Raw genomic sequence first — 110,391 nt, 5'->3', positions numbered from 1 at the left:
TAAGCACAAGGGAGAAATAACTGCAGTCGCCCTTATAAGGGCAGTAGCTGACGTGCTCGTTTTTCTGCAACAGCGCCCGATTCACATCCTCACGCGGAAAGTAAAACACCGGCGGATAGGTGGCTTCCTGCAGGATGAGCACGTTGCGGCTGTCGGCCAGGGTCTGACCGGCTGCACGCACGACAACCCGCGCCGGATAGCGGGTCAAGGTGATTGGGTGGTCCGGGCCGGGGATTTTCACCGGTTTGCCGGATGCGGAAACGAGATCGGACATGGCGGCCTCCAGAGTGTGCGCCCCGCCCCCCGCGAGGCGTCTTTCCAGTATAGACCCACGATTTTACCGGCGGCCGCACATTCGGCGAGCAATCGCTTTTCACCGCCGCAAAATTAAGAATTTTTACCTGTTCGATTTTCTTACGGAGGAATACATTCATCCCAACTTCTACCGGCGGGTTAATCGGATTATTTTTAATCCATTAATCAGTCAATTTACCAGGAACTCATTATGAATATTAAACGTGCCGCAGGTGTGTTGGTGGTGGTGATGGCAACGCTTTCCGTTACCGCATGTGGGCATATGTCCAATCGCGATCGCAACACGGCGATCGGCGCGGGCGTGGGCGCCGTCGGCGGCGCGGTGCTGACCGACGGCAGCACGCTGGGCACCCTTGGCGGCGCAGCGCTTGGCGGCATTATCGGCCACCAGACCAGCCGTTAATCATCCCGTCAAAAATAATCTCTGCAGGCCGATGTTTTTTTAATCCATAAGCGTCGGCCTGCGCTTTTATTTAACCGCTGAACTTTCTCAGGACGCGAAAATAATAAATAACGTTAAGCGCAGCTTTATTATTCATTAACCTGCATCGGAAGTATTTATTGCGCCGGCAGCCTGAAACGCGCCATCGCTTTTTCCAACCGTTCCGACTCGCCCTGCAACAGCTGCGAGGCCTCGGTCACCGCGTTCACCACCGTGCCGGTTTGGCGCGCCACCTGATTCAGCGCCGAGATGCGCGCCGTCACGTCCTGAATGCTCTCCCCCTGATTGAGCGATGCCAGGGAAATGTCCCCCATCAGCGCACTGCATTTGTTCACCAGATCGATAATCTGGCGCAGGTTGCCCGTCAGTAGATCCACCGCCTGCGAACCTTGATCGATTTGCTGCAGCGAACGGTTGATCAACTGCTGAATATCGCGCGTCGAATGGCTGCTTTTTTGCGCCAGCAGCCCCACCTCTTTGGCCACGATGGCAAAGCCGCGGCCATGAACGCCGGCGTGCGCCGCCTCGATTGCCGCATTCAGCGCCAGAATATTGGTCTGGAACGCCACGCTGTCGATCAGCGCGACGATGCCGCGCATTTCGGCCGATTGGTTGACGATCCCTTGCATCGAAACATTGACGGTTTCCATCATCTGCTCACCGGCGCCGGCGCACTGCCGGGCCTGTTCGGTTCGTTGGCTGGCCTGCTGCGCGTATTGACCGTTCTCTTCCACCCGCGCCGCCAGCTGCTGCACGTGCTCGGTCGCCAACTGCAATTCACCGTTCTGCTTCGCCGACTGCGCCGTCAACTGTCGATTGCCGTCCGCCAGCCGCCCGACGCCGTTCAGGATCCCGCTCGCCGCATCGCGCACCTCGCTGACCAGGCGCTGCAGGCCGCCCTGCATGTGGCCAATGCTGGTCTGCAGCTGGTGCATCTCGCGGTTGAATGCCCGCTCAGGCGGCAGCGGCCGCGAAAGATCGCCGGCGGCCAGCACGTTGAGGTGCGCGATTGCCCGCCGCAGCGGTGCGATCACCCAGCGAGAGACGCCGACCCACACCCCCACGGCGATCAGCGCCAGCGCGGCCAGCGCGCCGAGCGCAAAGGTCCTGGCTTGCTCCAGCGCCGCCAATTGCCGCACGTTGACATCATCGCCACGCCGTTCGTTCAGCGCCTGATAAGCGAGGTACTTCTCGTTAAAATCCGCCTGAAACGCCTGGATCGGCACGGCGAAAAACGCATCGATGCTGCTGCCCTGCAACCCTTGCGCCTGCTCTTTCAGGCCGTCATAGAACAGACGGTAGCTGTCTTTCAGGGCGCCCGCCGCCTCGGGCGCCTCCGCGCTCAGGCGCTCGAACTGGGCGAAGGCCTGCTCTGAGGCCTGCAGCGCCGCCAACGACTCATCCAGCAGGCTGTGCCAACTGCCGTCGGAGCCGGTGGCTTTGTCCTGCAGGTAGTAAATGCCCGCACGGTTCAGACTGTCGCTGGCCGTCAGCAGCGACAGTCTGGCGCGATCCATCGTCGCCTGCTGGCGATGCAAGCCATCGCCCGCCACCAGGTTAGCCTTGGCGTCGCGCAGAATATTAGAAATAAATACGGTGGAAAACAGTTGCAGCAGAGAAAATAGCGCGATAACGCAAATTACGCCGCTTAATAAGCCCATGCTCTTGCCGAAGCCAAACGCGCGCGGCAGCGCCGCCGCAGATTTTACCCTGCGGCCCAGTGTCAGTTTTATGTTCATGATTTTTAGTCAGTAATACCAGGATGCCGCGAGTCTAACGGGCATTGATGACACTAATATTTCAGCCTGCTGTGTGCCGCCCCCGCCGACCAAGACAATCGAATAATCGGTATTGCCCGTCAACTCTCATTTTTATTTCTTGACTTGTTTAATACCGGATTTATAGTTTTCCCATTAAAAAAGAAACAAAGTTTCATATATTAACCGGCGCTAAATTTAATATATGAAACGCTCGATAAAATCGTCTCAAATATAAAACTGATGAGCGTAATCACCCTGTCCACAGGTGAAACTCGCTCGCCTTAATAAACAGTCTACTTTCTTCAGGGGCCTGGCATGCGCAAAATTTCGCTTTGTTTTCTCCTTGTTTCACCAGTGAGTTATGCAACCGTCGCCGCAATACCCAACGACGTTGCCGCCACCGCGGCACCGGTAAAAAAAAGCCGCCCGGCATTTCCGCATATTCATTGGCAAAGCGAGGATAATAAAAAGAATATTGATATCGGTGGCGCACTGCGCGCCAATTATCGCTATGAAGACTGGCACAGCAGCAATTATCGGAATCCTCCGCATTTACGCTTTGACGCCTTTCGCATCGATGCTGCCGGCCAGGTAAACGACGCGTTTTTCGATAGCGGATTCTGGTTTCAGGATCGGCGCAAATACGCCATCGACCGCGCCTATGTCGGCTACCACCTGTCTGAGCATTCCGCCGTGCAACTCGGCGCGCCGTTCAAACCGTTCGGCCTGATGCCCTACCCGCAGTTCGGCTGGTCGTACGGCATTCCGTTTTACCTCGGCTTTGGCGTCAACACCGGGCTGGGCGCCAAATACCAATACCAGCATGACGATTGGGCCTTCGACGCCGCCTACTACCCGCGCATGATGCCGACCGGCGTGCGTTACGCCCCCGACGTCGCCAGCTACGACGATCTGAAAAACACCAACTACGCGTCACAGCACCTGCAGCGCAACGAAAAACGCGATCAGGTAAACCTGCGGCTGACGAGCGCTTTCCATCAGGGCGGCTGGAACAATGAGCTCGGCGGTTCGCTGGCGGCCTCGCGGCTCTACAACCAGGCGACCGGCGATAACGGCAGCTTCTGGGCGGCAGGCTTACATACGCTGGTGAATTACGATCCCTGGCATCTGTCCGGCCAGGTGATCCGCTACGGTTACGACGCCAAAGGCCCGGCCGGGGCCAACAATTCGGTGATCCTGATGGGGGGCAACGGCCTGACGCCGGCCTATCTGATCCCGTCGCAGGCCACCACCGCCGCCATTAACCTGGCGCGCGACGTCGACGTGCCCTGGGGGCCGGTGAAAAAGCTGCGGTTCTACAACGATTACAGCGTGCTCTGGAAGGACAGGCACGGCGGCTCCGACTCTAAAATGAACACGCTGGGGGTACAAGTGTTCGCCATGCCGGTGATGCTGTGGGTGGATCTGACCTGGGCGCAGAACGCCAACCCGTGGGGCGGCGTAGAAAATGCCACCGGTTGGACCGGCGCCCAGTCCCCCGGCAGCAATAAATGGTATTTTCGCACCAACGTGAACATCGGTTACTACTTCTAAGCGCGGCGGGATCTACACTGAAGTATCGCCGCCAACCGGAGAAACCACGATGCTGAGCGCACAAACGCTGCATGTTACCATCAACCGCCCTTGTGACGAGGTGTATGCCTTTCTCAGCCAGCCGGAAAACTTCCCCTTGTGGGCCAAAGGGTTAGCGAACAGCTTGCGGCGAGAAGATGAAGACTGAGTGGCGGACACCCCGCAGGGGCGGATCCACATTCGCTTCAGCGCGCCAAATGCCTTCGGCGTGCTGGATCATTGGGTGACGCTGCCGGACGGCGGCGTGGTCTACGTGCCGCTGCGCGCGCTCGCCAACCGGCGCGGCACCGAGGTGATCTTCACCCTGTTCCGCCAGCCGGACATGGACGATGCGCTGTTCGCCCGCGACGCCGGGCTGGTGAACGCCGATCTGCAGGCGCTGAAGCATTACCTTGAGCCCAGCTAACCGCTTGTTGGAACATTTATTTCAATGAAAGACAGCAATGCGTTCGGGAAAATAAATGTTGTTTTTAGATGTTGATATAAATATTCAATATAAATATTAATCAATGAATCAGGGCGCATCCATAATGAAATCTGCCGTAGACGTTATACCAACAAATTAATACTCTCATTAGCGCTCGTCGTGTAACGGCAAGCATGTAACTCTATTTTCATTAATTAAGGAAGAATGATGAAGTTATCAAATCTGATGCTGCTCACAGCGATTTTAGCCACCACCGTTAGCCTCCCTCTCACCGTTAATGCTACCGAACGCCCGGCAGGCAACTGCTCAAGAATTTACTCACCGGTACCTTATATCACCAAAGAAGGTAAAACTATTCAGGCACCCAATGCTTGCGTAGCGAAATGGTGGGCAACCCAAGGGAAATAACGCGTAAGTCAGACTCGTTGCATTAAATATTGGGTCAGAGATTCTCTGGCCCAATATTTCCCGCTTAAATCATTACCCCTTGACCGACGACACCACGTTAAGCGGCTGGGCATCCGGCAGAATATTCATGTGCTCCAGCACCTGGGCCATGATCTTGCCGAACACCGGCCCGGCCACCGAACCGCCGAAGTGCTTGCCGGCTTTCGGGTTGTTGACCATCACCACCAGCGCCACCTGCGGATCGCTGGCCGGCGCCACGCCGGCGGTGTAGTTGATGTAGCCGCCGTCGTATTTGCCGCTCGGGCCCATTTTCTCGGCGGTACCGGTTTTGATCGCCAGCCGGTAACCCGGCACCGCGGCGCTCACCCCGCTACCGCCCGGCAAGGCGTCGCTCTCCATCATATGCACCACGGATCGTACCGTATCCGCCGGCAGAATACGCTGCCCCATCACCGGCGGCGTCACCTTGGTGATCGACAGCGGCCGATAAATGCCGAAGGAACCGATAGCGGCGTACTCGCGCGCCATCTGCAGCGGCGTCACGCGCAGCCCATAGCCGAAGGAGAAGGTAGCGCGTTCGATATCGGCCCAGCGTTCACGATGCTGCGGCAGATAGCCGCTGCTCTCGTTGCCGATGCCAAGCTCGGTCGGCCGCCCCAGGCCAAAGCTGCGATAGACCGCAGGCAGCACCGTGGCCGGCAGCGCCAGCGCAATGTGCGATACCGCGATGTCGCTCGATTTTTGCAGCACGCCGGTGATGGTCAACTTCGACCAGTGGCCGACGTCTTTGATCAGGTGACCGTTCACCCGATACGGCGTGGTGTCCAGCACCGTATCCGGCCGGATCAGCTTATGCTCCAGCCCCACCATCACCACCACCGGTTTCACCGTCGAGCCCGGTTCGAAGCTGTCGCTGCTGCACACGTTGCGAATGTCTTTCGCCGGGGTGCTGCCATAGTTGTTCGGGTTGAACGACGGATAGCTGGCCATGCCGAGGATCTCGCCGGTGTCGATCTTGACCAGCACCGCACAGCCGGAGTCGGCCTGGTTGGCCACCACGCCGTCGCGGATCTGCGCATAGAGCACATACTGAATAAATTTGTCGATGCTGAGCGTCACGTTCGGCGGCGGCACCGGATCCACGCTTTTTAGCACGCCGATCACCGCGCCGCTGCCGTCCTTCTGATAGACCCGCAGGCCGTTTTTGCCCTGCAACAGCGGGTTGAAGCCCAGCTCGATGCCCTCCAGCCCCTGATTGTCCTGGCCGACGATGCCGATCAGCCCGGCGGCGTCCTGGCCCATCGGATAAAAGCGGCTGAAATCCTGCTCGGTGCTGACGCCGGTCAGGTGCAGTTTGCTGATGTAGGCGGCGTTGTCGTCCTCCACTTTGCGCGCCAGATAGACGAAACGCTTATGCGCGTTGCTCTGGATCAGATGCTGCACGTCCGCCAGCGGGATCTTCAGCACGTTGGCCATGCTCTGCCAGCGTTCGTTGCCGGTGTCGGTCTGGGTATCGAGAATGTGTTTCGGATCCAGCACGATGTCTTTGGACGATACGCTGACCGCCAGCGCCTCATCGTTGCGATCGGTGATCATGGCGCGGTTGGTCGGCACCACCTGGGTGCGGATAGAGCGCTGGTCAGCCTGATCCGCCAGCTGCTGGTGCTCCAGCAGCTGCAGATAGCCGACCCTGAACGCCAACAGAAAAAAACAGACCAGCATGCCGGCGCAAATCCAGCCGAAACGAACTGTGGAATAGGTTTTACCGCTTTTTTTGGTCGATGGCGCCACTGTTGTGTTAACCCTGCGTTTTTATTCGGTTTATGGTGTTATTTCAGTCTACCTTGCCGGAAATGGTCAGGAGATTGCAGTTTGTAAGAAAGTAAAAACAAACCGCATCACCGCTGCACATCCGCACTGTCGTTTAACTGCGGTTTACTTTGCGCCGGATCGCCGGGCTGCGGCGCGTTGGCCGGGTCAAAAATGTGGTCGAGGATCGCGCGGGCGGTCGGCCCCGCCACCACGCCGTCGCCGCCGCCGTTTTCCAGGATCAGCGCCATCGCCACCCGGGGGTTTTTGTAAGGCGCGAACAGCGTATAGAAGATGTGATCGCGCAGCCGCACCGGGATCATTTTGGCGTTGTAAGTCTGGTTTTGCTTCAGGCTGAACACCTGCGAGGTGCCGGATTTGGCGGCGATCTGGTATGGCGCGGTGTGGAACAGCTTGTAACCGGTGCCATTCGGCAAGTTGGCCATGCCGTACATGCCGTTACGCACGATGCCCCAGTAAGGCGAGTGGGGATCGCCGATCTGCGCCGCTTGCGCCGGCGGCTGGTAGCGCGTCACCCGGTTGCCCTGCTGCAACGAATACAGCAGGTGCGGCGTTTTCACCTGGCCGTTGTTGATCAGCGTGGTCAGCGCTTTTACCATCTGGATCGGCGTCGCCACCCAATACCCCTGGCCGATGCCCACCGAAACCGTATCCCCCTGATACCAGCCCTTTTTGTGCACCTTCAGCTTCCAGTCGCGGCTCGGCAGCACGCCGCGGTACTCTTCGTTCAGATCGATGCCGGTGGACTGGCCGTAGCCGAACTGGCTCAGCCAGTGGTGGATACGGTCGATACCCATCTCATACGCCACCTGATAAAAGAAGGTGTCGGCGGATTCCTCGATCGCTTTGGTGACGTTGAGCATGCCGTGGCCGGTTTTCAGCCAGTCGCGGTAGCGGCGTTCGGTGCCGGGCAGCGTCCAGGTCGGCGCGCCGAAAAAGGTGGTGGTGGGTGTGATCACCCCGGCGAACAGCGCCGAAACGGCCATGTAGGGCTTCACCGTCGACGCCGGCGGGTACAAGCCCTGAGTGACGCGATTGATCAGCGGCAAATCCGGGTTGGTCAGCAAGGTCTTATAGGCCTGATAGCCGATGCCTTTGACGAAAGGATTGGGATCGTAGCTGGGGCTGGAGACCATCGCCAGGATGCCGCCGTCCCGTGGATCTTCCACCACCACCGCGGCGCGCTGCCCCTTCAGCACCGATTCGATGTACTGCTGCAGCGGTAAATCCAGCGTCAGGTAGATGTTCTTGCCGGCCTTCGGCGGCTGCTCCTTCAGCAGGCGGATCACCCGCCCGTGGTTATCCACCTCCACCTCCTGATAGCCGGTGGTGCCGTGCAGTTCGGACTCGTAATAGGCCTCGATGCCCTGTTTGCCAATGTTGCGGTCGGCGGCATAGTTCTCGCTCAGCCCGGCCTTGTCCAGGCGTTTGAGATCGTTGTCGTTGATCTTCGACACATAGCCCAGCACGTGCGCCAGCTGGGCGCCGTAAGGATATTCACGCTGTTGATAGGTATCGATCGTCACCCCGTCGAAACGGTATTGATTGACGGCAAAGCGCGCCACCTCGGTGTCGCTCAGCCCGGCTTTGAGCGTCACCGGTTTGTAGCGGCTGTTGTGGTGCATGTCGTCGTGAAACGCGCTGATGTCCTCCGGCGTCAAGTCGACGATCGGCGTCAGCGCCTGCAGCAGCGCCGCCATGTCGCTGATTTTGCTGGGCGTGACCTCGATACGATACAGTGTCACGTTTCGCACCAGCGGAATGCCGTTGCGATCGAAGATCAGCCCGCGGCTGGGGGCGATCGGCAGCATCTTGATGTCGTTCTGGTTGGAACGCGTCTGGTAAAAGCCGTGCTGGCGGATTTGCAGCCGGTAGAGATTGACGATCAGCACGCCGAAACAGACCACCACCAGCGCCAGCGCTACGCCGGCCCGGCGGATAAACAGCCTCTCTTCCGCAGAGTGGTCGCGAATTTTTTCTTTTAACAGGGCCATGCCGTGCCGATACCTTTTGCGTCACATTTCCCCGCAAAATCAGGGAACTGAAAAGCCGGCAAGCATAGCGTTATCGGGCGCACCGCCCCATGAAAAGGTTGCTAATGAAATGGCATAACTGTTTCAGCATATTGGAATGTTACCGTCGGCGTTTTTTTCACCGCGCTTCCCATTGAGCCGCCGTTCGCCCCAATGCTACAATGTGATCTTAATCACACTATTCCCGATATTCCCCCGCATTTCCCTGTCGGCGCCCTGCCGGATGCGGCTTTTTGTTACATAGGATCGAGTTCGATGAGTACCATTGCCACCGGTTTAGTCATGATGCGCTGGGAGTTGCTGAGCGCCGTGATGATGTTCTTCGCCAGCCAGTTAAACGTCGTTTGCCGTAAGACCAGCCGTAACGGCATGGCGTTCATGTTCAGCAGCCTGGGCCTGTTTACCGCCTGCTGGTTCGTGATGGGCCTGATGGGCATCCACCTTACCCTGGAAGCCTTCACCCAATTCTGGTCTTCGGCCTGGGATCGCTACGTGGACGTGGTCAGCACCATGCCGGTCGATTGGCCGATGCCGTAATCTCGCCGCAGGGGCGGCGCACCGGCCGCCCAGCGATTATTCCGTTTCCGTTGGCGGCGCCGCCGCCAGCCGCGCCATCAAGGCCCCCGCCTCAATCAACAGCGCCTGCTCCCGCTCCGTTAAACAGCTCTCCATCGCCGCCAGCAGCCACGCCTCGCGTCGGCTGCGGCTTTGCTGCAGCAGGCCCAGCCCGGCGGGCGTCAGGCGCACTCGCACCCGGCGTTTGTCTTCGGCGTCCGGCGTGCGCACCAGCAAGTCATCGGCCTCCAGCTCACGCAACGCGGCCGCCAGGTTAGAGGAACGCATGCGCTCCGATTCCGCCAGCAGCGACGGCGTCGCCTCGCCGCCGTGGCGATCGATAGCCCCCAACAGCATCAGTTGGGCCCAGGATTTTTCGTCGCTGCGCGATTCGCGCCGTAAACGGCGCACCAGCGACATTAACTGCGTGCGCAGCAGCGTCACGTCTTCAGGATGATCTTTCTTCATTGGCATCAATCTAGCGTTCAGTTTATCCCTGCTTTCACACCGCCGGATCGCGCGGTGCCCTTCCTGGCTACCGCGCCGCTCTGGCTTAACCCAGTTACCTATGATAATATAGCTATTAATATATAGCAAAAAAGACACTGCATCGGCAGGGTTACGTTTGCTCACGCATTTGCCCCTCGCCGATTAGTTTGCAGTGTTATTATTATTTTGCTTAATAAATCCCTCCTTATTCAACGTGGTACGGTAAGCCGATGGAAGCGTGGAAAGTCAATCTGATCTCGGTCTGGCTCGGGTGTTTCTTCACCGGGCTGGCGATGAGCCAAATCCTCCCTTTTCTGCCGCTGTACGTCGAACAGCTCGGCGTCAGCGATCACCAATCCCTCAGCCTGTGGTCCGGGCTGGTGTTCAGCGGCACCTTTTTGGTCTCGGCGGTAGTCTCACCGCTGTGGGGCAGCCTGGCCGACCGCAAAGGCCGCAAGCTGATGCTGCTGCGCGCCTCGCTGGGCATGGCGATCGTCATCGCGCTGCAGGGGCTGGCCACCAACGTCTGGCAGCTGTTCGCGCTGCGCGCCCTGATGGGGCTGACGTCCGGCTATATTCCCAACGCCATGGCGCTGGTCGCCTCGCAGGCGCCGCGCGATAAAAGCGGCTGGGCGCTGGGCACGCTCTCTACCGGGCAGATCTCCGGCGTGATCACCGGGCCGCTCTTGGGCGGGCTGATGGCCGATCATCTGGGTCTGCGGGTGGTGTTTTTCGTCACCGCCGGGCTGATGTTCGTCAGCTTCCTGGTGACGCTGTTCCTGATTAAAGAGCGGCGCATCACGGTGAAAAAAGCGGATCAGCTGAGCGGCAAGGCGGTATTCCGTTCGCTGCCCTATCCGACGCTGATCGTCACCCTGTTCATTTGTACCCTGATGATCCAGCTGGCCAACTCGTCCATCAGCCCGATCCTGACGCTGTTCATCCGCGAGCTGTCCGGCGACGTCAGCAATATTGCCTTTGTCAGCGGCATGATCGCCGCCGTGCCCGGCATTGCGGCGCTGATCTCGGCGCCGCGCCTCGGGCGCCTCGGCGATCGCATCGGCACCGCGCGCATCCTGATCGCCGCGCTGCTGTTCACCACCGGGCTGTTCGCCGTGATGGCCTGGGTCAATACGCCGCTGCAGCTGGGCATTCTGCGCTTCCTGCTCGGCTTCGCCGACGGCGCGCTGATGCCGGCGGTGCAGGCGCTGCTGCTGAGGTATTCCTCCGATCAGGTAACCGGGCGCATCTTCGGCTATAACCAATCCTTTATGTACCTGGGCAACGTGGTTGGCCCGCTGCTGGGTTCGGGCATTTCGGCGATGATGGGGTTCCGCTGGGTGTTCGCGGTGACGGCGGTGTTGGTGCTTTGCAATGCGCTGCAGCTGCGCCATCAGTTCAAAAAAGTGGAGAGTCAACGCGCGGGATAACGGGAAATGCGGGGAAACGCCTCAAGCAGTGGCGGGACAATGACGCCCATCAACCGTGCCACCACTGCCAAAGGCGGCCGTAGCCTACTCGACGCGGCGGTCATTTAATATTTATGTAAGTAAATAAAGTGTTGCGGGCGTGTTGAGGGCCGCCGCAGCGGCCCTTGCGGATCAGAACATGGTATTGTCGTTGGCCGATTTTTCCGGCACATCCTGATTGACGTCCCAATGCTCGGTGATTTTCCCCTGATCGTTCACCCGATAAATATCCACGCTGGCGGTGCCGCGATCCTGCGGGTTATTTTGGTATTTGACGTGAACATAGACCAGATCGCCGTTGACCGCACTGCGGTATATTTTGGCGCTGTACTGCGGATTGTCCTTAAAGGTCTGGCTGAAAAAATCCAGGAACGGCTTGATGCCGTCGCCGACGAACGGGTTATGCTGCTTGTAGTTTTCCACAATCAGCCTCTGCGCCACGCCGATGTCGTGGCGGTTGAAGAAGCCCGCGTACAGATCTTCCACCACCTTCAGCTTCTGCTGGGCATGATGATAACCGCCTTTGCCGGCCGATTTGTAAGACGCCGCCTGATCCGTTGACAGCGCCGGGTAACTCGCCAGCAAGCCGCCGACGATCGCACAGGTGATCAATGCCTTTTTCATAACTGCTCCTTATTTTCCTGAGTGACCTACGATTTTCAGCTGCCCTTTCAGATGGGTGAAGCTGCCGTCCTTGGCGGCGATGTTGGTGTACACCTCGCCGCGCTCAAAGTCCTCGATATGCGTCACGTTGTCGCCGGACTGAGGCTCGTGCCAATAGACCATATAGACCTTCGGCCGAATCTCCACCGCAGTGTATTGCACGGTATCGGTGATGCCCTGCGACGCCTCGCCGATGCCGGTGAAGGTCATGGTCTTGTCATCGGTAAAATCCAGCTTGAAGGCGAAATCGCCGAAGGTCACCTGCACCACTTTACCGACCGCAATGAACTGCCCGTGTTTTTCCGTCATCGTTGCCGCCTTACTGTTAGTCAGGGAGGGTTGCGCCGCCGTAGCGGCGGGCAATGCCAGGGGGAAAGTCAGGGCTATCGCCAGCGCGATGCCCGTTCGCTTCACTGTTTTCATCGTTCCTTCTCCTTTCCGTGGTTGAAAACGAGAATCATTATTATTTCTTAACGATTGGCAGAAATATAAGAATAATCTCTATTCCTATCAGGCACCTGGCGGCAAAAAAAGACGGGGGAAAATCGCCGTAAAATGACATGGTAATAGCGCGTTCTGGCCATTGGTTTTTACGCAATGAACGGAATTTCTGCTTACAGGAAGGGAAACCACTCGGGGATTTGATGGGTCTATAGCGCAGACCGCTTTAAGCTAATGCGTATTTGTTCTTAAGCCGCCCACCGCCGGCAGGCGGCGGCGAACGGCGTGGCGTTTACCGCAGCCAGGGCGTATAAGTGACGCCGACCAGCAAGCCTTCCGGGCTAAGCAAACGGGTAACGCTCTGCCCCCACGGCTCTTGGCGATTGGCGACCAACAGCCGATAACCGCGATCGACCAGCCCCTGGGTGGCGGCCGCCATGTCGGCCACGTCAAACTCGATCCATGCCTGCGGCACCGCGAGATCCGCCGGCCAGCGATCGCCGCCAAAACAGGACTGCGCCGCCTGCGCCAGCGGCCACAGGGCAAAATGCTTCACCCCGTCCAGCGCGCCTTGCTCCGACAGCAGATAGGTTTCGTTGCCCGGCATCGGCTTGAGCGGCAACCCCAGTGCCTCGACATAAAACGCCTTGCTCTCGTCGCTCTCACGCGTGATGGGCCCGAATCCGGCGACAAACAACACGCCCAGCCCGGCAAACTGTTGATCCATGCTGCACTCCCTTTCGGTTAGCGCCCCAGCCGCACCTGCAGCGGAGCAAATCCATAGGCCGCCTTGAAGCGGTTGCTGAAATGGCTGGCGGAACTGAAGCCGCACGCCAGCGCGATCTCGGTGATCGGCTGTTGGCTATGCCGCAACAGCTGTTCCGCCCGCTGCAGCCGGGCGCGCATCACGAACTGGTGCGGCGCCAGGCCGGTGGCGTGCTTGAACATGCGGGCGAAATGGTATTCGCTCAACCCGGCCTGCGCCGCCAGATCCGCCAACAGCAAAGGCCGATCGAGGTGGCTTGCGATATATTCCCGCACCCGCCTGGCTACCGCAGGCGCCAGGCCGCCGCGCACCGGCGGCAGCTTCCACTGCAGCTGGCTGTAACGTTGGATCAGGTGTGACATCAGCAGGTTCGACGCGCTGCTGAGCGCCAGCAGATTGGCGCTGTCCTGCCAATCGCAGTTGAGCAAAAACTGGCGATACAGCAGCGTGATCTGCGGATCTTCGCCGAAGCTGCGCGGCTCTACGTTGATCGCCGCCGGGCTGCGATCCCAGGTCTGCTCCGCCAGCTGCCGCAGATGCCCGTCGGTGCAATACAGGTGCACGAACGACAGATCGCTGCGCACGTCCCAAGTGGAGGCGTATTGGCGCGGCATGATGCAGAACCGATCCGGCCCGCCGCCGTTGCGCCAGCCGCCCGGCACCTGCTGATAGCACTCATAGCCGTCGGCGACGTACAGGCTCAGAGTATGGTGGTCGGCGCTTTCCTGCGTGACGCGATCGTTGCAGTTGGACCAGGCGGCCAGCTCCACGCCGGTGCCCAGCAGCACGCTGCCGTGCAGCCGCGCCTTGTGCTCACGCAGTGTTTCAAACGCCTGATAGTTGGACATCGCCGGCCCCGTTGTTCGACATGCCGACAGTGTAAAGAGTGGCGCCGCCGCATACCAGCCGCCGCCCCGCGCTTTTGGCAAAAAAAGCGCAAGAATATGCAACTGAGCGCAAAGCGCTGCAAGCGCCGCCGCGCGCCAAAGCGGATACTGCGCCATCGGTTTTTTCGGAGTAACAAATAGAATGAATGCGCTGTTGTACCTCGCCGTGGTGCTGATTTGGGGCACCACCTGGATTGCGATCACCCTGCAACAGGAAGGGCCGGTGGCCATTCCCGTCTCGATCGCTTACCGCTTCGCCATTTCCGCCGCGGTGATGTTCGCCGTGCTGCTGCTAACGCGCCGCCTGCGCCGCCTCGCTCCGCGCGATCATCTGTTCTGCGTGCTGCAGGGCTGCTGCGTGTTCGGCTTCAACTTCTTCTGCTTCTACCACGCGGCGGCCTACATCAGCAGCGGGCTGGAATCGGTGATTTTCTCGATGGCGGTACTGTTCAACGCCCTCAACAGCCTGCTGTTTTTCCGCCAGCGCCCCAGCCCCAACCTGCTGCCGGCAGCGCTGCTGGGGTTGACCGGCATCGTGGCGCTGTTTTGGCAAGATCTGGCCGCCACCCGCATGGCGCCGGAGCTGCTCAAAGGCATCGGCCTGAGCGCGCTCGGCACCTACGGCTTCTCGCTGGGCAACATGATCAGCACGCGCCATCAGCGTCGCGGGCTGGATATCTTTTCCACCAACACCTACGCCATGACCTACGGCGCGCTGTTGATGGCGCTGATCGCCTTGGCGCAGGGCGCCTCGTTCCAGATGGAATACAGCAGCCGCTATATCGGCTCCCTGCTGTACCTGGCAATTTTCGGATCGGTGATCGCCTTCGCCGCTTACTTCAGCCTGCTCGGCCGCATCGGCGCCGGCGCGGCGGCCTACAGCACCCTGCTGTTCCCGCTGGTGGCGCTGACCATCTCAACGATCTACGAAGGCTATCAGTGGCACTTCAACGCCGTGCTGGGCCTGTGCCTGATCCTGCTGGGCAACCTGGTGATGTTCGCCAAGCCGGGGCTGAAATGGCGACGGACGGGTATCTCAAAACAAAACTCAACCCTTTGAAGCCATTGGCGAATATCGTTATCATCAGGTTTTGTTGATAACGGATGATGGCAAATGCTCAGAAGTGATGATGTGACACCCCGCGCCTACAAACAGGTGGACGTGTTTACCCGTACGCCGCTGCAGGGCAACCCCGTGGCGGTGGTACTGGAGGCCGAGGGGCTGAGCAGCGCGCAGATGCTGGCATTGGCCCGTTGGACCAACCTTTCGGAAACCACCTTTGTACTTAAACCGACGCACCCGGCGGCGGATTATAAGGTGCGCATTTTCACCACCGAAAAAGAGCTGCCCTTCGCCGGCCACCCAACGCTGGGCACCGCCCACGCCCTGCTGGAAGCCGGATTGACGCCCAAACGGCCTGGAACGGTGATGCAGGAATGCGGCGTCGGCCTGGTGGCGGTCAATATCCAGCCGGAAGGCATATTGGCGTTCACCGCACCCGAAGTTGAGTTTCGCCCAATGGCGGCTGAGGAAACAGAACGGCTGATGGCCGCTTTACGGCCCGCGGTGATTGAAGGAGGCCCCCTGCCGGTGATTGCCGAGATGGGCATTCGCTGGCTGATGGTGCGCCTGCCGGACGCACCATCCTGCCTGGCGGTGACGCCGGATCAGGCCACGATTAAACAGCTGCAAACGGCTTGCGATGCGGATGGCGTGGTGATCTATGGCGCCTGCACCACGGCCGAACCGGCCGATTACGAAATGCGCGCGTTTATGGTGGAATGCGGTGTTTTGATTGAAGATCCGGTAACCGGCAGCGCCAACGCCTGCCTGGCGCGCTTATTGAAGGCCAACCGCTTTCCCGACGGCGGCCAGACCGCACAGGGCTACCTGGTGCGCCAGGGCACCCAACTGAATCGAGATGGCCGCGTGAGCGTGCGCTTTATTGACGGCGAACCCTGGATCGGCGGGCACTGTCGCACCCTGATTAATGGCACATTGGGTATTTAGTTTTGGGGGTAAGAAGATAGTGAGCATCTTTTGGGAACGTCAATTAGCAACGCTCAAAGCCTATGTTTAGCTGTTCTTCATTACATAGGTCAACAAACTGCTGAGAGACAATTATTCTTTCACAATAGATGCTATCCCTAGCAATAAAGAACTCCCTGTCACACTTGTAAGCAGGCACATCAATGAGCTTGCTTCCATCCTCAAGTTCTCTGAACGTCGAGGCTTCCTCATCAATAATTGAAAAATAATTATTCACTTTACACAGAAACATCGTTTCAGTTACGTTTTCTACCGCGCACTCATAGAATGACATTTCAGAAGAAACCTTACGTTCAAATACAGCCTTAGCTCTTTTTGAAAAAATTTGAATTCCGAGACTGGCAGGAAAATAGTCATGCAAATTAAAAATATCGCTACTCAAAACGCTTGGCATTTTCCCTTTTGGCAGTGAGTAGGATAGGAAATTACCATCACCTTCATTCCAAATAAAAAAGCTGGACAATCTTGATTTCGGATCGGGAAAACAAATCAAGTTATCGCCAAATGTAAAGCTACTGAAAGTATAGAAGTTCATGTCACTCTCATTCAACCTAATTTAACGATGTTGCATTTTATTTTCTTTCTTGCTAAGCGCTCTTTGATTAGGGAAAAAATAGCATCCCAATCACCACCTCCCAATCCTGCACCAATCATAGGCAATTGTATACTAAGCCTTTCTTTTAATGCACAATCAGAAACCAGACTTAGACATTCTTTAAGTGCTTCATATGAAACATACTGAGCATTATCATCTTTACTTTTCTTTAGTCCATCCTGAGCCAACACATTTGCAATATATACCCGCTCATTTTCGTTCACACAGATGAACTGTACATTCCCAAGAAAAAAATCCTTTTTTTCAGAGAACCACTTTAAATATTCTTCCTTTACTGCTGGATAGCGTTTTGATAGAGGAACAACAAAGCCTTTTCCCCACTTACCCTTGTTATTCATAATATGAATGATCATTTTAGATTTTGACAAAGGAATAGATGCATCACCATAGCTAAAACTGACATAATCATTCAAAACATCAGAGGTGATTGTCTTATTCCATTCGCTTTCAAATTCAAGACTAGTTATCAACTTTGACTCAGAAAGGTCAAGCTCACTTTTCTTACCATCATAAAGTAAAAAACCTATATCTTCGTGCCAATCTTCCAAAGATGAGGATGAATAATACAAATCATTTATTATAGTTATTTGTCTTGTTGCAACATCGCCATTAAACTCGGTATAGATCCTCCCTTCGCCAGAAATGAGTTCACATGTGCCTTTATAATAATTCTTATCGGACTCCACAGTTCTTTCCTCCTCCTACGACAGATGGAATAAGTTATTTATAACAGTCAATCACCATGTTACTTACAATAACCCTCTAATTTTCAATGCCACTATCAAAAAACTCAAAGCTTCAATTAACTACTAGCATTCAATAATCTCGAAATCCTTTTAACTATGAAATAAGAAAACCGAAAAAATTATTTGATTCTAAAGACAATAGCCGCTCATCGTCACCTGCCTTATATTTTAAGAAAACCCCTGAGAACGGATCGTCACTATAATTTACTCCAACTATGCTAACCTCCTGCTCAGTTTTAAATGACTGGGAATAAATTGACATCATGGAAAACTTATCATCCTCATCCACCTCAAACCATGGAACGATGTTTTCAACTAAACGTGAATTAACAATCCCATCATTACCGATGTAAACCTCAAAAATAGCCTCACCTGATATAAAGTAAATCCTGTCATACATCGGGTGAAAAACCGGCGGCGTATCCGAAGCTATGTAGCCAGTGACAACTGTATCACTCACCCCAAATTTAATTACATGCCCACTAAACTTACTCATATACTCCATAAGCTAACGCCAGAATGAAAAATCAGATATGAAAATTTCGTTTATTATCACCCCAGCAGGAATATAGTTTATCGCATCGGCGATCTCATCATATGGAGGTGGGAGGATAAACGAAACACCAAAGTCATCATTAATAATGATTGAACCATTGTATATTTTCTGTGATGTCGTCAGCTTGATTATATCTATTATTTTCATTCCTGGGAATATGATTCCATTGTAGCTTCCTTGATAATGAGCATTACATCCAAGTGACAAAATGACACCGTTTTTATCAGTTACGACGGTCAAGGTATTGTCGACTGTATATGACTTTCGCTCACTCCCGTCAGGTAGGAAGTAGCTTTTAATCTTAACGCTAAATCTGGAGTGCATTTCATTAATATATAATGAAATATTTCCATTTATAGCGACATTTCCCATGGAAACACCCGACACAATCCTAGCCTTAAAATCAATCATATTAGACACCGTAATATTAAATTATTTATCAATGTGTACGGATGGATATTTCAAAATTATCAAACCTGCTCTTTTAGATACTTTTCATTCTAGACATTCTGAATCGACTGAGAATTGCAGACTCTAACAACATCACTTGTTTTAATCATTAAAAACTAGAGTGTTTCTCTCAAGATTGTGATCTTTTATATAGCTATTCTCCCATTCAAAATAATCATCCGGTGCTGTACGAGGAAAACCCTTCTCAAAATATCTATCACCATGTGACATTACCATACCCCAATAATATTCATCCTCATGGCCTAACATACAGGCCTCCATAAAACTCTTGGGTGGTGTTGTAAACATAGGTGTATTGTTAATTATGTAACTTGCTTCCTCTTCACTTTTTCTTCCATAAAAAACAATCACTCCATAAATAATATGGACCCAAGAATAAAAATTCATAATGACACTTTCATTTTTATTAGATTCATTCAAAAATACCAGCTTATCAATTAATCTATTATTTTCAAACATATTAATCATTACCCACCTAGATTATACACCGTGTCACTTACTTCCAATAACGCACTAATCCGATCAATGTAACACCAGAAAATATCCGCCGAACAGTCGCCGTTGTCACATCACTCCTGCGACAACCGACGGTGCTGCCACAGGAGGCTTATAAACTCTTCGAACTATGTGGTTAGTAAGAGAGAGTATTACCCTCCTATTAAGACACTTATCTTGGTTTAAATGGATGAAGACATTGTTTAAAGACTTCCCTCATAGTCTCGTCACTCATTTTACTTAAAGAATCATGTTGATATTTATTAATTTTTTTCATTACTGCAATCTCATTATCCGGGTTTTGTATGTCATAAAACTTTCGCTCAAACTCTCCAAGATAATCAATATCAATCAACTTATCAAAGAAACTATTGATTGCATAACTGCCAGCATACTCTAATGACTCAACATCATCACAAGAAAACTTAACATACATTATAAGTTTCTTCAGTGCACTAATTTCAGCCTGAGTAATAATCATTTTCTTTTTATTTTCATCCACCACAACTCCCCCTTGCCTTAATCTGATTAAAGGTTAACTTACTTCTCGTTTCATAATTCATTTTAGATACTATGGAATAAGGATTTCCCCCAGAGTAAAGGACGTCTTTTAATTTCAGCCTTCCATTATGAATGTATTCAAGGGCGGATGACTGTTTTATGTTACTCATTTGCACAGGATCTGCTTTAAAGATAATGGCATAATCACCTCTTCCTACATGCTTAGGATCATTAATAAGAATGTCCCGCATGACATCGTTAGGTGACATAAGTATATCTGTTATATAAACCTTCCCCTTGGCGTTAGCCTCGAGAACTCCTGTTTTCATTATACTCTCAAAACCGCTTTTATCCGTATAATGTATAAAGACACTATCACCACTCAACCCCAGCGGATCCACCCATATCAGCGGGTTCGGCGCATACTGATAAAGGTTTAACCCGCCGCGCAACCCTATCGGATCCTGCGTGGTGAAACGCCCCACCTCGGGTTCGTAGTAGCGGAACAGGTTGTAGTGCAGGCCGCTTTCGTCGTCCTGATATTGCCCGGCGTAGCGCAGCGGCTGCTGGTATTGCGCACCCTGCCGCTTCGCCGCGCCGGCCACCGTCTGGCCCTGCAGCTTGCCGAAGGTGTCGTATTGCCCGGACCAGCACAGGTTGCCCGCCGCGTCGGTCACCTCCAGCGGCGCGCTGTTCAGATCGGTGTGATACCAGTAAATATCTGCCGAGCGGCTGTCGCCCGCCTGCTCCAGCGCCGCCAGCGGGCTCCACGGACTGGCCGGATCATAGCTCCAGCTGCGGCGGCTGCCGTCGTCGCGCTGCTCCTGCAGCAACCGGTAGCCCTGCCACAGGAAACGGGTCGTCTGTTCGGTTTTGCCCTTGTAGCGCACCGCCTTGCGGCTGCGGCGGCCCAGCGCGTCGTAATGGTACTGCGCCTCGAACTCGCCCTGCGGGCCGCGGCCGTGCGCCTGCACCAGTCGGTTGTCGGCGTCGTAGCGGTAGTGCTGTTCGTACAGGCCGTTGCGCCGGCTGATCAGGTTGCCCCAGGCGTCGTAACGGTAAAACAGTTTTTGCCAGTGCGTCAGCCGGTTATCGGCGATCGGCGCCAGCGGCAGGTGCGCGTCGATGTCGCTCTGCGGGCTGCGTTCGCCCAGCAGGTTATCCGCCAGATCGTACACCAGCCGCGCGCCCGGTTTGCCCTGATTGGGCTCGCGGTGTTGCAGCAGGCGGCCTTCGGCGTCGTAACCGTAGTGCACTTCGCCGCGCAGCGCGTCGCTCACTCCGGCCAGCTCGCCGCGGCCGGTATAGCGATAAGCGCGCCACAGCACGCCGTCTTCCGGCCGGGTCAGTTTGTCGTGGCCGAAGGCGCTGCTTTGCCAGCTGCGGCGCCCCATGGCGTCGTAACGCCGCTGCTGCTGCAGCGCGCCCTGGCTGCGGCCGGTTTCCCGGTGCAGGCGATCGCGGGTGAATTCGCTCACCACCTGCTGGTTGAATTTGATGGCGCTGGCGTGGCCGGAGCCGTAATACAGCCACTGCAGGCGATCGCCCTGCGGCAGCGTCAGCGCCTGCAGGTTGGCCAGCGCATCCCACTGGTATTGCAGCTCGCCATTCACGCCCTGCTCACCGAGCAGCCGCCCGGCGGCGTCATAGCGCATCTGCACGCTGTCCGGCTCGATGCCCAGCGCCGCGCCGCTCGCCGTCGGCAGGCGGTTCAACTCGCGCAGCCGCCCCATGGCGTCGAAACGGTAATGCCATTCCGCGCTGGCGTTGCCGCGCCAGACCAGCTGCCCGGCCTCGTCGAAGCGGAAGCGCTGTTCGCGCTGCGTCAGCTCGCCTGCGCTGCCCGGCAGGCCGACCTCGCGGTGCTCCTCCAGCAGCCCGGCCGCGCCGTAGCGATAATAGTGGCGAGTGTCGTCCGGGCGCTCCTCGGCCAGCACGCGGCCCACCGCATCGTAGCTGAAGCGGTAGTCGCCGCCGTTGCCGTTCTCCAGCCGCGTCAGCCAGCCCTGCGGGCTATAGTGATAGCGCCGGGTGCGGTTAATGCGGTCGGTGATGCTGACCGGCAGCCCCAGGGCGTTGTACTGCCAGCGGGTCAGGCTGCCCAGCGCGTCCTGATGTTCTGCCAGCTGGCCGTGCGCATTCCAGTTAAAGCGCTCTTCGCCGCCGTCCGGGTGGATCAGGGTGTGCAGGCGGCCGCCGTTATCCCACCGGTAATGGGTCTGATGGCCTTCGGCATCGGTCTGTGCCGTCAGTTGCCCCAGCGCATCGTAGGTATAAGCCGTCACGCTGCCGGAACAGTCGGTGTAGCGCGTCAGCTGGCCGCGGGCGTCCCACTCCAGCTTCACTTCCCCGCCCAGCGCGTCGATCACGCCGGCCGGCAGGCTCTCTTCGTCATCCGGGTAGCGGTACAGCGTGGCATTTCCCAGGGCATCGACATAGCGCGTCGGGCGCCCCAGCGAGTCCCAATGCTGCGCCTCGCTGCTGCCGTCCGGGTACGCGACGGCGAACAGCCGGCCGCTGTTGCGCGAATATTGATAGCGCGTCACGCGGCCGAGCGGATCGGTCTCCGACAGCAGGCGGCCGTAAGGATCCCATTCGCTCTGGCGCTGCGCGCCGCCGGGCAGCAGCACGCTGCACAGCTCGCCGCGTTGGTAGATAAAACCGTAGCGGCGCTGGTCGAAATCGGTGTACTGCGCCACGTTGTCGTCGTCATCCAGCCGCCACTCCGCCCGCTTGCCGTCGCCGCGCACCGCGCTGCGGCGCCCGCCGGCGAAGTCATAGCCGAACTCAAGGGATTCCCCGGCGCTGTTGCGGTAGGCCGTCACGCGCGGCACGCCGTCGATCTCTTGCCATTGGTATTCGTTCAGCAACCCGGCGGCGTCCTGGTGGCTGATCATCAGGCCGTCGCGCCAGCCAAAACGGCGCGTTACCTCACCGGCGCGGTTGCTCACCGTCGTCAGTTGGCCCTGCTCATCGTAGCCGTAGCGCGCCAGCGTCCGTTCGCCTTCGGCGGTTTGCAGCGCCACTTCGCGCAGGCGGCCCTGCGCATAGCGGCACATCAGGCGCTGCCCGGCGCTGTCCACCAGTTCGCTCAGCAACCCCTCGTCGTCGTAAAACAGCGAGGTGGCGTTGCCGATGGCGTCGGTGATCATGCTGAGCCGGCTCGGCTGGTCGCCCGCCAGCGGCGGGTAGTGGAAAATCTGTTCGCCGACGTCAAACAGCTGCCAGCTGCCGTCGTCGTTGTGCATCAGCCAGCATTTTTCGGCTTCGCAGTAGGTTTTGTGGCCGCGCGGCACCTGCGGGAAAGCGACGAAGTCGCCGGAAGGGGCGCGCCACACCAGGCCGTCCTGATACGGCTGCAGGCTGCTCTCCCAGAACAGGTTCCAGCCGCGGCCCAGTACGCCGTCGCCGGGGTTGCCGCTGCGCCAATAGCGCTGCCAGGCGACCGGCAGGCGCGAAGGCAGCACGAAATCGAGATCGTCTTCGCCGTCGAGGAATTTCTGGCCGCTGACGATATCCACCGGCCGGGCGATAATGCCGACGGCCGCGGTGGCGGTCATCAGGGTGCCGGCGCGGCAGGCGATGCGCGCCAGCTTGTTGATGCCGGGCAGCTTGCCCAACAGTTTGCCGAGCGCCCCCAGCTTGCCGGCGGCGCCGCCCACGCCACCCACCAGGCCGGCGAACAGCAGCGTCAGATCAGAGACCTTGTACAACCAATCCGGCACTTCGGGCTTGATCGGCAAGGTAGTGACGGTGCCGCCCCCAATAAACACGTTGGGCGAGCCTTCCATCACCTGCGCGTCGCAGTTGGTTTTGTCCCCCACGCGCGAGGCGGGCTGGCCGTTGATGCTGACCTTGTCAGAGCCCTGCGCCATCTGCATGCTCGGGCCGTCGTCGCTGCAGGCCACCTGGCTGTTGGTGGCAAGCGCGGCGGGTTTGCCGTTGATGAAGACGTTGGGGGAGCCGGTGACGATATTGCCTTTGGGGGTCAGGCTACCGGCACCGGCGTCGGCAATGCCGTCGCGCGCCGCGGTGGCCGCCTCCCCGGTGAGATACCCCACCGCCAGGCTGGCGCCGATGAGCAACACGCCAACGCCAATACAGGAAGCCGCCAGGCCGGCGACGAACAGCGCACCCGCCGCCACCGCGCCTGCGGCGGCGATCAGGCCGCCGACAAGGGTGCCGGCAATCATGCCGGCCAGGGCATGGGAATGCCCGATGGTATCGCCGACGCGGGCCGCTTCGGTCATCGTAAGGTCCTTTTACGTGAAGGGTTCATCGTTATGCCGCCCGGTAGCTGCTCAGCACCTGCTGCAGCAGGGCGTCGTCTTGCGGCGTCAGCTTGCGCGCCATCGCCAGGGTGAACACCAGCACCCGGCCCTCCGCCAGCGCGAACACCGCCTGGTTTTGCCAGATGCGCTTGCCGTCGCGCAGGTAGCTGGCGTGCACCCATTCACCGGCGGTTAATCCATCGCCCAGCGTCGCCGGCTCGCGGCTTTTGAACGCCCAGCCTTTCAGCCCCTGCGCCAGCGCATCGAGCTGGCGGGTGACGTAGCCTTCGAGGTTTTCCGCCGGCTGCAGCGCATCGCGGGAAATATTGATTGAGGGGGAAACATCATCGCCGGCCAACAGCACGTTGACGGTGCGATCGGCATAGCCTTCCGGCAAAGCGACGCTGCCTTCGCTGAAAGCGCAGCGGGATAAAGCGGACATGCGAGGATCCTTTTGCATAAATAATGCTTAAGCATCGCATAACTTAGCCTTGAAATAAAACCATCAGGCACCGCCAATGTTGCGCGGCGTGACCGCGTTCACTGTGTGCAAGGCCGTGGCCGGAACCTTGCCCGGAATCGGGCCGTAACATTACAGAATTATCTGAAACCATCGGCGCGCCGACGCCCTGATTATGGCTATACTCGGCTATCGTCCGTTTTTCAGGAGATTAGGATGCTGAGATTCACCCGTAGCGCGCTGCTGTGCGCCACGCTGGCCGCGTTCCCCGCCGCCGCCGAAACGCCGAAGTTCGGCCCGGAGCTGCAGGGTTTTCACTACCCTTATCCGTTGCAGCAGTTCAGCTTCACCTCGCAGGGGCAGCCGTTAAAAATGGGCTATATGGACGTGCCGCCGGAAGGCGCCGCCAACGGCCGCACCGCGCTGTTGCTGCACGGTAAAAACTTCTGCGCCGCCACCTGGCAGGACACCATCAAGGCGCTGAGCAAGGCCGGCTACCGCGTGATCGCGCCGGATCAAATCGGCTTTTGCTCCTCCACAAAACCGGCGCATTACCAGTACAGCTTCCAACAGCTGGCGCAAAATACCCACGGCCTGCTGCAGAACCTGAAAATCAGCCGGGCCATCGTCATCGGCCACTCCACCGGCGGCATGCTGGCCACGCGCTACAGCCTGATGTATCCGCAGGCAGTCGAGCAATTGGTCATGGTCAACCCGATCGGCCTCGAGGACTGGAAGGCCAAAGGCGTGCCGTGGCGCAGCGTCGATCAATGGTTCGAGCGCGAGCTGAACACCACCGCCGAGGGCATCCGCAACTATGAGCAGCGCACCTACTACGGTGGCAACTGGAAGCCGGAGTACGATCGCTGGGTGGATATGCTGGCCGGGCTGAACAACGGGCCGGGCCATCGCCTGGTGGCGTGGAACTCGGCGCTGATCTACGACATGATCTTCACCCAGCCGGTGTATTACGAGTTCAAGGATCTGCAAACGCCCACCACCTTGATGATCGGCACCGCCGACACCACCGCCATCGGCAGCGATATCGCCCCGCCGGCGGTCAAGGCCAGGATCGGCCACTACGCGGAGCTGGGCAAACAGGCGGCGAAGCTGATCCCGCACGCCACGCTGATCGAGTTCGCCGGGCTGGGCCATGCGCCGCAAATGGAAGAACCGGAGCGTTTCCATCAGGCACTGCTCAAGGCGCTGCAGCCCTGAGCGGCCGGTTGGCGTAGCCGCCGCGCGGCGGTTAAACTTTCAGCTGGCACTCAACGGCAGGAGACAGCCATGCGACAGATTATTGCCAGCGCCTTCGTCAGCCTCGACGGCGTGATGCAGGCGCCGGGCGGGCAGGACGAAGATCGCAGCGGCGGCTTTCAATTCGGCGGCTGGACAGCCCCCTACTGGGATGACGCCATTGCGGAAACGATGGGCGATCTTTTCTCCGCGCCGTTCGATCTGCTGCTGGGGCGGCGCACCTACGACATTTTCGCCGGCTACTGGCCGCAGATCACCGACGAGGCCGATCCGTTTTCCGCCGATATCGCCCGCGTGTTCAATCAGGCCACCAAGTACGTCGCCACCCACCACGGCGAGACGCTGGCGTGGCAGAACAGCCAGTGGCTGGGGCGGGACATCATCGCCCGGCTGCGCGAGCTGAAGCGCACCCAGGGGCCGGTGCTGCTGGTGCAGGGCAGCAGCACGCTGATGCAGCAGCTGCTGGCCAACGATCTGGTGGACGAACTGCGCCTGCTCACCTACCCGGTGCTGCTCGGCGGCGGCAAGCGGCTGTTCGATGACAACGCGGCGCCGGCGGCCTTTACGCTGGCCCAATCGGTGGTCTCGCCCGGCGGCGTGATCGTGGCCCACTACCGCCGCGCCGGCGCGGTGGCGACCGGCTCCTTCGTGGCGGAAAGCGCGGCGGCGGCCCAGGCGTAAAAAAAGGGCCGTTCGGCCCTTTTCTCTTTTCCTTCCTCACCCTCAGGCAAACAGAATATCGCTCTGCTCCACCTGCCCGACCACATGGATCTTGAAGTCGGCGGCGTAGCTGTTGCTGTGGGTGTTCATCAGCAGATCGGTGGTGCCGTTGAAGGCGTCGAAGTTGAGCTGGATCTCGCCTTTCTGGCCGCTGAAGGCGCTGCCGCTGTCGATAAAGCGCAGCTCGCTCAGGCTGTTGTTGAAGCGCAGGCCGGAGAGATCGATCTTGTCGATGCCGTGCTCGAAGTCTTCAATCACGTCGAACGCCGCCACCGTGGACTCTTTGGCATTGAGATAGACGAAATAGTCGGTGAAGTTGTTGGCGTCTTTGCCGCCCCACAGATGATCCGCCCCCATCCCGCCGTACAGGATGTCCGAACCGGCGTTGCCCGCCAGCAGGTTGTCCTGATCGTTGCCGATGATCACATCGCGCCCGCTGCCGCCGATGGCGTTCTCGATGATCGCCCCGCGCGCGATGGCGACGTTCTGCGTGCCGCCGCCGACGCTGGAGAACGCGCCGTCGTTCAGGTTGATCATCTGCTGCTGGCTGTAGCCGGAGAAGTCCAGCGTGTCGTTGCCGCCGGCGTCCCACACCGCGAAGTTGACCGGTTTGCCGTTGTCCGCCGTGGCGGTCAGGAAATCGCGCCCGGTGTTGGAGTTGAAGCCGTACACCGTGTCGCCGGTGCGGGTGCTCATGTTAGCGCCGTACAATTTTTGGATCGCGGCGATGTCATCCACCATCGGGCCATAGCCGTACACCCCTTTGGTGTCGGCGCCGGTATAACCGGCGTTGAAATAGCTCATGATCGAGTATTGCAACGAATCCTGATAGTAAGCGGCATCGTTCTGGTAGCTCGGGTTGCCCAACGAGGCGTCATAAGATCCCGGGTGCGCCAGCCCCAGGGCATGCCCCAGCTCGTGGGTGAAGGTCTGGCTGCTGAAGTCGCCGCTAACCGGCGCCTGATGGGTGGCGAAGTTTTTGTTGAACCACACCGTGCCGGCAAAGGCGTTATCGCTGCCCGGCTTGGAGCTCGGCGGGTAATAGGCGTACGCGTTGATGGCATTCGGGCCGCTGCCGGCGGCGGTGCTGCCGTCGGCGCGCTGGGTGAAGTACGCGAAGGTGATGTCCGCGCGGTGGTTGATATCGGTGGACGCCGCCTCGGTAAAGGTCACATTCGCCACGTCGGCCCAGGCCTGCATCGATTTCAGCGCCTGTGCCTGCGCCGCCTGAGTCAGCGGTTGCAGCCCCTTGTCACCGTCACCGGTTTGGCCGATGCGGTTCAGCGCGCTCTGCGTCAGGAAGGAATAGGTCAGCGCCACCGGCTGGTGATAGACCTGATCGCCGTTGTGCGTCAGGCCCGGCCGCGTCAGCTGATCGGCGGCGCGATCGAAGCTGAAGTTATCGCGGATTTTACCCAAGTTGTTAATGGCGGCTCCGCCGCGCTGGTTGCTGTACAGGTTGGCGTTGTCCAGCGTAAACAGCGCGCCGTACCCTAACCCATCATAGAGGCTGCCGGGCTGGTGATAGTAAAACTGATAGTTATGATCGTTGGGGGATGTGGCGGACAGGCTGGTGAACTCATCGTCATCTTGCAAAATATCGTTGTGGCGACTGCTCATTGCATTCTCCTTTTACACAGTAGGAATCCACTCGCTTTGTAAGACTATTCATCAGTCGTTCTAATCTAAGCCAAGGCTTAGGATTGACCAGTATAGTAATTAACCCCGACGGCGCGACCCGACGCCGCCGTGCATCATCGCGCCGGGCGTTAAGACGGAAATAATCATAACGATTTGTATTAGCGAAGTATTAATGAGAAAGATAAGCGTATCGGCGGGCTAATGACTCGTCTTTATGGGCATGTTATCGCCGGTTAGATCAGAATTATCGAGGATTAAAAAAGCTAATCCTTACCTCATCATCCCGCAGGGAACGTGCTAAGGTGTGAACGGACAGCCGAAAGGAGTGACCCGATGCCAACCCATTTCCTTATGCGCGCCTTGCGCCGCGCCAGCCTGACAGGAGTCGTTATGAGCGTATTGTGCAGCAGTGCCCTGGGCAGTTCACTGCCGTTGCTGGAACCCGCCGCGCTGAAGGGAGACTGGCAGCTCGCCGCCATCGGCGACGGTAAAACCGTCTGCGAGGTGCAGCTGAGCGACGAAGCGGTGGCCAACACCAACGCCTTCCGCTTCAGCGCCTCCGCCCAGTGCCTGCAACCGCTGGCGCTGCAAACGTTGCCGGTCGCCTGGCGGCCGACGCCGGACGGCATGACGCTGACCGACGCCGAAGGCAGCATGGTGGCGTTTCTGGCCCTGACCGCGCCAAAGCGCTATGAGCTGATCGATCGCGGCGGCCCTTCGCGCTTTGTGCTGATCCCGCGCTAATCCCTCAGGCCAACAGCAACCCGAGCAGCGCGCCGCCCGCCAGCACCCACAGCGGATGGAGGCGCTTGCTCATGCTCAATCCCGTCGCCAGCGCCACGATCGCCGCCAGCCGCCAGCTGGGTGCGGAAGCCTCGGCGATCAAGATACCGCTGGCCGCCACCAGCCCCACGGTCAACGGCACCAATCCGGCCTGCACGATGCGGCGCCACGGGCGATCCTTAAAGCGCCGCCAGGCGCCCATCACCAGCAGCGTGACGATCGAAGACGGCCCGAACTTGGCGACCGAAGAAACCAGCAGCCCCGCCCAGCCGGCGACGTGCCAGCCGACCAGCGGCACGATCATCATGTTCGGCCCCGGCGCGGCCTGCGCCATGGCGAACAGCGCGCTGAACTCCTGGGCGCTCATCCATTGATGCACCTCCACCACCTGCCGCTGCATCTCCGGCAGAATGGTCATCCCGCCACCAAACGCCAGCAGAGAGAGCTCGGTGAAGATCAGCGCCAACGCAATCAGAACCCCGCTCATGACGGCCACCGCCACATCAGCAGAATGCTCAGCGGCGCCAGCACCAGCATGGTCGGCAGCAGCGGCAGGCGCAGCCAGGCGATGGCGATCAAGGCCAGCGCGACGATCGCCAGCGCCGGCCATTTACCGCGCAGCGGCAGCAGCATCTTGATCCCGGTCGAGAGCAGCAGCCCGGCCGCGGCGGCGGCCAGCCCGGCGAACACATGCTGCACATGCGGATCGTTTTGGAAGCGGGCGTAGACCACGCCCAACCCCACCACGATCGCCGTCGGCGCACTGATGAGGCCCAGCAAGGCGCACAGCGCGCCGCGCAGCCCGCGAAATTCCATGCCCACCGCCACCGACAGGTTGATCACGTTGCCGCCGGGCAGAAACTGGCACAGCCCGAGCAGCTCGGTGAACTGTTCGCCGCTCAACCAGCGCCGGCGCTCCACCAACATACTGCGCGCCAGCGGCAGCACGCCGCCGAAGCCGATCAGCCCCAGCCACAGAAAGCCCACAAACAGCTCCGCGTTGCCCGGCGCTGCCGCCGGGTGCGGTTTTAACGTATTGATATCTGACATGACATTGCCATTCCACATCGCTTGTTTTGATGTCTGGTATCATGCGCGCCGCCGTGCCATGATGTCTAATGCATTCCGGAACAACTAAAGATACCTTTGAGGTATGGCTATGATCGAACTGCGTCGCCTGCGGGCATTCGTCACCGTGGTGGAAGAAGGCAACATCACCCGCGCTGCCGAGCGGCTGTTTATCCAGCAGCCGCCGCTGACCCGCCTGCTGCAGGGGCTGGAAGATGAACTGGGCGTCACCTTGTTGCAGCGCCTGCCGCGCGGCGTGCGCGTCACCGAAGCCGGCGGCGTGCTGTTCGAAGAGGCCCGCGCCCTGCTGGCGCGCGCCGAACGCCTGCGCGAAGCGGTGCAGCGCGCCGCTCGCGGCGAGCAGGGGCACATCGCCATCGGCTTCACCAGTTCCGCCGCGCTGCATCCGTTCGTGCCCAACCTGCTGCGCCGCTACCGCGACATCCTGCCGGGCATCACCACCCAGTTGGAAGAAGCCGGCAGCGGCGAACTGATGGAGGCGTTGCTGGAACAGCGCCTCGACGCCGCCTTCGTGCGCTCGCCGGCCAGCGGCATTCCCGGCCTGAGCGTGGAGCCGGTGCTCAGCGAACCGATGATCGTCGCCCTGCCGCTGGGCCACCGGCTGGCGCAAGAAACGCAGCAGCCGCTGCCGCTGGCCGAACTGGCCCACGAGGCGTTTATTCTCTATCGTCGCCCGGCCGGCCAGGGGCTGTACGACGCCATCCTGGCCGCCTGCCACCGCGCCGGCTTCAGCCCGCGCATCGTGCAGGAAGCTCCGCGCCTGCCGGCCACCCTCAGCCTGGTCGGCGCAGGCCTGGGGCTGTCAGTGGTGCCCGGCTCGATGCGGCGGCTGGGCGGCGACGGCATCGTCTACCGCACCCTCGCCGAAGAAGCGCAGCTCAGCGCCCCACTTTACCTGGCGCTGCGCCGCAGCCCGGCTTCGCCGATCGTCGAACGGTTTCGTCAGCTGGTGCTGGAGACCGTGGGGGAGTCATAAAAAGCCCGAACGGCCAATAAAAAATGCCGTTCGTTTATTATTTATTTAAACCGGTCGGCGACTAAAATTAATTCCAATTAATGACTATTCAACTTCCGAGTAATTAATCAAACCCGTTCTCACTTAGTAACAAACGCAAACAAATAAGCGCCTACCCAATAAATTCCAGCCGCTAGGATTTAAGGGTCACAGCCTGTTCCCGCCGATGACAAAAAATCATTTCAATGGCGCTCGCGCCTTCCCTGTCGCCTGCCTCTGCAGGCGCACGGTTTTATATTGGAGAAAATGCTATGCTATCGCGTCGTGATATATTGAAAGTGTCCGCCGTCAGCGCGGCCGCCGCCGGCATGATCGGCGGCATCGCTAAAAATGCCGCTGCCGACGACCACCGCAATATCGTGCCTCCCAGCAGCTACCAGCCGCCTGCTAATGCGCAGCATCTCTATAAGTACAAATTCACCGACAGCAAGAAACGCAGCCTGCCCAGCGGCTGGGCGCGCGAGGCCACCGTCGAGCAGTTTCCAATCTCCGAAGGCGTGGCGGGCGTCGACATGACGCTGGAGCCGGGCGGCGTGCGCGAGCTGCACTGGCACGCCATCGCCGCCGAATGGGCGTTTATGCTGGAAGGCCATGCGCGCATCACCATTCTCGATCCCGAGGGCAAATGCGAAGTGGCGGATTTCGGGCCCGGCGACGTGTGGTATTTCCCAAAAGGCTACGGCCATTCCATTCAGGCGCTGGCGGACGGCGCACATTTTATTCTGGCGTTCGATAACGGCCATTTCTCCGAATTCGGCACCTTCAGCATCACCGACTGGGTGGCGCATATGCCGAAAGAGGTATTGGAAAAAAGCGTCGACATGCCGGCGGCGGTATTTTCCAAGGCCAAACAGGGTGAGGCCTATATTGTTGGCGGCGCCGTTCCGCCCGCCCTGCCATTGCCGAAAAACGACGGCGGATTAAATAACGCCCCGCTGACCCACCGCTATGAATTAATGAAGCAAAAGCCGTTCTTTGAAAATGACGCCGGCAGCGTGCATTTGGTGTCATCGAAAGAGTTTCCCATTTCCACCACCATGACCGGCATCATCGAGATCGTGAAACCCGGCGCGATCCGGGAATTGCACTGGCACCCCAATGCCAACGAATGGCAATACTATATTGCCGGTAAGGGCCGCATGACGGTGTTCAGCTCACATGGCCACGCGCAGACGGAAGAGTATGCCCCTTCGGACGTCGGTTACGTGCCGCAGGGCTTCGGCCATTACATCGAGAACATCGGCGATGAGGATTTGAAAGTGCTGATCGTGATGGACAACGGCATCTATCAGGATATTTCGTTGTCCGACTGGCTAGCGAAAACCCCGGCCTACCTGCTGGCGGATAACTTCAACAATCAGGCTGAGGACTGGCAGGATCGGCCGAAAGACAAACGGGTCATGTCACGGCGCAGCCGCTGACGCCATGGCGAGGGAGAGACTCCCTCGCCGTCCGGCCTGCGCTTACAGCGTGGCGTTAAAGAACGGCACCAGCTTCTCCAGCGCCTGGGCTACCGGCTCCGGTTTGTCGTAGAGATCGTAATGCGACCAGCCTTCCACCACCATCAGCTCTTTGTGCTGCGATTTGGCGCGGCGCACGATCTCATAGCCGTCGCGCAACGCGCCGAACAGGCCGGGTTTGCTGCCGACGATCACCAACAGCGGCTGGGTCAGCAGCACTTCCGCCAGGTGGAACGCATCCCAACCCACGGCCACCGCGTTATGGGAATACAGCGTCTTGTTTACGCCGTTCGGCTTCTCGCCGCGCGCCGTCCGGTAGTATTCCGTCGCCTCGCGCAGATCGATATCGGCACCGTCTTGTTGCGCCGCCTCAACGCTCGGGTACAGGCCTACGTCCACGCGCAACGCCGCGCCGCGCGCCTCTGCGGTGCGCTGCCGGGCAATATCCTCCAGGAAAGCCACAGGATCGCCGTTGGCCAACACGCCCTCGCGCATCACCCGGCCATAGTTGGCGCCGGTGATGGTCGCCACCGCTTTGATGCGTCGCTCCGTCATCGTGGCGTTGATGGCGTAACCGCCGCCACCGCAGATACCGAGCACGCCGATACGCTGGTCGTCAACATAGTCCAGCGTCACCAGATAATCGGTCACGACGCGAAAATCTTCCACGCGCTGAGCGGGATCTTCGATAAAGCGCGGTTCGCCACCGCTCTCGCCCTGGAAGCTGGCGTCGAATGCGATGACCACAAAGCCGGCTTTCGCCAGCGCCGCGCCATAGACATTGCCCGAGGTCTGCTCTTTGCAGCTGCCGATCGGGTGGGCGCTGATGATCGCCGGGTACTTTTTCCGCTCGTCGAAATCCGGCGGGAAATGAATATCCGCCGCGATGTCCCAATACTGAAGCTTGATTTTGACCGTTTTCATCATGAGTTCCTCACAGGGTTGCTGGCTCGGGAAACGCGCTCGGCATCGCTTCCGCTGGGATAACGCTCACTTTAGACGTCGTATTGTTCTTTGAGAAGCACAGGGAATGGACTACAGTGTTAAGCTGTGATTTACAATGCGGAGCGTCTCGATGGATCCTTCCCTGCTTCCCTCACTGGCGTGGTTCGCGCATATCGCGCAGCACCGCAGCTTCACCAAAGCGGCGGCCCAAATGGGCGTTTCCCGCGCCGCGCTGTCGCAAAATCTAAAGGCGCTGGAAAAACAGCTGAACGTCAAGCTGCTCTACCGCACTACCCGCGATATGTCGCTCACGGAGGAAGGGCAACGCCTGCTCGAGGCTCTGGCGCCCGCCCTCAACGCGATCGAACACGCCGTCGGCACGCTGGAAGAGAGCCGTCACGAGCCGGCGGGGCTGCTGCGGATAAACGCCTCGCGCACGGCCGCCAAGCACTTTATCGAACCGCATATTGGCGAATTTCTGGCGCGCTATCCCAGATTGAAGCTTGAACTGGTGATGGACGACGGCATGGCCAGCATCATTTCCGAAGGCTACGACGCCGGCGTGCGGCTGGGTGAAAGCCTCGCCGAGCATATGGTGGCGATCCCCATCACCCCGCAGGTGGAACTGGTGGCGGTGGCCACGCCGCAATACCTCAGCCGCTACGGCACGCCCGCCACGCCGGCGGATCTGGTCAACCACAACTGCATCGCTTTTCGCCACGCAACCAGCGGGGCCATTTATCAATGGGAGTTTTCCACCCTTGAGCGGCACGCGCGCCATACCTTTTCCGTCGAGCCGCAAGGCAGCATGATCACCAACGACGACGACGGCATGATCCGCGCCGCGTTGCAGCATGTCGGCATTATTCAGCACTTTGATTTCGCCGTGAAGGCGCTGGTGGAACGCGGTGAACTGGTGCGGATCCTGCAGCCTTGGTCACAGCCGTTTCCCGGCTTCTACCTGTATATCCCCTCCCGTGAGCACATGTCTTCCAAGGTCAGGGCGCTGCTGGACTTTCTGGTCGAGAAGCGCGCAGGCTAAGCCGGCCCGCGCGCCGTTTCGTTTTACTGTTTATGCGGCTCCGCTGGCAGCGACAACAGCTTCGCGAGCAGCAACTCCGACATATTAAGCTCGGTGCTTAATACCACATGGCAGTTGGCATCGGGCTGCGGCGGATAGTTCATATATCGTCCCCGCATATCGCACAGGGTTTGCCCGCGGCCTGGCCCGTCGGAATCATCGATCGTCACCTTCACGTTAGGCGCAAGGCAGGCGCCGATGCCCTGCACCGCCAACACCGCAGCCACCGGATCGTGCAGCGCGCAGGCTTTGCGGCCGTAGGTATTGATATAAAACTGGATATACCGCTCCAGCATTTGCCCTATCGCCTGCGCAAACCGGCTCTCGGCCGACAGCAGTTTGAGCCGATCCGCCTCTTCAAAGGTATGCGACATGGTGACATCAAGCGGCACCATCACGATATTCTTCATCGCCTTAAACACCATGGCCGCCGCCTCCGGATCGCAGGCAATATTCGCCTCCGCAACGGGCGTTCGGTTGCCGGGCGCCAGAGCCGCACCGCCCATGATCGTCAGCGTGCCGATAAGCTCTCCTAGCGCGGGCTCAAGCTGCAAGGCTTTGGCGATGTTGGTCAGCGGGCCGGTCGCCAAGATGTCCAGTTCCCCCGGGTGCGCTCTGGCCAGCTTAACCAATAGGTCGGGGGCCGGCAGCGGCGCCAGCTTGGCGTGTGAGGCTTCCAGCGCGATGTCGCCGATGCCGTTGTCACCGTGTATATGCTGCACATCGCAAAGATACGCCTGGCGCAGGTAGTCCCGTTCCCCCACGGCGACGGGGATCGCGGGAAAACCGGCCAGGCGGGCAAGCTCCAGCGTATTTCTGGCTCCGGCATCGGCGGCGACGTTGCCGCAAACCGTGCCGATCGCCAGAATATCCACCTTGTCGCTTTCTGCGAGCAAATAGCCCAGCGCCATCGCATCATCGATGCCGGTATCGCAGTCAAAATATAATTTTATTTTCTTCTCGCTCACCGCTTGTCTCCATTTTCTGTATTAAGAGAGGCAACCCAAAGATCCATTTTCTTCCGATACTCCGTTTTTGCCTCGTCGCCGGCGAAACTGGCGGCAAAAGCATTCAGGGCCACATCGACGATATCCTGGGTGGAAAATGCAAATTCGCTCTGACAGATCAGATATTCATCCACCAACGTGGTGTGCAATAAGACCGGGTCGTCGGTATTGATGGTCGCGATGACCCCGGCATCCCGCAGCCGGCGCAGCGGATGTTCCGCGTAGCCGGGATAGACGCCCAGTTTGATGTTCGAGGTCAGGCATACGCCGATGGGGATACGCCGTTCGGCCAACAGCGCCACGACGGCCGGGTCGTCTATCGCCCGAACGCCGTGATCGATGCGGTCGGCCCCCAGCAGCAAGATGGCGTCGCGCACGCCCTCTGCACCGCTGGACTCCCCGGCATGCACGGTTCGCTTCAACCCGGCCTTGCCCGCCTGGGCGAAAGCCTGCGCAAAACGCGCACCGCTGCCTTTGGTGACGGCCTCATTGCCATCGACGGACAGCGCGACCACTCTGGGGTGCCGCAGCGCGGTTAAAAAATCCACCAGCTCACTCGCCTCGGCGGCGGTTTGCCGGCGGAGCAAACTGACGCACAGCCCAACGGACGCCAATCCATCTTCTTCGGCCGCGCGCAAACCGGCGTCAATCGCGTCGATCATGTCACCAAGCCTGCCGCGCCACGCTTTCCAATGGGTCGGGTTGAAAATCAGATCGGCGTACAGCCCGCCATCCCGCGACAGCCGTTGTGCATAGGAGTAGCTTAACTGCACCAGGCGTTCGCGGCTGCTCACCAGGCTGCAGGACCAATCGAGGAAATCGAGAAAGTCGGCAAGCCCGTTAAAATTCAGCAGCTCGGCCTGCTTTCTGGGCATCGGTATCCCCGAGGATAACGCCCAGGCCGAGAGCTGTTCCGGCTCAAAGCAGCCCTCCAGATGCACGTGCACTTCCGCCTTCGGCAGGGAAACCATCTGCGCTCGAGAGAGCGTGGTTTGGTTTACATTCCATTCCATAAAATGGCTCCCAAGGGTTATTTATGCAGGCCAACGAGCACTTTTTCGCGCGACGGCATGGGTGCGAAAGACTCGTTGAAGAGGGAGTGAATGCGGTAAAAAACGCGGTGAAACGAGGAATGATCTAGGGTAAGCATCGCAATATGTTAATCCTGTAATGAGTCAGACGGCAGGCCATCCAAAAATTCATCAACAGGTCAGTAACCTATGCGTGCGGCAACCGGTGAAGGCGGACACGCCTCTCATCACCGAAGCCGGCACGGCATCACCCCATCCTCACTGCAACGCCCGATTTCTATGGGCGCCGGCAATCATCGATGGGGCCGTTCTCTTACCTGAACCTATGTAAAACATGGCGTGTTAAAGCAGAGTCGCCGGGCAGCCGCTGTTATGCGCGGCCATCGCCAGCCATCAGCGCCAAAACACGCCGCCAAGCTTATGAAAGCCAGGGGGGCTTGTAAAGCCCTTCCCCAACGCCGGGAACGTCAGGCCTTTCTCAGCAACAGCGCCCACAGCGCCAGCACGGCAAAGGCGATGTATATCGCCATAAAAAGGACAATGGCGGCGAACAAAGCGCTCACTACCCCTATTTTATCCGCCAGCCAACCTGCGGCCGGCGGCATGATATTGAACAAATAGACGATAAAGTAAAACTTCGACACCGCATTCCACCCTGGCGCCGCTAGCGAGAGCTTATTGACCAGGATGGCACCGCCCACAAAAACCGCGCCGTACGAGAAGCCGGACAGCGCCAGACTCACCGCCGCGCTGGCCACAGAACCGCTTTCGAGCGCCATGGTCATCATCACCATGGAGAAAACCTGCGCAATCAGCCCTAGCACCAAAGAAAACTCAGGCTTCAGAAAACGCGGGATCGTGAACTGCACCACGCCGGCCACCAGTAAATAACCGGTGGCGATATAGCCAAAGCCCGCGGGTGACTGGAGCCCGAAGACCTGGATCGCGGCCGTCGGCCCCAACGACAGGATCAGCGCGGCGTATGACCAGGAGATAAACACGCACAGCGCAAGCAGATAGAACAGCGGTTGGCTAAAACCGGCGCCCTTTTCTGCCGTTTTCGTGTCCGCAACGCCGAGGGTAGGCAATCCTTTCTTCGGCCAAAGCAGGACGATGGCGATCGCGGAGAGGAAAACCAACGCGGCGATGGTCACCGCCGGCGAAGTGAGCGGGTAAAACGCCAGCTGGGCGTAAACGCTGCTGATCACCGGGCCCAGCGCCAGGCCGGTCACCAAAGCCAGGCTGCCCAACAGCGCGGCACGTTTGGCGCTGTCGCCGCGGCTGACGTTGATCAACAAGATGTTGATGATGGCCGTGGCCGTACCGGCCCCTAAACCGGAAATAAACCTGAACAGGCACAGCGCCTGCAAAGAACGAGCAAAGGAAAAGCACAGCGTAGGCACCACCACCACCATCAGCGACACCACCACCAGCAGCCGGGCATTTTTATCGGTGATGGTGAGCCTGCGTGATAAAAACAAAGCCAGCAATACGCCAAACCCGTAGGAAGAGAAAATGAAGGTCAGGTCTATATTGCTCAGATCAAGGGTTTCTTGATAGAGGGGATATAACGGCGTGGGGGAGCCGCTGTTCAACAAGATAAAAAATAAAGCGATCGTCAACGCCGCCAATAGGCTCACCTGGCTGCGGTTTGTCTGTTCAGAAGTCATTATGCCACCATCATGGAAAATACCGATCGTAGCACCCGACCGGATCGCGAACTTTCGCGTTCGCACTTTTTTTCTTATCGTTCGGACAGGACGGCGAGATAGCCTGTACACCGGCTGGCGCCTCACCCATAATGCGTTCACCTCGCCGCACTGCCGGGATCATGCATAACCCTGGCGCAATAGCGACTATGCTCAACAGTAAACGCATCAGACAAGCAGGTAATAATGGATCCGCTATCCGATATTGTTTCCAGGCTAAAAATCAGCAGCCAGAAAATTGTGACGTTTGACATGAGCGCTAATACCAAAGCGCTGTTTCCCGACTATTCCGGGATGAAAATTTATATCGCCAAGCGCGGATCCTTTTTCATTAAACTGGCGGGCGACGCCAACAGTTACCCGATTGAACAAGGCGATGTGCTGATCTTATCCAGCGGGCGCGAATTCAGCATTTTTGATCACCCTAACGCGCCGGCCATCGATATAACAAAAATTCACGTGATGAAAGACCGCTCATCCTGCTTCAGCAACGGCGGGTGCGATTTCTCCTTTGTGGGTTGCCGCTTCGTATTTCAGATCAACGATACCTTCCGCTTTATCACCAGCCTGCCCGAACCCATCGTGATCAAAACGCAGCGGGAGGAGAACGCCGGCATCAAGGATTTCCTGAGCCGCCTCTCGTCGGAGATAGAAAATCCCGGCCCGGGCAGTGAACTCATCACCGAGCATCTGCTGCAGATCATTTTGACGCAGGCGCTGCGCATGCTGCTCTCTTCCGGCGCGCTCGGCCGCGGCGAGGGCTGGTTTTACGCGATGGCGGACAAACATATTGGCCTCGCGCTGACCCGCATACACGACCAGCCGGGCAGAAAATGGCGCCTGGACGAGCTCGCCGGCGTGGCCGGCATGTCGCGCACCGCCTTCACCACCCGCTTCAGAAAGCTGGCCGGCTACAGCGTCAACGAATACATTCGCATCTGGCGTTTTAGCCTGGCCATCGAGCGAATGGTCGCCAATAAAGAAAAAATATCCCAGATCGCCTTTGACCTGGGATATGAATCGGAAAGCGCCTTCAGTACCGCGTTCAAGAAAAGCATGGGCGCGTCGCCAAGGAGTTATATCGGCAGCCATATTTCCTGAAGCAGCCAACGGCGGCACGTCCCTGTGCCGGTCTTATCCTTATTCTGCAAACCAGGCCGCGGGCAGATCCGTCTGCAGCGTGATGGTTTTTATTTGCGTGTAGGCATTGAGCGTTTCTTTGCAGAACTCGCGGCCGATCCCGCTGTTCTTGTAACCGCCGAACGCGGTGCCATCGGTAATGTTCGAGTAGCGGTTGATCCATACGGACCCGGCTTCCAGCCGGTCTGCGGTCGCCAGGGCGTTTTTCAGGCTGCGGGTGTAGATCCCCGACGCCAGCCCATATTCGCTGTCGTTAGCCTGGGCGATCATCTCGTCGTAGTCTGACCATTTGATCAGCGTCAGCACCGGCCCGAAAATTTCTTCCTGGCAAATGCGCATGCCATTTTCCGCAGCAAAGATCGTCGGCTCAATGAAGTAGCCATGCTCGCAGCCGGCGACGGCGCGGCGTTTGCCGCCGGTCAGCAGGGTGGCACCCTCCTCGAGGCCGGTCCGAATATAAGCCAGCACCCGCTCGCCCTGCTTCTCAGAAACCAGGCAGCTGACCCGGGATTGCTCGGCCAGCGGTGAACCGACGCGCACCCGTTCGAAAGCCGTCACCAGTTTGGCGCTGAAACGGTCGTAAATGTCCGCGTGAACGAACAGCCGGGTGCCCGCCAGGCAGGACTGGCCGTTATTGTGGATGGCGGCAAAGGTCACGTTGTCCACCACCGCGTCCAGGTCTTCGATGTCCGGGAACACAATATTGGGGCTCTTCCCGCCCAGCTCCAGCGTGACGGGCACCAGCCGCTCCGCGGCGGCCTTGGCCACCCGCTTGCCCACCTCCGTGCTGCCGGTGAACGAAAGCTTGCGCACCTTGCGGTTGCCGGTCAGCGCCGCCCCCGCCACGCTCCCGAGCCCGGTAATGATGTTGACGACGCCGGCAGGGAAAATGTTGGCGATCATCTTGCCCAGCTCCAGCGTGGAGAGCGAGGCGTTTTCATCGGCCTTCAGTACCACCGTGTTGCCGGTCACCAGCGCCGGTGCCAGCTTGAACGCCGCCATGATCGCCGGCGCATTCCAGGGGATAATCTGCCCGCAGACGCCGAGCGGCTCGCGTTTCGCCAGGCTGTAGCCGTCCGCGATGCTTCTGCCGCTGTCTTCGTGCCCCATGACAACTGCGGCGAAATAGCGATAGTGTCTGACCGCCGTTTGATAATCGCGGCGCACTTCGCTGATACAGCGGCCCACATCCCGCGCGTCGATTTGCGCCATTCTTTCCAGATCGCTTTCCAGCACATCCGCCAGCTGCGCCACCAGGCGAGCGCGGGCCTGCTGCCCTAATGCCTTCCAGGCGGGGAAAGCCGCTTCCGCCGCCAACACGGCGCGCTCGACGTCCCGTTCGTTGCAGTAGTGCAAATCCGCCAGGCGCTCCCCGGTCGAGGGGGAAATCACGGGATGAATGTCCGTGCCATCCAGCTCGAATACGCCGTTAATCAGTGGCCCGTAGGCTTTATCTAATGTCATTTCTGTTCCATTCTTCGCTAAATTAATGCAAACCGCCGCCGACGATCAGGCTCTCGCCGGTCACCCAACCCGCCTCGTCCGAGGCGAGATAGGCCACGGCCGGGGCGATATCCTCCGGTGTGCCGATGCGCCCCAGCGGGGTGATGGATTCAATGTGCGTTTTGAAATCGGTATCGAAAAAGCCGCTGTCATGCACGCCTTCCGTGATGACCAAGCCAGGATTGACCGCATTGACCCGGATCTTGCGCCCGCCAAGCTCGTTGGCCAGCGTCTTGGTGATCGAATCGACCGCGGCTTTGGAAGCGGTATAAACCAGCGAATTGGCCGGCGTAAACGAGGTCACGCTGGAGCTGATATTGACGATGCTGCCGCCCGATTCAGGCATGGCGGCGACCGCCGCCTTGCAGCAATAAATCAGCCCTTTAACATTTAAATTGAAGTGCCTTTCATATTCCGCGTCGCTGAAGGCTTCCAGGCTATTGGTGGCATAAACCCCGGCGTTATTGACCAGCACGTCCAGGCGACCATACTGCTCGACAATGTTTTGCATCAGGTCGTTGACTTCGGCCTCAATGCCGACATTGGCCTGCAGCGGAAAAGCGACGCCGCCCTGCTCATTGATCTCTTTAACCAACCGGTTGGCATCTTCACGCCCGCGGGAATAGTTAATGAAAACCACGGCGCCTTCCGCCGCCAGGCGTTTAGCAATAGCGGCGCCAATGCCCTTTGAACTGCCCGTCACCAGGGCAACTTTATTTTCAAAGCGTTTCATTCGTCATTCTCCTCAGTGTCTGTGAAACTCGGGAGAAGATTACGGTAAATGCTCGCCGAGCAGCATAGCGGGACGAACATAAAACCTTATCGAACGAACAACTTTGCCCAAAAGAGAAGTGGCATTTTTAGAGTAAACGCGCGGCCAAAATGGTGCAGGCTAATAACAGAATGACGCCACCGAAGCATTTATTGATATAAATCCCGATGACCGGACGCCGTTTTATCCTCAGCGCAATCTTTCCCGCCAGAAATACCAGGGGAACTTCAATCAGAAACATGATGACGATGAGTTCAATGCCTAATATCAGCATCTGCATTCCCGGCCTGCCCGCGTCCACCCGAATAAACTGCGGAATAAACGCCAGCATGAAAATAATGGCCTTGGGGTTAAGCAGGTTGGTCAGCAATCCTTGCGAATAGAGCCTTTTGCGGCTTTTGCGCTCGCCGTGGCTTTCCAGGCCAATCGCATTTGCCTGGGTAAAAATGCCCAACCCGACCCACATGATGTACAGCGCGCCGCCGATGACAAAAAGCTGATACAGCAGCGGCGAAGAGGCGATCAGTGCCGTGACGCCGGCAATCGCAAAACAGACGTGGCATATCACTCCGGTGACCGCCCCCAATACGGTAATCAGCCCCGCTTTCGTTCCCTGGCTGACGGCATTGGACAGTGCGCAAAGCATATCGGCGCCGGGAATAAGCGTTAAGACGGCGGCCGAAAGGGCAAATAAACCCAGCGTGGATAATTCGATGACCATGATTTTCTCGCGTCGTAAATAGGCGCATTGTCGGCCCCCGTAAGTCGGCGAGATAGAACGATATTGCTCACAGGCAGCGATCGCGATAGCCGCGCGGCGTCACGCCGTAACTCGACTTGAACGCCCTGCCCAGGTGCGACTGATCGGCGAACCCGCAGGCGACGGCGATTTCCGCGATGTCGCCACCCCGGGATAGCAAAGCCTTCGCCTGCTGCAGCCTAAGCTGCCGCTGATAGCGGCTCGGCGACAAGCCGAATGTTGCCGAGAACTGGCGGCAAAGGTGAAACCTGGACAGACCGGCGGCCTGCGCCAGCCTCTCCAGACGCACTTCCCGCGCCGGGTTATCGTGCAGATACTCTTTCGCCCTGCGCAAGCCCGGTGCGATGCCGGCGTCTGCCAATGGCGCGCGCCGCGGGGAACACACCGCCAGCAGATCCGCCACACAGTGGCTCCAGGCCACCTCCCGGTCGAAACGGCTGGATTGCGCCGCGGTCAATACCGTCGCGGCCTCACACAGCCGGTTGGCGAAAGGCGCATGGTCGATATGCTTCCCCTTCACTGCCGCTGGCAGAGGCATCTCCATGTTTTCCGCCGTGTCCAGCAGCATCTCGTGGCTGGGGTAAAACATGAAATAATGGCATCCCTCTTCTCCCAACACCGTCCCGGCATGCATCTGCCCCGGCGCGATGAGGCTGACTTGCCCACGGCTGACGATACCGTCGGCATCGCCTTTGGCGCTGTTGTTATTGGCGCCGCGCAGGACAACGCCAATCGACCAGGTATCATGCCAATGCACGTCAAACCGATGGTCTGAAAAGTCCGCGACGAGCAGTTCAAGCCCGCCCAATGCGTCAAAACGATGCATAAATGCCGAATTGCCCATCCTCTTTTACCCGATTGCCGGTTATCCACAGCGGCCAAAATAACACACAACGTACGGCGTGAAAGCCCTGCGCTCTGCGCGGAAGCGGCTTTCTGAACGTCGGAAAAAAGGGGCCGCCTGGCCCCTTCACATTGTTCGTCTGCCTTCTTGCCTTGCTCTCATGCCGATTAATGTGGATTCATCGCGCCATAGTTCAACGGCTGCCAGTCGTAACCTTTCCCCTGTTTATTGATGTAACCAAGACCCGGGAAAGACAAATGCGCCCCTGCGACCAGCGCCCTTTGCTGCGCGAGGTCATCGAACAGCCGCTTGCGCTGCGCAACGGCGGCGGGGACGTCGATGTCATAGGCGATGGCGACATTCGGATCGGGAAACTGCACCGAGCCGACGTGGATCATATCCCCCAGAATCACCATCTTTTGCCCTTTGCTTTCGACGGCGAACACGCTGTGCCCTGGCGTGTGCCCACGCGTGTCGATAGCCGAAATGCCCGGGGTGAGCGCCTGATTGCCTTCAAACGTTTTGAGTTTCCCCGCCGTGACGTAAGGCTGCAATGAGGCGATGGCGGCATCGAAGAAACGTTTATCTTTCTCTTCCGCCTGCCGTTTTTTCTCTTCGCTCAGCCAAAAAGCGACTTCGTCTTTTTCCACCCAGACGGTGGCGTTCGGGAAGGCGAGACGCTTGTCCGCCATCAACCCGCCCACATGGTCGGGATGCAGGTGCGTTAAATAAATCTCATCCACCTGCTCCGCCTGATAGCCGGAAGCGTTTAGGTTTTTCATCATTTTGCCCAGCGCTTCGCCATGCAGCGCGCCGGTGCCTGCATCGACCAGAACCAGCTTGCTTCCGGTATTGATCAGGTAGGCGTTCACCGAGGTCGGTAACGGCAGCGACAGGTTGTTGGCCGCCATCGCCTTTTCAAGCTGCTGCGGCCGGGTGTTGATCAAGATTTTATCGGCGGGCATCGGGCTGATGCCGTCAGACAGGGCCGTCACTTCCACATCGCCCAGCATGATCCGGTAAAACCCGGGATTGTCTATTGTAGAAAAAGGCGCCGCGGCCATTGCAGCGGCAGAAAAAGCGGCGAAAAAGGCGCCAATAAGCAGATTGCGACGCATAGAAAACCTCATAACGATAAGAAAATACGGCTAAAAGCCCTGGGAATGCCCCCTGGCGATTTAAAACTCCTGCACGGTCGGCCTGATGACAATCTCACTCACGTCCACGTCCGAAGGCTGCTCGATCGCATAGGCGATGGCGCGCGCGATGGCATCGGCGGAAATTGCCTGGCTCTGGTAGAGTTCGCCGACGGCCTGCAAACTTTCCGCGTGCGAACTGCCCTGTTTCAGTTCGGTGTCGATCAGGCCGGGGGCGATCGTCGTGGTTCTGATCTTTCCGCCAACTTCGTGACGCAAACCTTCGGCGATCGCGCTGACCGCGAATTTGGTGCCGCTATAGACCGTGCCGCCGGGGCTGAACACCTTCTTGCCGGCAATGGAGGAAATGGTGATGTAATGACCGAATTGCTGCTTTTCGAATAGCGGCAAGGTTGCCGCGATGCCGTACAGCACGCCTTTCACATTGATATCGATCATCCGTTCCCATTCATCGACCTTCACGGCACTCAGCGGTGCGATCGCCATCAGCCCCGCGTTGTTGATCAGGACATCAATCTTGCCAAACTGCCTGACGGTCTGGGCGATCATCGCTTCGACCTCCTGACGCTTCGTCACATCCACCTGCAGCGCCAACGCGGTGCCGCCGTCGCCAACGATTTGCCGAACCAGCGCATCAAGACGATCTTTCCTGCGCGCCGCCACCACCACCGTCGCCCCTTGCGCGGCCAGATGTAATGCGGTCGCCTCGCCCAGCCCGCTGCTGGCGCCGGTAATCACCACCACTTTGCCTGAAATACGGTTCATCTCTCGTTCCTCTTGTTAGGGTCAGTGCGAATACTTTATCCGCCGTTTCCGCTCGGTAAATGGAAGTGTTATGCTTTGAGAATTCCATTTTTTGGAACAAAGAGGTCAACGTGCAAAACAGACAAGAAGCCTTGCGCATTTTCTGCGCCGCCGCCGAGGAGATGAACTTTAAACACACGGCGACCAGGCTCGGCATTTCCCCGCAAAAAGTCACCCGAGCCATCAAAGAGCTCGAATCGGTGCTCGGTGAGCAGCTGTTCCACCGCAATACCCGCAGCGTGAGAATCACGGATTTCGGCCTCGGCTTTCTTGAGCAGGCCAAAACGGCGATGGATCAGGTGAACAGGCTGTTTCAGCCGCAGGGGAAAGCGGCGGAAGATCTCGGCGGCGTGGTGCGCCTTACGGCGCCGCATACCTATGGCAGCGAGGTCGTCATGCCGATACTGGCGGAATTCGCGCGCCAGTATCCTGCGATTACGATCGAGTTCCACCTGTCGAATATCCACAGCGATCTGGTCGAAGAAAGAATTGATATCGGCATTCGCATCGGCTTTCTGCACGACCAAACCTGTATCGTTCGCCAGCCCAGAACCATGCCTTTCCATCTGGTTGCCTCGCCGACGCTGCTCGATCGCCTGCCGCCGCCGGAGCAGGTAGACCAACTCGCCCATCTGCCGATTGTCGCGCTGGTGAACCGCAAGACCGGGCGCTACTGGCCCTGGGAATTTAGCCAAAAACGTTATCTCTACCCGAAGTCCGCCGCCTTCGTCACCGACACGCCCGATATAGAGCGTAAAGCGGTGCTCGCCGGTTTAGGCTTTGGCCAACTGGCCGGGTATTTGGTTGAAAAACACCTCGCTGCGGGTGAGCTGGTAGCCGTTCTGCCGGGCGACGCCCCGCCGCCCTGGCCGGTCAACCTCTATCATACGCATCAGCACGCCTGCCCGGCGCGCGTGCGCGTGGTCTTTGACTATCTTTTCAATCAATTAAGCCAGGGCTAACCCCGCCTTGCCCACCCAATATTGCGCACTGCCGCCGGTGGTCATCTGCTCAGCTTTAGCGACACGTGGCAGAGTGCCAAGAGTTAAGCCTGTAGAACCAGCCTGGCGCTCGAGTTTTGATAAGCTGGCCTCTGCCTTTCCTGACTGTTTTTCCATCTCCTCAAGAACAACAGATACCCTACGGCTCCCGGTGATCATTTTTGCAGTGTCGATATCGACCTGATAGACGAGGCTGCCGCCGTCTTGTTCTGACATTTAGTGTTCTCCGGGCATAAAAAAACCCCGCCGAAGCGAGGTTATAAATAATTTTTTCGAGAGAGATTATTTCTCTAGGTGGTCAGCTAAGCCATTCTTGATATTTTTCAAGATGTCTAACTTTTCGTTTTCTCTTTTTTCCAAAAACTCAGCAATCACCCCAGTCATAGCAACTAAGGTGCCGATAATAGCCGTTGCACTACCTGCAATTGTGTAAATCTCTCGGTTTGCCATCAGCCCACTGTTGTAAACCTTATCAACGTAGCCAACAGTAACTTCCATGCCGATAGCGTAACCAACAGTAATTGCACCAACTAAAATCAGCAGCCCACCAATCAACTTAAGCATTTCGTCCTTTTTCCATAGACAAGTAACAAGTCGTTACATGGTAACAGAGAGCATGAAGTAGGCAACGAAAAGCGGTTTTCGCCCGCGATTTGTCGGGCTTTTCCCTGGAATCAAGTGTGGTCAGCGTGACAACATGGCTTCTGACTAAATAGCTATGAGGTCACTATGCAAAAGAAAATGTTGATACTGGCTCTGGCGGCAGTCGTGCTCGCGATAGCTTTTAACCCTGAGTTCATAGCGAATTTTGGGAGTGATATACCATTAAAAAAACACTAATGCCAGAAAGCAAAAATCCCACTCAAATGGGCTTTTCTCTGTTAGTAATTTCTCTCAGCACGCTTCATCAGTCTGTCTTGTGGCGATTGCGTTTTGGTAGACAGAGGAGCAACAAACTCCTTCCACTCTTTGCTGTCTTTCTGGGCAGACGATTGTTTGCTATTCAATTGATAATCATCGTTCTGGCCTGCACATCCTGATAGAACTATCACACCCAGGGCAACCAATAGTGACTTTTGCATTTCTACATCCTTATAGTAACAATCAACCAGGCAAATGATAACGAATCTCACTTGCTGGGTAAAGCACCCCCTAGAAAGCAAAAAAACCACCTCATCGGTGGGTTTGTTTACTGTTATCCTTCAGCATCAAAGACGGCCTGCAGCCCATAGTTAATGCTATCACGCAGATGGTTGGTATCGGCCGTAACGATGAAGAGTAATGCTGCTACAAGACAGGCCAGGTAGTTTTGATTGGTTAACAACGTTACGATTTTTATCACGGTCCCCCCTCTGATTTTTGATTGAGCGTCACACTGCCGCCGGCATGCCGGCAATAAAAAAAGCGGCAATATCCGCGATATCGCCGCCTTTAATCTGCACGCCGCCGTGGCGGCCGCGATGCGCTACTGCTTGCGCTGCTCCGCCACCTGTTTGGCGGTGACGTTGCCCTGCTTATCGCCGAAGTGGCCGACCACGAAGTTGGCGACCGCCGCCACTTCCTCGTCGGAATAGGCGCTGCCGAACGCCGGCATCATTTCATGCCGATCGCCGATGCTGATGCTCGTCCCCTTCAGAATGGCCTGCACCACGCTGCGCCCCTGCGGATCGTTCACCGCCGTGCTGCCCACCAGCGACGCATACTCGCTCTGGCGGCCCGGCCCGTTCCACTGGTGGCAGCCGCTGCAGTCGTTGGCAAATACCCGGCGCCCGAGCGAACTGTCTTGCCCGCCCGGCAGGATCGGCGTGGAGGCCCCCGCGCCCTTCGGCTGCAGGTTCACCGCCGCCGCGCCGTCGCCGGCGATCGGTTCGATATCGCGCAGGTATTTCACCAACGCCAGATTGTCTTCCGGCGTCAGGAACTGCAGGCTGTTTTCCACCGCTTCCGCCATCGGGCCGGCGGCGCTGCTGCGCCCCGGGGCATGGCCGGTGGCCAGATATTGCGACAGCTGCTGGTCGCTCCAGCCGCCGATGCCGGTCTGCTTATCCGGCGTGATGTTGGCGGCGAACCAGCCCTGCACCACTTCACCGCTCAGGTGCTTGCTCTGGTTGAGGCCGAACCCCAGATTGCGCGGCGTATGGCACTCGCCGCAGTGGCCGAGCGCCGTCGCCAGATAGGCGCCGCGGTTCCACTGCTCGTCCTTGTTGAGATCCGGCGCAAAGCGCTGCTCATGGAAGAACGCCAGGTTCCAGAATTTCATGCCCCAACGCTGGTTGAACGGGAACGACAAATCGTTTTGCGGGTTGGCCTGCTTCACCGGCGGCAGGCTGAACAGATAATCCTTGATCGCCAGCACGTCGTCGCGGCTCAGTTCGGTGTACGAGGTGTACGGCATCGCCGGATACAGGTTGCCCTGCGGGCCGATGCCCTCACGCACCGCGCGCACGAACTGATCGTCGCTCCAGTTGCCGATGCCGGTCTCCTTGTCGGCGGTGATGTTGGTGCCGTAAATGGTGCCGAACGGCAGTTTGAAGGCGAAGCCGCCCGCATACGGCGTGCCGCCCGGCGCGGTGTGGCACGCCACGCAGTCGGCGGCGCGCGCCAGGTACTCGCCGCGCGCCAGTTTATCGGTGATGCCGGCCGGCGCCCCGGCGATCGGCGCCGCAGGCTCCGCGCCGGTGGGCCGCAGCAGCGTGTACAGCGCGTATCCTCCCGCCAACACCACCACGGTGATAATCAGCCATAACAGCCCTTTCAAGGCATTGCTCATCGCATCTCTCCCTAACCCAACGCCTTGGCGGCCTGGTGGATGGCGGCGCGAATGCGCACATAGGTGGCGCAGCGGCAGACGTTGCCGCCCATCGCCGCGTCGATGTCCGCATCGCTCGGATCCTTGCTTTGCGCCAGCAGCGCGGTGGCGCTCATGATCTGGCCGGACTGGCAGTAGCCGCACTGCACCACATCCAGATCAAGCCAGGCTTCCTGCACCGCCTTGCCTTCCGGCGTGGCGCCCACGGCTTCGATGGTGGTGATTTTTTTGCCGACGGCGGCGGAGACCGGCGTCATGCACGATCGTACCGGCACACCGTCCAGATGCACGGTACAGGCGCCGCACATGGCGATGCCGCAGCCGAACTTGGTGCCGGTCAGGCCGGCTTCGTCACGCAAAAACCACAACAGCGGCATATGCGGATCGCCCTCGAAGGTCAGCGGCTGCTCGTTTACGGTTAATTGAATCATCAGGTTCTCTCCTTGTCAGACGCCGGGTTCGCGGTAGGATTATGCAGCGGCAGGCTCAGCGAGGTGCGCGGCCGCCCGAGCAGCGCCAGCGCGTTGCCGACCGCCGGGGCGATGGTCGGCACCCCCAGCTCGCCCACGCCGGTCGGTTTCTCGCTCGAGGGCACGATGATCACCTCGATCTCCGGCATCTCATCGATGCGCAGCGGGCGGAAGTTATTGAAGTTGGACTGTTCGACCACGCCATCTTTCAGCGTGATATTGCCGTACAGCGCCATGCTCAGGCCGTAGCCGATGCCGCCCTCGATCTGCGCGCGGATCACGTCGGGGTTCACCGCCACGCCGCAGTCCACCGCGCACCACACCTTGTGCACTTTCGGGATGCCGCCTTCGCCGATCGAGACCTCGGCCACCTGCGCCACATAGGTATCGAACGCCTTGGCGACGCCCACGCCGCGCGCGCGCGCGTCCACCACTTTCGCGCCCTGCCAGTCAGCGGCTTTCGCTACCGCGCGCAGCACGCCCGCCGCACGCGGCGCATCGCCCATCAGCGCCAGCCGCCCTTCGACCGGATCCTGCCCGGTTTCCTGCAACAGCTGATCGATAAAGCTCTCCACCGCGTGGCCGGTGTGGGTGCTGGCCACCGACCGCAGCGAGGTGGTCGGCACCTTGCCCGGCACGATGTGCGCATCGCAGCGGAAGGCTTCGAAGGTGTATGACACCTCACTGGCACCCTCGACCATCATCTGATCGAGGCCGTTGACCACCAGCGCATCCATCGCGCTGTGGCGCGTCCAGGAGTGGCCGACCACGGTATCGGTCCAGCCCACCACCTTGCCGCCGCGGATGGCCCCGCGCAGGCGGTGCAGGATCATCGGGCGATACCAGCCGTTGCGGATGTCGTCCTCGCGCGTCCATACCACCTTCACGCCGTGGCCGGGGCCGATGCCCTTGGCCGCCGCCGCCATGTCGGCCGCCAGATCCGGCCCCAGCGTCGGGTTGCCTAAATCGATGCGCCGGCCGAAGCTGCCGCCCGCCAGAATGGTTTCAATCTGCACCTTGTCCGGCGGCAACTCGAACAGATCGCACAGCTGCTTGTGATCGAGCGTTTGGATTTGGCAGCCGTAGCGCGCCTTGACGCTCTCACCGTCCCAGAACAGATAGCCGTCCAGCGGCTCCATCGGCGCGTGCGCGACGTACGGGAAGGTGTATTCGGCCTCGATCACCTTGTCGGCCTTGTCGAACACCTCGTCCGGCTTACCGAGACTCTTCGCCACCACGCCGGTTTTCTGCGCCACCTGGCGGAATTCGGCGTAGATCTCCTCGGTGTTGCGCCGTTCGGCCTGCGCGTCGTCCCACGTCACCTTCAGCCGCTCCCGCCCCTGGATCGCCGCCCAGGTGTTTTTGGCGTAAACCGCCACGCCGGTGGCGATTTGCTTCACCGCCACCACCCCCGGCACCGCCAGCGCCCGTTCGGCGTCGAAGGTCGCCACCTTGCCGCCGAAGCGCGGCGGCTTCTTGATGGTGACGGTCAACATGTCCGGCTCATGGATATCCTGCGAGAACTGCGCGCTGCCGTTGGTTTTCGCCAGCGAATCGACGCGGTGCAGGCCGCGCGTTTTGCCGATCAGGGTGAAATTGGCCGGATCCTTCAGCGTCAGGCTGGCGGGATCGGGCGGCGGCAGCGTGGCGGCCAGCGCGGCGAATTCGCCGAAGCCCGCCTCGCGCCCGCTGGCGGCATGGCGGATCTTGCCCGCCTGCACGGTAATTTCCTGCGCCGAGGTTTTCCAACTCTGTGCGGCGGCCTGCACCAGCAGCGCACGCGCCATGGCGCCCATGCGCCGCATCTGCTCATAGGCATTGGCCACCGAGCTGGAACCGCCGGTGCCCTGGAATCCGAAGGTCAGGTTTTTGTAGATATTGGTGTCCACCGGCGCGGCGACGACCCGTACCTGCGCCCAGTCGGCATCGAGCTCTTCGGCGACCAGCGTCGCCATGCCGGTATAGACCCCCTGGCCCACTTCGGTGTGTTTACTGATCACGGTGACGACGCCGTCGGCGCCGATCTGAACGAAGGCGTTGGCGTCAAACGCCGCCGCGCCGGAGGCGGCCGGGGCAGCCGAACGCGCCAGTGCGCCGGTGGACGGCAGATAGGCGCCGATCACCAACGCCCCGGCGCCGACGATAAACCGCCGCCGCGAAAGCGGAACTTGGGATATGCTCATTGCTCATGACTCCAAAAAAGCCGAAGGCGTCACTGCCTTCGGCGAAACAAATCTTGTTATGGAATGGCTTGTCGCACCCGTCAGGTGATATAGCGCAACAGAGCAATAATTAGCGTAGCCTATTATCCAGCAGGCCTAATCTTGATAAGGGATTTTTCGTTGAGAAATCGTGCGGTGCACCGGCGGGGCTGCTATCGGCGCGCCGTCTGGCCATAAATCTGATCGACGCCGTGCACGGCTTCTGGCCCGTCGAGCAACAATGCGTTGCATTACCTTCAGGTTTACGTTCCCGGCCTTGGAATAGGATATACTCCCGGCCAAAATACATCGTCACCATTTGGTTAATTTTGGATGTTTTTCATGCAGCAACCCGCCATATCGAAAAAAAATCATGATATTGAAGTATTGAGAACCGTCGCGATCGTTTTCGTCATTCTGGCGCATGTCGCGGGGATACTCAGCCCGGATTCGCGCTACTGGCGAATTCTGGACTATGCACGCTTCGGCAGCGGCGTCGATCTCTTCTTCTGCGTATCGGGCTTTATTATCACTTCGTCAATTTTGTCAACGGTGCCAAAAGACAAAAGCCTCAGTGCTTTTGTCAATTTTACCGTGCCATTCTGGAAAAAACGTTTTTGGCGACTCATGCCTTCGGCTATTTTCTGGATCGTTATCGTTCTGCTGCTGGCCTCTATTTGGGGCGGGAAAGGTCAGATTATTCCCTTTGAGAGCATGTCCTCCTCGGCGTTGCATGCCCTTACTCAAACGCAGAACTTTTACTTTATCGAGTGTCGGCCGGCGGGCACCTGCGGCGAACTTGGCATTTACTGGAGTTTGTCATTAGAGAATCAGTTTTATCTGCTCTTACCCCTACTCGCTTTCTTCTTGACTGACAGGAAGCTTGCGCTCTTTTTCTTTATCGTTTTCATCACCCAAGTTTTCTTGCCGAGAACATTGAACGCGGCAACGCCAGTCATGTGGCCGTTACGAACGGATGCGGTCGCACTGGGCGTCATTATTGCCATCTTTGCACATAACGCCCCCTCGTCACGCCCCTGCCCCAGACTGCTTGAGAGCAAAACCTTCTGCGCCGGGGCTTTCATGATCGCATTGCTCTTACTGGCGTTGCTTTCCAGCCCTCAACCGCTCCTCAGTTTTTCGGTCGGTATCACCGCCATGGTTTCCGGCTCTTTAGTGTTACTCGCCAGCTATAACCGCGGTTGCTTTTCAAGCTATCCCGCCGTCCGCGTGTTTTGCGATTACATCGGGTCCCGATCGTACTCTATCTATTTAACCCATGTGGTCGCGCTGGCCCTAACCAAAATCCTCTTCTTTTCCGCCGCCACCCGCTACGACGGCCTGCATACCGCCCTGTACCTGACGTTTTTCTTGACCGCAACGCTGCTGATGTCGGAATTCAATTACAGAATCATTGAAATGCCGTTAAGAGCGCTTGGCAGGAAGAGTAAGCCGAAAAAACCGGTAGCACCTTTCGTTTAGCGCACACCGAGCGTCAGGCTGTGCCGCCCGCCGCCAGCCGGTCGAGCAGCGGGCCCAGCGCTGCGCGCGCATGCTGCTGGAAGCCGCTGACGCCTTCGGCACTCAGCAACGCATCCAGCACCGCGTATTCGGTGGCATCCGCCGCCGCCGCAAACAGCGGCTCCAGCCTTTCGTCCGGCAGCGTGGCTCCCAGCAATCGGGTGGAAAACGCCAGCGCGATATCGCCGGAGCCATGCCCCCAATGGCTACCCACCCGCCCCAGGCCCGCGCCCGCTCGGCGGGCGATGCGGTTCAGCTGGCGACTGTCCAGCGCCCGATCGCAGGCGATGATAATAATCACCGAGCCGGCGTCCACCTGCGGCGGCGGATCCGCCAACAGCTTGCCCAGCGCCGGGCCAACGCGCACGCCGCTCAGCGTCAGCGAGTCGAGGGTGCCGAAGTTGGCCAGCACCAGCACGCCGAGCATGGTGCCTAACCCCGGGCAATAGCGCGAGGCTGTGCCAATGCCGCCCTTCAGGCCGAAGCTGCTCATGCCGCGCCCTGCGCCGACGCTGCCGCGCGCAAAGCGGGTGGAATGGTTATCCAGCGCGCTGAAGACGTGCTCCTCACGCACCGCCATCGCCTGAATATCGTTGAGGTAGCCGTCGTTGCACTCCAGTACCAGCGGGTTGATGGTGGCGCTGCCGCGGCCGATCTGCGGGTAGCGCAGGCAGCTGCGCCGCACCATGGCGTTGAACAGCGTGCCGACGGCGAAGGTGTTGCTCAGCAGAATAGGCGTCTGCAACTCCCCCAGCTCATTCAATTGCACCAACCCCAGCGGCTTGGCGAAGCCGTTGAGCACCGCGCTGCCGCACGGCAACGGTTGGTTGAACAGATCGCCCGGCGGCACGATGGCGGTGACGCCGGTCTGGCAGTCGCCGTCGGCCAAGGTGTGATGCCCGACGCTGACGCCCGGCACGTCACACAGGCTGTCGGTCGGCCCGGCCGGATAGCGCGCGCCCGGCAGGCGGCGATGGCGCCGCCAATAGCTCAGCAGATTGTCGAGGCTTTGTTGTTCAAACACCTGGCTGTCTATCATGGTTCCCTCATCCGCCGTTAGCCCATCAGAAAACCAGAATATCGCGCAATACGCCGCGCCGTAAATTGAAAGCCGAAGCGGGCAGCAAAAATAGCCTGGCCCCATCACCGTTCATTGCCTGCACCACTTTTTTGCCGCCTCTACGGCCAGGGCGACGCCGCTATCGAGTGAAACAACGGGTGTTGAAAGCGTGCAAGCGCTGCGACCTCACGCACGGCAAAGGCAGGGTCATCGCCCACGGCGGGTATGAAGAACGGGAGAGCAAAATCGGCGAAGGCCTCCTCTCCGGCATACAGGAGACCATTTGAGGTGGGCCGCAGGCCTGAGCCTTATTGGGGTTTTAGCGGGCAATCGTATAGTATAAAAAATTGAATGATTCAAAACTGGATTATGGCTCATCTGAATAAATAAACCATGACCATAGCAGTGACAAAAATAGAACAGAGTAATAAATCACCGGAAAAGTTTCTCAATGAGTCCAAATAGTCATTGCTGTTCTTATTTAGTTTGTTAATGGCATCATTCTCGTTCTCAGCGTCTACTTCAACATGATGCTTTCTGAACCCCTTTTGCTTCATATCTTTAATTATTTCTCGTGTAACCACTTCCTTTCTCAGCACCCTTGACTCATCACTCTTTATAAAAACAACATATTTACTCATCATATCCCCCATAAAAGCACAGAATTTTACTTCTGTGTTAGGATTGCAGCGGTTAATTAGCGTTTGGTTCCGGATTCTCTGGCCTCTCCCGGTCCAGTGCCATTGCCGCCATACCCATTTCCTGTAGAGCTGCCATTCCCCCAGAAACCACTGGCTCCGTAACCGCTGCCACAAGGGCTGTTTTTTGACAAGAATGACTGAAAGTGTATTCTCAATGCTGGAAATAATCATATTAGAATAAAATACAGAATAATATACCTGACCTAATTACACATAAATGCTATCGATTTAATTAATTGAACGCCAAACAATCTCAATTCCCAAGATTAATAACCCGATAAAGAAAAGGCGGCGAAAAATCAGCGGGCTGCTGTGACGACGCACGATCCCGCCCAGCCACATGCCGCCCAGCGCCGGCAGCAGCGCCAGCAGCGAACCGCCGAGCAGCGCGCCGGGCAGCGCCTGATGCCAGGCTAATCCGGCGGCCAGCGCCAGCGTCGAGACGGTGAACGACAGCCCCAGCGCCTGCACCAGATCGTCACGCGCCAGGCCCAAGGCGTTCAGATAGGGCACCGCCGGTATGACGAATACGCCGGTGGCGCCGGTCAGCGCACCGGTCACCAGGCCGCACAGCGGCCCCAGCCAAGGCTCCGCCGTGGCGGAAACGCGCCAGTCGAAACGGGTGAATCCCAACAGCGCATAGCCGATCAGGCAAACGCCCAGCGCCAGCGGCGCCAGGCGGCCGTCGGTGGCGGTGAGCGCGCCGGCGCTCAGCAACGTGCCCAGCGTGACGCACAGCATCATCGGCCAGAGCCGGCGGCACAGCGCTCCCAGCCGCGGCCCGCACAGCAACTGCCACAGATTGGTGACCAGTGAAGGTAACAGCAGCAGCGCGGCGGCCTGCCCCGGCGGCATCATCAGGCTGAGCAGCCCCATCGACACCGTCGGCAAGCCCAGGCCGATCGCTCCCTTGACCGTGCCGGCCAGCGTAAAAATGCCCGTCAGGGCGATAATCTCGAGTAACGTCAGCGACATGCGTCTATCCTTATGGCAATCAACGGCCCGATTGTGGCCGGCGGCGCGGCGCGGCACAATGCGGCAATGGCAGAGCCTGCCTGCGGCAAAGACAGAGGAAGAACGCATGCATTTTGACTTTATCGATCTGCGGCTGTTGGCGGCGGTGCTCGAGACCGGCAGCATCACCGCCGGCGCCGAGCGCGTCGGGCTGTCGCTGGCCGCCGCCAGCGCACGCATGCGCGGGCTGGAGCAACAGGCCGGCGTGGCGTTGCTGACGCGCAATCCGCGCGGCGTCCAGGCGACGCCGGCCGGTGAACGCCTGTTGCAGCACGCGCGCGTGCTGCTGCAACAGCGCGACCGGCTGCGGGGCGAGATGGCCGAGTTCGCGCCGGGCCAGCGCAGCCAGCTGCGCATCGTCGCCAATACCGTCGCCGCCGACGCTTTTCTGCCGGAGCTGCTGGCGGATTTTCTGGTGCTGCACCCGCACACCGACATCGCGCTGGAGGAGCTGCCCAGTCCGGTCATCGCGCAGGCGATTGCCGAACAGGCGGCGGATATCGGCATCGTGGCGGATCACGCCGATCTGCGCGGGCTGGCAAGCTATCCTTTTCGGCAGGATCGTCTGGTGCTGGCGCTGCCGCCGGGGCATGCGCTCAGCGGCCGCCGCACGGTCAGCTTCGCAGACACCCTGTCTTTTGAGTTTATCGGCCTGCCGGAAGAGAGCGCGCTGCAACAGCATTTGGAACAGCTGGCGATACGCAGCGGCGGCCCGATGCGGCTACGGGCGCGCGCCGCTAATTTCGACGCCATCTGCCGCATGGTGTGGCGCGGCGCCGGGCTGGCGGTGGTGCCGGAAGAGAGCGCCCAACGCCATCCACAGATCCGACACGGCGCCCTGTCGCTGACGGACGATTGGGCGACCCGGCGCCTGTCGCTGGTGGTGCGCGAATGGGCGCAGCTGCCGCTGCCGGCGCAGCGGCTGGTGGCGTTCCTGCGCCACGGGGAAGGCGGTATTACAGGTGGTCGTTGAACCAGGCAATCTGACGGCCGATGATGCCGGCAAAATGCGGGCCGGCGTACATGTCATAGTGCTTCGCATTCTGCTCGACATGCAGCGCCTTCTTCGCGCTGCCTACCGCCTCATACAGCGCGATGCCCTGCTCCGGCGGATTCACGGTATCGCCGCCCGCCACCACCACCAGTACCGGGCATGTGACTCGCGCCGCATTGTCACGCGGCTGATAGCGCAGCGTTTCGCGCACGGTCAGGAACGGGATCTTGATGTCCATCGCCGGGTAACGCACCTTGTTCTCCTCGAAGAACGCCTTCGACTCGTCATCGCTCAACACCCGGGTGACGGCGACAAACATCTCTTTGCCGGTGGCCTGTTTCTTCTCCGCCATTTTGTCCAGCGTGGCGATGAACGCCTGTTTTTCATCGGCGGCCATTTTCCCCGTCACGATGGTTTCCCCGTCGGCGAAGGCCAGCTGGCTAACGACGCACTTGATGGCCGGCTCGGCCGCGGCAGCGCCGAACACGTGGCAGCCGCCAAACGACGTGCCCCACAGGCCGATGCGCTCGCTGTCGATCTGCGGCTGCGTTTGCACCCACCGGCTCACCGCCAGGATATCCTCAATCTGCAGCGCCGGTACCAGCCGCCCGCGTTCGCCCTCGCTGGCGCCGAAGCCGCGATAGTCAAACGTCACCGCCGCAAAACCGGCGTTGACGAAGGCCTCGGCAAAGGCCGGCAGCAACAGCTCCTGAATGCCGCAGAAGCCGTGGCACAGAATAATCGCCGGAACCTTGGCCGGGTTATCAGGTAAACGAACTGTTACGGCCAGGCCGCTTTCCATTTTATGCGTGGTTAATGCCATGTTAACTTCCTGTTTTTTATAGGTAAGGTAAAAATCAGGCTAACATTAATCCCCGAATGAGCGCCGCCAGTCAATAACCCAATGTAACAATTTACAATGTTAATGATTCCCCGGCTCCGCGCGCAGCCGCGCCACCTGCGCCTCCACGTCGCGCCAGGCCGGTTTGTCGCCGGCATAGCGTTGGCGCAGATAATTCACCAGCGCCGTCACCTGCCGATCGGAAAAGCTGTCCTTAAAGCCCGGCATAAAGCCCAATTCGGCGGTGGCCGGTTTGGGGATCCCTTGCAGGATCACTTTGATCAGGTTATCGGGGCGATCGCTGAAGATATTGGTGTTATTGGCCAGATCCGGGCTGACGCCGAACAGCTGCGGCCCACCGGCAGCGGCGCTGTGGCAGGCCTGGCAAGCGCCCTGAAACAACCGCTCGCCGGCCAGCTGCCCCGCCGCCGGCAAGGCGCGGGCCGCCAACTGCGCCTGCGGTTCCACATTCAGCGTCGTCTTGGTGCTCAGCGACATCACATAGTTGGCCATCGCCCGCAGATCGCTCTGCGGCAACGTCGCCAGTTCGCTGACCACCGGCCCCATCGGCCCGGCCGCCACGCCGTGCTCGGCGGAATGCCCGCTGCGGAAGTACTGAAACAGCTGCTCCTCGGTCCAGGGCTTGTCCGCATTGGCCAATTGATTCAGCGCCGGCGCTTCCCACCCGTCCACCATCCCCCCCGCCAGGAAAGCCGCGCCGCCCTTTTCTGCCCCCAGCAGATTGCGCGGCGAATGGCAGGCGGCGCAGTGGCCGAGCCCATTGACCAGATAGGCGCCGCGATTCCACTGCGCGCTTTGTTGCGGATCGGGTTGAAATTCCCCCTGGCGCAGGAACAGCGCGTTCCAACCCGCCATCAACGGCCGCAGGTTAAACGGGAAGCGCATCTGATTGGCCGGATTGCTCTGGCGCACCGCCGGTTGCGACATCAGATAAGCGTACAGCGCCTGCATGTCGCCGTCGGTCATTTTACTGAATGCGGTGTAGGGAAATGCCGGATACAGATGGCGGCCGTCGCGGGCGATGCCCTGGCGCATCGCCCGATCGAACGCGGTAAACGACCAGTTGCCGATGCCGGTTGCCACGTCCGGGGTAATGTTGGTGCTGTAGAGCGTGCCGAACGGCGTCGCCATCGCCAGCCCGCCGGCGTTGGTCGCCCCTTCCGACGCGGCATGGCAAACCGCGCAGTCTCCGGCGACGGCCAACTGGCGGCCGCGCTCCAGCGTGGCGGCCGACCAGGTGCCGGCGCCGGGCGTCGCCACCGGTGCGATCTCCGCCCGCCATGGCAGGGCGCTGCCCGCGATGCCCAGCACCGCGCCGAACAGCCCCGCCGCACCGCCGAACCACCATTTACCGCGCTTCTTTTTCTTGGGCAGGGCGGCCTGCCGCTCGGCGTCCGGCCCGTTCAGCGCCTCTCGCAGCTTATCCGAGGTGATCGGCAGCTCGCGAAAACGAATGCCGGTGGCGTCGAACACCGCGTTGGCGATGGCCGCCGCGCTGGGCACTGACGCCGACTCCCCGGCGCCCAGCGGCGGATCGTAAGGGCGCGGCATCATCACCACGTCCACCTCCGGCACCTCCGGGAAGGTCAGGATCGGGTAAGCCCCCCATTCTTTGGCGGAGACCGTTGATTCCTCAAAGGTCACGCGCTCTTTCAACACCCGGCTGGTCGATTGCAACACGTTGCCGTGAATTTGGTGGCGCACACCGTCCGGGTTGACCATCATGCCCGCGTCGTGGCCGACCACGATGCGCGTCACCGCCACTTCGCCGCTGGCTTTGTCGATCGCCACGTCGGCCACCCAGGCGGCCCAGGCCGCGCCAAAGCCGGGAAACTTGCTGTGGATGTAACGGGCGTAGGCAAAGCCGCGCCCGCGCAGCACGCCGTCTTCCGCCGGGGTCTGCATCGGTTCGGTATGCGGCGTCCAGCCGGCGCGCTCTGCGGTGCTGCGCATCAGCTCACTGGCGCGTTCGTCATGGATATAGCGCAGCCGGTATTCCAGCGGATCGACGCCGGCGGCGTGGGCCAGCTCATCGATATAAGATTCGTGGGCGAAGGTGTTCGGCAAGGCGGAAACGCCACGCATCCAGGAGGCGCGCACGATCGGCGCCATGTCTTCGATGCTGACGCGCAGCGCCGGATACTCATAAGGCGGCACCGAGGTGCGGTCGCCCATTTCATAGGCCACCGGCAGCGGCTCGACCCGACCGGTCAGCAGCAGCGCCAGCGTCGGCGCGCCGTTGGAAGGATAATAGGTGCGAAAGTCGTAGGCGACCGGGTGCCCGGCGGCGTCCAGCCCGCCGTCCACCTCCATCAGCTGCGCCGTGCCCTTCGGTTCCCACACATGTTCTTGTTCGCGGGTCAGCTGCACCCGCACCGGCCTGCCCACCGCGCGCGACAGCAGCGCCGCGTCGGCGCAGACGTCATCGGCGCAATTGCGGCCATAGCAACCGGCCGCCTCCATGCGAACAATCTCGATCTGCGCTTCCGGGTATTCCAGCAGCCAGGCCAGATCGGCGCGCAGCAGGTGCGGGTTCTGGCTGCCTGACCAGACCTGCAGGCGCTCCGGCCGGTAGTCCGCCAGCGCGCAGGAAGGGCCAATCGAGGCATGCAGCTGATACGGCCACAGGTAGCTGCGGGTGAAACGCCTGTCGGCCGCCGCCAGCGCCGCGTCCACATCGCCGGTATCGTGCACCACCCGGGTCGAATGCGGGTTGTCGCGCAGCGCCTGCGCCACGTCGGTCATCTGCGGCAAATTGCGCCGCCAGTCTTTCCAGCTGACCTGCAGCGCCTGCGCCGCCTTGATCGCCTGCTCTTCGCGCTCGGCGACAATGCCGATGAAATCGCCGATCACCACCAGTTTGACGATGCCGGGAATATGCGCGATCGAGGTTTCGTCCACCGCCAGCAGGCTGGTGCCGACAAATTCGCCGCTGTCGTAACCGGCATAGGGCGGCCGCACCACTCGGCCATGCAGCATGTTCGGCAGGCGCATATCGTGTACATAGGTGGTTTCGCCGGTCGCCTTGGCCGGAATATCGACGCGCGCGGCGCTGGTGCCCACCAGGCGATACTCCGCCTGCGGTTTCAGCGGCGCGTCGCTGGAAATCGACAGCTCGACATGACCGCCGGCCACCAGCTCGGCGTAGCTGAGCGCCTGCCCCTGCGGGCTGCGGATCACGCCCTCTTCCAGCGTCAGCTGTTCCACCGGCGCATCGAAGCGCTGCGCCGCCTGGCGCAACAGCCAACGGCGCGCTTCGGCGGCGGCGTTGCGCAGCGGCACGGCGGAGATCTGCAGCGTGGCGCTGGCGATGGTGGCGCCCTGATTCGGCGCGCGCTCGGTATCGCCCAGCACCATTCGCACCTGATCCATGCGCAGGTATAGCTCTTCGGCGACGATCTGGCCGAGCGCGGTGCGCACGCCGGTGCCGAGATCGACATGGCCGTTAAAGGCATAGATTTCGCCGCTGCCGCACAGGGCGATAAACAGCCCTTGCTCCCTGGGCTTCAGCACCGGCGTTTGCCCTTTTGGTACCGGCCCCGACGGCGGTTGCACGCTGTCAACGATCAGCAGCACGCCGTCGCGCTGCAGCAATTCGGCCTGGCTCGGCGATGAGGGACGGGAATCAGTCATGAGCGTGGGCGTCCTCATCGCGGCAGAGAATGATGGCGCGCTGAACCGCACGCAGGATTTCGAGATGGGTGCCGCAGCGGCACAGGTTGCCGGACAGCGCCTGACGGATCTCCGCCTCGCTCGGGGCGGGATTGCGATCCAACAGGGCTTTGGTGGTCATGATCATGCCGTTGAGGCAGTAGCCGCATTGCGCCGCCTGCTCTTCGATAAAGGCACGCTGCACCGGATGCAGGCGCTGGCGATCGCCAAGGCCTTCCAGGGTCACGATCGCCCGGCCGGACACGCCGAGCGCCGGGATCACGCAGGAGCGCGCCGCCACGCCGTCGATCAACACGGTACAGGCGCCGCATTCGCCCAGGCCGCAGCCGTATTTCGGGCCGTTGAGCGCCAGATCGTTGCGCAGTACCAGCAAGAGCGGCGTATCCGCCATCACCTGCGCATGAAGCTGTTCGCCGTTCACCGACAGCATCAGCGGATGCTCCGTCAGCGTGGTGTTCGCGCCTTCCCTGGGCGACTGCACTTCAGATATCGCCATTGTTCGCGTCTCCGCCTGCACTTGATGGTCTTATGGGCTGGCCTCTCGCCACCGACCACCAGGCAACCGACGTTGCGCGGGCGAATCAGCCGGTGGGCGGATCTTCCAGCATTTTATTCAGCAGGAATATCAGCGCTATCCGTTCGGCCGGGTTGAGCGTGCCGAACGTCAGCTCTGTAATTTTCGCCGCCTGCGGCACCGTTTCCGTCAGCAGCACGGCGCCGGCGTCGGTCAGGCCGACCACCACCTTGCGCCGATCCACCGGATCGGGCGTCACCGTGATCAGATCGCGCGCCTTCAGCCGCTCGACGATGCCGCGTATGGTGGCCTGATCCACCGCCGTCACCTGCACCAGCTCGGTCAGCGAGCTCGGCCCCATATCGCGCACCGCGCACAGGGTGATGAACTGCACCGCCGTCAGCTGCGAATCGCCGACGTTTTGCTGGAAAATCGCCAGGTGGCGCTGATAAACCTTGCGCAGCAGGTGCCCAACTTGCTCGGTAAAATGATAATTTTCGGGTTGGCCGCTCACGGCTGACGGGTATTCGGGGGGCGTCATTGCGTTACTCTCACCATCTATGGAATCCACGAGAATAGTACAAACCCCCGCCGTTGGCAGCAACGATTAAGCCCGGCGCACGCGCGAGGCCTCCGGCGCCACCACTTCCCCGTCCGCCACCACCGTTTGCCCGTCGAGGCGGATGTCGCAGCGGCGCAGCGCGATGTCCATATGGCAAGGCGTTTTACGCGTGCCGCCCACTTCGGTATTCGGCCCGGTTGAGAACAGGAAGTTGCCGTAAAACGCGCGCGCGTCCATGCACATGCCGTCGTTCTTGTCGTGCAGGCCCATCGCCGTCCACTGGGCGCGCGGCTGCAGGCCCCAGCCGATGTGCGAGATGCCGTACACCTCCGGATCGTCAAAGTATTTCATGTATTCGCGCAGGTATTCCGCCTCGAAGCCGCCGTGAATGCGGGTAACGAACCCTTGTTCGATCTCCAGCGTGATGCGTTCGCGCGCATAGCTTTTAAACGGCAGCAAGATATCGCCGACCTCCAGCACCAGCACCCCTTCCGCCTGCTCCTCATTCGGCCAGGTGAACAGGAAGCCGCTCGGCCAGTGATCCCAGCGCCCCGGTTCATCGGCATAGCCGTACTCGGTCACCGTCGGGTATTGCCCGAGCGGCGCGCGGAAATCGCTGCCGGCGGCGGAGGTCACCTGCATCAGCTTCGCCTGCTCCAGTACGGCGGCGGCGGCCAGCACCCGCGCCTTGTCCTCCGCGTTGGGCAACATGCGCGCCAGTACCTCCGGCGGCTCCACCGCCAGCAGGATGCGGGTGCCGGTTTTCAGGATCTGCTCCTGCTCCGGCGAATGCAGCAGCATCATGGTATCGACGATCAGATCGGCAGCCTCCAGCGCACGCTGCGCCGCCAGGTTGCCGGTCAGCGCGGTATCGCCGCAATAGGCGGTCATGTCGTTGCCCATCGCCCGCGGATGGTTGAACGCCGGCAGCTCGACGGCATACACCCTGGCGCCCAGCCGCAGCGCCGCGTCGGTCGCGGCGCGCACCGTGCGCGCATCGGAATAATGGCTTTTCAAAATCGCCACGCTCTGCGAAGCATCGACCTTCGACAGCGTAAGCACCTGCTCGAACAGCTGTACCAACTGGGTTTCATTGACCGCCATGGCCTGTCTCCTGTCTCGTCAAGGGTGTCCGACGCCCGCAAGGCGGCGGTGATTTTTCAAACAATTTAAAGTGAACACACTCGTTTTTATCTAAGTCAAAAAAGCAAAGGAAAGCAAGTTGCGACTATCCATCATAAGAAAGTCCTATTTCATCCCTCTGCAATCCTGTGATTAACATGAGTTTAACAGTAATGCGCCGTCAATTAGCGTGAGCAAGATCTGATTTAACACTTTTGCAACTTTGCGTTATCTAGTGCATACACTATAAATCGATCGTCCGGCCACGCGTTGGGCCTACGCTGAAAAAAGCCAACAGACAGGGGAAATATGATGAGCAAACAACCACGCATCGCCGTCGTCGGCGCCGGGCTGGGGGGCGCCGCCGCCGCCGGGCTGCTGCAAAAAGCCGGCTTTACCGTCGATCTGTATGAACAGAGCCCGGCGTTCTCGCGCCTCGGCGCCGGCATTCACATGGGGCCGAACGTCCTGAAGATTTTCCGCCGGCTCGGCATTGAGCAGCGGCTGGAGCAGATGGCGTCTCATCCCGATTTCTGGTTCAGCCGCGATGCCGAGAGCGGCGACTATCTGTCGCGCATCGAACTGGGCGCCTTCGCCCGCCGGGAGTACGGCGCCGCCTATGTGACGGTGCACCGCGGCGATCTCCAGGCGTTGCAGCTTTCCGCGCTGCAGCCCGGCACCCTGCACTTCGGCAAATGCCTGAGCAAGATTGAAGATCGCGGGGACGAGGTGGTGCTGAACTTCGTCGACGGCACCTCGGCCCATGCCGACATCGTGATCGGTGCCGACGGCATCAATTCGCGCATCCGCGAACATCTGCTGGGGGCGGAAGCGCCGACCTACAGCGGCTGGGTGGCGCACCGCGCGCTGATCCGCGGCGAGAAGCTGGCGAAATACAACCTGACGTTCGAAGACTGCGTGAAGTGGTGGTCGGCGGATCGCCATCTGATGGTCTACTACACCACCCAACGGCGCGACGAGTATTACTACGTGAGCGGCGTGCCGCACCCGGCCTGGGATTTCCAGGGCAGCTTCATCGACAGCAGCCGCGAAGAGATGTTCGAGACCTTCGCCGGCTACCACCCGATCGTGCAGGCGCTGATCGAATCCAGCGAGCAGGTCACCAAATGGCCATTGCTGAACCGCAAACCGCTGCCGCTGTGGAGCGAAGGCCGCCTGGTGCTGCTCGGCGACGCCTGCCATCCGATGAAACCGCACATGGCGCAGGGCGCGGCGATGGCGATCGAAGACGCCGCCATGCTGACCCGCTGCCTGCAGGAAACCGGCCTCGGCGACTACCGCACCGCCTTCCAGCTGTATGAAGCCAACCGCAAGGAGCGCGCCTCCAGGGTGCAGGCGGTGTCCAACGCCAACACCTTCCTGCGCACTCAGGAAGATCCGGCCTGGGTCTACGGCTATGACCTGTACGCGCAAGCGCTGAAATCGGAGAACGCCGCATGAGCACCTTCCTCTACGGCGCCCACGCTCACGCCAACGGCATTCGCCAACACTACCTGCGCTACGGCGGCCACGGCCCGGCGCTGATCCTGATCCCCGGCATCACCAGCCCGGCGATCACCTGGGGCTTCGTCGCCGAGCGGCTGGGAGAAAAATACGACGTCTACGTACTCGACGTGCGCGGCCGCGGTTTGTCGTCCAGCGGCCCGGAGCTGGCTTATGACGCAGAGACCTGCGCGCAGGACGTCAATGCCTTCGCCGCCGCGCTGAACCTGGCCAGTTACGCCCTGCTCGGCCATTCGATGGGCGCCCGCTTCGCCCTGCGCGCCGCCGTTTTGCAGCCCGCCGGCGTGCGGCGGCTGGTGCTGGTCGATCCGCCGGTTTCCGGCCCCGGCCGCCGCGCCTATCCCGGCCAATGGCCGTGGTACGCCGACTCTATCCGGCAGTCGCTGCCGGGCATGAGCGCCGAGCAGATGCGCGCCTTCTGCCCGACCTGGAGCGAGGAGCAGCGCCGGCTGCGCGCCGAGTGGCTGCATACCTGCTACGAGCCGGCGATCCAACGCGCCTACGACGATTTTCATCAGGTGGACAGCCACCGTGACTACCCGCTGCTGGCCATGCCGACGCTGCTGATGGTCGCGGGCAAAGGCGGCGTCATTCAGCCCGAAGACCGGGCGGAGATCCGCGCGCTGCAGCCGGAGATCGCCATCGTCGAGGTTGAGAACGCCGGACACATGATCCCGTGGGACGATTTCGATGGCTTCTTCCGCGCCCTGGGCAATTTTCTGGATTAACTGAGGAACACCGACATGAGCAACCACTACCGCATCGGCCAGATCGTACCCAGCTCCAACACCACGATGGAGACCGAGATCCCGGCGATGCTGGGCGCGCGCCAGCTGATACGCCCGGAGCGTTTCACCTTTCACTCCAGCCGCATGCGCATGAAACACGTCAATAAAGAAGAATTGGCGGCGATGGACGCCGAGTCCGATCGCTGCGCGCTGGAGCTCTCCGACGCGCGGGTCGACGTGCTCGGCTACGCCTGCCTGGTGGCCATCATGGCAATGGGGCTGGGCTACCACCGCGAATCGCAGGCCCGGCTGGCGCAGGTGACGAAAGACAATCAGGCCGCCGCGCCGGTTATCAGCAGCGCCGGCGCGCTGGTCAACGGCCTGAAGGTGATCGGCGCCAAACGCATCGCGCTGGTGGCGCCCTACATGAAACCGCTGACCCAACTGGTGGTGGATTACATCCAGCACGAAGGCATTGAGGTCAAGGTATGGCGCGCGCTGGAGATCCCGGACAACCTCGACGTCGGCCGGCACGATCCGGCCAGGCTGCCGGGGATCGTCGCCGAGATGGATTTACGCGAGGTCGATGCTATCGTGCTGTCCGCCTGCGTGCAGATGCCTTCGCTGCCGGCCGTCCCGACGGTGGAGGCCCAAACCGGCAAACCGGTGATCACCGCCGCCATCGCCACCACTTACGCGATGCTGACCGCGCTGGAACTGGAGCCGATCGTCCCCGGTGCCGGCGCCCTGCTGTCCGGCGCCTATTGAGGAGGCATGATGAACGACACCCTCAGCGACAATTATCGCGGCGTCTGGGGCCAGCGCCTCGGCTTCGGCCGGCGCCCGGCGCTGCTGGCGATCGATTTTATGCAGGCCTACACCACCGAAGGCGCGCCGCTGTTCGCGCCGGGCGTGGTGAGCGCGGTCGAGGAAAGCCGCGAGCTGCTGGCCTGTGCGCGCCGCACGGGAATTCCTGTGATCCACACCCATATCCGCTATCATGCAGGCCATTTTGCCGATGGCGGCCTGTGGGTCAAAAAAGCGCCGGTGATGAAGGACATGGTGGCGGGCAACCCGCTGGCGGCGTTCTGCCCGCCGGTGGCGCCGCTGGCCGATGAGGTGGTGCTGAGCAAGCAATACGCCAGCGCCTTCTTCGGCACCGCGCTGGCGCCGCTGCTGGTGGCGCAAGGGATCGACACGCTGCTGATGATCGGCTGCTCCACCAGCGGCTGCATCCGCGCCAGCGCGGTGGACGCGGTGCAGCACGGCTTTCGCGCCATGGTGGTGCGCGAGTGCGTCGGCGATCGTCACCCCGGCCCGCACGAAGCCAACCTGTTCGACATCGACAGCAAATACGGCGACGTGGTGCACAAACGGGAGGCGCTCGACTACCTGAACCGGTTATGAATCAACGACTCACCTGCAACGACAATAACGAAGGCGCAGACAGCGCCTCACGCGACCGCCCGAAACAGGGCGGCGCCCCTGCAACGCAAACACAACAGGCGCCTCCTGCGGAGGCCAACACGCACCACCTGGAGACAACATCATGGCCATTGTCGACACCCCGCTGGCGGGGAAAGCGGACGCAGAATCGCTGCTGCTGTACCGCAAAATCACCTGGAAACTGATCCCGTTTCTTTGCCTGTGTTACCTGGCGGCCTACCTCGATCGCATCAACGTCGGGCTGGCCAAGCTGCAGATGGCCGACGCGCTGCAGCTGAGCGAAGCGGCCTTCGGCCTGGGCGCCGGGCTGTTTTTCGTCGGCTATATTCTGTTCGAGGTGCCGAGCAACCTGATCCTGCAGCGCGTCGGCGCCAAGATGTGGATCGCCCGCATCATGATCACCTGGGGGCTGCTGTCCACCGCCACCATGTTCGTCACCACGCCCACCCAGTTCTACGTCATCCGCTTTCTGCTCGGCGTGGCGGAGGCCGGTTTTCTGCCCGGCGTGCTCTTTTACCTGACGCTGTGGTTCCCGACCTATCGCCGCGGCCGCATCATCGCGCTGTTCATGATCGGCCTGCCGCTGTCCAGCGTGATCGGCGGGCCGCTCTCCGGCTGGATCATGGGCCATTTCGACATGCGCCATGGGCTGCACGGCTGGCAGTGGCTGTTTTTGCTGGAGGGCATTCCCAGCGTGCTGTTGGGGGTGCTGACCTTCTGGCTGTTGCCTAACACTTATCAGCAGGCCAAGTGGCTGACGCCCGAGGAAAAACAGCGCATCGCCGACGATTTGGCGCGTGACGACGCCGAGGCCGATCACGGCAAGCACAGCTTCCGCGACGGCTTCTTCAACCTGAAAGTGTGGATGCTCGGCGGCATCGACTTCGCCATTTTGCTCAGCGCCTACGCCATGGGCTTTTGGATGCCGACCTTCATCAAAACCGCCGGCGTTACCGACATCACCACCATCGGCTACCTGACGGCGATCCCCAGCGTCGCCGCCCTGCTCGGCATGCTGCTGATCGGCAGCAGTTCCGACCGGCTGCGCGAACGGCGCTGGCATATCATCGTGCCGTTTATCGTCGGCGCGCTGGCAATGGCCGGCAGCACCTTCTTCACCCACAATGCGCTGGCCACGGTGCTGCTGTTCTCCATCGCCCAGGCGGCGATCATCGGCGCGGTGCCGGTATTCTTCAGCCTGCCGGCCACCTTCCTGCGCGGCACGGCGGCGGCGACCGGCTTCGCGCTGGCCTGTTCGCTGGCCAACATCGCCGGGCTGGTGAGCAATTCGCTGATGGGGCTGGCGCTGGATCTGACCGGCAAGAGCGGCGGCGCGCTCTGGGCCTTCGCCGGCTGCCTGCTGCTCAGCTCGCTGCTGGTGGTGGCCCTGCCGGCCAAGGTGGTGAACCGCTGAATGTCGGCCAAGCCGAAAAAGACGAAGGGCGCATAACGCGCCCTTTTGTTTGCTTACCGGGAATGGCCGAACTTACTCGTCCTTCAGCCCGCGGTTGATCAGCATCGGTTCGATGCTCGGCTCTTTGCCGCGCCAGTCGATGTACAGCTTCTCCAGATCCTGGCTGTTGCCGCGCGACAGGATCATGTCGCGGAAGCGCTGGCCGTTTTCGGCGGTCAGGCCACCGTGTTCGGTGAACCACTGGAAGGCGTCGTCCGCCAGCATTTCCGTCCACAGATAGGCGTAGTAGCCCGCGGCGTAGCCGTTACCCCAGATGTGCTGGAAATAGCTGGAACGGTAACGCGGCGGCACGTAGCTGAGATCGACCTTGTCTTTTTGCAGCGACTCGGCCTCGAACTTGTCCACGTCCTGCTGCGGCTGGTCGGCCGTCAGCATGTGCCAGTGCATGTCCAGCAGCGCGGCGGACAGCAGCTCGGTCATGCTGTAGCCCTTGTTGAACTTGTCGGCCTTCTTGATCTTGTCGACCAGTTCCTGCGGCATCGCCTCGCCGGTCTGGTAGTGCTTGGCGAAGTGGCTGAACACTTTCGGATCGCTGACCCAGTGCTCGTTGAACTGCGACGGGAACTCGACGAAGTCGCGCGCGGTGTTGGTGCCCGACAGGCTCGGGTATTCCTGATCGGCGAACATGCCGTGCAGCGCGTGGCCGAACTCGTGGAACATGGTGATTACGTCGTCATACGACAGCAGCGCCGGCTGGCCCGGCGCCGGTTTGGTGAAGTTGGCGACGTTGTAGATCACCGGCTTGGTGCCGTTGAGCTTCGACTGATCGACGAAGTTGCTCATCCAGGCGCCGCCGCCCTTGTTGTCGCGCTTGAAGTAGTCGGTGTAGAACAGCGCCAGCGATTTGCCGTCCTTGTCGAACACTTCATACACCTTGACGTCCGGCTGGTAGACCGGGATGTCCCTGCGCTCTTTGAAGCTGATGCCGTACAGCAGGTTGGCGGCGTAGAACACGCCGTTGTTCAGCACGTTGTTCAGCTCGAAGTAAGGCTTGATCTGCGACTCGTCCAGATCGTACTTGGCCTTGCGCACCTGTTCGGCGTAGAACTGCCAGTCCCAGGCCTGCACCTTGAAATCGCCTTTCTGCTGGTCGATCACCGCCTGAATGTCTTTGGCCTCACGCTCGGCGCGCGCGGTGGCCGCCGGTACGATGTTGCGCATAAAGCTCAGCGCGGCATCCGGCGTCTTGGCCATCTGGTTTTGCAGTTTCCAGGCGGCGTAGTTCGGGTAGCCCAGCAGCTTGGCCTGCTCGGCGCGCACTTTGGCCAGACGGGAGATGGTCTGGCGGGTATCGTTGCCGTCGCCCTTCTCCGCACGCGTCCAGGAGGCGTCGAACAGCGCTTGGCGGGTATCGCGATCTTTCAGGCTCTGCAGCAGCGGCTGTTGCGTGGTGTTTTGCAGCACCAGCAGCCACTGTTTCTCCAGCTTGCGTTCGGCGGCCGCCTGGGCCGCCGCAGCCAGCTCGCCTTCCGACAGGCCGTCCAGCTTCGCCGGGTCGGTTATCGCCAGCGCGCCGTTTTTGCTCGCCGCCAGCAGTTTGTTGGTGAACTGGGTGCTCAGCGTCGCCGCTTCCTGGTTCAGCGCCTTCAGCTTGGCCTTGTCGGCGTCCGACAGGTTGGCGCCCGCCAGCTCGAAGTTCTTGTAGGTCACTTCTACCAGCCGGCGCGATTCCGGATCCAGCTTCAGCGCATCGCGATCCTGATAGATGGCCTTGATGCGAGCGAACAGCTTGCCGTTGAGCATGATGTCGTCGTTCAATGCCGCCAGCTTCGGCGAGGTTTCTTCATCCAGTTTCTGCAGCGCGTCGCTGGTGTTGGCCGAAGTCATGGCGCCGAACACGTTCATCACCCGCGTCAGCAGCGAACCGGCCTGCTCCAGCGCCACGAAGGTATTCTTGAAATTAGGCTTGGCCGGGTTGTTGGCGATCTTCTCCACCTCTTCCCGCTTTTGCTTGATGCCCGTTTCGATCGCCGGCGCGTAGTCGCTCTCCTTGATCAGGTTGAACGGCGGCGCCTGGAACGGCAGACGGCTTTGATAGAAGAACGGATTCTGAGTCTTTTGCTTGTCGTGCTGATTGGCTTCACCGGTCACGGTAGCCTCCTTCGCCTGGCCGCTGGGCAGCGCGCTATGGTCGGCGTGAGGTTGGGTTTCTGCTGCCTGTGCCTGCGAGCCCAGCGCCATGCCGATCGCCAGCACCAATGTGGATAAACGCATCAAATCGAAACTCCTCCATGTTCACGGAATAAGGTCTCGGGGAATCGCTCCCTCTGAGTCATCACCTAGCTTAGGTGCAGTTGGCAGTTTGAGCAAAAACAAGTGATTAGAAGTTAGCCGCCTCGCCAACCTGCTGTATCAGGAACGTCAGCAACGCGCGCGTTTTGGCCGGTAGATAGCGGCGGCCGGGGTAAACGGCATACAGCTGCAACGGCGCCGGCGGCAGTGCCAGCGGCACCTCAACCAAACGGCCGTCGGCCAGAAACGGCCGGCAGCCGAGCTCGGAAAGCATGGCGAACCCCACGCCGGCCAAGGCCGCCTTCAGCGCCATCTCCCCGCTGTTGACACGATAGCGCGTATTGACCGGGACGGTAACGAAGGTTCCGTCCGGGCGGACGAACTGCCACGGCATCCCCTTCAGCGCATCCACCGTGCTGATGCAGGGCAATTGCGTGAATTGTTCAATCGCCGACGACGGCGGCCACTGCGCCAGCAACGCCGGAGCGGCCACCACGATGCAGGGGAAAGACGTCAGCGGCTGCGCGACATAGTCGCTGTCGTCCAGCATGCCCCGGCTGATCATCACCGCCAGATCGACATCATCGAGCAGCGACGTCATACCCGCCAGGTTGGTCACGCAGCTGATTTCGATCTGCGGATGCTGCATGGCGAACGCCGCCAGCGGCTCGCCCAACAGGTATGGCCCCACTTCATTGGGCACGCACAGGCGCAGCGGCCCGCGCAGCTGTTGCTGCCGCTCGCTGAGGGTTTGCGCGGTGTGTTCCAGCGACGCCAGCAGCGGCTGGGTGCGTTCATGCAACAGCTGGCCGTTCGGCGTCAGCCGCATCGAGCGAGTGCTGCGTTCGAGCAATCGCTGCTCGAGCTGACGCTCCAGCTGAGAGATGTAGCGGCTGACGTTGGAGGTCGGCATCGCCAGCGCCCGCGCCGCCCCGACGAAGCTGCCTTGCTCCACCACCGTCACGAAAATGCGTAGCAGGTTTAAATCCAATTTGGCGCGCATAATTATCCCTAATTTGATAACAAACCATGCCATTTCTACCATCTAATCCCGACCAACGCCAAACGCTACACTGCCGGCCTGATTCTGCAACCCATGGATGCTTATGACACCCACGAGAAAGCTGACGGCGATAACGCTGGTCATCGCCTTTATTCAGTTCACCAATGCCCTGGAATACATGGTATTCAACCCGATATTCCTCTACATGGCCGCCGATTTTTCCGTGCCCGTCAGCTTCGCCGGCTATGTCAGCGCGGCCTATACGCTGGCCGCGGTGATTTCCGGCATCGGCGCATTTTTCTGGATCGGCGGCGTTGAGAAGCGGCGCTTTCTGCTGCTCAATGTCACGCTGCTGGGCGTGACCACCTTATTGATCGCCACAACCCAGCAGTTTTACTGGCTGCTGGCACTGCGGCTGTTGGCCGGGCTGTTGGGCGGCACCACGATGGGCGTTGGGATCGGCCTGCTGCTCAACGCCGCACCGGCCGCACTGCACGGCAGAATGTTGGCGACGGTGATCGCGTCCTTTTCGTTGGTGAGCATTGTCGGCATGCCGGGCATGCTGTACCTGTGCGAAGTGGCGAGCTGGCGCGCCGCGCTGGTGACTATCGGCGGGCTGTGTCTGCTGGCGGCCGTCTTGGTCGCGCTGTTCGTTCCCAGGGATGCGCCGCAGCCACGGGCTACCGAGCCCGTCGCGCTCGATCGCCGATTGCTGCTGTTCGCCGCCGCAGCCGGCCTGACGCAGTTCAGCCCGATGCTGCTGATCCCGGTGCTGGCGCCGCTGCTCACCCAGCGGCTACAGGTGGCAGACGCGCATTTGCCCTGGCTGTTTCTCATCGGCGGCGTGGCCGGCTATCTGGCGACCGTACTGGCGGGCCGCTGGCTGCAACGCTTTGGCACCGTGACGCTGACGGCGGGCGCCACGCTGTTGCTGCTGGGCAGCCTGTGGCTGGCGGCGCGCGGTGGCGATCGCGGCGAGCTGTTCATGGTCGCGTTTCTTGCGGCGGCCTATGCGCGGCTGGTGGCGATCTCTTCCCTGAGCATGCGCTGGCCGGACGCTCGGCAGCGCGCCGCCTTTGGCGTACTGCAAACCGCCCTGATACACCTGAGCGCCACGGCGGCCTTCTTGCTCTCCTCCGCGTTGCTGAGCAGCGGCCTCACCCCGCTTAGCCTGCAACGCCTGTTATGGCTGTGCGCGCTGAGCGCGGTCGCCGTCGCGCCGCTCAGCGTTTGGCTGCAGGCGCGGCTGCGTCAGCGCGGCGCCTGATAAACCATCTTGCCGTCCACATAGGTGCGATAAATGTTGCGATCGTCTCCCAGCGTCATCAGCACGAACCCTTGTTCCGCCGACGTGGCGCTGTTGGCGTAGCGCAACTGCTGCAGCGGCGTGACCGCCGGATCGAGCACCACAAAATCCGCCTCTTTGCCGACGTTGAAGTTGCCGATTTTGTCGTCCAGCGCCAGCGCGCGGGCGCCGCCCAGGGTGGCGTGATAGAACGCTTCTACGGCGGAGAGTCGGTAATGCTGCAGCTGGCCGACTTTGTACGCCTCGCCCAGCGTGCGCAGCATATTGAAGGTGGTGCCGGCCCCCACGTCGGTGCCGATGCCGAGCTTCACCCGCTTGCGCCAGGCCTGCTGCAGGTCGAACAGCCCGCTGCCGAGGAACAGGTTGGAGGTGGGGCAAAACGCGATCGCCGAGCGGGTCTCGCACAGACAGTCCCACTCCTGCTCCTCCAGGTGCAGGCAGTGGGCGAACACGCTTTTGCCGCCGGTCATGCCGTAGCGATGGTAAACGTCCAGATAGCTTTGGCTCTGCGGGAACAGCGATTTTACCCAGGCCACTTCCTGCGGATTCTCGCTCAGGTGCGTCTGCAGCCAAACGTCGGGGAATTCTTCGCGCAGCCGCTGCACCTGCGCCAACAGCGCCGGGGTACTGGTGGGCGCAAAGCGCGGCGTAATGGCGTAGCCGAGGCGGCCTTTGCCGTGCCAGCGTTCGATCAACTCACGCGTCTGGCGATAACTTTGCTCCGGCGTTTCCAGCAGCGCCTCCGGCGCATGGCGATCCATCATCACCTTACCGGCGATCAGGCGCATATTCAGCGCTTGCGCCTGGGTGAACAGCGCATCGACCGACTGCGGGTGCACGCTGCCGAACACCAGCGCGGTGGTGGTGCCGTTGCTCAGCAACTCCCGCAGAAAGAAGGCCGACATCTCGTCGGCGTGCTGTTCGCAGCCGTAACGGCTTTCGGTCGGGAAGGTGTAATTGTTTAACCACCCCAGCAACTGGTCGCCATAGGCGCCGATCATTTCGGTTTGTGGGTAGTGGATATGGGTGTCGATAAAGCCCGGCACGATCGGTTTATCGCGATACTCCGTGACCGCGAAACCCGGCGGCAACAGCGCCTCACCCTGCTGCCAGCTGCCGAACCAGACGATGGTGCCCTCGTTGAGCAGCAACAAACCGTCGGGAATGTGCCGCAGGCGTTCGTCGAGCTGTTGCGCTTCCTCCACGCAGGCGGTGATATCAAAAAAATTGCCACGAATAGCCGTGGTGAATTGCAGTGCCATTATTTTCTTCCTTGTGACGACCGGCCAAGCTCACCCGCGTAATAATCTTCGCTGATGAAACAATGCCTTTTATTACCCAAACTCAAAGACCGGATTAAGCATAGCAAGCCGTGTGCCAATAGGCGGCCATAAAATACATTTACATTTAAAAACAGAGACATATCAATTTAATCAAAGAAAACCAACCGATGAAAAAGAATAAAACGCGCGGCGATCTTCAACGGCAGACCAATAGCAACCGTTTGCTTGCCGGAATAACGCCGCGCCGCTGCACCTTTACCGGGCAAGCGGATAATTTCGCGGCCGTTGCGGTTATTTCAACGCGATACAAAGCGGTCTGCCCCATTCCGCAGGCCACCCGACAAACTTGAAACGATAACCATTCTCAATTATCATCCGCGCATCTTTTTGACCAGCAATGCGAAAACCATGTCCGCCACCGCTTCTGCCCCGCACACCGCGCTGTCGCGCCTTTACGCCACCCACCATGCCTGGTTGCAGGGATGGCTGCGCAGGCGGCTGGGCTGCGCTTTCGACGCGGACGACGTGGCGCAGGACACCTTCATGCGCCTGCTGAAAAGCGACGCCGCGGCGACCTTGCGCGAGCCGAAAGATTTTCTGGTCACCGTCGCCAAGCGGGTGATGGTCGATCTGTTTCGCCGCAGAACGCTGGAGCGCGCCTATCTGGAGATGCTGGCGCTGATCCCGGACGGCTATGCCCCGTCGCCGGAGCAGCGCCAGAGCCTGCTGGAAAGCCTGCAGGAGATAGACGCCATGCTCGACGGCCTGGGGCCAAAGGTGAAACAGGCCTTCCTGCTGTCGCAGCTCGAAGGCCTGGGCTATGCGGACATCGCCGTGCGCCTCGGCGTGTCGGTCAGCTCGGTTAAAAAATACATGGCCAAGGCCACCGAGCATTGCCTGCTGTTCAGCCTGGAAAACGACGTTTTCTCATGAGCAACGCCATCACCCCCGAGCAGCGCCAGGCGCTGAAAATGGCCGCACACTGGTATGCGCTACTGTGCGATGAGCACGTCACCGACCGCCAGCGCCAACAGTGGCAAGCCTGGCATCAGCAGCATGACGATCACCGCTGGGCCTGGCAGCGCGTCGAAGCGTTGCAGAGCCAGCTGCAGGGCGTACCGGGCAAGTTCAGCTACCGTGCGCTCGATCGCGCCGGCCGCCAATCGGCGATCGATCGCCGCACCCTGCTGAAGAGCCTGCTGCTGTTGCTCGGCGTGGGCGGCAGCGGCTTCCTTTACCAGTCGCCGCTCGGCCGGGAGCTGCGCGCCGACTACCGCACCGCCACCGGCGAGATCAAACCCATAGTGTTAAGCGACGGTACCCAGCTGGTGCTGAACACCGCCAGCGCGGTGGACGTGCATTACGACGATCGCCAACGGCTGATCCGCCTGCACGCCGGGGAGATCAGCCTGGTTACCGGACGCGACCCCCGGCCGCTGTGGGTGCAAAGCCCGCAGGGAGCGATGCGCGCGCTCGGCACCCGCTTTTTGGTGCGTGAGAACGGCGGCGAGACGCGCCTGACGGTGCTGGAGCATGCGGTCGAAGCGCAGCTGGCGCAGGACGCGCGGCAAACTCGCCGGGTGGAAGCCGGAGAACAGATAAGCTTCAGCGCCGCGGCCTTCAGCGACAAACAACCGGCTGCGGCGGAGGACGGCTGGCTGCGCGGCGTGCTGAGCGTCAGCCAGTGGCGGCTGGACCGGGTGATCGCCGAACTGGCGCGCTACCGGCGCGGCCATCTGAGCTGCGATCCGGCCGTCGCCGGCCTGCGCGTCAGCGGCAGTTTCCCGCTCAACGATACCGATCGCGCCCTTGCCCTGCTCAGCCAGACCCTGCCGGTGCGCCTGCAGAGCTTTACCCGCTATTGGCTGAAAATCGTCCCCGCCTGAATATTTTTAAATGAAAATGATAAAAAATCGCATTCTTGATTGTCCCTTTTACTTTGCTCATCCGACTCCCAGGAAAACACTGCAGCAATAAATAAAAAATGATTCAGGAGAAGGTATGAACAACGCTTGGGGAAAGGGAGCGCCGGCTTCGCTTTGGGGAAAACGGGCCACGCCGCTGGCCGTGGCCATTGGCCTGGCCTTCGCCGCACCGCTGACGGCGAGCGCCGCCAGCGCCGCTGCAACCTATCACATTCCGGCCGGTGAGCTGGACGGCGCGCTGAACGCGTTCGCCGCGCGCGCCGGCATCGCGCTCTCGGTGGACGGCACGCTGACCGCCGGTAAGCGTTCGCCGGGCCTGAGCGGCAGCTACGGCGTCGATGACGGCCTGAACGCCCTGCTGGCCGGCAGCGGCCTGCAGGCTAAAGCGCTCGGCAACCACGGTTACACGCTGGCCAAACTGCCGCAGCCGCAGAAGGAAGAAGACATCACCGTGGTCGGTGACTGGCTGGCGGAAGGCCGTCAGGTAGACGTGTTCGAACATCCCGGCGCGCGCGACGTGGTGCGCCGCGAAGAATTCGCCAAAACCGGCACCACCACCGTGCGCGAAGCGTTGAACCGCGTGCCGGGCGTGGTGGCACCTGAGAACAACGGCACCGGCAGCCATGACATGGCGCTGAACTTCGGCATTCGCGGCCTCAACCCACGCCTCGCCAGCCGCTCCACCGTGTTGATGGACGGCATCCCGGTGCCCTTCGCCCCTTACGGCCAGCCGCAGCTGTCGCTGGCGCCGGTCTCGCTCGGCAATATGGATGCGATTGACGTGGTGCGCGGCGGCGGCGCGGTGCGTTACGGGCCACAGAGCGTCGGCGGCGTCGTCAACTTCGTCACCCGTGCCATCCCGAAAACCTTCGGCATGGAGGCCGGCATGCAGGGGCAGCTCAGCCCAACCTCGCGCCAGGATCACCCGAAAGGCACCGGTAACCTGATGATCGGCGGCACCGCCGACAACGGCCTCGGCGCGGCGCTGCTCTACTCCGGCACCCGCGGCAGCGACTGGCGCGAACACAGCGCGACCAAAATTGACGATGTGATGCTGAAAAGCCGTTACGCCCCGAACGAAGTGCACACCTTCAACAGCCTGCTGCAATACTACGAAGGCGAAGCGGACATGCCGGGCGGCCTGAGCCGGGCGGACTACAACGCCAACCCGTTCCAGTCGACGCGCCCGTACGACAAGTTCTGGGGCCGGCGCCAGCTGGCGAACTTCGGCTACCAGTATCAGCCGGATCAGCAGCACAAGTTCGACGTGCAGAGCTTCTACACCTACACCCTGCGCAGCGGCTATCTCGATCAGGGCAAAAACCTGACGCTGTCGCCGCGCGAATACTGGGTGCGCGGCGTGGAACCGCGCTACAGCCAGAGCTTCCGCTGGGGCGATTCAGCCCATGAGGTGGGCGTCGGCTACCGCTACGTCAGCGAATCCACCCACGAGTTGCGCTACACCAGCAAGGCCAGCACCGGCCGGCTGCCGTCCACCGCCAGCCCGTACGATCGCGACACCCAGTCCGGCACCGAGGCGCACGCCTTCTATATCGACGATCGCATCGATATCGGCGACTGGACCATTACGCCGGGCATGCGCTACGAGTACATCAAGTCGTATCAGAACAACTACATCAAGAACAACCGCCTCGACGTTAGCTATAACGCGCCGCTGCCGGCGTTGAACGTGATGTATCACCTGAACGAATACTGGAACCTGTACGCCAACACCGAAGGCTCCTTCGGCACCGTACAGTACAGCCAGATGGGCAAAGCGGTCGACAGCGGCAAGATTGAACCCGAGAAGGCGCGCACCTGGGAGCTGGGCACCCGCTACGCCGGCGATGCGCTGACCGGTGAGATCGGGCTGTTCCTGATCAACTTCAACAACCAGTACGACTCCAACCAGGTGACCGACAGCGTGACCGCGCGCGGCAAAACCCGCCACGCCGGGCTGGAAGGCAGCCTGCGTTACGATCTGTCGCAGCTGACGCCGAAACTGGACGACCTGACCGCCTACGCCAGCTACGCCTACGTCAACGCCACCATCCGTGAAGACGGCGGCTACAAGGGCAATCAGGTGCCGTTCTCGCCGAAGCATAAAGGCACGCTGGGGCTGGACTACACGCCGGGCAACTGGGCGTTTAACCTTAACGGCGAGTTCCAATCCAGCCAGTTTGCCGACAACGCCAACACCGTGGCGGAAAGCGCCGACGGCAGCACCGGCCGCATTCCCGGCTATATGCTGTGGGGCGTGCGCGCCGCCTATGATTTCGGCCCGGAAATGGCCGGTCTGAATCTGGGCGTCGGCGTGAAAAACCTGTTCAACCACGAGTATTTCACCCGCGCCTATGACGACAATAACAAAGGTCTGTACGTCGGCCAGCCGCGCACGATCTATCTGCAAGGCTCGGTGAAGTTCTGACCCCCGGCGGCGGGCGCACCTCATCGCGCTCGCCGTCTCACTAATAGCGTGACATTGTCACCAAACCCGTTCTTTCCACCTTGCCCAAGCGACGAAAAATAAGTCGCTTCTGCCGCCAATGCGCGTAATATCGACGATCCGCCCTAATTTATAGGCGCGGATTTTTTGCCGTTCTGGCCTGAAAAGCGAGGGAAAATAAGATGAACCATAATGACCTTTCTCAGTGCCGCGTGGACACCGACCGTTTGTTGATTGCCCCCTTTACCGCAGCAGACGCCGACGATGTTTACCAGGCGATCACCCCCACTCTGACACGCTTTATGACCTTTGAGCCGGAGGCGTCGCCGGAAGATTTCGCCAACGTCTGGCAAGGCTGGCTGCCGCTGATGCGCGAAGGCGAAGAAGTGATCTTCGTCGCCCGCCGGCGCGAAGACCGGCAGTTCGTCGGCGTCGGCGGCGCACATAACCTGCGCAGCCACACCCCGGAGCTGGGCATCTGGGTGAAAGAGGGCCTGCACGGCCAGGGCTACGGCCGCGAAATCGTGCAGAGTATCGCGCGCTGGGCCACCGAGCGCTTTCAGCCACCGCACCTTGTCTACCCGGTGGCCGAACAGAATACCGCCAGCCGCCGCCTGGCCGAGTCGCTGGGCGGCGTGCTGGCCGGCCGCTGCGAACGCGTCAAGTATGACGCCGTAGTGTACCACCTGCCGCCTCAGCGCTAATCAGCATCGGGCCGCCGGCCCGGTGTGACCTTTTTTTCTCTGCGCCGTGATAACCGCTGCCACTGCCTGCAGGTTTGTGCTAATGATAGAGGCATGTAGGGTAAAAACAGTTGAGGAACAGCAACATGATTATTTTTGTTACCGGCGCCACCTCCGGTTTCGGCGAGGCCATTGCGCGCCGTTTTATCCGTGAAGGCCACCAGGTGATCGCCGCCGGGCGCCGCCTTGAGCGTCTCGAAGAGCTGCAGGACGAATTAGGGCAAGCGCTGCACATCGTGCGGCTCGACGTGCGCAACCGCGCCGCCATTCAGCAGGCGATCGAAGCACTGCCGGCCGAGCTGCGCCAGATCGACGTGCTGGTGAACAACGCCGGGCTGGCGCTGGGGCTGGAGCCGGCGCACAAAGCCAACGCCGATGACTGGGAAACCATGATCGACACCAACGCCAAAGGGCTGGTGAACATGACGCGCGCGCTGCTGCCGGCCATGGTCGATCGCAACGTCGGCCATGTGATCAACATCGGCTCCACCGCCGCCAACTGGCCTTACGCCGGCGGCAACGTGTACGGCGCCACCAAGGCGTTCGTCAAACAGTTTAGCCTGGGCCTGCGCGCCGATCTGCACGGCACGCGCATCCGCGTGACCGATATCGAGCCGGGCCTGGTGGGCGGCACCGAATTCTCCAACGTGCGCTTCAAGGGCGATGACGGCAAGGTCAACAAAACCTACGAAGGCGCCGATGCGCTGACGCCGGAAGACATCGCCGAGTCGGTGTTCTGGGTCGCAACGCTGCCGGCGCGCGTCAACATCAACACGCTGGAAATGATGCCGGTCAGCCAGTCCTTCGCCGGGCTGAACATCCACCGCGGCGCCTGATCTCCAACGGCGGGAGGCGACTCCCGCCCTGTTTCCTCAGGCCGCACGCCAGCCGGAAACGATGATCAGCATGCCCACCAGCGCCACCCCGGCGCCCACCCAGTCCAGCGCGGACAGCTTCACCCCGTCCACCACCCGCAGCCACAGCAGCGCCGTCGCTACATACACGCCGCCGTAGGCCGCGTAGACCCGCCCGCTGGCCGCCGGATGCAGCGTCAACAGCCAGACAAACAGCATCAGGCTCAATGCCGCCGGCAGCAATAGCCAGGCGCTGCCCTGTTTCTTGAGCCAGAGATAAGGCAGGAAACAGCCGATAATTTCGGCGAGCGCAGTGGCGAAAAACAACAGCGTGGTTTTTAACATCGGTCGCAGTTTTCTCTCGGTAAATTAAACGAATCGGCGCTTGGCTGGTGAATTCCAGGAACGCAGTGGTATATTTGTCACCACGCCTGCGGGCGAGGTAACGCCAGTGTCGCCATCATCAGGCGCACTCACTCATAAGGATGAAACGATGAAAACATTTTCGACCCAACGACTGCTACGCGGGATGCTGCCGGTCGCCATGCTGGCCGTCATGGGCGCCTGGCAGGCGCCGGCGCTGGCCGCCACCTGCACTCAGGGCAGCACCTGCGTCACCGTCGATGGCAAAGGCAGCGGCGCGATGAGCACCGAAGAAGCGCGCCAGAGCAAAGAGCAGTGGAATGATACCAAAACCCTGCGCCACAAGGTTAACACTCGCGTCGAGAAAGAGTTCGACAAGGCCGATCGCGCGGCGGATGACGAAGACCGCTGCAACGACAGCAACAACGTCAACGCGTACTGGGAGCCGGACACCCGTAAATGCCTGGATCGCCAGACCGGGCGTCGGATTATTCCTTAATCCGCCTGCGGCGGGCGGGCAAGCGTGAAACCCGGCCGCCGTTACTGCTATCCTGTTACAGGAAGTCCATTGTCTAAAAGGATGACGTGATGAAAAAAACGCTGATATTAACCGCTGTATTGCTGGCCGGCGCGCCGTTGGCGGCCCTGGCCTCCTGCGAAAGCGTGAAAGCGGACATTTCGCAAAAAATCATCAATAACGGCGTTCCGGAGTCCGGCTTCAAACTGGAGATCGTGCCTAACGATCAGGCCGATCAAGCCGGCGGCCAAGTGGTCGGCCACTGCGAAAACGACACCCAGAAGATCGTCTATACCCGCCTGAACAACGGCGACGATCGCGGTGACGCGGCGCAGACCGGCACCAGCCAGGACACCTCCAACACACAGTAAGCCGCTTCGGCTACCCAGGGCGCGCAACAGCCGCGCCCTTTCCTTTTCCCTTAAGCCTGCTCCGCCTCTTCCTCTTCGCCCTGCGGTCGACAACGCGCCGGGATCAGCATCGCCGCCGCCAGCGCCAGCAACGACACCAACGCCGACACCAGGAACACCCAATGCAACGAAGCCGCCACCTGCTGGATCAGCTGCGCCAGCGCTTCGCTCCCCATGCTCTGCCGCACCGCCGGCTCCATCAGCCGTTGCACCGGATCGTCGATTTCCGGCAAACGCCACTGCAGGTTGAGGTTCAGCGTGGCGCCCAGAATGGCGGTACCGATGGCCGACCCCACCATGCGGGTAAATACCGTACAGGCGGTGGCGATGCCGCGAATGCTGTAATGCGCCGCGTTCTGCACCGACACTAAAAACGTGGTGTTGCACAGCCCCATGCCGGCGCCGACCATAAACGCCGCCACCCGGCCCCACAGCAGGCCGCCGTTCGGCTGCAGCATCAGCAGGATCAGGCCGCCCGCCACCAACAGCAGTGCCCCCAGCAGCGCCGTCGCGCGATACGAGGTCATCAGCATCAAACGGCCGCTCAGCGTGCTGGCCAGCGGCCAACCGATCGACATCAGCGCCAGCGTGGTGCCCGCCTCCAGCGGCGAGCCGCCCATTACGCCCTGAATGAAAGTCGGCAGGAAGGCGCTGATGCCCATCATCGCCGCGCCGATCACCAGCCCGCCGATGTTACCGGCAACGATCACCCGGCTTTGCCACAGCGCCAGCGGGAACAGCGGTTCGACCGCGCGCCGCTCCTGGCGGACAAGCAAAGCCAGCGAAGCCGCCGCCAGCGCGAGCAACGGCGCCACCCACCATCCCAGGCTTTCCATCTGCAACAGCGCCAGCAGCAGCGCCGAAACGAACAGCGTCAGCCAGGCGGTGCCCGCCAGATCCAGCGCGTGCCGCCGCAGCTGCTGATGCGCCGGCAGATAGCGCCAGAGGAAGAACATCGCCAGCAGGCCGATCGGCAGGTTGACCCAGAACACCAGCGCCCACGGTAGATGCTGGACGATAAACGCGCCCAGCAACGGGCCGATGATCGCCGACACGCCCCACACGCTCGACAGGTAGCCCATCACCTTCGGCCGCTCGGTAGCGCTGTAAATATCGCCGATGATGGTGGAGGCGATCGGCATGATGGCACCGGCGCCCAACCCTTGCAGCAGACGGAAGCCGATCAGCCAATACATGTCGGGGGCGAAGCCGCACAGCACCGATCCCAGCAGGAACAGCGTAGCGCCGAAGAAGAACACCCGCTTGCGGCCGTAGAGATCCGCCAAGCGGCCGTAGATGGGAATGGTGATCGCCTGCGCCAGCAAATAGACCGCGAACACCCACCCCAGCAGCGAGAAGCCGCCGAGATCGCCGATGATGGTCGGCATGGCAGTGGCGACGATGGTGGCTTCGATCGCCGACATGAACATCGCCAGCATGCAGGCGATCAGAATCAATGGGCGGTGGGCGATGGGTGCGGGTGAAACGTTATTTGTCATGGCGTTATGCAGGTTTCCTGGCGTTTTTATTTTCCCTGAGTATATCAGCAAGCGCCTGCGCCAAGTCTATCCGCCCTCACATCCTGTCTTTGCCGGCGGCGAATCGCACCATTTGGACTGATTGTTACGGCGTAACGTTTTGCTGCGGATTTTTTTCACTTTCCGCGCATCCCAGCGCTGACGCGGGCTGAGGCGCCGATCCGCGTAATCTCAATCAACTGATTTTGTTCATAAAACTTGGCATGGCCAACGACAGGGTGCTATACCTTCCCTAGCCGGGGTCATTGGGCTTCGTGCTTTCTCTAGTTTAAATATCAGTATCTTATACTGATTAACTCACGTATTGAGCCACCGTTCAGCACGCTATGCCGAACACACCCTTCGCTCAATGTCGCTAACCTCATGCGAAACGCCCGTTTTGTACCGCCACGCCCGCCGGGCAGTGGGTAACAATCAGAGCGGAATGCGCCGTCTCGTCGGCCGCTCCGCGCAACGGAGGACGCAACATCATGCACAAGTCAGCGCCATACCGGCGCCTGCTCCTCGGGAGCCTGCTGTTTATCGCCGTCATCGCGCTGCTGGTTTACGGCATCGGTTGGGAAACCCTTAAGTCGCGCCGGGAAGATTTGATTTACCTCGGCCAGCAGCACATGTTCCTGGTGGTGTGTTCCATGCTGCTGTCGCTGCTGGTCGGCATTCCCAGCGGCATCCTGCTGAGCCGCCCCTTCGCCCGCCGCTGGGCGGAGCACGTGATGCAGATCTTTAACGTCGGCAACACCCTGCCGCCGCTGGCGGTGCTGGCGCTGGCGATGGTGATTATCGGCATCGGCGACCGGCCGGCGGTGGTGGCGCTGTTCCTCGCCTCGCTGCTGCCCATCGTGCGCAATACCTATGCCGGCCTGCGTTCGGTGCCGCCGGCGCTGGTCGAGGCCGCCAACGGTATTGGCATGACCGCCGGGCAGCGGCTGCGCCAGGTCGAACTGCCCAACGCGCTGCCGGTGATCTTCGCCGGGGTGCGCATCGCGATGGCGATCAACGTCGGCACCGCGCCGCTGGCGTTTTTGATCGGCGCCAGCAGCTACGGCGAGCTGATCTTCCCCGGCATCTACCTGAACGACTTCCCGACGCTGATCCTCGGCGCCGCCGCCACCGCGCTGATCGCCCTGCTGCTGGATCTGGCGCTGGCCGGTCTCGGCCGCCGGCTCAGCCCGCACACCGCATCCTGATGGGAGAAACGCGATGACTCGATGGTTACAACGCCTCCGCCACGCGCTGCTGTTCTCTTTGCTGATGACCGGCGCGGCCGCCTGGGCCGCCCCGCTCACGCTGGCGAGCAAGAACTTTACCGAACAGCGCATTCTGTCGGCGATCACCGTGCAATACCTGCGGGCCAAAGGTTTTCAGGTCGAACCCAAGACCAATCTGGCCACGGTGATCACCCGCAACGCCATGATCAACAAACAGATCGACATGACCTGGGAATACACCGGCACCTCGCTGATCATCTTTAACCACATCAATAAGCGCATGACGCCGCAGGAAACTTACGACACGGTGAAAAAGCTCGACGCCAAACTCGGCCTGGTGTGGCTGCAGCCGGCGGACATGAACAACACCTACGCCTTCGCCATGCAGCGCCAGCGCGCGGAAAAAGAGCAGATTCGCACCATGTCGCAGCTGGTGGCCAAAGTGGAACAGGTGCGTAAAACCGACCCGAAACACAACTGGCTGCTGGGGCTGGATCTGGAGTTTGCCGGCCGCTCGGACGGCCTGAAGCCGATGCAGGCGCTGTACGACATGCCGCTCGATCGTCCGCAAATCCGCCAAATGGACCCCGGCCTGGTTTACAACGCCATCCGCGACGGCTTCGTCGATGCCGGGCTGGTGTACACCACCGACGGCCGGGTGAAAGGCTTCGATCTGCAGGTGCTCGAAGACGACAAGGGCTATTTCCCGAGCTATGCGGTCACGCCGGTGGTGCGCGCCGATGTGTTGCAAAACACGCCGGGGCTGGAAGCGGCGCTGAACACGCTGTCGAAACAGTTCAACAATCAGGTGATCACCGAGCTTAACGCCAGGGTGGATATCGACTACCAGACGCCGCAACAGGTCGCCGACGCGTTCCTCAAGCAGCGCGGCCTGATTTAGGGAGGCATGTGATGAATACTGTACTTTACGCCTGGCAAAACTGGGCCTATATCGCCGGATTGACGCTGGAGCACCTGCTGCTGGTCGGCGTCGCCGTCGGTCTGGCGATCCTGATCGGCGTGCCGCTCGGCGTGCTGATCGTCCGCCACAAATGGCTGGCGACGCCGGTGCTGAGCCTGGCCACGCTGGTGCTGACCGTGCCCTCCATCGCCCTGTTCGGGCTGATGATCCCGCTGTTTTCCTTAATCGGCCACGGCATCGGCTACGTGCCGGCGATCACCGCGGTGTTCCTCTACTCGCTGCTGCCGATCGTGCGCAACACCCACACCGCGCTCGACAACCTGCCCGGCGGGCTGCGCGAAGCCGGCCGCGGCATCGGCATGACGTTCTGGCAACGCCTGCGCTGGGTAGAGATCCCGGTGGCGCTGCCGGTGATTTTCGGCGGCATTCGTACCGCCGTGGTGATGAATATCGGCGTGATGGCGATCGCCGCAGTGATCGGCGCCGGCGGCCTCGGCCTGCTTCTACTCAACGGCATCAGCAGCAGCGACATCCGCCAGTTGATTACCGGCGCCGTGATGATCAGCCTGCTGGCGATCGTCCTCGATTGGTTATTGCACCGCTTGCAAATTGCGCTTACGCCCAAGGGGATCCGCTTATGATTAAATTGGAAAATCTGACCAAACAGTTCATGCAGAAGAACGGCACGCCGTTCAACGCCGTCGACAACATCAATCTGGACGTACCGGAAGGCGAAATCTGCGTGCTGCTCGGCCCTTCCGGCTGCGGCAAAACCACCACGCTGAAGATGATCAACCGCCTGATCGAACCCACCGGCGGCACCATTCTGATCAACGGTGAAGACACCAGCGCGCTGGATACCGTCAGCCTGCGCCGCAAAATCGGCTACGTCATCCAGCAGATCGGTCTGTTCCCCAACATGACCATCGAAGAGAACATCACCGTGGTGCCGCGCATGCTGGGCTGGGACAAAAAACGCTGCCACGATCGCGCCGAGGAGCTGATGAGCATGGTGGCGCTGGATCCCAAGCGCTTTTTGCACCGCTACCCGAAAGAGATGTCCGGCGGGCAGCAGCAGCGCATCGGCGTGATCCGTGCGCTGGCGGCCGATCCTCCGGTGCTGCTGATGGATGAACCCTTCGGCGCGGTGGACCCGATCAACCGCGAAACCATCCAGAACGAGTTTCTCGACATGCAGCGCCAGCTGAAAAAGACCGTGATGCTGGTGAGCCACGACATCGATGAAGCGCTGAAGCTCGGCGATCGCATCGCGGTGTTCCGCCAGGGCAAAATCGTACAGAACGCCAGCGCCGATGAGCTGCTGGCGCGGCCGGCGAACGAGTTCGTCGCCTCCTTTGTCGGCCAGGACCGCACGCTGAAGCGCCTGCTGCTGGTGCAGGCCGGCGACGTAGCCGATCAACAGGAAACGGTGACGGTGCGGCGGGAGACGCCGCTAGTGGAAGCGTTCGGGCTGATGGACGATATCGACGCCCGCTCGGTGACGGTGGTGGACGCCGACGGCAAGCCGCTGGGGTACGTCAAACGCCGTGAAGCGCGCGGCGCACCGGGCGTCTGCGCCGACAGTCTGCACCGTTTCCGCGTCACCGCGCGTGCGGAGGAGAACCTGCGCGTGGTGCTGTCGAAACTGTACGAGCACAACACCTCCTGGATGCCGATCGTCGATGAAGACGGCCGCTACAGCGGCGAAATCTCGCAGGATTACATCGCCGACTACCTCAGCTCCGGCCGCACGCGCCGGGTGCTGACGCCGCAATAACTCACTCAGGGGCGCTCACCGCCCCGCCCACGCCGCAGTTTGCTAAAGATTCACTGGTCATCGGCCGGAGCGCCAAGCACAATGCGCTGATGACCCTTTGATTTTTCTCACGACGCCGCCCACGCATGAAAAGATTGGTCCACCTGCACCACTATCGCGCCCTGTTGCGCAGCCTGTTTATCGCCGTGTTCATCGGCGTCGCCGCCGCTCTGGCGGTGTGGCTGTTCCACCGTTCGATGATTGGCCTCGAGTGGCTGCTGCTCGGCAATGCCGACGGCAGCCTGGTGGCCGCCGCCGCCGCGCTGCCCGGCTGGCGGCGCGCCCTCACTCCGGCGCTGGGCGGCCTGGCGGCAGGCCTGCTGCTGTATATTCACCAGCGCTACCGCCACCAGCGCCCGGCGGCGCCCACCGACTATATGGAAGCGATCGAGACCGGCAACGGCAAGCTGGACACCGGCGCCAGCCTGGTGAAGTGCCTGGCGTCGCTGCTGGTGGTGTCGAGCGGCAGCGCCATCGGCCGCGAAGGCGCGATGATCCTGCTGGCGGCGCTGGTGGGCTCGCTGTTCGCTCAGCGCTTTACGCACGAGAAAGAGTGGAAACTGTGGGTGGCCTGCGCCGCCGCCGCCGGGATGGCCAGCGCCTATCATGCGCCGCTGGCGGGCAGCCTGTTTATCGCCGAGATCCTGTTCGGCACCCTGATGCTGGCCTCGCTCGGCCCGGTGGTGATCGCCGCGGTCAGCGCCCTGCTGATGACCAACCTGCTCAACGGCGGCCAGGCGCCGCTCTATCTGGTGACGCCGCTCGCGGCTCCCTTGCCGACGCAATATCTGCTGCTGGCGCTGGTCGGCGCGGTGGCCGGCGCCGGCGGGCCGCTGTTTTTATGGCTGATGACCGCCACCGGCCATGCCTTCCGCTCGCTGCGGTTGAAGCCGCCGTTGCAGCTGGCGCTGGGCGGCCTGATCGTCGGGCTGCTTTCGCTGCTGTTCCCGCAGGTATGGGGCAACGGTTACAGCGTGGTGCAGGCGCTGCTGATCGCGCCGCCGGGGGTGCTGCTGCTGGGGGCGATCCTGGTGTGCAAACTGTTGGCGATCCTGGCCAGCAGCGGGTCGGGCGCGCCGGGCGGGGTCTTCACCCCGACGCTGTTCGTCGGCGCCGCGCTCGGTTCGATCATCGGTCAGCTGTTTGGCCTGTGGCCGGGCATGGATACGGCGGTGCCGCTGCTGCTGGCGCTGACCGGCATGGCTACCCTGCTGGCCGCCACCACCCATGCGCCGATCATGGCGGCGCTGATGGTATTTGAAATGACCGGCGAATACGCGCTGCTGCCCGGCATTCTGCTCTCGTGCGTGATCGCCACCACCGTGTCGCGCGGCCTGCGGCCGGTGTCGGTGTATCATTCGGCGCCGCCGCCCAAACGCGAGGCTTAGAACTCGCCCTGCTGCAGGATTTTCCTGAACTGCGGGCACTGCAGGTGCTCGGGTTCAGGGCAATCAACCATGTGGCGCAGCCCGTCGCGCACCTGCACCAGGCGCTGGATATGGCGATCCAGCTCATCCGCCCGCGCCGCCAGCAGCCCGCGATCGAGCGCTATCCTGCCCCGTTCGTCAAACAAGGCGCTCATCTCGTCCAGCGTAAAACCGGCCAGGCGCGCCAGCGCGATCAGCCGCAGTTGGTCAAGCACGCCGGCGGCGTATTGGCGACGCAAACCGTGGCGGCCCGTCGACGCGATCAGCCCTTTCTTCTCGTAATGCCGCAGCGCGGAAGGCGCGATCCCGCTCAGGCGCGCCACCGTGCCGATATCCAGTTCTTTTGCCATTGACTTAAAGCCGACTTTAAGTTGCACACTGTGCGCACATTATCACGTCACTGAGCCAAGGACACCCCTATGACCCCTGAACTGTTAGTGCGCATTCTGTTAACCGGCGTTGGCGCCACCCTTTGCATGGATCTGTGGGCGCTGCTGCTGAGGCGGCGCTTCGGCATCCCTTCCCTCGATTATGCGCTGGTGGGCCGCTGGTTTCTCGGCATGTTCGACGGCCGTTGGTTTCACGCCACCATCATTACGGCGCCGCCGCGCCGGGGAGAGAGAACAATCGGCTGGATATTGCATTACGCCATCGGCATCGCGTTTGCCTTTATCCCGATCGGTTTGGCGGGCATCGGGTGGTATGCGGCGCCGGAGCCGCTCATCGCGCTGTTGAGCGGCTGGCTGAGCCTGGCGGCGCCGTTTCTGGTGATGCAGCCCGCGCTGGGCTTTGGCGTGGCGGCGGCGAAAACCGCCTACCCGCGAAAAGCGCGGCTCCTCAGCCTGCTCACCCACACGGTGTATGGGCTGGGCCTGCTGATCTCCGCCCGGCTGTTGGCGGCGCTTTACGCTTGAGCGAGCTTACAGCAGCGTGGAAATATCGAGGTAGTGCGCCAGCTCGCGCTGCTCCGCGCGTGGCAAATAGGGAATTTCACCCAGCAGCGGCGCGGGAATACGCTGCTGCAGCGCCGCGATGGTTTCGGCATAGTGCGCCAACCCCGGGTTGATGCGGTTGGCCACCCAGCCCAGCAGCGGCAGGCCGTCGTTGATGATCGACTGCGCGGTCAGCAGCGCGTGGCTGACGCAGCCCAGCTTGATGCCCACCACCAGCACCACCGGCAGCTGTTCCTGCACCACCCACTCGGCGTAAGGCCGCAGATCGTTCATCAGCACCCGCCAACCGCCGCTGCCTTCCACCACCACCGTGTCGGCTTTGGCGGACAGATCCCGCAGACCGCTGCTCATCACACCATAGTTGATGTCCTCGGTCGCATGCGCGTGAAACACCTCATCCAGACAGGTGATGGGATTGATCTCCTCGTAGGACAGCGGCAGGGTTGAAGATGCCTGCAACACCAAAGCGTCTTTATTGCGGATGCCCTCGCTGGTTTCCTGGCAGCGTGCGGCGATCGGCTTGTAGCCGGCCACCGAACGGCCCTCGGCGGCCAGCGCCTGCATCAACCCGCGGGAAACCACGGTTTTACCGACGTCGGTATCCGTGCCTGTCACAAATAAACGCTTCAACATGAATAGAATGCCCCAGAATGCCCCGTTAACAATGTGTCGCCGCACCGGCGGCGAAGAAGTCTTTCGGAAAAATTCTAGGGGATGCTGCCACGTAGGGGCTTGAGGTAGCTCAATCTTTTGCGGGATTAATAAGAAGTTCTGATGTTAGCCCTGCAGCAGCTGTACCAGCAATGAACCATTGTACAGCGCCTCTTTCACCAGCGCCGCACCGGGCATGGTGCCCTGATTGAAGAACTGCGTGGATTCGACCTTGACCTGCTCGCTGTAGGCCGGCAGCGCCTGCTGGCGAATGCAGGAGGCGATGGCCGGGTGCAGGATCTCCGCCGCGCGGTTGAGCGGCGAGCCCACCAGGATCTTCTCCGGATTGAACAGGTTGACCATGATTGCCAGAATGCGCCCCACGCTGTGCCCAACGCCGAGAATGATGTCCCGCGCCAGCTGATCGCCCGCCAGCGCGGCGTCGCACAGCGATTCGACGGTCAGCGGCGCGCCGTGCAGGCTGGAGCTCATCGAGCCGCTCAGCCGCTGCTGGGCGATCTCCAGCATGTTTTCGATGCTGGCCACGGTTTCGAGACAGCCGTGGTTGCCGCAGTAGCAGCGTTTGCCGTAGGGATCGACCTGGGTGTGGCCGATCTCCACCACGCTGTGGCTGCCGGCGTGCAGCACATGGCCGCCGGTGATCACCCCGGCACCGACGTTGTGGTCGATCACCACCTGAATGACGTTCTGGCTGCCGCGCGAGGCGCCGTACAGCGCCTCGGCCATGGTCCAGGCGCTGATATCGTGCTGCAGGTAAACCGGCAGGCCGGTGCGGGTTTCCAATGCCGGACCGAGCGGCATCTCCAGCACGTCGTAAAACGGCATGCGATGCACCACGCCAGACTGCACGTCGATCATACCCGGCAGCGTGATGGCGATCGCCGTCAGCCGCTCCAGCTTGCTTTGGTGGCGGATAAAGAATTGGTCGACTTCGGTCAGGATGCGTTTCAGCAACGGTTCAGGGTGTTCGGCCGCCAGCGGCAGCTGCTCCTCAACCACCAGTTTGCTGCTGAGATCGCGCAGCGCCAGCGTGATGCTGCCGCGGCTGATGCGGGCGGACAGGTAGTGCCAGGCCTCGGTGTCCAGCACCAGCCCCACCGCCGGGCGGCCCCGGCTGCCGATTTCCTGGTACTCGGTTTCCTTGACCAGATGGGCTTCCAGCAGTTCGCGCACGATCTTGGTGATGCTGGCGGGCGCCAGCTGCGCGCGTTTTGACAGTTCGATGCGCGAAATCGGGCCCAGTTGATCGATTAGCCGATAAACCGCCCCCGCATTGGTCTGTTTGATTTGATCGATATGCCCAGGCTGCCCAACCGCAATCACAAACCTGCTCCTACTATTTTTCGCGCTTCTAAATAAAGACTAGGGGTTATGGTGGGGCTTTTGTCATACAGCGTCAACTATTTGATTCGTTATGTGATTTGCTGCACAAATTCCTCGCAATTTCAGCGTGAATTGATTTTTATTTGCCCAAGCTCAACGTCATTTCAGCATCAACGCCATCAGCGCCTGCGCGGCGGCGGTCAGCGGCCGCCGGCGGTGATGCACCAGCCACACTTCGGTGGTGGCGTCCGGCTCCGCCAGCGGCAAATAGCGCACGCCGTCCACCCGCACCCGGGCAAATGAGGCCGGCAGAATCGACACCCCTAACCCGGCGGAGACCAGCCCGATGATGGTCATCGCTTCCCCCACTTCCTGGGTGATGTACGGGGTAATGCCTGCCTTGCCGAGCAACAGCAGTATTTCGTCGTACAGCGCGGTGCCCACTTCGCGCGAGAAGAACACGAACGGCTCCTGCGCCAGATGTTGGAAACGCAGCGCGCCGCCGGGCGTTTCCGCCAGCGGATGCCCTTCCGGCACCACCGCCACCAGCGGTTCGCGCAGCAGCAGCTGGTAGTGGAGCGCCTCCGGCAGCCGCGTGTTGCGCATTACCCCCAGATCCAGCTCACCGTTCAGCAACGGCTCGATCTGCTGTTTGGTGTTGATTTCGCGCATTTTGATATGCACCTGCGGAGACTGCTGACGGAAAGCGCGCAGGCTGCGCGACACCACGCCGATGAAGGGCGCGGAAGAGGTAAAGCCGATGGTCATTTCCCCCAGCTCGCCGCGATCCAGACGCGCCGCCTTTTCCGCCGCCCGCCCGACCTGGTCGAGCACCTGATAGGCTTCTTTGAGGAACATCTCCCCGGCCTGGGTCAAACTGACGTTGCGGTTGTTGCGCGCCAGCAGCCGCGCGCCGACCATCTCTTCCAACGCCTGGATTTGCTGGCTGAGCGGCGGCTGGGAGATCCGCAGCCGTTCGGCGGCGCGGCCAAAATGCAGCTCTTCCGCCACGGCGATAAAGTAACGCAGGTGTCTCAATTCGATATTCATATTTAAAACATCTTAATTTGAATTATTAATATATTAGACAAAAAATTCACCGCTCCCTATCATTTTGTTATCTGTAAAGTGTCTGTTTATCTCCCCGAAGTTCGGTAAGGAAACGCTGTGACAACCCCTGTGCGTTCTGCGGCCGCGATGCCGTCGACGCTGGCCGCCAACGATGACGCGGCCGCTGCGCCAAAAGTAAAACGCTCCACCCTCAACAACAAACTCCCCTATATCGAACGCGGCACGCCGCAGTTTATGCGCGTGACGCTGGCGCTGTTTTCCGCCGGGCTGGCGACCTTCGCGCTGCTCTACTGCGTGCAGCCGATTCTGCCGGTGCTGTCGCAAGATTTCGGCATCTCGCCGGCGGAAAGCAGCCTGTCGCTTTCGGTCTCCACCGGCCTGCTGGCGATCGGCCTGATGTTCACCGGGCCGCTGTCCGACGCCATTGGCCGCAAGTCGGTGATGGTGGTAGCGCTGCTGCTGGCGGCGGTCTGCACGCTGATCTGCGCCTTTATGACCAGCTGGCACGGCATTTTGCTGATGCGCGCGCTGATCGGCCTGTCGCTGAGCGGCGTGGCGGCGGTCGGCATGACCTACCTCAGCGAAGAGATCCACCCCAGCTTCGTCGCCTTCTCAATGGGGCTGTACATCAGCGGCAACTCGATCGGCGGCATGAGCGGCCGCCTGGTGACCGGGGTGTTGACCGACTTCTTCTCCTGGCGCGTATCGCTCGGGGTCATCGGCCTGTTCGCCCTCGCCGCCGCCTGCATGTTCTGGCGCATCCTGCCCGCCTCGCGGCATTTTCGCGCCAGCTCGCTGCGCCCGCGCACCCTGCTGATCAACTTCAAGCTGCATTGGCACGATAAGGGCCTGCCGCTGCTGTTTGCGGAAGGGTTCCTGCTGATGGGCAGCTTCGTCACCCTGTTCAACTACATCGGCTATCGCCTGCTGGCGGATCCTTACCACCTGAGCCAGGCGATTGTCGGCCTGCTGTCGGTGGTATACCTCACCGGCTCCTACAGCTCGCCCAAGGCCGGCGCGCTCACCTCGCGCTTCGGGCGCGGCCCGGTGCTGCTGGCCTCGATCGTGATTATGCTGATCGGGATTCTGATTACCGCGCTGCCGCAGGTGCCGGCTATCTTTATCGGCATGATGCTGTTCACCGCCGGTTTCTTCGCCGCCCACTCGGTGGCCAGCAGTTGGATCGGCCGCCGCGCGCGCCGCGCCAAAGGCCAGGCGTCGTCGCTGTATCTGTTCTGCTATTACGTTGGATCCAGCGTGGCCGGCACCCTCGGCGGCGTGTTCTGGCACAGCTTCGGCTGGAATGGCGTGGCGGCGTTCATCAGCCTGATGCTGCTGCTGGCGCTGCTGGTGGTGCATTACCTGAAACGCCTGCCGGAAGCGGCCCGCCTCTGAAAAGAAAAAGCCGCGGTGGTTTGCCGCGGCTCGTCATGCCAGTGCCTGTGATTATTGACCGGTTTTCCAGCGGGTGCGCAGGTACTCCACCGCCTTGTCCGTTTGCGGCTCAGTCAAATAACGTTGCCGGAACAGAATGGTTCCCCCCATTCCCGGCAGGCTCTCGTTGAGATCCAGCTGCCTTTTCAGCTCGGGAACGCCGCCGTCGACGGTCCAGGCCGGCTCGCTGGCGGCAGGCGTACCCACTTTATACAACGCCACCCCGGCATAGAGCCGAACCGGCGTGCCTTTCACCACCTCGGCCCACCAGTGGGCCAGCACGTCGTAGCGGACAATTTCACGATCAAAAGGCCAATACAGCTGCGGCGCGATGTAATCGAGCAGCCCCAGTTTGACCCACTGGCGCGTATCGGCATAGGCCGTATCGTACGATGGCGCGCCGGCCCGCGTCGCCGAGCCGGCAGGATCGTCCGCCTGGTTTCGCCAGACGCCCGCCGGGCTGACGCCAAACGCCACCGCGGGCTTCAAGGCTCGCACGGTGGCTGAAACCTGTTTTATCAATTGCAGCGTGTTGTCCCTGCGCCAGGCGGCTTTGTCTGCAAACCCTTTGCCGTATGCGCGATACGTTCGTTCATCATCCAGCGGCGATTGCGGCGTTTCGTAATAGAAATAATCGTCAAACTGAATGCCGTCGACCTCATAGTTTTTGACAATTTCGGTCACCACGCTGGTGATCCAGTTGCGCACGTCGGGCAGACCGGGATCGAGCACGAAGCGCTCGTTGGCGGTGCGAATCCAGTCGGGATGCAGCGCATAGACGCTGGCCGGTGGCGACTGCAGCGTATGATTAAGTGCGTCAATCGTTTGTGGGCGGGTATTCATAGAAACCCGATAGGGATTCAGCCAGGCATGCACTTTGATGCCGCGGCGGTGCGCTTCTTGCAGCATAAAGGCCAGCGGATCGTAACCCGGATCCTGGCCCACGGTGCCGGTCAAGACTTCTGACCAGGGCAAGATATTTGAGCGCCACAGGGCCGTGCCGTCCGGTTTAACCTGAAAATACACCGCGTTAATCCCGGTTTTCACCATCTCGTCCAGCGCGTCCGTCAGCCCCTGTTTCTGCAGGCGAACCCGCTCTTGCGCGGTTTCCGCTTTCAGGGAGGCCGCCGGCGGCCAATCCAGGCCAATGACCGTGGCCAGCCAGATGCCCCGCATCGGTGTTATCGGCGGCGTCGGTTGCAGGGGCTTCTCCGGTTCGGGCGGCTTGGCGCACCCGCTCACGCCCAGCATGGCGGCCATCAACAGCCATCCGCCTAATTTTGTTGCGCCTGTCGGCATTCTGGTTCTCCTTCCGTGAGTGACGGTTATCCCATGTCGTTGCGTGCAGAGCAAGAAACGCCCCGATTTGTCAGTGCTATTTCGCTGCCGGCGTCGCCCTGTTCAGACGACGCCGGTGTCCTTATCCCATTACCAGCTCAGCCCCGTGCCGCGAGGGAACGCCACCTTGCCCGTATTGGTTTCCACATCGTAGTCATGCCAGGTGTTGACCGGCAGTTTGCCCTGCGGTTTGATTTTGCCCGTCAGCACCTGCGCCAAAGAGACCATCGAAGGGCCACGCCACACGCCGCTGTCATAACCGTAGTAGGAGTAGGTGGCGACGGCCGCCTCCACCTCGGCGGCATAGTTCACGATATCGTAAGGTGCGCGCAGTGAGAGGTGAACGCGTTTCTTCCCCTGCTCGGCGGCGTATTTCAACCAGCCCGGATAAGGGCTGCTGTCATTGCTCGCTCCGGTTGCGGAGGTAACGACTCCATCCTGTTCAGCCGGCGTAAAGCGGGTTGATAGGGTTCCGAGCAAGAACACGTCGCAGCCGGCAATATGTTCCCTAACCTGGGCGTCGCTCAGCTCCGTTTCCTTCGCGGCAACGACGTTCTGATACCCCTCCTGCGCCATCACGCGCGCAATGCCGCTGGCTTGCTCGCCCCACGGCGTCAGAATAAAGTAGCGCAGCGCATTGTCCTTTAACGGCAACAGGCTGTGGCGGTTGATCACCACAGTAATGGAACGATCGGCGATGCGTTTTTCCAGCTTGTGCGCTGACGACGCAACGTCGTTGGAACACGGCCTATCGCTATGGCCCATCAGGCTATGGCGTAATTTCAGGCGCAAAATTCGCTCGACTGAGGCATCGATATCGGCCTCGCTGAGATGCCCCGTTTTCACTCTGTCCGCAAGGTACCGGATCAGATCCGGCAGCTGGCTGGCCTGGGCCGGCGAGGCGATGCTGACAGGCATCAAAGCAATATCCACCCCGGCGGCAAAGACGTTTTCAGCCGCCGCTTGCTGGCTGAAATGCTCGGCAATCGCGCCCATATCCAGCGCATCTGAAATCGTTACGCCCGCATACCCCAATTCATTGCGCAGGATCTGGGTCTGAATTTCATGCGACATGGTGGCCGGCACCGTGATTTTTTCACCGCTGCGGGTATCGATCTGGCGGTTATCCAGTGCCGGATACTGAATATGCGCGGTCATGACCATGTCCGGCGCCGCGCAGCGATCGATAGCTTGCTTATAAGGGGCGATATCGATGGCAAAAGCCTCTTCCCGCGTGCGATCGACGCGCGGCAAACCGGTATGCGAGTCGGTGGAGGTGCTGCCATGGCCGGGGAAGTGTTTATATGCGGTGATCAGCCCCTGGTGCTTCATGCCCGCCACCATTTTCTCTGCCAGACGAGAAACGGTATTCTTATCATCGCTGAAGGCGCGAACGTTAATCACCGGGTTGAACGGGTTGGTGTTGACGTCCACGACCGGGGCAAAGTTGGTATTGATATGCAACGCGCGCATATCCTGGGCCATCAGCTTGCCCTGTTCAACGGCGAGCTGTTTATCCGCACCGCCCTCAATCGCCGCCGCCAGCGCCATATTGCCGGGGAAAGAGGCATAGTCGCCGCGCGGCAGCCGAAAAACGTTACCGCCTTCGTTATCCGTGCCGATAAACAGGCGAATGCCGGCGTGGGTTTTCATCGCGGCATACCAGGCCGTCAACGTTTTGATCTGCTGCTTGTCTTTCAGATTATTGGCGAACAGGATCACCCCACCCACGTGGTTATCGGCGATCAGCTTGCCAATGGCTTCATCGGGGACGGTCATATCCTGATTGCTGCTACCGTTCCGATCCCAGTAGCGAAAATCCAGCATGATTTTTTGCCCGATCTTCTCTTCCAGCGTCATGTTTTTGACTTTCTGTTTAATATCCACAGTGAACCTCCGTTTAAAGCACCCGTTAATGACAGAAGAAAAGATAACCCCAAGGGCTCATAGCGTCCTGCCATTCTGTTTGTTCCAGTGATTGGACAACGGCGATCGGAAAATGGATTAAACAAAACGCAAACAAACAGGAGAAAATCCATCAATGAATCAAAACACTACGCATACCGGGTGTATTACGTGCCCTGCCGTAGAGGCCACTATGGCGCATTTTCCGCTGGTAAGCCGGGTGGTCGGTGAAGCTGCCGTCGGCTCAGGGGCCGATGTTGCCCCCAGTCCGCCACTCTTCTATAGTATGTTGTAACTAATATAGGAGCATGCGATGAGCAGATACGATGTAATTGGCCGGATGAACGCCTGCTTTACCGAGCTGGAGCAGGCGCTCGGCGCGCTGCAGCAGCAGATCGCCCCGCTGCGGTTGCTGGCGGCGCGGGTGTTCAGCCTGCCGGAGGTTGAAAAAGGTCAGGAGCATCAGGCTATCTCGCATATCGCGGTCGAACAGCATGTGGGGCAAGCGGCGCGCGATCTGGCGCTGGAGTATTATCAGCGGCTATTCATCCACCATAACCGGGAGAATGTCAGCAGCAAGGCCGCCGTGCGCCTGCCCGGCGTCATCTGCCTGGCGGTGGAACAGCCGGAGTATCAGGCGCTGCAAACGCAGCTGGCGCTCATCAACCGACTGAAGGGCGAACTGGAACAGATTATCACCGTCGATTCCGGCCTGGCGCCGGAGCAGCGTTTCGAGTTCGTGCACACCCATCTGCACGGGCTGATTACCCTCAGCGCCTATCGCACCCTCACCGCCCTGACCAATCCCGACTCCGTGCGCTTCGGCTGGGCCAACAAGCACATCATCAAAAACGTCAAGCGGGACGACATCCTGGCGCAGCTGGAGAAAAGCCTGAAAGCCGGCCGTGCAGTGCCGCCGCACAGCCGTGAACAGTGGGCTGCCCTGGTCAGCCGCGAGATAGACGACGTCAGCCGCCTGCCGCAACACGCGACGCTGAAAATCAAGCGGCCGGTCAAAGTGCAGCCAATCGCCCGGGTGTGGTATCAGCAGCAGCAAAAACAGGTGCAACACCCCTGCCCGCTGCCGCTGATCGCCCTGTGTCAGGCCGAGAGCGGCGCCACAGTGCCGAAGATTGGCGAGCTGCTCAACTACGACGTCGACGCGGTGAAACACCGCTACAAACCCGACGCCCGGCCGCTGCGGCTGCTGGTGCCGCGCCTGCACCTGTATACCGACGACGCTACTCGCTGAGGGCATACACCCGCAGGCGATGGCCGTCCGGATCTCGCGCCACGAAGGTGTAACCGAACTCCATCTCGGTCGGCGTTTGCTCAATCGGCAGCCCGAGTTCGCGCCACTGGTTATAGCGCGCCTCAACCTCTTGCGGATCCTGGCACAAAAAGCCCAGTTCACCGCCGCCGCCGGTCAGGGTCGCCGTAGGTTTTACCCCCTGTTTGGCCCACATCCCCAGCTTGAAGCCGTTGTTGAGCACGAACAGGGCGAAGCCGGGGGAAAGCTCTACCGGCGCCTGTCCCAGTAAACGTTGATAAAAGGCGGCGCTGTTCAGCGGGTTGTCGACGTAAAGCAGGGTCATGCTGGGAAGGGTCATCGGTCTGTCCTCTGGGTGATGGGAACCGGCCGGTTCCCGATAGGCACAGACTAAGGGGTGCGACTGACAGTTTATGGCAGCAGCGTGCCGCTATTGCTCCGCAATGCCCTCGCTGAGGCGCCACTCTTTCAGCAGCCGCCGCCGGCCGCGCGGATAGCGCTGTTCCAAAGGCGTAGCAACCTGAATGCGATCGAGGCGAAAATGGCGAAACGCCTGGCGCAGCTCGCACCAGGCGACCAGCATCTGGAATTGGTCGAAAAAACCCAGCGCAAAGGGCCACAGCAGGCGTTCGCTGCGCTGCCCCGCCAGATCGAGATAGTCGATATGCAGCTTGCGCTCGCGGCGGATGGTGTCACGGATCAGCACCCGCATCACATCCGCCACCGGCGGCGCCTGAACCGGCGCGATCAACAGCGTGTTGGCCTCCAGCTCCTCCCGCAGCGCCGGCGGCAGCACGTCGGCGATCTTGGCCAGCGCCTGGCCCGCCGCACTCGCCAGCTGGCTGTCGCCGCGGCGGCTGACCCAGCGCATCCCCAGCACCAGCGCCTCTGTCTCTGCCTGCGAGAACATCAGCGGCGGCAGCATAAAGCCGGGCCGCAGCACATAGCCGACGCCCGCCTCGCCGACGATCTCCGCCCCCTGCTGCTGCAGCGTAGCGATATCGCGGTACAGCGTGCGCATGCTGATGCCCAGCGTTTGCGCCAGCGCATGGCCCGCCACCGGATAACGGTGGCTGCGCAGCAGCTGCATCAGATCGAGTAAACGTTGTGCGCGCGACATATTACGGCTCCCTGCATAACGCAGTTTGGACAAAGTCGGCAAAGGCCCGCGCCTTGGCCGAAACGAAATGACCGCCGGGGAACACCGCCCACAGCGCCAGCGGCGGCAGCTGCCAGTCCGCTAATGCCGCGATCGCCGCCCCGCTTTGCAGCTCGCTGCGGAACATGCCTTCGCTGGCGATAGTGGGCCCGAATCCCGCCAACACCAGCTCGCGCACGCACTCCGCCGCATTGACCCGCATGCGCCCCGGCAGCCGCAGCGCGCGCTGTTCTCCTTCGCGGCTGAAGCGCCAGTGCTCGCCGCCACCACGGCGGTGGTAAATCACCAGCTCGTGCTGCAACAGATCTTCCGGCCGCTGCGGCATGCCGGCGGCGGCAAAATAGCCGGGCGTGCCGATCACACATTGCTTTACCTCACCCAGTTTACGGGCGGTAAAGCCGGAATCTTCCAGCTCGCCGATACACAGGGCAATATCGATGCCCTCTTCAATCAACGACAGGTTGCCGTCATCCAGCAGCAGATCGACGCTCAAACGCGGGTTGGCGCGCATAAACGCCGTCAAATCAGGCAAGGGAACGATGCGGGCGAACACCGCCGCCGAGGCGACCCGCAGCCGGCCGCTCAGCGTTTCGCCGGCGTTCTGCACCAGCGCTTCCGTCTCCGCCAGCTCGTTCAGGATACGCCGAGTGCGTTGATACAGCTGCTGCCCCGCATCCGTCGGCTGCAGGCCGTGGGTCGAGCGCAGCATCAGGCGTGTGCCGAGCTGCTGTTCCAGCCGCGCCACCGCTTTCGAGACCGCCGGCTGCCCCACGTGCAGCCGCTGCGCCGCTGCGGTAAAGGAACCGCTCTCGTAAACGCAGGCATAGGTTTCGTAATCGGCAAACTTGCCCATAGCATTCCTTACTGGAATAACAGTTAGCATTTATTGCAGTCTACACGCGCCATTCAGGAATGGGCAAGATGAGTGCAACCCTCATTCCCGTCAGGAGAACGCATGACACTACAAGACAAACTCGATGCCTTCAAAGCGGAGTTCGAATCCGGCCAACTGCCGTTCACACTCACAGAACAAGAGCACGCGCTGATGCGTAAGGCGATCCAAACGCAGATCGCTGCCGGCATCGCCGAACGCGCCCTGAAGGTCGGCGACGCCGCGCCCGGCTTTACCCTGTCGGACGGCGAAAACCGGCCATGTTCCTCCGCGGCGCTGTTGGCGAAGGGCCCGCTGGTCGTCAGTTTCTATCGCGGGATCTGGTGCCCCTACTGTACGCTCGATCTGCAGGCCCTGCAGGCCGCATTGCCCGCCATCACGCAGCACGGCGCGCAGCTCGTGGCCGTTTCGCCGCAGAGCGCGGTGCATAACCGCCAGGCCATGCGCGATCACGATCTCACCTTTGCGCTGCTCAGCGATGCCGGCAACCGTCTGGCGGCCCAATTCGGCCTGCGTTATCGCCTGCCGGACGCGCTGATCGCCCTGTATCAACAGCGGCTCGGCCTCGATTTGGCGCAGTTCAACCAGGATGATAGCTGGACGCTGCCGCTGCCGGCGCGGTTCGTCATCGCCCGCGATGGCCGTATCGCCTATGCCGAAGCGCACGCCGATTACACCCGGCGGCCTGAGCCGCAGGCGCTGTTGTCGGTGCTGGAGAGATTGGCTTGAAAAGACGGGGCGCAAACGCGCCCCGTTTGAACATGACGTGATTATTTCTGCATGCTGCCGACCATCGCTTCCGGCCGCACCCACTCGTCGAACTGCGCGTCGGTCAGGTAGCCGAGCTTCAGCGCCGCGGCTTTCAGCGTCAGCCCTTCCTTGTGCGCTTTCTTGGCGATTTCCGCCGCCTTGTCGTAGCCGATGTGGGTGTTGAGCGCCGTCACCAGCATCAGCGATTCGTTCAGCAGCTGGGTGATGCGATCGCGGTTCGGTTCGATGCCCACCGCGCAGTGCTCGTTGAAGCCCTGCATGCCGTCGGCCAGCAGGCGAATCGACTGCAGGTAGTTGTGGATCACCATCGGGCGGAACACGTTCAGCTCGAAGTTGCCGGAAGCGCCGCCGATGTTCACCGCCACGTCATTGCCCAGCACCTGGGCGCACAGCATGGTCATCGCCTCGCACTGGGTCGGGTTAACTTTGCCCGGCATGATGGAGCTGCCCGGTTCGTTCTCCGGGATCGAAATCTCGCCGATGCCGCAGCGCGGGCCGGACGCCAGCCAGCGCACGTCGTTGGCGATCTTCATCAGCGAAGCCGCCAGCCCTTTCAGCGCGCCATGTCCTTGCACCAGCGCGTCGCAGGTCGCCAGCGCTTCGAACTTGTTCGGGGCGGTGACGAACGGCTGATGGGTCAACTCCGCCAGCGCTTTGGCCACGCGCACCGCGTACTCAGGATGGGTGTTCAGGCCGGTGCCAACCGCCGTGCCGCCCAGCGCCAGCTCGGCGATGTGCGGGATACTGTCTTCGATGTGCTTCAGGTTGTGCGCCAGCATCGCCGCCCAGCCGGAGATCTCCTGCCCCAGGGTCAGCGGCGTGGCGTCCTGCAGGTGGGTGCGGCCGATTTTGACGATGTCGCGGTAGGCTTCGGCCTTGTCGCTCAGCGTCTTGTGCAGCACTTTCAGCTCGGGGATCAGGTGCTCGCGCAGCGCAATCACCGCCGCCACGTGCATCGCGGTGGGAAACACGTCGTTGGAGCTCTGGCTTTTATTGACGTCGTCGTTCGGGTGCACCTTGCGCTCTTCACCGCGCACGCCACCCAGCAGCTCGCTGGCGCGGTTGGCCAACACTTCGTTCATGTTCATGTTGGTCTGGGTGCCGGAACCGGTTTGCCAGATGGACAGCGGGAACTGATCGGCATGGCTGTCCGCCAGCACTTCGTCGGCGGCGTTGATGATGGCGGCGCCCCGCTCGGCCGGCAGCAGCCCCAGATCCACGTTCACCTGCGCAGCGGCGCGCTTGGTCAACGCCAGCGCATGGATCAGCGCGGTCGGCATCTTTTCGGAGGAAATGCGGAAATGCGCCAACGAGCGCTGGGTCTGCGCGCCCCACAGCTTGTCGGCCGGTACTTCGATGGGGCCCATAGAGTCTTTTTCGATACGAACGCCTGCCATCATTGTCTCCTTAGCATAATTCCTAAAATTGTAGGGTTAGGCCGACGCGCTACCCTCCGTCGGCACGCACTCCCAGTATAGTGACATAATAACTATTCGCATTAAGAGAGTTATCTCACAGCACGTTTCATCTCTTTTACTCCTTCATGACGCGGTTATTTGCCGCCGGTTAACCCGCGCCAAAATAAACGGCCGGGCATGCCCCGGAGAATAAAAGCGTGGGTCACGATTAACGCGGATGGCGCGAATTAAAATTATTGATGCGCTGGGCCTGTAAATGATTGAGCTCATCGATGCGTTGCTGCTGCAGATGATTGATTTCGTCGTAGGCGTCCTGCCGTTCATTATGGCGATAGGCCCCGGTCGCCACCGCGCCGGCGGTGAGCGCCAGCGGATGGGCCACGGGCGCGATCGCGGCGGGAAGCACGACCGGCGCGGGTGCAACGACAATCGGCGCCGGCGCGATCACCACAGTGCGCGGCGCGGCGTAAGGATAGGTGACAATCACCGCCGCCTGGGCTGCGCCGGTGCAAAGCCCCAACAGCAACAACAGTTTTTTCATGCAACAGACCTCTGGTTTCGTTAAATCGACTCGTTAGCCCTTACGGTAAAGAGGTCTGGCGCGCCGGTTTAAGCTCGGCGTGTGATCGCCCCGCGCAGCGCGAAAATAATAATAAGGGAATGGCTCAGACGGTAAAAAATAAATTCAGCCGACATATTTTGACATGCTGAAAAATAAATAATGAGGCAGGATGCCCGGGCTATCGGCAATAACCCCATTGCCCCAAAGAATAATCGATTAGCGGCTTTTGACGGCCGCCTTGAGGCCCAGTGCGCCATTTGAGGCGCCGATCGTTATCACGTTATACTTTGGCCCGTTGCCGGGCGCGACGTTATCCGGCGTTATTTTGATCGCGCCCATGATTTTTCCCGCCGACGCGGGCGTATGATGGTCGTCGGCATAGATTAAGTTAATCTTATAAAATCAGTGAGTTATTGCTATGCAGTGCGGCAATGACGCAGAAGGACGTTTATCGACATGCAAAAAATGACCAACGCGGTACAGAATTACGCCTGGGGCAGCCACGATGCGCTGACCCGTCTTTACGGCATCGCCAACCCCGATAATCAGCCGATGGCCGAACTGTGGATGGGCGCCCATCCCAAGAGCCCTTCCCGCGTGCCGGGCGCCGATGGCGCACTGCGTTCGCTGCGCGAGCTGATCGATGAAGACCAGCCAAAGCAACTGGGCGCCGACGTCGCCAGCCGCTTTGGCGAGTTGCCGTTCCTGTTTAAAGTGCTGTGCGCCGATCAACCGCTGTCGATCCAGGTCCACCCGAGCAAAGCGGCGGCCGAGATCGGCTTCGCGAAAGAGAACGCCGCCGGCATCCCGCTGAGCGCCGCCGAACGCAATTACAAAGACCCCAATCACAAGCCCGAACTGGTGTTCGCCCTGACGCCGTTCCTGGCGATGAACGGCTTTCGCGAACTGACCGATATCGTTTCCCTGCTGCAGCCGATCGCCGGCGCGCACCACGACATCGCCACCTTCCTGCAGCAGCCGGACACCGCGCATCTGTCCACCCTGTTCGCCAGCCTGTTGACCATGAGCGGCGAGCAAAAGTCGCTGGCGCTCGGCGTGCTGAAAGCCGCGCTCAACAACCAGCAGGGCGAGCCCTGGGATACAGTGCGCTTTATCGCCGGCTTTTATCCGGACGACAGCGGCCTGTTCTCACCGCTGCTGCTGAACGTGGTGCAGCTCGCGCCGGGCGAAGCGATGTTCCTGTACGCGGAAACACCGCACGCCTACCTGAAAGGGGTGGCGCTGGAGGTGATGGCCAACTCGGATAACGTGCTGCGCGCGGGCCTGACGCCGAAATTCATCGACGTGCCTGAGCTGCTGGCCAACCTGCAGTTCCGCCCACAGCCGGCGTCCGGCCTGCTGACCCAGCCGGAGCAACGCGGCAACGAGCTGTTCTTCCCGATCCCGGTGGAGGATTTCGCCTTCTCGCTGCACGATTTAACCGCCGCACCGCAGGCGCTGGCGCAGCGAAGCGCGGCCATCATGTTCTGCGTCGCCGGCGAAGCGACGCTGGAAAAATCAGGGCAGCGCCTGACGCTCAAGCCGGGCGAATCCTGCTTTATCGGGGCTTTCGAATCCCCGGTCAACGTCAGCGGCGGCGGCCGCATCGCCCGGGTTTATAACCAGCTGACCTAACCGTTGATAAATTTCAGCAAATTGCTTGCTGAAAGCGAGAGCTACCCCCACAATTAAACGCCTGCGGGCGTTGTTTGTCGGCCCCTATTTGCCCCTCCCGCGCAACGGAGGGTGATAAGAAAAAAGGATGAAACAGAGCTATGAAAAAATCGTTAGTCGCTGTCAGCGTCATTGTGGTTCTTGGCGCAGCATGGACCGGGGCATCCTGGTACACCGGGAAACTGATCGAGCAGCACATGGGCGAAGTCGTCGACAACGCCAACGGCCAGCTGAAAGCTTACCTGCCGAAAGCCGGCGTGAAGCTGAGCTATGAAAATTACCAGCGCGGCCTGTTCAGCAGTAAAGTGCGTTATGTGCTGCGTTCCGACGGCACGGATACCAGTGAAAACGCGGCGCTGAAAGCCGGTGAAGAAGTGGCGTTCCTGGAAACCATCGATCACGGCCCGTTCCCCTTCGCCCAGCTGAAAAAATTCAATCTGCTGCCGAGCATGGCGTCGGTGCATACCGAGCTGGAAAATACCCCGGCGGTGAAAGGTCTGTTTGACACCACCAAAGGCAAATCGCTGTTTACCGCCGATTCGCGCATCTCTTACAGCGGGGACACCTCGTCTGCCATCGACATCATCCCGCTAGACTACCAAAAAGATAAGTCTTCGCTGAAATTCAGCGGCGCCACCATTAACGCTGACGTGTCCAGCGATCTGAAAAAATTCGTGCTGGACGCCAATAGCGACAATATCGTGTTCGCCAGCCCGAACGAATTCGGTCAAAACGAGCAGATCACCTTCCAGGGCTTCAACCTGAAAGGCAACAGCAACGAGAGCAAGTTCCGTGTGAAGCTCGGCGATCAGACGATGACGCTGAAGCAGTTCAAACTGACGATCGACGGTAAAGATACCGTGGCGCTGGACGGTTTCAACCTGGTGAGCAAGTTCGGCGAGCAAGGCAGCAGCAACATCGGCGGCCAGATCGACTACACCATGGACGCGCTCAAGGTGCAGGGCAACGACTTCGGCGCCGGCAAGCTGGCGCTGAAAATCGACAACGTCGACGGCAAGGCGCTGAAAGACTTCGCCGACAGCTACAACCGCCAGACCATGGCGCTGCTGCAACAGGGCGAGAACCTGGATCCGGCCGTGTATGAGCAGCAAAACGCCGAACTGCTGCAAAAGAACCTGCCGCTGCTGCTGAAAGGCAACCCGAGCCTCAGCATCGCACCGCTGAGCTGGAAAAACAGCAAGGGCGAGAGCACCTTCACGCTGGATCTGGCGCTGACCGATCCGAGCAAGGCCGCTTCCCCGGCACAATCGCCGGATCAGCTGATCGCGCAGGCGGTTAAAAAGCTGGATATCAACCTGACCATTCCGGAAGCGATGGCTACCGAAGTGACCGCGAAAACCGCGCTGTTGCAGGGTTACAACGAGGAAGACGCGCAGAAACTGGCGCAGCAGCAAGTGCAGGGCCTGGCGGCCATGGGCCAGATGTTCAAGCTGACCACCCAGAAAGACGGCGTGATCGCGAGCACGTTCCACTATGCCGACAATCAGGTTGACCTGAACGGCAACAAAATGTCGCTGCAGGAGTTCATCGGCCAGTTCGGCCTGCTGGGCGCCCCGGCGGAAGACGGCGAACCGGCGCAGGATGCACAACCTGCTCCGGCACCGGCGCAGTAAGCGTTTGAAAGCCTGATCAAGGGCCCCAATGGGGCCCTTTTTATTTACGCCGCGTAAACCGCATCGCGGATCTGCTGCGGATAGCGGCCGCACATGCCCTCAAACGCGGTGTTGGTCAGTATCACCACGCTCAGCTGCGCCTGTGGGTCAAAGAACCAGCTGTGGCCGTAAACCCCGCCCCAGGTCAGCGTGCCGGCATGCTGCGGCGTCTGTGCCGCTTCTGCGTCCACCAGCAGCGCCCCGCCAAAACCGAATCCCCAGCCCGGCCCTTGCGTTTGCGCCTGCGCACCCACGTGCGGGCTGCGCAGCAACGCCACCGTGTCCGGCTGCAAAATACCCTGCCCGCCGCTGCGCAATGCCTCCACCAGCTTCAGCACGTCGTCGGCATCGCCGACCATGCCCGCGCCGCCGGAAGGATAGGCCCCGGCGTTGAGCGCCCGCATCGGTGAAAACAGCACTTCGCCCCCCGCCATCTCCTCCGGCAGCGCCACCCGCAGGCCTTCATGCATGCGCTGCGGCCCTTGCGGGGTGTTGTAATACGGCGTCGCCAGGTTCGCGGCGTCCGTCGCATGGAACGCGGTATTGCCAAGCCTCAGCGGCTGCGCCACCCATTCGACAAACAGCTGCGGCAGCGGCATGCCCGTCACCCGTTCCAGCACCGCGCCTAGCACATCGATCGCCAGCGAATAGTTGAAACGCTCCCCCGGCGCCGACAGCAACGGCGCCTGCGCCAGCAGCCGCAGGTTTTGCTCCAGCGTCAGCGTCGACAGTTCCACGCCGTCCTGGATCCCCAACTGGTGGTAAACGCCCGTCGGCGGCTGGTTCAGCCGATAGTCCAGCCCGGCGGTATGGCTCAGCAAATGACGAATCTTGATCGCCGGGCGCCGGCCATCGGCGAGCGCCGGAGTAAACCACGGCAGCCACTCGCTGACCGCGTCGTCCAGGCTCAGCTTGCCCTGTTCGATCAGGCGCAGCGTCGCCAGCGTGGTGTAGGGTTTGGAGACCGACGACAGCCGGAACTGCGTTTCTCGCCGCATCGGCCGCCGCGCTTCGCGATCGGCATAGCCGGTCGCCCCGGCATACCAAATCTCGCCCTGCCGCGCCACCAGCACCACGCTACCCACGATGCGCCCTTCGGCCATCGCCTGTTGATCGATCGCCGCGATCCGTTCTGTTAACGCCCGTTGTTCTGCCGACATGATTTTCATCTCGCTAATGGAAAGTAAAATCAGTCTAAAAGGTTCGTCATAAATTAAAATAAGGCATAATTTAATGAATCATTAAGCACAGGTTATTGATAGATGAGTTCACTCCTGCAGCTGCTGCCCTATTTCGAAGCCGTCGCACGCCTGGGCAACTTTACCCGCGCGGCCAGCCAGCTCGGCGTCACGCCGCCGGCGGTGTCGCAAAACATTCAGGCGCTGGAGAATCAGCTGGGAGTGCGGCTATTTCACCGCACCAGCCGCTCGGTGCGCCTCAGCGACGAGGGCCGGTTGTTCTATCAGAAGGTGTCGCCGGCGATGAGCCAGATCGACGTGGCGGCGGACGACGTGCGCGCCCTGGGCGCACAGCCGGCGGGCCTGCTGCGCATCACGCTGCCGCAGCTGGCCGCCTCGCTGCTGGTGATGCCGCACCTGGCGGAATTTCAACGGCGCTATCCCGACGTGCAACTGGAGCTGTTTACCGAAGACCGCTTTTCCGATCTGGTGCTGGGCAGTTTCGATGCCGGCATTCGCATGCACGCCATGCTGCAAAAAGACATGATCGCCGTGCCGATCGACAACGGCCAGCGCCGGGTGCTGGTCGCCTCGCCCGACTATCTGGCGCGTTGCGGCGTTCCGGCCACGCCGGACGATTTGCCTGCTCACCACTGCCTGCGCTACCGTTTCCCCGGCAGCGGCAAACTGGAACCCTGGTATTTTAGCCTGGGCGACGATGAACGCGCGCTGGACGTCAGCGGCAGTTTGATTTTTAACGAAGATCGGCTGATCAAAGATGCCGCGTTGGCGGGCCTGGGTATCGCACAGCGTTTTCAGGGCACGGTGTTGCAGGAGCTGGCGCAGGGGCAACTGGTGGAAGTGCTGCCGGGTTACGCCAGCGAAGCGTCGGGCTTTTTCATCTACTTTCCCGCCGGCAAGCATCTGCCGCTCAAGCTGCGCGCCTTTATCGATTTCATGCGCGAGCGGCGTGAACGGCAGCACCGGTGGTAGGGGCGCCTCGCCGGCGCCCCTGACCGTCAGCGCTTCTCCAGCGCCTGGATGATGTGGTAAGCCGCTTCGACGCGATCGTCGTTCGGGAACCACTTGTTGGCCAGCATCACCACGGCGATATTCTTCGCCGGGATAAATACCGCGTAGGTGGAGAAACCGCCGGTGGAGCCGGTTTTGTTATACCAGCCGGCGCGCAATTCCGGCTGCGGCGGCGTGATGGCGCTGGCCGGCGTGCCGTTCATGATCATCCCGGCGTTGTTGCCTTCAATCAAACGCGACAGTTTCACCGGATACGGGTAGTTCTCCCACATCAGATCCTGCGTGAACGCGCCCGCCTTGTAATAACCGACGTGCGTCGCGGCCAGCGCGTCGCGCCACGGCTGCGCTACCTTCACCTGCTGCAGGTTGGCGTCCAGATAGCGAATCAGATCGCGGGCGTTGGACTTGATGCCGTAAGACTCGGCGTCCAGCGGGCCAGGATTGACCCGCACCGGCTTATCGTCCTTGCTGTAACCCTGCGCATAGTTGGCCATCTGCGCCGCCGGCACCTGCACGTAGGTGTGGCTCATGCCCAACGCCGGCAGCATCCCCTGTTCCATCGCCTGGATAAACGGCTGGTCGAGGCTCTTGGCGGCGATCATGCCCAGCATGCCGATGCCGAGGTTGGAATAGACGCGGTAGCTGCCCGCCGGGTGCTTCGGCTGCCAGGCCCGGTAGTAGGCCATCAGCTGGGCGTTGTTGGTCACGTCGTCCGGCACGAACAGCGGCAGGCCGGAGGTGTGCGTCGCCAGATTCAGCAGGCTGACGCCGTCGAAGGCGCTGCCGCGCAGCTCGGGCAGATAGTGGCTGGCCGGGTCTTTAAACGACAGTTTGCCCTGCTGCTGCGCATAGACCGCCAGCGTCGCGGTGAAGGTTTTGCTCAGCGAGCCCACTTCAAACAGCGTCTGCTCGGTGATCGGTTTACCGGTCTGCTTCGAGGCGACGCCATACGGGTAAATCTGCTGTTTGCCGTCGACCGACACGGCGATCGCCATGCCCGGCACGCCGTATTTTTTCATCAGCGGCTGAATAACGGCGTCGATATCCTGCTGCTGTGCGGCGTGCGCGGTCGGCAGGATCAGTGCGGCGATCAGCGCGGCCGCCAGGCGATTCATTTTCGTCATGATAGAAGCTCTTAGGTTGCAGGGCATCGGCCGCGGCCAAAAGTTTTTATTGGCGTTATATACGGCGCTTTCCCTGATTGATGATGTCATTCCTTTACGGCTGCCGTGACACTCTGAGCAGCCGCGCCAAATATCGGATTTTGCCGCCGGGTTGACAAGCGATAATAATTTCAGCCAGCATAAAGAAAAACTTATGGCTATCGACAATGCGCAATCGACTTCCCCTCAACGCCCTGCGGGCGTTCGAATCCTCCGCTCGTCACCTGAACTTCACCCGCGCCGGTCTGGAGCTGCGCGTCACCCAGGCCGCCG

The 110,391-nt window shown here is 60.6% G+C and carries 110 protein-coding genes (2 of these 110 cut by a window edge); 46 read left to right on the top strand and 64 right to left on the bottom strand.

Going from position 1 to position 110,391, the window contains the following annotated elements; all coding sequences use genetic code 11:
* A protein-coding gene (locus ACJ8QI_RS07760) for a DUF427 domain-containing protein (protein WP_060439978.1) crosses the window boundary here: on the bottom strand, positions 1–274 show its 5' portion. The gene continues 122 nt to the left of window position 1, outside the view; 274 of the gene's 396 nt are visible here — the first part of the coding sequence; the start codon lies at positions 272–274; its stop codon lies beyond the left edge, outside the window.
* A gap of 231 nt (positions 275–505) precedes the next feature.
* Here ACJ8QI_RS07760 and osmB point away from each other — a divergent pair, with 231 nt between their 5' ends.
* Positions 506–718, top strand: coding sequence for an osmotically-inducible lipoprotein OsmB (osmB, locus tag ACJ8QI_RS07755; RefSeq protein WP_004940700.1), 213 nt, complete (start codon positions 506–508; stop codon positions 716–718).
* A gap of 155 nt (positions 719–873) precedes the next feature.
* Here osmB and ACJ8QI_RS07750 read toward each other — a convergent pair whose 3' ends face one another.
* Positions 874–2,418, bottom strand: coding sequence for a methyl-accepting chemotaxis protein (locus ACJ8QI_RS07750; RefSeq protein WP_172906254.1), 1,545 nt, complete (start codon positions 2,416–2,418; stop codon positions 874–876).
* 414 nt (positions 2,419–2,832) lie between these two features.
* Between ACJ8QI_RS07750 and ACJ8QI_RS07745 the strand changes: the two genes are divergently transcribed.
* The 4 genes from ACJ8QI_RS07745 to ACJ8QI_RS07730 all read left to right on the top strand — a co-directional run bounded on the left by ACJ8QI_RS07745 (position 2,833) and on the right by ACJ8QI_RS07730 (position 4,945).
* A complete protein-coding gene (locus ACJ8QI_RS07745) occupies positions 2,833–4,071 on the top strand; it encodes a hypothetical protein (RefSeq protein WP_442532301.1) in 1,239 nt (412 codons plus the stop codon).
* A 49-nt stretch (positions 4,072–4,120) separates the two neighbouring features.
* Positions 4,121–4,258 carry a hypothetical protein gene (locus tag ACJ8QI_RS07740; protein WP_442532300.1) on the top strand — a complete coding sequence of 46 codons (138 nt, stop codon included), beginning with the start codon at positions 4,121–4,123 and terminating at the stop codon, positions 4,256–4,258.
* Positions 4,259–4,516 (top strand): hypothetical protein, encoded by a 258-nt coding sequence (locus tag ACJ8QI_RS07735; protein ID WP_442532299.1) that lies wholly within the window; start codon positions 4,259–4,261, stop codon positions 4,514–4,516.
* A gap of 225 nt (positions 4,517–4,741) precedes the next feature.
* A complete protein-coding gene (locus ACJ8QI_RS07730) occupies positions 4,742–4,945 on the top strand; it encodes a hypothetical protein (protein WP_227818400.1) in 204 nt (67 codons plus the stop codon).
* Positions 4,946–5,017: 72 nt separating this feature from the next.
* On the opposite strand, the gene ACJ8QI_RS07725 is transcribed toward ACJ8QI_RS07730, so the two are convergent.
* Both ACJ8QI_RS07725 and mrdA read right to left on the bottom strand, forming a co-directional pair.
* On the bottom strand, positions 5,018–6,736 hold the full coding sequence (locus tag ACJ8QI_RS07725) for a penicillin-binding transpeptidase domain-containing protein (RefSeq protein WP_038875183.1): 1,719 nt from the start codon (positions 6,734–6,736) through the stop codon (positions 5,018–5,020).
* Positions 6,737–6,843: 107 nt separating this feature from the next.
* Positions 6,844–8,769, bottom strand: a complete 1,926-nt coding sequence (gene mrdA / locus ACJ8QI_RS07720; protein WP_282398332.1) for a penicillin-binding protein 2 — start codon at positions 8,767–8,769, stop codon at positions 6,844–6,846.
* A gap of 294 nt (positions 8,770–9,063) precedes the next feature.
* On the opposite strand from mrdA, the gene ACJ8QI_RS07715 reads away from it, so the two are divergent.
* On the top strand, positions 9,064–9,345 hold the full coding sequence (locus ACJ8QI_RS07715) for a YjcB family protein (RefSeq protein WP_033634498.1): 282 nt from the start codon (positions 9,064–9,066) through the stop codon (positions 9,343–9,345).
* 36 nt (positions 9,346–9,381) lie between these two features.
* On the opposite strand, the gene ACJ8QI_RS07710 is transcribed toward ACJ8QI_RS07715, so the two are convergent.
* Entirely contained in the window at positions 9,382–9,831 is a 450-nt protein-coding gene (locus ACJ8QI_RS07710; protein ID WP_087762849.1) for a MarR family winged helix-turn-helix transcriptional regulator, read from the bottom strand.
* Between the two features lie 251 nt (positions 9,832–10,082).
* On the opposite strand from ACJ8QI_RS07710, the gene ACJ8QI_RS07705 reads away from it, so the two are divergent.
* Positions 10,083–11,282: a multidrug efflux MFS transporter gene (locus ACJ8QI_RS07705; protein WP_442532298.1), complete on the top strand. Its 1,200-nt coding sequence runs from the start codon at positions 10,083–10,085 to the stop codon at positions 11,280–11,282.
* 171 nt (positions 11,283–11,453) lie between these two features.
* Here the strand turns inward: ACJ8QI_RS07705 and ACJ8QI_RS07700 are convergent, their stop codons facing one another.
* The 4 genes from ACJ8QI_RS07700 to ACJ8QI_RS07685 all read right to left on the bottom strand — a co-directional run bounded on the left by ACJ8QI_RS07700 (position 11,454) and on the right by ACJ8QI_RS07685 (position 14,039).
* On the bottom strand, positions 11,454–11,945 hold the full coding sequence (locus ACJ8QI_RS07700; protein WP_047727596.1) for a nuclear transport factor 2 family protein: 492 nt from the start codon (positions 11,943–11,945) through the stop codon (positions 11,454–11,456).
* 9 nt (positions 11,946–11,954) lie between these two features.
* Positions 11,955–12,407 (bottom strand): MoaF-related domain-containing protein, encoded by a 453-nt coding sequence (locus ACJ8QI_RS07695; RefSeq protein ID WP_204275775.1) that lies wholly within the window; start codon positions 12,405–12,407, stop codon positions 11,955–11,957.
* Positions 12,408–12,717: 310 nt separating this feature from the next.
* Entirely contained in the window at positions 12,718–13,152 is a 435-nt protein-coding gene (locus ACJ8QI_RS07690; RefSeq protein WP_060439984.1) for a glyoxalase/bleomycin resistance/dioxygenase family protein, read from the bottom strand.
* Positions 13,153–13,169: 17 nt separating this feature from the next.
* Positions 13,170–14,039, bottom strand: coding sequence for a helix-turn-helix domain-containing protein (locus tag ACJ8QI_RS07685; protein WP_043143838.1), 870 nt, complete (start codon positions 14,037–14,039; stop codon positions 13,170–13,172).
* 181 nt (positions 14,040–14,220) lie between these two features.
* Between ACJ8QI_RS07685 and ACJ8QI_RS07680 the strand changes: the two genes are divergently transcribed.
* Together ACJ8QI_RS07680 and ACJ8QI_RS07675 are read left to right on the top strand one after the other, a co-directional pair.
* Positions 14,221–15,138 (top strand): DMT family transporter, encoded by a 918-nt coding sequence (locus tag ACJ8QI_RS07680; protein ID WP_070915567.1) that lies wholly within the window; start codon positions 14,221–14,223, stop codon positions 15,136–15,138.
* A gap of 54 nt (positions 15,139–15,192) precedes the next feature.
* Entirely contained in the window at positions 15,193–16,089 is an 897-nt protein-coding gene (locus ACJ8QI_RS07675) for a PhzF family phenazine biosynthesis protein (RefSeq protein WP_442532297.1), read from the top strand.
* Between the two features lie 43 nt (positions 16,090–16,132).
* Here ACJ8QI_RS07675 and ACJ8QI_RS07670 read toward each other — a convergent pair whose 3' ends face one another.
* The 8 genes from ACJ8QI_RS07670 to ACJ8QI_RS07635 form a co-directional block, all read right to left on the bottom strand.
* The gene (locus tag ACJ8QI_RS07670) at positions 16,133–16,663 is read right to left on the bottom strand and encodes an imm11 family protein (protein WP_149572405.1); all 531 of its coding nucleotides are present in this window, start codon (positions 16,661–16,663) and stop codon (positions 16,133–16,135) included.
* A gap of 11 nt (positions 16,664–16,674) precedes the next feature.
* The gene (locus tag ACJ8QI_RS07665; RefSeq protein WP_442532296.1) at positions 16,675–17,430 is read right to left on the bottom strand and encodes a macro domain-containing protein; all 756 of its coding nucleotides are present in this window, start codon (positions 17,428–17,430) and stop codon (positions 16,675–16,677) included.
* A gap of 154 nt (positions 17,431–17,584) precedes the next feature.
* Positions 17,585–17,986 (bottom strand): hypothetical protein, encoded by a 402-nt coding sequence (locus tag ACJ8QI_RS07660; RefSeq protein WP_387441078.1) that lies wholly within the window; start codon positions 17,984–17,986, stop codon positions 17,585–17,587.
* 12 nt (positions 17,987–17,998) lie between these two features.
* Entirely contained in the window at positions 17,999–18,457 is a 459-nt protein-coding gene (locus ACJ8QI_RS07655) for a hypothetical protein (RefSeq protein WP_130018267.1), read from the bottom strand.
* A gap of 141 nt (positions 18,458–18,598) precedes the next feature.
* Positions 18,599–18,985, bottom strand: coding sequence for a hypothetical protein (locus ACJ8QI_RS07650; protein ID WP_149572402.1), 387 nt, complete (start codon positions 18,983–18,985; stop codon positions 18,599–18,601).
* Positions 18,986–19,184: 199 nt separating this feature from the next.
* Positions 19,185–19,514 carry a hypothetical protein gene (locus tag ACJ8QI_RS07645; RefSeq protein ID WP_236553314.1) on the bottom strand — a complete coding sequence of 110 codons (330 nt, stop codon included), beginning with the start codon at positions 19,512–19,514 and terminating at the stop codon, positions 19,185–19,187.
* Positions 19,507–23,763 carry an RHS repeat-associated core domain-containing protein gene (locus tag ACJ8QI_RS07640; RefSeq protein WP_442532295.1) on the bottom strand — a complete coding sequence of 1,419 codons (4,257 nt, stop codon included), beginning with the start codon at positions 23,761–23,763 and terminating at the stop codon, positions 19,507–19,509. The genes ACJ8QI_RS07645 and ACJ8QI_RS07640 overlap by 8 nt, the downstream gene beginning before the upstream one ends.
* Before the next feature lie 31 nt (positions 23,764–23,794).
* Entirely contained in the window at positions 23,795–24,226 is a 432-nt protein-coding gene (locus tag ACJ8QI_RS07635) for a DcrB-related protein (protein WP_180548578.1), read from the bottom strand.
* Between the two features lie 234 nt (positions 24,227–24,460).
* On the opposite strand from ACJ8QI_RS07635, the gene ACJ8QI_RS07630 reads away from it, so the two are divergent.
* The gene (locus ACJ8QI_RS07630; RefSeq protein WP_089185948.1) at positions 24,461–25,462 is read left to right on the top strand and encodes an alpha/beta fold hydrolase; all 1,002 of its coding nucleotides are present in this window, start codon (positions 24,461–24,463) and stop codon (positions 25,460–25,462) included.
* Positions 25,463–25,531: 69 nt separating this feature from the next.
* A complete protein-coding gene (locus ACJ8QI_RS07625) occupies positions 25,532–26,182 on the top strand; it encodes a dihydrofolate reductase family protein (RefSeq protein ID WP_084827834.1) in 651 nt (216 codons plus the stop codon).
* A 42-nt stretch (positions 26,183–26,224) separates the two neighbouring features.
* Here ACJ8QI_RS07625 and ACJ8QI_RS07620 read toward each other — a convergent pair whose 3' ends face one another.
* Positions 26,225–27,841, bottom strand: coding sequence for a serralysin family metalloprotease (locus ACJ8QI_RS07620; protein ID WP_442532294.1), 1,617 nt, complete (start codon positions 27,839–27,841; stop codon positions 26,225–26,227).
* A 411-nt stretch (positions 27,842–28,252) separates the two neighbouring features.
* Here ACJ8QI_RS07620 and ACJ8QI_RS07615 point away from each other — a divergent pair, with 411 nt between their 5' ends.
* The gene (locus tag ACJ8QI_RS07615) at positions 28,253–28,606 is read left to right on the top strand and encodes an AprI/Inh family metalloprotease inhibitor (RefSeq protein WP_060419020.1); all 354 of its coding nucleotides are present in this window, start codon (positions 28,253–28,255) and stop codon (positions 28,604–28,606) included.
* A 4-nt stretch (positions 28,607–28,610) separates the two neighbouring features.
* Here ACJ8QI_RS07615 and ACJ8QI_RS07610 read toward each other — a convergent pair whose 3' ends face one another.
* Both ACJ8QI_RS07610 and ACJ8QI_RS07605 read right to left on the bottom strand, forming a co-directional pair.
* Entirely contained in the window at positions 28,611–29,132 is a 522-nt protein-coding gene (locus tag ACJ8QI_RS07610) for a chromate transporter (protein WP_060440697.1), read from the bottom strand.
* Positions 29,129–29,695, bottom strand: coding sequence for a chromate transporter (locus ACJ8QI_RS07605; protein ID WP_033634481.1), 567 nt, complete (start codon positions 29,693–29,695; stop codon positions 29,129–29,131). The genes ACJ8QI_RS07610 and ACJ8QI_RS07605 overlap by 4 nt, the downstream gene beginning before the upstream one ends.
* 103 nt (positions 29,696–29,798) lie before the next feature.
* On the opposite strand from ACJ8QI_RS07605, the gene ACJ8QI_RS07600 reads away from it, so the two are divergent.
* Both ACJ8QI_RS07600 and ACJ8QI_RS07595 read left to right on the top strand, forming a co-directional pair.
* Positions 29,799–30,710: a LysR family transcriptional regulator gene (locus ACJ8QI_RS07600; RefSeq protein ID WP_060439994.1), complete on the top strand. Its 912-nt coding sequence runs from the start codon at positions 29,799–29,801 to the stop codon at positions 30,708–30,710.
* 290 nt (positions 30,711–31,000) lie between these two features.
* The gene (locus ACJ8QI_RS07595; protein ID WP_060419024.1) at positions 31,001–32,170 is read left to right on the top strand and encodes a cupin domain-containing protein; all 1,170 of its coding nucleotides are present in this window, start codon (positions 31,001–31,003) and stop codon (positions 32,168–32,170) included.
* A gap of 42 nt (positions 32,171–32,212) precedes the next feature.
* Here the strand turns inward: ACJ8QI_RS07595 and ACJ8QI_RS07590 are convergent, their stop codons facing one another.
* On the bottom strand, positions 32,213–33,133 hold the full coding sequence (locus tag ACJ8QI_RS07590) for an alpha/beta hydrolase (RefSeq protein WP_442532293.1): 921 nt from the start codon (positions 33,131–33,133) through the stop codon (positions 32,213–32,215).
* A gap of 151 nt (positions 33,134–33,284) precedes the next feature.
* On the opposite strand from ACJ8QI_RS07590, the gene ACJ8QI_RS07585 reads away from it, so the two are divergent.
* Positions 33,285–34,196 carry a LysR family transcriptional regulator gene (locus tag ACJ8QI_RS07585; RefSeq protein WP_103686723.1) on the top strand — a complete coding sequence of 304 codons (912 nt, stop codon included), beginning with the start codon at positions 33,285–33,287 and terminating at the stop codon, positions 34,194–34,196.
* Positions 34,197–34,219: 23 nt separating this feature from the next.
* Here the strand turns inward: ACJ8QI_RS07585 and ACJ8QI_RS07580 are convergent, their stop codons facing one another.
* The 3 genes from ACJ8QI_RS07580 to ACJ8QI_RS07570 form a co-directional block, all read right to left on the bottom strand.
* Complete coding sequence (locus tag ACJ8QI_RS07580) at positions 34,220–35,203, bottom strand: nucleoside hydrolase (RefSeq protein ID WP_197756535.1); 984 nt, start codon at positions 35,201–35,203, stop codon at positions 34,220–34,222.
* Positions 35,200–36,255, bottom strand: a complete 1,056-nt coding sequence (add, locus tag ACJ8QI_RS07575) for an adenosine deaminase (protein WP_197783278.1) — start codon at positions 36,253–36,255, stop codon at positions 35,200–35,202. The genes ACJ8QI_RS07580 and add overlap by 4 nt, the downstream gene beginning before the upstream one ends.
* 485 nt (positions 36,256–36,740) lie before the next feature.
* Positions 36,741–38,084: an MFS transporter gene (locus tag ACJ8QI_RS07570; RefSeq protein WP_412008568.1), complete on the bottom strand. Its 1,344-nt coding sequence runs from the start codon at positions 38,082–38,084 to the stop codon at positions 36,741–36,743.
* A gap of 84 nt (positions 38,085–38,168) precedes the next feature.
* Here ACJ8QI_RS07570 and ACJ8QI_RS07565 point away from each other — a divergent pair, with 84 nt between their 5' ends.
* The gene (locus ACJ8QI_RS07565; protein WP_060439999.1) at positions 38,169–39,083 is read left to right on the top strand and encodes an AraC family transcriptional regulator; all 915 of its coding nucleotides are present in this window, start codon (positions 38,169–38,171) and stop codon (positions 39,081–39,083) included.
* Between the two features lie 39 nt (positions 39,084–39,122).
* Here ACJ8QI_RS07565 and ACJ8QI_RS07560 read toward each other — a convergent pair whose 3' ends face one another.
* The 6 genes from ACJ8QI_RS07560 to ACJ8QI_RS07535 all read right to left on the bottom strand — a co-directional run bounded on the left by ACJ8QI_RS07560 (position 39,123) and on the right by ACJ8QI_RS07535 (position 44,923).
* Positions 39,123–40,586 (bottom strand): aldehyde dehydrogenase family protein, encoded by a 1,464-nt coding sequence (locus tag ACJ8QI_RS07560; protein WP_060437883.1) that lies wholly within the window; start codon positions 40,584–40,586, stop codon positions 39,123–39,125.
* 22 nt (positions 40,587–40,608) lie between these two features.
* Entirely contained in the window at positions 40,609–41,358 is a 750-nt protein-coding gene (locus ACJ8QI_RS07555) for an SDR family NAD(P)-dependent oxidoreductase (protein ID WP_060440000.1), read from the bottom strand.
* 127 nt (positions 41,359–41,485) lie between these two features.
* A complete protein-coding gene (locus ACJ8QI_RS07550; protein WP_070914950.1) occupies positions 41,486–42,118 on the bottom strand; it encodes a LysE family translocator in 633 nt (210 codons plus the stop codon).
* A 67-nt stretch (positions 42,119–42,185) separates the two neighbouring features.
* Positions 42,186–43,001, bottom strand: coding sequence for an AraC family transcriptional regulator (locus tag ACJ8QI_RS07545; protein WP_442532292.1), 816 nt, complete (start codon positions 42,999–43,001; stop codon positions 42,186–42,188).
* A gap of 167 nt (positions 43,002–43,168) precedes the next feature.
* Positions 43,169–44,119, bottom strand: coding sequence for an MBL fold metallo-hydrolase (locus ACJ8QI_RS07540; RefSeq protein WP_070914948.1), 951 nt, complete (start codon positions 44,117–44,119; stop codon positions 43,169–43,171).
* 60 nt (positions 44,120–44,179) lie between these two features.
* Complete coding sequence (locus tag ACJ8QI_RS07535; protein WP_193159048.1) at positions 44,180–44,923, bottom strand: SDR family oxidoreductase; 744 nt, start codon at positions 44,921–44,923, stop codon at positions 44,180–44,182.
* Positions 44,924–45,033: 110 nt separating this feature from the next.
* On the opposite strand from ACJ8QI_RS07535, the gene ACJ8QI_RS07530 reads away from it, so the two are divergent.
* Entirely contained in the window at positions 45,034–45,924 is an 891-nt protein-coding gene (locus tag ACJ8QI_RS07530) for a LysR family transcriptional regulator (RefSeq protein ID WP_080432940.1), read from the top strand.
* Here the strand turns inward: ACJ8QI_RS07530 and ACJ8QI_RS07525 are convergent.
* From ACJ8QI_RS07525 to ACJ8QI_RS07495, 7 genes are all read right to left on the bottom strand, one after another.
* The gene (locus tag ACJ8QI_RS07525) at positions 45,910–46,179 is read right to left on the bottom strand and encodes a hypothetical protein (RefSeq protein WP_087762862.1); all 270 of its coding nucleotides are present in this window, start codon (positions 46,177–46,179) and stop codon (positions 45,910–45,912) included. The genes ACJ8QI_RS07530 and ACJ8QI_RS07525 overlap by 15 nt on opposite strands.
* Before the next feature lie 66 nt (positions 46,180–46,245).
* Positions 46,246–46,527 carry a hypothetical protein gene (locus ACJ8QI_RS07520; RefSeq protein ID WP_060419045.1) on the bottom strand — a complete coding sequence of 94 codons (282 nt, stop codon included), beginning with the start codon at positions 46,525–46,527 and terminating at the stop codon, positions 46,246–46,248.
* A 317-nt stretch (positions 46,528–46,844) separates the two neighbouring features.
* Positions 46,845–47,045, bottom strand: coding sequence for a lipoprotein (locus ACJ8QI_RS07515; RefSeq protein ID WP_089185938.1), 201 nt, complete (start codon positions 47,043–47,045; stop codon positions 46,845–46,847).
* 113 nt (positions 47,046–47,158) lie between these two features.
* Positions 47,159–47,305, bottom strand: coding sequence for a hypothetical protein (locus ACJ8QI_RS07510; protein WP_157800470.1), 147 nt, complete (start codon positions 47,303–47,305; stop codon positions 47,159–47,161).
* A 123-nt stretch (positions 47,306–47,428) separates the two neighbouring features.
* Positions 47,429–48,733 carry a c-type cytochrome gene (locus ACJ8QI_RS07505; protein ID WP_442532291.1) on the bottom strand — a complete coding sequence of 435 codons (1,305 nt, stop codon included), beginning with the start codon at positions 48,731–48,733 and terminating at the stop codon, positions 47,429–47,431.
* 11 nt (positions 48,734–48,744) lie between these two features.
* Positions 48,745–49,203: a (2Fe-2S)-binding protein gene (locus ACJ8QI_RS07500; protein WP_060419049.1), complete on the bottom strand. Its 459-nt coding sequence runs from the start codon at positions 49,201–49,203 to the stop codon at positions 48,745–48,747.
* The gene (locus ACJ8QI_RS07495; protein ID WP_089185937.1) at positions 49,203–51,425 is read right to left on the bottom strand and encodes a xanthine dehydrogenase family protein molybdopterin-binding subunit; all 2,223 of its coding nucleotides are present in this window, start codon (positions 51,423–51,425) and stop codon (positions 49,203–49,205) included. The genes ACJ8QI_RS07500 and ACJ8QI_RS07495 overlap by 1 nt, the downstream gene beginning before the upstream one ends.
* Before the next feature lie 360 nt (positions 51,426–51,785).
* On the opposite strand from ACJ8QI_RS07495, the gene ACJ8QI_RS07490 reads away from it, so the two are divergent.
* Positions 51,786–52,925, top strand: coding sequence for an acyltransferase family protein (locus tag ACJ8QI_RS07490; protein ID WP_442532290.1), 1,140 nt, complete (start codon positions 51,786–51,788; stop codon positions 52,923–52,925).
* Between the two features lie 13 nt (positions 52,926–52,938).
* Here the strand turns inward: ACJ8QI_RS07490 and ACJ8QI_RS07485 are convergent, their stop codons facing one another.
* The 3 genes from ACJ8QI_RS07485 to ACJ8QI_RS07475 form a co-directional block, all read right to left on the bottom strand.
* Positions 52,939–54,003: a P1 family peptidase gene (locus tag ACJ8QI_RS07485; protein WP_442532289.1), complete on the bottom strand. Its 1,065-nt coding sequence runs from the start codon at positions 54,001–54,003 to the stop codon at positions 52,939–52,941.
* Positions 54,004–54,398: 395 nt separating this feature from the next.
* Positions 54,399–54,665 (bottom strand): hypothetical protein, encoded by a 267-nt coding sequence (locus ACJ8QI_RS07480; protein ID WP_336843440.1) that lies wholly within the window; start codon positions 54,663–54,665, stop codon positions 54,399–54,401.
* Positions 54,666–54,953: 288 nt separating this feature from the next.
* Complete coding sequence (locus ACJ8QI_RS07475) at positions 54,954–55,700, bottom strand: sulfite exporter TauE/SafE family protein (protein ID WP_060419064.1); 747 nt, start codon at positions 55,698–55,700, stop codon at positions 54,954–54,956.
* Between the two features lie 106 nt (positions 55,701–55,806).
* On the opposite strand from ACJ8QI_RS07475, the gene ACJ8QI_RS07470 reads away from it, so the two are divergent.
* Entirely contained in the window at positions 55,807–56,712 is a 906-nt protein-coding gene (locus ACJ8QI_RS07470) for a LysR substrate-binding domain-containing protein (protein WP_442532288.1), read from the top strand.
* On the opposite strand, the gene uilS is transcribed toward ACJ8QI_RS07470, so the two are convergent.
* The 5 genes from uilS to ACJ8QI_RS07445 all read right to left on the bottom strand — a co-directional run bounded on the left by uilS (position 56,696) and on the right by ACJ8QI_RS07445 (position 63,447).
* Positions 56,696–57,556 carry a UilS family quorum-quenching N-acyl-homoserine lactonase gene (gene uilS / locus ACJ8QI_RS07465; protein WP_193549492.1) on the bottom strand — a complete coding sequence of 287 codons (861 nt, stop codon included), beginning with the start codon at positions 57,554–57,556 and terminating at the stop codon, positions 56,696–56,698. The genes ACJ8QI_RS07470 and uilS overlap by 17 nt on opposite strands.
* Before the next feature lie 99 nt (positions 57,557–57,655).
* Positions 57,656–61,228 (bottom strand): molybdopterin cofactor-binding domain-containing protein, encoded by a 3,573-nt coding sequence (locus ACJ8QI_RS07460; protein ID WP_442532287.1) that lies wholly within the window; start codon positions 61,226–61,228, stop codon positions 57,656–57,658.
* The gene (locus tag ACJ8QI_RS07455; RefSeq protein WP_060419070.1) at positions 61,221–61,763 is read right to left on the bottom strand and encodes a (2Fe-2S)-binding protein; all 543 of its coding nucleotides are present in this window, start codon (positions 61,761–61,763) and stop codon (positions 61,221–61,223) included. Before ACJ8QI_RS07455 ends, ACJ8QI_RS07460 begins: the two co-directional genes overlap by 8 nt.
* An 85-nt stretch (positions 61,764–61,848) precedes the next feature.
* Positions 61,849–62,322 (bottom strand): MarR family winged helix-turn-helix transcriptional regulator, encoded by a 474-nt coding sequence (locus tag ACJ8QI_RS07450; RefSeq protein ID WP_033634451.1) that lies wholly within the window; start codon positions 62,320–62,322, stop codon positions 61,849–61,851.
* A 66-nt stretch (positions 62,323–62,388) separates the two neighbouring features.
* Entirely contained in the window at positions 62,389–63,447 is a 1,059-nt protein-coding gene (locus tag ACJ8QI_RS07445) for a 2,5-dihydroxypyridine 5,6-dioxygenase (protein WP_015377796.1), read from the bottom strand.
* Positions 63,448–63,774: 327 nt separating this feature from the next.
* Between ACJ8QI_RS07445 and ACJ8QI_RS07440 the strand changes: the two genes are divergently transcribed.
* The 5 genes from ACJ8QI_RS07440 to ACJ8QI_RS07420 all read left to right on the top strand — a co-directional run bounded on the left by ACJ8QI_RS07440 (position 63,775) and on the right by ACJ8QI_RS07420 (position 68,577).
* Positions 63,775–64,926: an FAD-dependent monooxygenase gene (locus ACJ8QI_RS07440; protein WP_033645813.1), complete on the top strand. Its 1,152-nt coding sequence runs from the start codon at positions 63,775–63,777 to the stop codon at positions 64,924–64,926.
* A complete protein-coding gene (locus ACJ8QI_RS07435; protein ID WP_442532286.1) occupies positions 64,923–65,717 on the top strand; it encodes an alpha/beta hydrolase in 795 nt (264 codons plus the stop codon). Before ACJ8QI_RS07440 ends, ACJ8QI_RS07435 begins: the two co-directional genes overlap by 4 nt.
* Before the next feature lie 15 nt (positions 65,718–65,732).
* Positions 65,733–66,485: a maleate cis-trans isomerase family protein gene (locus ACJ8QI_RS07430; protein ID WP_016927838.1), complete on the top strand. Its 753-nt coding sequence runs from the start codon at positions 65,733–65,735 to the stop codon at positions 66,483–66,485.
* A 9-nt stretch (positions 66,486–66,494) separates the two neighbouring features.
* Positions 66,495–67,124, top strand: a complete 630-nt coding sequence (locus tag ACJ8QI_RS07425) for an N-carbamoylsarcosine amidohydrolase (protein WP_055312376.1) — start codon at positions 66,495–66,497, stop codon at positions 67,122–67,124.
* Positions 67,125–67,266: 142 nt separating this feature from the next.
* Positions 67,267–68,577 carry an MFS transporter gene (locus ACJ8QI_RS07420; protein ID WP_004938595.1) on the top strand — a complete coding sequence of 437 codons (1,311 nt, stop codon included), beginning with the start codon at positions 67,267–67,269 and terminating at the stop codon, positions 68,575–68,577.
* Between the two features lie 72 nt (positions 68,578–68,649).
* On the opposite strand, the gene dcp is transcribed toward ACJ8QI_RS07420, so the two are convergent.
* Both dcp and ACJ8QI_RS07410 read right to left on the bottom strand, forming a co-directional pair.
* A complete protein-coding gene (gene dcp / locus ACJ8QI_RS07415) occupies positions 68,650–70,851 on the bottom strand; it encodes a peptidyl-dipeptidase Dcp (RefSeq protein ID WP_442532285.1) in 2,202 nt (733 codons plus the stop codon).
* A 106-nt stretch (positions 70,852–70,957) separates the two neighbouring features.
* On the bottom strand, positions 70,958–71,872 hold the full coding sequence (locus ACJ8QI_RS07410) for a LysR family transcriptional regulator (protein ID WP_442532284.1): 915 nt from the start codon (positions 71,870–71,872) through the stop codon (positions 70,958–70,960).
* Positions 71,873–71,975: 103 nt separating this feature from the next.
* Here ACJ8QI_RS07410 and ACJ8QI_RS07405 point away from each other — a divergent pair, with 103 nt between their 5' ends.
* Entirely contained in the window at positions 71,976–73,139 is a 1,164-nt protein-coding gene (locus ACJ8QI_RS07405; RefSeq protein ID WP_442532283.1) for an MFS transporter, read from the top strand.
* On the opposite strand, the gene guaD is transcribed toward ACJ8QI_RS07405, so the two are convergent.
* A complete protein-coding gene (gene guaD / locus ACJ8QI_RS07400; protein WP_442532282.1) occupies positions 73,124–74,440 on the bottom strand; it encodes a guanine deaminase in 1,317 nt (438 codons plus the stop codon). The genes ACJ8QI_RS07405 and guaD overlap by 16 nt on opposite strands.
* Before the next feature lie 188 nt (positions 74,441–74,628).
* Between guaD and ACJ8QI_RS07395 the strand changes: the two genes are divergently transcribed.
* From ACJ8QI_RS07395 to ydfG, 6 genes are all read left to right on the top strand, one after another.
* Positions 74,629–74,811, top strand: coding sequence for a hypothetical protein (locus ACJ8QI_RS07395; RefSeq protein ID WP_442532281.1), 183 nt, complete (start codon positions 74,629–74,631; stop codon positions 74,809–74,811).
* Positions 74,812–74,869: 58 nt separating this feature from the next.
* Positions 74,870–75,394 (top strand): ferric citrate uptake sigma factor FecI, encoded by a 525-nt coding sequence (fecI, locus tag ACJ8QI_RS07390; protein WP_084826300.1) that lies wholly within the window; start codon positions 74,870–74,872, stop codon positions 75,392–75,394.
* Positions 75,391–76,347, top strand: coding sequence for a ferric citrate uptake sigma factor regulator FecR (fecR, locus tag ACJ8QI_RS07385; RefSeq protein WP_060440016.1), 957 nt, complete (start codon positions 75,391–75,393; stop codon positions 76,345–76,347). The genes fecI and fecR overlap by 4 nt, the downstream gene beginning before the upstream one ends.
* A gap of 115 nt (positions 76,348–76,462) precedes the next feature.
* A complete protein-coding gene (gene fecA / locus ACJ8QI_RS07380) occupies positions 76,463–78,814 on the top strand; it encodes a TonB-dependent Fe(3+) dicitrate receptor FecA (protein ID WP_070914942.1) in 2,352 nt (783 codons plus the stop codon).
* Positions 78,815–79,014: 200 nt separating this feature from the next.
* Complete coding sequence (locus tag ACJ8QI_RS07375; RefSeq protein WP_060419092.1) at positions 79,015–79,536, top strand: GNAT family N-acetyltransferase; 522 nt, start codon at positions 79,015–79,017, stop codon at positions 79,534–79,536.
* A 125-nt stretch (positions 79,537–79,661) separates the two neighbouring features.
* Positions 79,662–80,411, top strand: a complete 750-nt coding sequence (gene ydfG, locus ACJ8QI_RS07370) for a bifunctional NADP-dependent 3-hydroxy acid dehydrogenase/3-hydroxypropionate dehydrogenase YdfG (protein WP_164114152.1) — start codon at positions 79,662–79,664, stop codon at positions 80,409–80,411.
* A gap of 36 nt (positions 80,412–80,447) precedes the next feature.
* On the opposite strand, the gene ACJ8QI_RS07365 is transcribed toward ydfG, so the two are convergent.
* A complete protein-coding gene (locus tag ACJ8QI_RS07365; protein ID WP_025302721.1) occupies positions 80,448–80,774 on the bottom strand; it encodes a YnfA family protein in 327 nt (108 codons plus the stop codon).
* Positions 80,775–80,922: 148 nt separating this feature from the next.
* Between ACJ8QI_RS07365 and ACJ8QI_RS07360 the strand changes: the two genes are divergently transcribed.
* Together ACJ8QI_RS07360 and ACJ8QI_RS07355 are read left to right on the top strand one after the other, a co-directional pair.
* Complete coding sequence (locus tag ACJ8QI_RS07360; RefSeq protein WP_038873959.1) at positions 80,923–81,291, top strand: DUF1283 family protein; 369 nt, start codon at positions 80,923–80,925, stop codon at positions 81,289–81,291.
* Positions 81,292–81,380: 89 nt separating this feature from the next.
* Complete coding sequence (locus tag ACJ8QI_RS07355) at positions 81,381–81,680, top strand: DUF1161 domain-containing protein (protein ID WP_049199199.1); 300 nt, start codon at positions 81,381–81,383, stop codon at positions 81,678–81,680.
* Between the two features lie 50 nt (positions 81,681–81,730).
* On the opposite strand, the gene ACJ8QI_RS07350 is transcribed toward ACJ8QI_RS07355, so the two are convergent.
* Entirely contained in the window at positions 81,731–83,218 is a 1,488-nt protein-coding gene (locus tag ACJ8QI_RS07350; RefSeq protein ID WP_055312384.1) for an MDR family MFS transporter, read from the bottom strand.
* 509 nt (positions 83,219–83,727) lie between these two features.
* Between ACJ8QI_RS07350 and ACJ8QI_RS07345 the strand changes: the two genes are divergently transcribed.
* From ACJ8QI_RS07345 to clcB, 5 genes are all read left to right on the top strand, one after another.
* Positions 83,728–84,444 carry an ABC transporter permease gene (locus tag ACJ8QI_RS07345; RefSeq protein ID WP_004938551.1) on the top strand — a complete coding sequence of 239 codons (717 nt, stop codon included), beginning with the start codon at positions 83,728–83,730 and terminating at the stop codon, positions 84,442–84,444.
* A gap of 64 nt (positions 84,445–84,508) precedes the next feature.
* Complete coding sequence (locus ACJ8QI_RS07340; protein ID WP_204275976.1) at positions 84,509–85,366, top strand: glycine betaine ABC transporter substrate-binding protein; 858 nt, start codon at positions 84,509–84,511, stop codon at positions 85,364–85,366.
* 11 nt (positions 85,367–85,377) lie between these two features.
* A complete protein-coding gene (gene osmW, locus ACJ8QI_RS07335; RefSeq protein WP_330113515.1) occupies positions 85,378–86,028 on the top strand; it encodes an osmoprotectant ABC transporter permease OsmW in 651 nt (216 codons plus the stop codon).
* Positions 86,025–87,164, top strand: coding sequence for an osmoprotectant ABC transporter ATP-binding protein OsmV (osmV, locus tag ACJ8QI_RS07330; protein WP_060419095.1), 1,140 nt, complete (start codon positions 86,025–86,027; stop codon positions 87,162–87,164). The genes osmW and osmV overlap by 4 nt, the downstream gene beginning before the upstream one ends.
* A 125-nt stretch (positions 87,165–87,289) precedes the next feature.
* Positions 87,290–88,591: a voltage-gated ClC-type chloride channel ClcB gene (clcB, locus tag ACJ8QI_RS07325; RefSeq protein ID WP_442532280.1), complete on the top strand. Its 1,302-nt coding sequence runs from the start codon at positions 87,290–87,292 to the stop codon at positions 88,589–88,591.
* Here clcB and ACJ8QI_RS07320 read toward each other — a convergent pair.
* A complete protein-coding gene (locus ACJ8QI_RS07320) occupies positions 88,588–88,980 on the bottom strand; it encodes a helix-turn-helix domain-containing protein (protein ID WP_442532279.1) in 393 nt (130 codons plus the stop codon). The genes clcB and ACJ8QI_RS07320 overlap by 4 nt on opposite strands.
* 69 nt (positions 88,981–89,049) lie before the next feature.
* On the opposite strand from ACJ8QI_RS07320, the gene ACJ8QI_RS07315 reads away from it, so the two are divergent.
* On the top strand, positions 89,050–89,544 hold the full coding sequence (locus tag ACJ8QI_RS07315) for a DUF2938 family protein (protein ID WP_197830446.1): 495 nt from the start codon (positions 89,050–89,052) through the stop codon (positions 89,542–89,544).
* Between the two features lie 6 nt (positions 89,545–89,550).
* On the opposite strand, the gene bioD is transcribed toward ACJ8QI_RS07315, so the two are convergent.
* From bioD to ACJ8QI_RS07300, 3 genes are all read right to left on the bottom strand, one after another.
* Positions 89,551–90,216: a dethiobiotin synthase gene (gene bioD / locus ACJ8QI_RS07310; RefSeq protein WP_049199186.1), complete on the bottom strand. Its 666-nt coding sequence runs from the start codon at positions 90,214–90,216 to the stop codon at positions 89,551–89,553.
* Between the two features lie 144 nt (positions 90,217–90,360).
* Positions 90,361–91,578, bottom strand: coding sequence for a sugar metabolism global transcriptional regulator Mlc (gene mlc / locus ACJ8QI_RS07305; RefSeq protein WP_004938526.1), 1,218 nt, complete (start codon positions 91,576–91,578; stop codon positions 90,361–90,363).
* A 159-nt stretch (positions 91,579–91,737) separates the two neighbouring features.
* The gene (locus ACJ8QI_RS07300) at positions 91,738–92,628 is read right to left on the bottom strand and encodes a LysR family transcriptional regulator (protein WP_047727629.1); all 891 of its coding nucleotides are present in this window, start codon (positions 92,626–92,628) and stop codon (positions 91,738–91,740) included.
* A gap of 147 nt (positions 92,629–92,775) precedes the next feature.
* On the opposite strand from ACJ8QI_RS07300, the gene ACJ8QI_RS07295 reads away from it, so the two are divergent.
* On the top strand, positions 92,776–94,044 hold the full coding sequence (locus ACJ8QI_RS07295) for an MFS transporter (RefSeq protein WP_442532686.1): 1,269 nt from the start codon (positions 92,776–92,778) through the stop codon (positions 94,042–94,044).
* A 51-nt stretch (positions 94,045–94,095) separates the two neighbouring features.
* Here the strand turns inward: ACJ8QI_RS07295 and ACJ8QI_RS07290 are convergent, their stop codons facing one another.
* On the bottom strand, positions 94,096–95,382 hold the full coding sequence (locus ACJ8QI_RS07290; RefSeq protein ID WP_442532278.1) for a glycoside hydrolase family 10 protein: 1,287 nt from the start codon (positions 95,380–95,382) through the stop codon (positions 94,096–94,098).
* Between the two features lie 129 nt (positions 95,383–95,511).
* A complete protein-coding gene (locus tag ACJ8QI_RS07285; RefSeq protein ID WP_442532277.1) occupies positions 95,512–97,308 on the bottom strand; it encodes a glycoside hydrolase family 3 protein in 1,797 nt (598 codons plus the stop codon).
* A 331-nt stretch (positions 97,309–97,639) separates the two neighbouring features.
* Between ACJ8QI_RS07285 and tus the strand changes: the two genes are divergently transcribed.
* Complete coding sequence (gene tus, locus ACJ8QI_RS07280) at positions 97,640–98,578, top strand: DNA replication terminus site-binding protein (RefSeq protein WP_442532276.1); 939 nt, start codon at positions 97,640–97,642, stop codon at positions 98,576–98,578.
* Here the strand turns inward: tus and ACJ8QI_RS07275 are convergent.
* The 3 genes from ACJ8QI_RS07275 to ACJ8QI_RS07265 all read right to left on the bottom strand — a co-directional run bounded on the left by ACJ8QI_RS07275 (position 98,568) and on the right by ACJ8QI_RS07265 (position 100,608).
* Positions 98,568–98,936, bottom strand: coding sequence for a VOC family protein (locus ACJ8QI_RS07275; RefSeq protein WP_060419106.1), 369 nt, complete (start codon positions 98,934–98,936; stop codon positions 98,568–98,570). The genes tus and ACJ8QI_RS07275 overlap by 11 nt on opposite strands.
* Before the next feature lie 90 nt (positions 98,937–99,026).
* Positions 99,027–99,716, bottom strand: coding sequence for a helix-turn-helix transcriptional regulator (locus ACJ8QI_RS07270; protein ID WP_442532275.1), 690 nt, complete (start codon positions 99,714–99,716; stop codon positions 99,027–99,029).
* Position 99,717: 1 nt separating this feature from the next.
* Entirely contained in the window at positions 99,718–100,608 is an 891-nt protein-coding gene (locus tag ACJ8QI_RS07265) for a LysR family transcriptional regulator (protein ID WP_084826305.1), read from the bottom strand.
* Between the two features lie 102 nt (positions 100,609–100,710).
* On the opposite strand from ACJ8QI_RS07265, the gene ACJ8QI_RS07260 reads away from it, so the two are divergent.
* Complete coding sequence (locus ACJ8QI_RS07260; protein WP_442532274.1) at positions 100,711–101,376, top strand: peroxiredoxin-like family protein; 666 nt, start codon at positions 100,711–100,713, stop codon at positions 101,374–101,376.
* Between the two features lie 41 nt (positions 101,377–101,417).
* On the opposite strand, the gene fumC is transcribed toward ACJ8QI_RS07260, so the two are convergent.
* The 3 genes from fumC to ACJ8QI_RS07245 all read right to left on the bottom strand — a co-directional run bounded on the left by fumC (position 101,418) and on the right by ACJ8QI_RS07245 (position 103,737).
* Positions 101,418–102,815, bottom strand: a complete 1,398-nt coding sequence (gene fumC / locus ACJ8QI_RS07255) for a class II fumarate hydratase (protein WP_060419115.1) — start codon at positions 102,813–102,815, stop codon at positions 101,418–101,420.
* A gap of 229 nt (positions 102,816–103,044) precedes the next feature.
* On the bottom strand, positions 103,045–103,377 hold the full coding sequence (locus ACJ8QI_RS07250) for a hypothetical protein (protein ID WP_102984751.1): 333 nt from the start codon (positions 103,375–103,377) through the stop codon (positions 103,045–103,047).
* A 237-nt stretch (positions 103,378–103,614) separates the two neighbouring features.
* Positions 103,615–103,737 carry a hypothetical protein gene (locus tag ACJ8QI_RS07245; protein ID WP_255359321.1) on the bottom strand — a complete coding sequence of 41 codons (123 nt, stop codon included), beginning with the start codon at positions 103,735–103,737 and terminating at the stop codon, positions 103,615–103,617.
* A 117-nt stretch (positions 103,738–103,854) separates the two neighbouring features.
* On the opposite strand from ACJ8QI_RS07245, the gene manA reads away from it, so the two are divergent.
* Positions 103,855–105,033: a mannose-6-phosphate isomerase gene (gene manA / locus ACJ8QI_RS07240; protein WP_442532273.1), complete on the top strand. Its 1,179-nt coding sequence runs from the start codon at positions 103,855–103,857 to the stop codon at positions 105,031–105,033.
* 140 nt (positions 105,034–105,173) lie between these two features.
* The gene (locus ACJ8QI_RS07235; RefSeq protein ID WP_442532272.1) at positions 105,174–106,706 is read left to right on the top strand and encodes a YdgA family protein; all 1,533 of its coding nucleotides are present in this window, start codon (positions 105,174–105,176) and stop codon (positions 106,704–106,706) included.
* 44 nt (positions 106,707–106,750) lie between these two features.
* Here the strand turns inward: ACJ8QI_RS07235 and ACJ8QI_RS07230 are convergent, their stop codons facing one another.
* Positions 106,751–107,905 (bottom strand): serine hydrolase domain-containing protein, encoded by a 1,155-nt coding sequence (locus ACJ8QI_RS07230; RefSeq protein WP_442532271.1) that lies wholly within the window; start codon positions 107,903–107,905, stop codon positions 106,751–106,753.
* Between the two features lie 102 nt (positions 107,906–108,007).
* Here ACJ8QI_RS07230 and ACJ8QI_RS07225 point away from each other — a divergent pair, with 102 nt between their 5' ends.
* Positions 108,008–108,916, top strand: a complete 909-nt coding sequence (locus tag ACJ8QI_RS07225; protein WP_100396350.1) for a LysR family transcriptional regulator — start codon at positions 108,008–108,010, stop codon at positions 108,914–108,916.
* A gap of 26 nt (positions 108,917–108,942) precedes the next feature.
* On the opposite strand, the gene blaSRT is transcribed toward ACJ8QI_RS07225, so the two are convergent.
* The gene (gene blaSRT / locus ACJ8QI_RS07220; RefSeq protein WP_060419126.1) at positions 108,943–110,079 is read right to left on the bottom strand and encodes an SRT/SST family class C beta-lactamase; all 1,137 of its coding nucleotides are present in this window, start codon (positions 110,077–110,079) and stop codon (positions 108,943–108,945) included.
* A gap of 206 nt (positions 110,080–110,285) precedes the next feature.
* On the opposite strand from blaSRT, the gene ACJ8QI_RS07215 reads away from it, so the two are divergent.
* Positions 110,286–110,391, top strand: the 5' portion of a protein-coding gene (locus ACJ8QI_RS07215; protein WP_049196838.1) for a LysR family transcriptional regulator. It continues 776 nt past the right edge of the window; only the first 106 of its 882 coding nucleotides appear in the window; the start codon lies at positions 110,286–110,288; the stop codon falls past the right edge of the window.

This window comes from Serratia sp. CY84636 (assembly GCF_052166245.1).
Classification (GTDB): domain Bacteria; phylum Pseudomonadota; class Gammaproteobacteria; order Enterobacterales; family Enterobacteriaceae; genus Serratia; species Serratia nevei.
This window is presented reverse-complemented; position numbering and strand designations above follow the sequence as displayed.

Bases quoted from the DNA above. Each gene is read 5' to 3' on its own strand.
- ACJ8QI_RS07525 (WP_087762862.1), bottom strand. From the start codon at position 46,179: ATGTCAGAACAAGACGGCGGCAGCCTCGTCTATCAGGTCGATATCGAC.
- ACJ8QI_RS07275 (WP_060419106.1), bottom strand. From the start codon at position 98,936: ATGACCCTTCCCAGCATGACCCTGCTTTACGTCGACAACCCGCTGAAC.
- ACJ8QI_RS07625 (WP_084827834.1), top strand. From the start codon at position 25,532: ATGCGACAGATTATTGCCAGCGCCTTCGTCAGCCTCGACGGCGTGATG.
- ACJ8QI_RS07655 (WP_130018267.1), bottom strand. From the start codon at position 18,457: ATGATTGATTTTAAGGCTAGGATTGTGTCGGGTGTTTCCATGGGAAAT.
- clcB (WP_442532280.1), top strand. From the start codon at position 87,290: ATGAAAAGATTGGTCCACCTGCACCACTATCGCGCCCTGTTGCGCAGC.
- tus (WP_442532276.1), top strand. From the start codon at position 97,640: ATGAGCAGATACGATGTAATTGGCCGGATGAACGCCTGCTTTACCGAG.
- ACJ8QI_RS07235 (WP_442532272.1), top strand. From the start codon at position 105,174: ATGAAAAAATCGTTAGTCGCTGTCAGCGTCATTGTGGTTCTTGGCGCA.
- ACJ8QI_RS07260 (WP_442532274.1), top strand. From the start codon at position 100,711: ATGACACTACAAGACAAACTCGATGCCTTCAAAGCGGAGTTCGAATCC.
- ACJ8QI_RS07670 (WP_149572405.1), bottom strand. From the start codon at position 16,663: ATGAACTTCTATACTTTCAGTAGCTTTACATTTGGCGATAACTTGATT.
- ydfG (WP_164114152.1), top strand. From the start codon at position 79,662: ATGATTATTTTTGTTACCGGCGCCACCTCCGGTTTCGGCGAGGCCATT.
- ACJ8QI_RS07225 (WP_100396350.1), top strand. From the start codon at position 108,008: ATGAGTTCACTCCTGCAGCTGCTGCCCTATTTCGAAGCCGTCGCACGC.
- ACJ8QI_RS07745 (WP_442532301.1), top strand. From the start codon at position 2,833: ATGCGCAAAATTTCGCTTTGTTTTCTCCTTGTTTCACCAGTGAGTTAT.
- ACJ8QI_RS07520 (WP_060419045.1), bottom strand. From the start codon at position 46,527: ATGCTTAAGTTGATTGGTGGGCTGCTGATTTTAGTTGGTGCAATTACT.
- osmV (WP_060419095.1), top strand. From the start codon at position 86,025: ATGATTAAATTGGAAAATCTGACCAAACAGTTCATGCAGAAGAACGGC.
- ACJ8QI_RS07455 (WP_060419070.1), bottom strand. From the start codon at position 61,763: ATGGCGATATCTGAAGTGCAGTCGCCCAGGGAAGGCGCGAACACCACG.
- ACJ8QI_RS07295 (WP_442532686.1), top strand. From the start codon at position 92,776: ATGCCGTCGACGCTGGCCGCCAACGATGACGCGGCCGCTGCGCCAAAA.
- ACJ8QI_RS07585 (WP_103686723.1), top strand. From the start codon at position 33,285: ATGGATCCTTCCCTGCTTCCCTCACTGGCGTGGTTCGCGCATATCGCG.
- ACJ8QI_RS07355 (WP_049199199.1), top strand. From the start codon at position 81,381: ATGAAAAAAACGCTGATATTAACCGCTGTATTGCTGGCCGGCGCGCCG.
- ACJ8QI_RS07560 (WP_060437883.1), bottom strand. From the start codon at position 40,586: ATGACATTAGATAAAGCCTACGGGCCACTGATTAACGGCGTATTCGAG.
- ACJ8QI_RS07315 (WP_197830446.1), top strand. From the start codon at position 89,050: ATGACCCCTGAACTGTTAGTGCGCATTCTGTTAACCGGCGTTGGCGCC.
- ACJ8QI_RS07610 (WP_060440697.1), bottom strand. From the start codon at position 29,132: ATGAGCGGGGTTCTGATTGCGTTGGCGCTGATCTTCACCGAGCTCTCT.
- ACJ8QI_RS07605 (WP_033634481.1), bottom strand. From the start codon at position 29,695: ATGTCAGATATCAATACGTTAAAACCGCACCCGGCGGCAGCGCCGGGC.
- ACJ8QI_RS07485 (WP_442532289.1), bottom strand. From the start codon at position 54,003: ATGATAGACAGCCAGGTGTTTGAACAACAAAGCCTCGACAATCTGCTG.
- add (WP_197783278.1), bottom strand. From the start codon at position 36,255: ATGGAATGGAATGTAAACCAAACCACGCTCTCTCGAGCGCAGATGGTT.
- ACJ8QI_RS07595 (WP_060419024.1), top strand. From the start codon at position 31,001: ATGCTATCGCGTCGTGATATATTGAAAGTGTCCGCCGTCAGCGCGGCC.
- ACJ8QI_RS07565 (WP_060439999.1), top strand. From the start codon at position 38,169: ATGGATCCGCTATCCGATATTGTTTCCAGGCTAAAAATCAGCAGCCAG.
- ACJ8QI_RS07500 (WP_060419049.1), bottom strand. From the start codon at position 49,203: ATGATTCAATTAACCGTAAACGAGCAGCCGCTGACCTTCGAGGGCGAT.
- ACJ8QI_RS07265 (WP_084826305.1), bottom strand. From the start codon at position 100,608: ATGGGCAAGTTTGCCGATTACGAAACCTATGCCTGCGTTTACGAGAGC.
- ACJ8QI_RS07345 (WP_004938551.1), top strand. From the start codon at position 83,728: ATGCACAAGTCAGCGCCATACCGGCGCCTGCTCCTCGGGAGCCTGCTG.
- ACJ8QI_RS07550 (WP_070914950.1), bottom strand. From the start codon at position 42,118: ATGGTCATCGAATTATCCACGCTGGGTTTATTTGCCCTTTCGGCCGCC.
- fecA (WP_070914942.1), top strand. From the start codon at position 76,463: ATGAACAACGCTTGGGGAAAGGGAGCGCCGGCTTCGCTTTGGGGAAAA.
- ACJ8QI_RS07420 (WP_004938595.1), top strand. From the start codon at position 67,267: ATGGCCATTGTCGACACCCCGCTGGCGGGGAAAGCGGACGCAGAATCG.
- ACJ8QI_RS07705 (WP_442532298.1), top strand. From the start codon at position 10,083: ATGGAAGCGTGGAAAGTCAATCTGATCTCGGTCTGGCTCGGGTGTTTC.
- ACJ8QI_RS07740 (WP_442532300.1), top strand. From the start codon at position 4,121: ATGCTGAGCGCACAAACGCTGCATGTTACCATCAACCGCCCTTGTGAC.
- ACJ8QI_RS07635 (WP_180548578.1), bottom strand. From the start codon at position 24,226: ATGTCCGCTTTATCCCGCTGCGCTTTCAGCGAAGGCAGCGTCGCTTTG.
- ACJ8QI_RS07425 (WP_055312376.1), top strand. From the start codon at position 66,495: ATGAACGACACCCTCAGCGACAATTATCGCGGCGTCTGGGGCCAGCGC.
- ACJ8QI_RS07430 (WP_016927838.1), top strand. From the start codon at position 65,733: ATGAGCAACCACTACCGCATCGGCCAGATCGTACCCAGCTCCAACACC.
- ACJ8QI_RS07690 (WP_060439984.1), bottom strand. From the start codon at position 13,152: ATGGATCAACAGTTTGCCGGGCTGGGCGTGTTGTTTGTCGCCGGATTC.
- ACJ8QI_RS07545 (WP_442532292.1), bottom strand. From the start codon at position 43,001: ATGGGCAATTCGGCATTTATGCATCGTTTTGACGCATTGGGCGGGCTT.
- ACJ8QI_RS07460 (WP_442532287.1), bottom strand. From the start codon at position 61,228: ATGACTGATTCCCGTCCCTCATCGCCGAGCCAGGCCGAATTGCTGCAG.
- ACJ8QI_RS07245 (WP_255359321.1), bottom strand. From the start codon at position 103,737: ATGGGCGCGATCAAAATAACGCCGGATAACGTCGCGCCCGGCAACGGG.
- ACJ8QI_RS07650 (WP_149572402.1), bottom strand. From the start codon at position 18,985: ATGATTAATATGTTTGAAAATAATAGATTAATTGATAAGCTGGTATTT.
- ACJ8QI_RS07445 (WP_015377796.1), bottom strand. From the start codon at position 63,447: ATGGCGGTCAATGAAACCCAGTTGGTACAGCTGTTCGAGCAGGTGCTT.
- ACJ8QI_RS07405 (WP_442532283.1), top strand. From the start codon at position 71,976: ATGACACCCACGAGAAAGCTGACGGCGATAACGCTGGTCATCGCCTTT.
- ACJ8QI_RS07615 (WP_060419020.1), top strand. From the start codon at position 28,253: ATGAGCGTATTGTGCAGCAGTGCCCTGGGCAGTTCACTGCCGTTGCTG.
- fecI (WP_084826300.1), top strand. From the start codon at position 74,870: ATGTCCGCCACCGCTTCTGCCCCGCACACCGCGCTGTCGCGCCTTTAC.
- ACJ8QI_RS07600 (WP_060439994.1), top strand. From the start codon at position 29,799: ATGGCTATGATCGAACTGCGTCGCCTGCGGGCATTCGTCACCGTGGTG.
- ACJ8QI_RS07375 (WP_060419092.1), top strand. From the start codon at position 79,015: ATGAACCATAATGACCTTTCTCAGTGCCGCGTGGACACCGACCGTTTG.
- ACJ8QI_RS07540 (WP_070914948.1), bottom strand. From the start codon at position 44,119: ATGCGTCGCAATCTGCTTATTGGCGCCTTTTTCGCCGCTTTTTCTGCC.
- ACJ8QI_RS07290 (WP_442532278.1), bottom strand. From the start codon at position 95,382: ATGCCGACAGGCGCAACAAAATTAGGCGGATGGCTGTTGATGGCCGCC.
- ACJ8QI_RS07555 (WP_060440000.1), bottom strand. From the start codon at position 41,358: ATGAAACGCTTTGAAAATAAAGTTGCCCTGGTGACGGGCAGTTCAAAG.
- ACJ8QI_RS07410 (WP_442532284.1), bottom strand. From the start codon at position 71,872: ATGCGCGCCAAATTGGATTTAAACCTGCTACGCATTTTCGTGACGGTG.
- ACJ8QI_RS07230 (WP_442532271.1), bottom strand. From the start codon at position 107,905: ATGTCGGCAGAACAACGGGCGTTAACAGAACGGATCGCGGCGATCGAT.
- ACJ8QI_RS07340 (WP_204275976.1), top strand. From the start codon at position 84,509: ATGACCGGCGCGGCCGCCTGGGCCGCCCCGCTCACGCTGGCGAGCAAG.
- ACJ8QI_RS07515 (WP_089185938.1), bottom strand. From the start codon at position 47,045: ATGCAAAAGTCACTATTGGTTGCCCTGGGTGTGATAGTTCTATCAGGA.
- ACJ8QI_RS07395 (WP_442532281.1), top strand. From the start codon at position 74,629: ATGAAAAAGAATAAAACGCGCGGCGATCTTCAACGGCAGACCAATAGC.
- ACJ8QI_RS07750 (WP_172906254.1), bottom strand. From the start codon at position 2,418: ATGGGCTTATTAAGCGGCGTAATTTGCGTTATCGCGCTATTTTCTCTG.
- ACJ8QI_RS07300 (WP_047727629.1), bottom strand. From the start codon at position 92,628: ATGAATATCGAATTGAGACACCTGCGTTACTTTATCGCCGTGGCGGAA.
- ACJ8QI_RS07365 (WP_025302721.1), bottom strand. From the start codon at position 80,774: ATGTTAAAAACCACGCTGTTGTTTTTCGCCACTGCGCTCGCCGAAATT.
- ACJ8QI_RS07360 (WP_038873959.1), top strand. From the start codon at position 80,923: ATGAAAACATTTTCGACCCAACGACTGCTACGCGGGATGCTGCCGGTC.
- manA (WP_442532273.1), top strand. From the start codon at position 103,855: ATGCAAAAAATGACCAACGCGGTACAGAATTACGCCTGGGGCAGCCAC.
- ACJ8QI_RS07535 (WP_193159048.1), bottom strand. From the start codon at position 44,923: ATGAACCGTATTTCAGGCAAAGTGGTGGTGATTACCGGCGCCAGCAGC.
- ACJ8QI_RS07590 (WP_442532293.1), bottom strand. From the start codon at position 33,133: ATGAAAACGGTCAAAATCAAGCTTCAGTATTGGGACATCGCGGCGGAT.
- ACJ8QI_RS07700 (WP_047727596.1), bottom strand. From the start codon at position 11,945: ATGAAAAAGGCATTGATCACCTGTGCGATCGTCGGCGGCTTGCTGGCG.
- ACJ8QI_RS07470 (WP_442532288.1), top strand. From the start codon at position 55,807: ATGCATTTTGACTTTATCGATCTGCGGCTGTTGGCGGCGGTGCTCGAG.
- ACJ8QI_RS07475 (WP_060419064.1), bottom strand. From the start codon at position 55,700: ATGTCGCTGACGTTACTCGAGATTATCGCCCTGACGGGCATTTTTACG.
- bioD (WP_049199186.1), bottom strand. From the start codon at position 90,216: ATGTTGAAGCGTTTATTTGTGACAGGCACGGATACCGACGTCGGTAAA.
- fecR (WP_060440016.1), top strand. From the start codon at position 75,391: ATGAGCAACGCCATCACCCCCGAGCAGCGCCAGGCGCTGAAAATGGCC.
- ACJ8QI_RS07250 (WP_102984751.1), bottom strand. From the start codon at position 103,377: ATGAAAAAACTGTTGTTGCTGTTGGGGCTTTGCACCGGCGCAGCCCAG.
- ACJ8QI_RS07505 (WP_442532291.1), bottom strand. From the start codon at position 48,733: ATGAGCAATGCCTTGAAAGGGCTGTTATGGCTGATTATCACCGTGGTG.
- ACJ8QI_RS07480 (WP_336843440.1), bottom strand. From the start codon at position 54,665: ATGAGTAAATATGTTGTTTTTATAAAGAGTGATGAGTCAAGGGTGCTG.
- ACJ8QI_RS07620 (WP_442532294.1), bottom strand. From the start codon at position 27,841: ATGAGCAGTCGCCACAACGATATTTTGCAAGATGACGATGAGTTCACC.
- guaD (WP_442532282.1), bottom strand. From the start codon at position 74,440: ATGGCACTGCAATTCACCACGGCTATTCGTGGCAATTTTTTTGATATC.
- fumC (WP_060419115.1), bottom strand. From the start codon at position 102,815: ATGGCAGGCGTTCGTATCGAAAAAGACTCTATGGGCCCCATCGAAGTA.
- blaSRT (WP_060419126.1), bottom strand. From the start codon at position 110,079: ATGACGAAAATGAATCGCCTGGCGGCCGCGCTGATCGCCGCACTGATC.
- osmW (WP_330113515.1), top strand. From the start codon at position 85,378: ATGAATACTGTACTTTACGCCTGGCAAAACTGGGCCTATATCGCCGGA.
- ACJ8QI_RS07435 (WP_442532286.1), top strand. From the start codon at position 64,923: ATGAGCACCTTCCTCTACGGCGCCCACGCTCACGCCAACGGCATTCGC.
- ACJ8QI_RS07730 (WP_227818400.1), top strand. From the start codon at position 4,742: ATGATGAAGTTATCAAATCTGATGCTGCTCACAGCGATTTTAGCCACC.
- dcp (WP_442532285.1), bottom strand. From the start codon at position 70,851: ATGCGTTTATCCACATTGGTGCTGGCGATCGGCATGGCGCTGGGCTCG.
- uilS (WP_193549492.1), bottom strand. From the start codon at position 57,556: ATGGCATTAACCACGCATAAAATGGAAAGCGGCCTGGCCGTAACAGTT.
- ACJ8QI_RS07450 (WP_033634451.1), bottom strand. From the start codon at position 62,322: ATGACGCCCCCCGAATACCCGTCAGCCGTGAGCGGCCAACCCGAAAAT.
- ACJ8QI_RS07630 (WP_089185948.1), top strand. From the start codon at position 24,461: ATGCTGAGATTCACCCGTAGCGCGCTGCTGTGCGCCACGCTGGCCGCG.
- ACJ8QI_RS07440 (WP_033645813.1), top strand. From the start codon at position 63,775: ATGATGAGCAAACAACCACGCATCGCCGTCGTCGGCGCCGGGCTGGGG.
- osmB (WP_004940700.1), top strand. From the start codon at position 506: ATGAATATTAAACGTGCCGCAGGTGTGTTGGTGGTGGTGATGGCAACG.
- ACJ8QI_RS07490 (WP_442532290.1), top strand. From the start codon at position 51,786: ATGCAGCAACCCGCCATATCGAAAAAAAATCATGATATTGAAGTATTG.
- ACJ8QI_RS07640 (WP_442532295.1), bottom strand. From the start codon at position 23,763: ATGACCGAAGCGGCCCGCGTCGGCGATACCATCGGGCATTCCCATGCC.
- ACJ8QI_RS07675 (WP_442532297.1), top strand. From the start codon at position 15,193: ATGCTCAGAAGTGATGATGTGACACCCCGCGCCTACAAACAGGTGGAC.
- ACJ8QI_RS07495 (WP_089185937.1), bottom strand. From the start codon at position 51,425: ATGAGCATATCCCAAGTTCCGCTTTCGCGGCGGCGGTTTATCGTCGGC.
- ACJ8QI_RS07680 (WP_070915567.1), top strand. From the start codon at position 14,221: ATGAATGCGCTGTTGTACCTCGCCGTGGTGCTGATTTGGGGCACCACC.
- mrdA (WP_282398332.1), bottom strand. From the start codon at position 8,769: ATGGCCCTGTTAAAAGAAAAAATTCGCGACCACTCTGCGGAAGAGAGG.
- ACJ8QI_RS07320 (WP_442532279.1), bottom strand. From the start codon at position 88,980: ATGGCAAAAGAACTGGATATCGGCACGGTGGCGCGCCTGAGCGGGATC.
- ACJ8QI_RS07715 (WP_033634498.1), top strand. From the start codon at position 9,064: ATGAGTACCATTGCCACCGGTTTAGTCATGATGCGCTGGGAGTTGCTG.
- ACJ8QI_RS07685 (WP_043143838.1), bottom strand. From the start codon at position 14,039: ATGTCCAACTATCAGGCGTTTGAAACACTGCGTGAGCACAAGGCGCGG.
- ACJ8QI_RS07660 (WP_387441078.1), bottom strand. From the start codon at position 17,986: ATGAGTAAGTTTAGTGGGCATGTAATTAAATTTGGGGTGAGTGATACA.
- ACJ8QI_RS07350 (WP_055312384.1), bottom strand. From the start codon at position 83,218: ATGACAAATAACGTTTCACCCGCACCCATCGCCCACCGCCCATTGATT.
- ACJ8QI_RS07695 (WP_204275775.1), bottom strand. From the start codon at position 12,407: ATGAAAACAGTGAAGCGAACGGGCATCGCGCTGGCGATAGCCCTGACT.
- ACJ8QI_RS07710 (WP_087762849.1), bottom strand. From the start codon at position 9,831: ATGAAGAAAGATCATCCTGAAGACGTGACGCTGCTGCGCACGCAGTTA.
- ACJ8QI_RS07270 (WP_442532275.1), bottom strand. From the start codon at position 99,716: ATGTCGCGCGCACAACGTTTACTCGATCTGATGCAGCTGCTGCGCAGC.